Source organism: Pseudomonas sp. TWR3-1-1 (assembly GCF_049896545.1).
GTDB classification, from domain to species: Bacteria; Pseudomonadota; Gammaproteobacteria; order Pseudomonadales; family Pseudomonadaceae; genus Aquipseudomonas; species Aquipseudomonas weihenstephanensis.
Genome location: NZ_JAFCUO010000005.1, coordinates 284,010 through 365,806 on the forward strand (window position 1 = coordinate 284,010; position 81,797 = coordinate 365,806).

An 81,797-nucleotide genomic window follows, 5' to 3' on the forward strand; every position below is an offset into this window, starting at 1 on the left:
TGCCTGACGATCCAGTGCGGCATAGGTCAACTCACGACCGTCGCAGATCAAGGCCACCGCCTGAGGCTGACGCAGCACCTGAGCCATAAAGCCCTGCACCACGTCTTGCGTCGGCACCGGGGGCTGTGGCGTTTCAATCCGCGCCTGTGGCAGCCCAATGTTGCCGATCAGGCACTGCGCATCCAGCGGCAATTGCGCCAGCAAACCTTCGAACTGCGCGCGAATGTGTTCCACCTCAGGCGCGCTGAAGCGTTCGCGCAAGTACAGGTATTCCACCTCCAGGCCCTGATCGGTGGCGCTGACCATCAAGTCCATCGGGAAGTTGGTCACCCCGCCGCTGCCGACTTCGGCAAATTTCAGCTCGCCGTCGTGCTCACCGCGCAGGGCACGGTCCACCGGGTGGTTTTCAAACACGATAATGCTGTCGAACAGCCCTTGGCCGCCCTGCCCGGCCCAACGCTGAATATCCGCCAGAGGGGTGTGCTCAAAGTCACGGATCGACAGGTTGTAAGCCTGTAATTGACGCAACCAGTCACCCAGCGCTTGCTGCGGGTCAAGGGTCTGGATCACCGGCAACGTGTTGATGAACAGGCCCAGCATGTCTTGCGCACCCGCCAACCCGGTCGGGCGCCCCGCCACCGTGGCACCAAACGCCACGCTGCGTTGCCCGGTGTGGCGTTGCAACAACAGCAACCAGGCAGCTTGCACCACGGTGTTGAGCGTCACCCGCTGTTGGCTGGCAAAGGCATGCAAGCGGCGTGTCGCGTCGCTGTCCAGATAGGTGTAGAGCACGCCGTGCCCGCGGCCGTCGGTGTTGGCCGCATTCGCCAGAATGGTCGGCGCTTGCAATGCAGCAAGCTGCTCGCGCCAGAAGCCTTCGGCCACGCTGACGTCCTGCTGCGCCAGCCACTGGATGTAATCGGCATAACGCCCACTCAGCTGTGGCAGGCTCTGACGGGCGTACAGGCGCAGCATTTCGCCGAGCAAACGTGACGCGCTCCAGCCATCGAGCAACAAGTGATGGTAGGTCCAGATCATCTGGTGCCGGTGCTCGCCCAGGCGCACCAGCGTAAAGCGCATCAACGGTGGGCAGCTCAGATCAAACCCGCGCGCCTGATCCTGCGCCGCCAAGGCCTGCAAAGCCGCGTCTGGTTCGCCATGCTCACGCCAGCCCAGTTCGACAATGGGCACGCGCGCCTGCTGATACACCGCTTGCAGCGGGTCAGCCAGACCGTCGCGCCAAAGGAAAGCGGCGCGCAGCACCTCGTGACGCTCAAGCAGGGCCTCCCACGCCGCGCAAAAGCGTTCGACCTGCAACCCTTCGACCGCCACGCTGAGCTGGTTGACGTACAGGTTCAGCTCCGGCGATTCGATGCAGTGGAACAACATGCCCTGCTGCATCGGCGACAGCGGGTAAAGGTCGTCCAGTGAGTTGCGATCAACCTGCACGGCTGCGCTCACTTGAGCAAAGGGCACGCTGTGGAGTACCTGCGCGACCTGCGGTGCGGCATCCACCGCCAGCCGCGCCAACGCACGAATGGTTTGGGCCTCGAACAGTTGTTTGGGAGTGAACGCCAGACCTTGCGCGCCCGCCCGGCTCACGGCCTGCAAAGAGATGATCGAATCGCCGCCCAACTCGAAAAAGTTTTCGGTGACGCCAATCGCCTCCAGCCCCAGCAACTCTTGCCAGATGTCCGCCAGCAGTGACTCTGCCGGTGTGCCCGGCAGAACCCGATCCAGCGCCTCACGGCTGGCGTGGGGCGCAGGCAGCGCCTGACGGTCAAGCTTGCCGTTGGGGGTCAATGGCAGCGCCGCCAGACACATCATGTGCGCGGGCATCATGTGCGCCGGCAAACGGCTGCGCAGGTGCGCATTCAACGCCTCGCGCAACGCACCCTCATCGGCCAGCGGGTCGCGCGCCACCACATAACCGACCAATTGGCGGCTGACCGGGCCTTCACGGTCCACCACAAAGGCTTCGCGTACGCCCTCGTGTTCCAGCAGGCAGGCTTCGATTTCCCCCAGTTCAATGCGGAAACCGCGGATCTTCACTTGCTGGTCAATACGCCCCAGGTACTCGACCACGCCATCTTCGCGCAGTCGCGCCAGGTCGCCGCTGCGATACAGGCGTGCACCGGCCACGAACGGGTCAGGTACAAAGCGCTCGGCGGTCAGATCAGGACGCTGATGATAGCCGCGAGCAATGCCCTCGCCGCCCAGGTACAGCTCACCCGCCACACCTACCGGCAACGGTTGCAGATGACTGTCGAGCACATACGCACTGCGTTGCCCCACCGGGCGGCCGATCGGCAGGAATGCCGAATCAAATTGCGTGCCCGGATACGCGCACCAGATCAGCGGCGTGATGACGGTTTCGGTCGGGCCATAACCGTTGATGATGCGTGGCGGCTGCAACACCCGCTGCACTTCATCGAACGCGTGCTTGGGCATGCCCTCACCGCCCACGGTGTAGGAACGAATCGGCAACCGGCGCCCCGCTTCGCCGATGTAATCGGCCATTTGCAGCAGGTAGCTGGGGGTGAAACAGGCGATGGTAATGCCGTGGCGCTCGATCTCTTCGCAGGTGCGCTGAGCGCTCCAGACTTCATCGTCACGCGGCATCAGCGCCGAGCCGAACACCAGCGGCGTCAGCCAGCGCTCATGGGCACCGTCAAAACTGATAGAGGCAAATTGCAACTCGCGGTCCTGCGGGGTCATGCCGTACAGCTCGCCAATCGATTGGCAGTGCATGGCCAGCGGGCCGTGGGCCACACTGACGCCTTTGGGGCGACCGGTCGAACCCGAGGTGTAAATCAAGTAAGCGAGGTTGTGCGCGCAGGTCAGGTTAGGCAGGTTGGTGCCCGGCAAATGCGCGACGGTTTCGCGATCCAGTTCCAGGACCGGCAGGCCGTCGATCCGGGGCAACTGATTGCCCAGCCATGACTGGCTCAACAACAGGGCAATGCCGCTGTCCTGCATCAAATAACTCAAGCGCTCGGCCGGGTACGCCGGGTCGAGCGGCACATAGGCACCCCCCGCCTTGAGGATCGCCAGCAAGCCAATGATCATCTGTGGCGAACGCTCCACTGCCAGACCCACCCGCACTTCAGGGCCAACCCCCAACTCGCGCAAGCGATGGGCCAAGCGATTGGCGCGCTGATTGAGGTCGGCATAGCTGAAGGTGGTGTCGGCAAAGATCAGCGCGGGCGCCTCGGGACGCATCGCCGCCTGCGTTTCAATCAACTGATGCACGCAATGCTCGGTCAGCGGCTGCGGCGCCGGGTTCCAGTCATGCAGCAGCTGTTGGCGCTCGGCGGCACTCAGTAACGGCAGGTCACCGAGACGGGCTTGCGGCGCCGCTACCATAGCCTCCAGCAGACACGCCAGATGCTGGCTCATGCGCGCCACGGCTGTGGGGCTGAAGTGGCTGAGCAAATAGCTCCAGGTCAGGCTCAATTGCCCTTCGCTGACCGCCGCCAGTGTCAGCGGGTAGTTGGTGCGTTCATGGTTGTCGGGCAACGAGAAGCTCAGGCCATCCGGCGCGCCCTGTTGCAGGGCCTGGGCAATGGGGAAGTTTTCGAACACCAGCAGGCTGTCAAACAACGGTTCGCCTGCGCGACCGGCCCAGCGCTGTACGTCGCTCAATGCGGTGAATTCATGCTCGCGCAACTCAAGGTTGTGCGCCTGCAAACGCCCTAACCACTGCGCCACGCTTTCAGCGGCCTGTGGCTGGCTGATCACCGCCAAGGTATTGATAAACAGACCCAACTGCTGCTCGGCACCCGGCAAGTCCACCGGTCGCCCCGCCACCGTGGCGCCAAACGCCACCGTCTGTTGACCGCTGTAGCGCTGCAACAATACCGCCCACGCGCCTTGCACCAAGGTGTTGAGGGTGATGCTGTGCTGACGGGCAAACGCGGCAAAGGCCGCACTGCTCGGCGCGTCGAACACCTGCCGATGGTCGGCGTATGCATCGGCGGGAGCCGTGGTGGAGTGCGCCACGCTCTGGGCGAGCAGGGTCGGACTTTGCAAAGCGAGCAGTTGCTCGCGCCAAAAGGCTTCGTCCGCCACCGCGTCCTGCCCCTGCAACCAGCCAATGTAATCGGCAAAACGGCCTTGATGGTTCGCCACCTCGACCCCGGCATAACGCTGCAACACCTCGCCCAGCAGCAGGGCATTGCTCCAGCCATCGAGCAACACGTGGTGATGGGTGTAAATCAGTTGCTGACGCTGCTCGTCGAGGCGCACCAACGCCAGACGCAACAACGGCGGCTGGGCCGGATCGAACTGCAAGCGTTCGCTGCGGGCCAGCAATTGCAGCTCCGCGTCCTGATCGTCACGGCCGCGCCAGTCGAGCACGGTGAGCGGCAGCTCCAGTGTGCGTTGCACCACTTGCACCGGTTCTGCGGCGCCCTGCGGCCAGTGGAACCCGCTGCGCAAAATCGGGTGCGCATCCAGTGTCGCTTGCCACGCCTGCCCCAATCGCGCCGCGTCCAGCCCTTTGGCTTCGACGCTGAGCTGGTTGACGTAAGCCCCGGCCTGCGGTTCGTAGAGGCTGTGAAACAACAACCCGCTCTGCATTGGCGACAACGGGTACAGGTCTTCGATCTGCCGCGCAGCCACCGGCAGTTCATCCAGTTGGCTTTGGCTCAGTGGCGCCAGCGGGAAGTCTGCCGGGGTCACACCGCCGTGTTGCGGGTTGACGCAGTGCGCCACCAGCGCCCGCAGGTTGGTTTCGATGGCCGCCGCCAATGCTTGAATATCAGCCTTGTCGAAGCACTCCTGACTGAAGCTCAGGTCCAGTTTCAGTTCACCGCCAAACACCTGACCGTCCACTGACAACCAGTTGGCCAGCGGCGAGTCCAGGCTCTGCGCCGCACCGCTGCTGTGGCGGGCGGGCACAAATAACGCATCGTCACTGAAGCTCTGGTCGAACTGGCCCAGATAGTTGAACGTGACCCTGGCGGTCGGCAACGCCGCAAGGCGGGCTTGCACCTCGGTCGGGCCGTGGTAGCGCAACACACCAAAGCCCAGCCCTTTGCCGGGGATGTCACGCAGTTGCTGCTTGATGGCCTTGATCGAGGTCGCCAGATCGGCGGCCGGGGTCAACTTGACCGGGAACAGGCTGGTGAACCAGCCCACCGTGCGGGTCAGGTCAAGCGTGTCGAACAGGTCTTCTCGGCCGTGGCCTTCGAGTTGAATCAACGCTGTCGAATCACCGGTCCAGTCGCACAACGCGCGGGCCAATGCGGTCAGCAACAGGTCATTGACTTGAGTGCGATACGCCGCGGGCGCCTGTTGCAACAGTTGACGGGTGTGTTCGCGGTTCAACCCCAGGCTGACCACCTGACGATGACGCAGGGCCTGGCTGCCCCCGGGGCGGGCCTTGGGCAACTGCGCGCTGACACCCTGCAACTGGGCCTGCCACCACGCCGATTCAGACAGCAGAGCGTCGCTGTTGGCGTAGGCACTGAGGCGGCTGGCCCAGTCTTGCAGGGCACTGGTTTTTTCCGCCAGCGCCTGCCCGGCGTACGCCGCTTGCAGGTCTTCAAGCAAGACACGCCACGACACGCCATCGACCACCAAGTGATGAATCACCAACAGCAAGCGTTGGCCTGCGTCCTCGTGGTCGATCAACACCGCGCGCAGCAGCGGGCCGTCATGCAGCGACAAGCTGCGCTGGGCTTCGTCACACAAGGCTTGCAGTGCCTCATCGCTTTGCACCTGTGCGGTCCACAGCAAATCGGTGGCGGCCGCGCTGTCGAGCGGCACATAACGCGCCGTCCATTGCCCCTCGATTTCACGAAACTGCAAGCGCAGCGCATCGTGTTGGGCCAGCACCTGCTGCACAGCGGTTTGCAGGCGTAACAAGTCCAGCGGTTCGCGCACATCAAGCAACACCGACTGGTTCCAGTGCTGCGGCTGCACCCGCTGGTGTTCAAAGAACCAGTGCTGCACCGGGGTCAGGGCTTGCACGCCGAGCACCGGGCCTTGGGCAATGTGCGGCGCGGCCTGCTGGCTCACCACAGCAGCCAGCGCGTGCAAGGTCGGCTGTTGAAACAGATCCCGTGGTTTCAACCCCAAACCTGCACGGCGGGCGCGGCTGACCACTTGAATCGAGATGATCGAATCACCGCCCAGCTCAAAGAAATTGTCGTGTCGACCGATCTGCTCGACGCCCAGCACTTCTTGCCAGATCGCCGCCAATTGGCGTTCGTGCTCGCTGCGGGGTGCTTCAAACACGCGCTGGCTGACACTGACGTGCGGCGCTGGCAGCAACTTGCGTTCCAGTTTGCCGTTAGGGCTGAGCGGCATGCGCTCGATCAGCATCAGGTGCGTGGGCACCATGTAGTCCGGCAGGTTCTGCAACAGGTGCGCCTTGAGCGCTTCGCGCCACGGCGCTTGCGCCTCTGGGCGACTGAGCACCGCGGCATCGTCGGGCACCAGATACGCCACCAACTGGTTATCCAGCGCCAGTACCACGGCGTCCTGCACCTGCGGGTGTTCTTGCAGGCGCGCTTCGATTTCGCCCAGCTCGATGCGCAACCCGCGAATTTTCACCTGATGGTCGATGCGCCCGCAGTATTCAATGGCGCCATCGGCGCGGTAGCGGGCCAGATCGCCGGTGCGATATAGGCGCTCACCGGTGCCAAACGGGTCGACCACAAAGCGCTCGGCGGTCAACCCCGGACGTGCGTGATAACCCCGGGCCAAACCGCTGCCCGCCAGGTACAACTCGCCAATCGCGCCGTTCGGCAACGCCAGCAGTTCAGGGCTGAGGATGTACGTACGCAGGTTGGCAATCGGGCGCCCGATGGGCACGCTGTCGCGGCCCTCTTCTACGCACGTCCAGTGGGTGACGTCGATGGCCGCTTCGGTCGGGCCGTACAGGTTGTATAACGACGCTTGCGGCAAGCTGCGCAACGTCTGGCGCTGCAACTCGACCGCCAGCGCCTCGCCACTGCACACGATGCGTTGTAACGAGGTGCACTGCGCGGCTTCCTCGGCGCCGATAAAGGCCTGAAGCATCGAGGGCACGAAGTGCAGCGTGGTGATCGCCTGCTCGACGATCAACGCCGCCAGCTGTTGCGGGTCGCGGTGCGCACCCGGTGCCGCCACCACCAGGGTGGCGCCGTGCATCAGCGGCCAGAAAAACTCCCACACCGACACGTCAAAACTGAAAGGGGTTTTTTGCAGCACCCGATCGGTCGCGCTCAGCCCATAGGCCTGTTGCATCCACGCCAGACGGTTGTACAACGCGCCATGACTGTTGCCCGCACCTTTAGGACGGCCCGTGGAACCCGAGGTGTAAATCACGTATGCCAGGTTCTGCGCGCTGGCCAGGTTAGGCACATCCTCGTTGGCATACTCGGCCAGCCAGTCGGCGCTGGCTTGCAGGCAGAGCACGGGCAAGCCTTCAGGCAACGGCAAGTCAGCCTGCACATGAGCCTGGGTCAGCAACAGGCTGATACCGCTGTCTTCAAACAGGTAGGCCAGACGCTCGGCCGGGTATTCGGGGTCCAACGGCACATAAGCGCCACCGGCCTTGAGAATCGCCAACAGCCCGATGACCAATTCCAGCGAGCGTTCGCACGCCACGCCCACGCGAACTTCCGGGCCGACACCCTGTTCGCGCAAGCAGCGGGCCAGACGGTTGGCCCGCTGATTCAACTCGGCATAACTCAGGCGTTGCCCGGCAAACACCAGCGCGCAGGCCTGGGGCGTTGTCGCCGCTTGCGCCTCGATGTGCAGGTGCACGCATTCCGGGCCCGGATAGGGATGTGCGGTGGCATTGAGCTGGTAAAGCGTGGCTTGAACCTCGGAGGCCGACAGCATCGGCAATGCGCCAATTGCGCAGTCCGGGTCGGCCACAATGGCCGCCAGCAGGTTGCGCCAATGCGCCGCCATCTGCTCGATGCGCGCGGCGTCAAACAGGTCGGTGGCGTAGGTCAGGCTGGCCATCAGGCGCTCGCCTTCCTCATGGGTGTCCAGTTGCAGGTCAAACTGGGTGGTGCGCCCTTGCCACTGCACACTGTCGATCTGCAAACCGGCCAACATTGCACTCAGCGCGCCGGGACGGCTTTGCTGGTGATTGAACATGACCTGGAACAACGGGCTGTGACTCAGGCTGCGCTCGCCTTGCAGCGCCTGTACCAGCCGCTCGAAGGGCAGGTCCTGATAGCCTTGCGCGTCCAGCGCACGGTCGCGGGTTTGTTCCAGCAGGCGGGTAAACGGCAGGTGCCCGTCAAGCTCGGCGCGCAGCACTTGCGTGTTCACGAAAAAGCCGATCAGGCCACGGCTCTCAGCCCGATTGCGGTTGGCTACAGGGACGCCGATACGCAGATCCTGCTGACCGCTGTAGCGGTGCAACAAGGTCTGAAAACTGGCCAGCAACAGCATGAACGGAGTCACGCCGCGCTGTCGGGCCAGCGCCATCAGGTTTTTGGCCAGTACCGGCTCAAGGGTGAAGTCCAGCCGCGCACCCTGCTGCGTGGGTTGCGCAGGGCGCGGGCGATCACCCGGCAGTTCCAGCACCGGCTGCTCGTCACCCAGTTGCCCGCGCCACCAGTCCAGTTGGCGCTCCAGCTCACCGGCTTCCATCCAGCGCCGCTGCCACCGTGCGTAGTCGGCGTATTGAATGGGCAGCTCGGGCAGCGTCAGGGTTTTACCGTGCACATGGGCCGCATACAGCTGCGAGAATTCGTCGACCAACACCCCCATCGACCAACCATCGGCCACGATGTGGTGCAGGGTCAGCACCAGCACGTGGTCGTCGGTGTCCAGTTGCAGCAGGCTGACCCGCAGCAGCGGGCCGCTTTGCAGGTCGAACGGCTGGGCGATGTCGTGTTCAAGCAAAGCCAATGCACGCGGCATGCGCTCGGCCGTGGCCAGATCACGCAGGTCATGGCGCGTCAACTGCATGCCTGTAGGCGCGGGCGGGCTACTGCATTGAACCTGGCCATCGTGCTCGACAAAAACGCTGCGCAAACTGTGATGGCGCCTGAGCAACGCGTCGAAGCTGTGTTGCAAGGCGTCGACATTCAAACCGCCCCGCAGGCGCAGGGCCGCCGGTATGTGGTACGCGGCGCCTTCAGGGTCTAACTGCCAAAGGAACCATTGGCGTTGCTGCGCATACGACAGTTCGCACAGACCATCGGCAGGGGCCGTGGCCGGGATCGGCAACTGGCCGAAGCTGACGCCCTGCGCCTGCATTTTTTGCAGGAACTCACGGCGCTGTTCAGGCGCCAGGCTGGCAAAACGGTTGGCAATGCGCCACGCGGTCGAGTTTTCCATCAGTTGATCTCCATCTCGTCGAGCAGCGATTCGAGCGCGCTCAGACGACCATCGTTATCCGCAGGCGTTTGTGCCTGTGCCAGCGCGGCATAGGCTTGCAGGTCGGCGGCCTCGAACAGCGCGCGCAGCGCCAGCTCGATGCCCAATTCAAGTTCAACCCGGGCGCTGGCCTGGGCCGCGAGCAACGAGTGCCCGCCCAATTCAAAGAAGTTGTCGTGGCGCCCGACGCGCTCCACGTTCAGCACACTGGCCCAGATTGCCGCGAGCTGTTGCTCCAGTTCGCCGACCGGCGCGTTGTAGGGACGCTGCCAGTCTTCGACGTCGGGCGGTGGCAAGGCCTTGCGATCGAGCTTGCCGTTGCCGGTCAATGGCAGGGCGTCAAGCAGCAGCCAATGGGTTGGCACCATGTAGTCCGGCAAGTCGACCTTGAGCGCTTCACGCAAATGTTCACGCCACGCCAGTGGGTCGGAGGGCGCTTGATCGGCCACCACATAGGCACACAACTGTGGCCCGTGAGGGCCTGAATGCACGGTCAGTACCGCTTGCGCCACGCCAATCTGCTGTTTGAGGCAGGCTTCGATCTCACCCAGCTCGATACGGAAACCGCGGATTTTCACCTGCTGGTCGATACGGCCCAGATAGTCGATATTGCCGTCCGCCCGCTGGCGTGCCAGGTCGCCGCTGCGATACAGGCGTTCGCCCGGCGCAAACGGGCTAGGTACAAAACGCTCCGCTGTCAGCCCCGTGCGGCCGTGATAACCCCGCGCCAACCCCGCCCCGGCGATATACAGCTCGCCCGCGCAGCCCGCTGCAACCGGCTGCAACTGGCTGTCGAGCAAATACCAGCTCAGGTCGCTGAGCGGGCGGCCAATCGGGCTTTGCACCTTGGCGTCCAGGTCCGCCGGGCTCAGCGCACGGAACGTCACGTGAACCGTGGTTTCGGTGATGCCGTACATGTTCACCAGCGTGGTGCTTTGATCACCGAAGCGCTCGTACCACGGGCACAGGCTCGACACGTCCAGCGCCTCACCACCGAAGATCACCCACCGCAGTGCCAGTGGTTGTGTGCTCTGGCAGGCAATGGGCAGTAATTGACGGAACGCCGTCGGCGTCTGGTTGAGCACCGTGACGCCTTCGTCACACAACAATTGATGGAACGCCTGCGGCTCGCGGCTGATGAAATACGGCACGATCACCAGGCGCCCGCCAGTGCACAGGGCACCAAACAGTTCCCAGACCGAGAAGTCGAACGCGTAGGAATGGAACAGCGTCCACACGTCCTGCGCGCCGAAGCCAAACACCGGCTGCGTGGCACTCAGCAAGCGGGTGACGTTGGCATGGCTGAGCAGCGCGCCCTTGGGTCGCCCGGTGGAGCCGGAGGTGTAGATCACGTACGCCAGAGTGTCCGGCAGGGTCTGGTTGGCCAGGTTGTCAGCACTGAACGCGTCCAGCGCCAGATGCTCCAGGCACAGCGTCTGCACCCCAACGCGGGGCGGCAGGTGCTCCAGCAGGTGCTCCTGGGTCAGCAGCAAGGCAATGCCGCTGTCTTCGATCATGAAGCTCAAGCGTTCGGCCGGGTATTGCGGGTCCAGCGGCACATAGGCACCCCCGGCCTTGAGAATCGCCAACACGCCGACCACCAGCGGTATCGCCCGCTCGGTGGCAATGCCCACGCGCACTTCCGGGCCAACGCCCAGCTCGCGCAGTTTGCGCGCCAGCCGATTGGACCGGGCGTTAAGGTCGGCATAGCTGAGCCCCTCGTCACCCCACCGCAGCGCCACGGCGTGCGGCTGCGCGGCGGCTTGCGCTTCGAACAGCTGGTGCAAGGCCGCAGCCACCGGCTGGCGCTGAACGTTCGGGTTCCATTGCTCAATCAGCGCTTGCTGTTCGCACGGCTCCAGCAGCTCAAGTGCGGCAATCCGCTGTTGCGGCTCACGCACCACGGCGCGCAGCAGGTTGAGCCAGTGCCCGCCCAGCTGCGTCATGGTGGCGGCGTCATACACGTCGCTGGCGTAGGTCAGGCTGGCGTGTAACTGCTCGCCCTGCTCTTCGGTGTCCAGCGCCAGATCGAACTGGGCCGTGTGTGACTGCCAGTCCATGCGCTCAACCGTCAGCCCCGACAGGCTGCGCTCGACACTTTCGCCGAGCTGCCGCTGATGGTTGAACAGCACTTGAAACAACGGGCTGTGGCTCAGGCTGCGTTCCGGTTGCAGCGCTTCGACCAGTTGCTCGAACGGCAGCTCCTGATGCGCTTGTGCCCACAGGGCGGCTTTTTTGACCTGTTGCAGCAGGCTGGCGAAGGTCTGCTGGCCGTCGATCTCGGCGCGCAGCACCTGGGTGTTGATAAAGAAGCCGATCAAGCCTTCGGTTTCGAGACGGCTACGCCCCGCGTTTGGCACCCCGACGTTGATCGTCGACTGGCCGCTGTAGCGATGCAGCACGGTCTGGTAACTGGCCAGCAGCAGCATGAACAGGGTCACGCTCTGTTGCTGGGCCAACTGGCGCAGACCGGCGGCCAATTCAGGTTCAATCAACAGTTCAAGGCGCGCGCCGCGTTCGCTGCGAATAGCCGGACGGGTCAATTCGCTGGGCAGCTCAAGCGGCGCAGGGTGCGTGCCCAGGTGGGCTTTCCAGGCGCTCAGTTGGCGCTCGCCCTCACCCGCCTGCAACCAGTCGCGTTGCCAGGCGGCGTAATCGCCATAGTTAATGTTCAACGTTGGCAGCTGCGGGGCTTGACCCTGAACATGGGCCAGGTACAAGGCGCTGAACTCATCCACCATGACCTGCATCGACCAGCCATCGGCGGCGATGTGGTGCACGGTCAGCACCAGCACATGCTCCTCGGCTGCGACGTTGAGCAATAGCACCCGCAGCAACGGACCATTGCGCAGGTCGAACGGTTGACGCATTTCGTGGGCCACCAGCGCTTCAATTTCAGCGGCGCCAGGTGCTGACAATGCCAGCTCGCGCACTGCCAGTGGCAGGCTGGCGTGCAGCACGCCGCGCGCCTGTTCACCGTCCTGGGTGAACGTGGTGCGCAAGGTGGCGTGACGCGCTTGCAGGTCGCTGAAGCTGCGCAGCAGGGCTTCGCGGTTCAACACACCCTTGAGGCGCAAGGCTGCCGGGATGTTGTAGGCGGCGCTGTCAGGGTCCAGCTGCCAGAGAATCCACTGCCGTTGCTGGGCAAACGACAACACGCCCGCCTGCCCTGCTGGCAGTGCACGCAGCAGCGGTTGGCTGACGCTCTGCGGTTGCGCCGCGCAGCGGGCAGCGAAGTCACTGAGTACGCTGCATTCAAACAAACTGCTGAGGGGCAGTTCGATGTTCAATTGCTGACGCACGCGCGACACCACCTGCGCCACCAGCAGCGAATGCCCGCCCAGTTCAAAGAAGTTATCGTCCCGGCCCACGGCGTCCAGTTTGAGCACGTCTTGCCAGATCGAGGCCATGTGCGTCTCGATCCCGGCCTGGGGTGCCACCACTTCACGCTGCCAGTCGGCGGCTTGCGCCTGCGGCAGTGCCTTGCGGTCGACCTTGCCATTGGCATTGAGCGGCAACTGATCGAGGCGCAGCCACTGCAACGGCACCATGTATTCCGGCAGTTGCGCCTTGAGTCCGGCTTTGAGGTGTTCACGCAGGGTGTTCCAGTGCGGCGCGTCATCGTCGGCCACGACAAAGGCCACCAATGCCTTGCCGATCGGGCCTTCCTGCACCACCACGGCGGCTTCGCGCACGCCATTGAGGTCACGCAGGCGCGATTCGATTTCACCCAGTTCAATGCGGAAACCGCGCACTTTGACTTGCTGGTCGATGCGGCCCACGTACTCTAACTGGCCATCCGCACGGCGCCGCGCCACGTCACCGGTGCGGTACAGACGCTCACCCGGCTGCTGCGCGTAAGGGTTAGGCAAAAACACACTGGCGCTGCGCAACGGGTCGCCAAAATAGCCGCGCCCCACGCCCGTGCCCGCGACGTACAACTCACCCACCACCCCGGTCGGTACCGGTTGCAAACCGCCGTCGAGCACGTACAAACGGTTGTTGTCAGTGGCCAGGCCAATCGGCAGGTAGGCACCCTCGGCTGACGCTGCGTCCACCCGGAACAGCGCCACGTCATCCGAGCATTCAGCCGGGCCGTAGGCGTTGACCAGCCCGATGCGCGGGTAACGTTGCAACCAGCGGCGCGCCAGTTCAGGCGGCATGGCTTCGCCGGTCGGCAGCATCCAGCGCAACTGCTCCAGGCTGCCTTGTGGTTCGTCGAGCAGGCTGTGGATCAGCGACGGTACGCTTTCCAGCACGCTGATACCCCGCGCCGCCACGTGCGCCAGCAGCGCGGCCGGGTCGTGGGCGATGGCGTTGGGCACGATGTCGACCTGCGCACCCAACAGCGGCGCGGCGAGAAATTGCCAGACTGAAATATCGAAACTCTGGGACGCGGTCTGTGCAATCACGTCGGCGCTGCCCAGATCCAGATACGGTTTTTTGCTCAACTGGTTATTCAGCATGCCCGCCTGCTCCACCATCACCCCTTTGGGCGTGCCGGTGGAACCCGAGGTGAAGATCACGTAAGCAAGGTTGTTGGGCGCGGTGTAGATGCCCGGCTGTGCGCTGGACAAACGCGCGCCTTGCACCTCTTCCCATACCAGTAATTGCGGGCGTTGCGCCGGGGTTAACTGCGCCAATATCTGATGCGCCTGTTCGCGGCAGGCGGCACTGGCCACCAGCAGCGGTACTTGCCCCAAGTGCAGCAAGTCGAGCAAGCGCCGCGCAGGCAGTTGCGGGTCGAGCGGCAAGTAAGCGGCGCCTGCCTTGAAGCTGCCAAGCATCATGCCCAGCAGCTCAAGGCTGCGCTCTGCCAGCAGCGCCACCGGCTGATCAACGCGCACACCGGCCCCAATCAGGGCATGACCGAGGCGGTTGGCGCGGGTGTCCAGATCGCGATAGGTCCAGCGCTGATCCAGGCAGGTCGCAACCACCTGTTGCGGGTGCGCCGCACATTGCGCTTCAAACAGGCGCACATAGCCGTGCGCCAACGGGTAATCCCGCGCGGTTTGATTGCCGGCCTGTAACACGTGCTCGCGTTCACCGGCGTCCACCACCGGCAAATCGGCAAACAGCCCATCGGCATGTTCGCCAATGGCCAGCAGCAACCGCTTGAAGTCAGCCAGCAAGCGCTCGGCGGTGGCGTCGTCGAAGAAGCGCTTGTCGTATGACAGGTGCAGGCCCAACGCATCGCCGGGGTACACCACCACGGTCATCGGGTAGTTGGTGTGGGTACGGGCGCTGTCGGACTTGGCGCTGATTTGCTCCGCGCCGCTGACCACGGCACTCTCGACCGGGGCATTTTCATAGACAAACAGGCTGTCGAAAATCGACTGGCCTTTGTCCAGCGCGCTGCACGCCTGAATCTGCAACAACGGCAAATGTTCATGCTCACGCAACGCCAGGTTGTGCTCGAACAAGCCTTGCAGCCACTCACGCACGCTGACCTGCTGGCCCGCACGCGGCAGACGCATGCGCAGCGGGATGCTGTTGATGAACAGGCCCACGGTGTCCTGCATTTCGGGGCGGTTGATCGGTCGCCCCGCCACGGTCACGCCGAACAGCACTTCATCCAGCCCGCTGTAGCGCTGCAACACCAGTGCCCAGGCAGCTTGGGTCAAGGTGTTGACGGTCAATTGATAACGTTGCGCCAGCTCACGCAAGGCACGCCCTTGACAGGCCTCGAGGTCGGCATACACGTCGCCGATCTGCGAGAAGCCGCCCTGACGGCGCAAAGCCCGATCGAACGGCAGCGGTGTGGGTTGTTCGAACCCGGCCAATTCCTGCGTCCATGCTTCAAGGGCTTCGCGCTCGCCCTGCTCTTGCAGCCATTGAATAAAATCGCGGTATCGCGCCGCAGGCGGCAGGCTGCGCTGGCCGCTGTAAAGCGCGAAGAAATCTTGCAGCAGCAGCGAACGGCACCAGGCGTCAATCAGGATGTGGTGGTTGCTGAGGATGAACCAGTAATGACCGGCGCTGCGGCGAATCAGACGCAGGTTGAAGGGCGGCGTGTTGAGCAGGTCGAATCCATCGGCGCGGTCCTGGGCCAACACCGCTTGCAGCGCGCTTTCGTGCTCGGATTCGGGGCGCCCGGTCCAGTCGTGGACTTGAACCTTGGGCGCGGCATCGCGGTGAATGATTTGCAGCATCTGCCCGTCATCGTCCAGGCTGAAGGAGGCGCGCAAGGCATCGTGACGCTGGGCCACGGCGTGCCAGGCCGCCGTAAAGCGCGGCAGGTCGATTTCACTGTCAATGATGTAGCGGTCTTGCATGAAGTAGATGCCCGAACCCGGCTCAAGCAAGGTGTGCACCAGCAAACCCTGTTGCATCGGCGACAACGGGTAGATGTCTTCAATGGCGCTGGCAGGCACTTTGAGGCTGTCCAGCTGCTGCTGGGTGAGACGCGCCAGCGGGAAGTCGGAGGGGGTCATGCCGCCCGTTTCGTGGGTCACGCAATGCTCGATCAGCGCACACAGCTCCTGCTGGTAGTCCTCAACCAGTGCTTCAAGGGTGTGCGCGTCGAACATCTCGCGGCTGTAGGTCCATTGCAGGTTCAACTCGCCGCCGTACACCTGCCCCTCGATGCTCAGCCAGTTGGCCAACGGTGCGTCTTGGTCTTGAGCCTGGCCCGCGCTTTCGGCAGCAGGGACAAACAGGGCCTGGTCATCAAACTGGCGGTCGAACTGCCCCAAGTAGTTGAACGTGATACGCGGGGTAGGCAGCGCCGCCAGTTGCGCCCCCGGCTCCTCGCCTGCCAGATAACGCAACAGGCCGTAACCGACGCCTTTGTCCGGCACGCTGCGCAGTTGCTCCTTGATGGCTTTGATCGACTCGCCCAGCCCGGCCGCGGGGGTGAGTTGCACCGGGAACAGGCTGGTGAACCAGCCCACCGTGCGCGACAGGTCCACGTCAGCAAACAGCTCTTCGCGGCCATGACCTTCGAGCTGAATCAGGCTGCTGGCGTGACCGCTCCAGCGGCAGATCACCCGTGCCAATGCCGTCAGTAACAGGTCGTTGACCTGAGTGCGGTACGTGGCCGGGGCCACTTGCAGCAATTGACGGGTGCGTTCAGCGTCCAGGGTCAGCTCGACCTTTTGTGCGTGTCGCGTGTGCAGCCCCGCCTCGAGGTGATCGCGGGGCAGTTCGTGGGGCGCAGCCGCCAACTGGGCTTGCCACCACGCCAGCTCCGGTAGTCGCGCATGCGCCTCCTCGGCAAGCCGCGCGGTCCAGGCCTGATAGGCGCTGGTCTTGGGCTGCGGCGCGTGGGACGGCTGGGCATAAAACTGCTGCAAGTCTTCAAGCAATACACGCCATGAAACACCGTCTACCGCCAAGTGGTGGATCACCAGCAGCAGGCGCTGCGTGTGGTCGGGCATGTCAACCAGCAGCGCACGCAACAATGGTCCCTGTTGCAGATCGAGGCTGCGCTGGGCGTGCTCGCACAAGGCGTTGAGTTCATCGGTGCCAGCCGCCGCTTTGTGCCACAGCAGGCTGTCGGCTGACAGGTCGGCATAGGCTTGCTGCCAACGGCCATCGTGCTGCTTGAAACGCAGGCGCAGAGCATCGTGATGGCTCAACAGTTGGCGCAACGCCTGTTCCAGCGGCGCCGCGTCTAGCGGTTGGCGCGGCTGCAACAGCAACGCCTGGTTCCAGTGATGAGGGGCGGGCATCGGCTGCTCGAAAAACCATTGCTGCACCGGCGCCAACGCCACGGCACCGTGGGCGATGCCTTGGTCAATGGTGGTGTGCGTGCTCAGTTCGGCGACCCGCGCCAGGCTGCGAATGGTCTGGTGCTGGAACAGGTCACGCGGACTGAAGGCGATACCGGCCTGACGCGCGCGGCTGACCACTTGAATCGAGATGATCGAATCGCCGCCAAGTGCGAAAAAGTTGTCGTCAACGCCAAGGGGCGAGACACCCAGCACCGTCTGCCAAATGTCGGCCAGCCGCTGCTCCAGTTCAGTGGCGGGCGCGGTGTAATCCTGCTGCGCAGACGATAGGTCGGGGCGCGGCAGAGCGCGGCGTTCCAGTTTGCCATTGGGCGAGAGTGGCAGGTGCTCCAGGCTGATCCAGTGGCCGGGCACCATGTATTCGGGCAATCCGCGCAGCAGATGCGCCGCCAGCGCGGCCTGCCAGTCCCCTGCCGTGGCCGGGTCTTGGAGCACCACGTAAGCCACCAACTGCTTGCCATCGAGCACCAGCGCCACGGCTTCGCGCACCGCCGCGTGCTCAGCCAGACGCGCTTCGATTTCGCCCATTTCGATCCGCAGGCCGCGCAGCTTGACCTGATGGTCGAGGCGGCCCAGGTACTCAATCACCCCGTCCACCCGCTGGCGCACAAGGTCGCCGGTGCGGTACAGGCGTTCGCCCTGATTGAACGGGCATGGCACAAAACGCTCAGCGGTCAGGCCCGGGCGGAGATGGTAATTGCGTGCCAGACCGGCACCGCCCAAGTACAGCTCACCCGCCACCCCCAGTGCCACGGGGGACAGGTCGGCATCCAGCACCAGCGTGCGCAGGTTGGCGATGGGCAGGCCAATCGGCACACTGGTGGCGCCTTCATCGACACAGGTCCAGTGGGTCACGTCGATGGCGGCTTCGGTCGGGCCGTACAGGTTGTACAGCTCGGCGCCTGGCAGCTTGGCGAACACCTGTTGTTGCGCGTCGACCGCCAGCGCCTCACCGCTGCACACGATGCGGCGCAGGCTGGTGCAATGCTCAACCCCGGTCTCGTGGATAAACGCTTGCAGCATCGAGGGCACGAAATGCACGGTGCTGACCTGATGCTGGCGCAGGGTCTCAATCAGGCGCAGCGGCTCGCGATGCTCACCCGGTTGCGCCACTACCAGCCGCGCGCCGGTGAGCAGCGGCCAAAAGAATTCCCACACCGACACATCAAAACTGAACGGGGTTTTTTGCAGCACCGTGTCGTGCTCGTTCAAACCGTAGGCTTGTTGCATCCAGCACAGGCGGTTAACCAGTGCAGCATGCGTGTTGCCCGCGCCCTTGGGGCGACCGGTAGAACCTGAGGTGTAAATCACGTAGGCCAGGTGCCGGGCATCCTGCGCCAGGTTCAGGTTGCTGTCGTCATCGTCTTGCAGCGTCTCGCCAGCCTGATCGAGGGCGATGACCTGAATACCCGCCACCGGCAAGCGGGTCAGCAGCGCTTGCTGCGTCAGCAACAACCCGATGCCGCTGTCCTCAATCATGTAAGTCAGGCGCTCCTGCGGGTACTCCGGGTCCAACGGCACATACGCACCGCCGGCCTTGAGGATGGCCAGCAGGCCGACCACCATCTCGACCGAACGCTCAAGTGCAATGCCGACCAGCACATCCGGCCCCACCCCCTGTTCGCGCAAGCGGCGCGCCAACTGGTTGGCCCGCGCATTGAGTTGCGCATAGGTGAGGGACTGATTGCCAAACACCAGGGCGGTGGCCTGCGGTGTGCGCAGCACTTGCGCTTCAATCAGCGTGTGCAGGCACACATGGACGGGGTACACGGCGCCCGTGTTGTTCCAGTCGCGTACCTGGGTGTGCAGCTCGCTGGCATCCAGCATCGCCAGCTCGCCAATCCGACAGTCGGCGTTGTCGACCAGGGCCCGCAGCAGATTGCCCCAGTGCCGCGCCATACGGCTGACGGTCGAGGCGTCGAACAGATCGTTGGCATAGGTCAGCGCAGCATTGAGGCGCCCGCCTTTTTCCCAGGTATCGAGGCTCAGGTCGAACTGCGTGGTGCGCCCTTCCCACTCGATCAAGCCCAGCGCCAACCCCGAGGCCGTGCTGACTGTTTCTATGTCGGCCACCTGCGGCTGGTGGTTGTACATCACTTGAAACAGCGGGTTATGGCTCAGGTTGCGCTCCAGCTTGAAGGCTTCAACCAACTGCTCGAACGGCAACTCCTGGTGCGCCTGTGCGCCGAGCGCGGTTTCCTTCACGGCGGCCAGCAAATCAGTCACGCGGGTTTGCGCATTCAGCTCGCTGCGCAGCACCTGCGTGTTCACAAAAAAGCCGATCAGCCCTTCGACTTCGCGGCGGTTGCGGTTGGCAATGGGCACGCCAACCCGCACGTCGGTCTGGCCGCTGTAGCGATGCAGCAAGATGTTGAACGCCGCCAGCAGCAACATGAACAAGGTGACATTGTGCCGTTGTGCCAGTGCACGCAGTTGCTCGACCAGCGCCGGATCGACCGCAAACTCATGGCGCGTGCCGCGATAGCTGGGCATGGCCGGGCGCGGGTAATCGGTGGGCAATGCAATGACCGGGTGCTCGTCCCCGAGCTTGGCCTGCCAGTATTCGAGCTGGCGCGCCTGCTCCCCGGCTTCCAGCCAGCGGCGCTGCCACAATGCATAGTCACTGTATTGAATGGGCAGGTCGGCGAGCTGAGGCTGCTGGCCGCGCTCGAAGGCGTCGTAGCCCTGAATGAACTCGTCAATCAGCACGTTCATGGACCAGCCATCAGACACGATGTGATGCAGGGTCAGCAGCAGGACGTGCTCGTCATCGGCCAGCTTGATCAGCTTGATGCGCAACAGCGGGCCACGGGCCAGATCGAAGGGCAACAGTGATTGACGCTGCGCTTCGCTGGCGATCGCCTGTTCACGCTCAAGGGCGGGCAACAAGGTGAAATCCATGTGTTCTACCACCAGCGGCTGGCTCAGGGCCGCCTGCTCAAGGCTGTCATCTGCCTTTTGGTGAAACACCGTGCGCAGGGTTTGGTGACGCTGCACCACATGGGCGAAGGCCTGCTCCAGGGCCACGATATTCAGGGCACCGGTGAGGCGCACAGCACCCGGCAGGTTATAGGCACCGCTGTGCGGATCAAGCTGCCACAAAAACCACATGCGCCGCTGCGCATAAGACAGTGCATGGCGGTCATCCTGCGCCACGTCTGCCGGAATCGGGAACTGCGAAAAGTCGATCCCTTCTGCGCGCAAGCCGTCGAGAAATAACCGGCGCTTTTCCAGCGGTAACTCGATGAACCGGCGGGCAAGTTTGAGGGACTTCTCAGCATTCATCTGGCTTCTTCCGTACGTATTGGCTATCGAGCGTTGGCTCGGCTATCACTACGGAACGGATGAACAGCGCGGAAAATTAACGCGCTGAGCCCGTGCACCAGCGGTCTTAAATTGAAGCGCCCCGGCAACGTTATAGAGAACGACTCCTGTTTAACATGGTGCTGTTTATGTCTGTCGCCGCCACGCTGGTGCAAACCCTGCGCAAACGCCTGAGCAAACCCAGCGGTTATGAACTGTTCGATATCCAGCTCAAGCAACGCATTGCCTTGAGCCCCTCACTGCTGCGCTGTGTGTTCAGCGGCAAAGACGTAGCGCTGATGCGCACGCTTGCGCCAGACCAGCGGGTCAAACTGTTCTTTCCGGCTGCCGATGGCAGCGCGCCCGATCTGCCCAAAACCGGCGACTGGCAGGCCGCGCGTCGCGCCATGAGCGCCAACCAAACACCGCCCATGCGCACTTACACCCTGCGCTACCTGCGCCCCGAAGCAAACGAGCTGGACATCGACTTTGTGCTGCACGGCGAAACAGGGCCTGCCTCGCGTTGGGCCGCACACAGTGTGCCGGGCGACGGGCTACAAATCGTCGCGCCCAATGCCGCGTACCGCAGCGACCCCGGCGGCTACGAATGGCAACCGCCTGAAGGCGTGCGTCAGGTGCTGCTGATTGGCGACGAAACCGCCTTGCCTGCCATCGCCGGTATTCTCGAACAACTCACCGAGCACCCGGATGCACCGCACGTACAGGCCTTTATTGAAGTGCCTGAAGAGTCAGATTGCCTGGCGCTGCTGTGCGGTTTGAACGCCAAGGTGCACTGGTTGCCCCGTGCCAGCCTGGGCAAGCAACATGGCGAAGGCATGACCCTGGCCGCCCGCGAACTGGCGCGTTTGCCGCCGGTGCGCGGCAATTTGGACAGCACATCGCCCATTGAAGAACTGGACCTGAACACACAACGCCCGTGGGAACGGGCCAGTGCCAAACGGGGCGATTTTTATGCGTGGGTCGCGGGGGAATCGGCTGCGGTCATGGCCATTCGCAGGTTCTTGATCAACGAACAAGGGCTACAGCGCCAGCAACTGACGCTCATGGGCTATTGGAAATTGGGGCGGTCGCTGGAGTAAGGCGAACCGTTGCGTGCATGTGATTGTTCAAACCACTTTGCCAGGGTTCAAAACAGCCTTGTTATGCGGCGCAGGCAAAGGGCACTTACCCTGCGCGGCCTGCTGTTTCAACGATTTAAAGACAGCCTGCACCTCAGGTTGATTCAACGCGCCAGGGTCATACACCGACGTATTTGATCGAACAAAGACCAGTTCATTGCACGGCATGAAGTAAATGATGATCGACTTGTCTGCCACTTTCTCAGCACTGGCCAGAAGGGTTTCTTTTATTTTTATTGTATTTCTATAGTTGACCCCATTAGGCGCTTGATACACCGGCCCTACTTTGTGAAAGCTCATGGCTTTGCCCGAATTGCGCGGATCAGCCGCAAACAATTGCGCCGGATTAATCGTCCCCGCGACGGGTTCAACACCGCTCTTGGGGTCGGGTGCTGCTACAGCTTTTGCAATAAGGGCTCTCTCTAATCTGAAGGGCGCATTTTCAATAAAATCCGTATTGCCGGTCGGCGCCGAATAAGGAGGCCAAGCCATGTAATCGAAGTCGCTGGCACCGGTTAAATTTATGCTGTAAAGCGGTGCCGAATAGCCCACCGGAGGGGGCATGTACACCACCACCGGCTTACTTTTTTGATAGGCATCGTAAGGGTATAAAACAATATCTACTCCCAGATCCACTGGCATGGAGACTATTGCCATCAGTGGCACTAAACCCAAGGAAACCACCCAAAATAAAGGCTCGCTAACTATTTTTATATCTTCGTTAACACCATCAAACGTGCCTGTTCGATGACCTAATATCGTCCCACACCCTGACAGCAGCGTAAGACACACACCCAAGACAACTGCCGGTAATATTTTTGTGCGTGCGGCGTCCATTGCGACCTCTTAGTCCATTTTTTCAGGCGGCACTTGTAACCCATCACGCGCCATAAAGCTATTAACGTGGCTCACGGCAAGCTTCATCTCAGGTCTTGGAATATGCCCCTGAAGCCTGCCCATTTAACGCCACGCAGCGAGGTAAAACAGCCCTGTTTGAACCTGGACTAAAACCCGTTCATATAAGCGCGATAGATCAGCATCGCACCGCTGGCCAATATGATCACATTCACTGCCCGTATGAAGGTTTCACGCGACACTCTGAGCGTAATGTGGTTGCCCGCCCAAAGCCCCACGATCAAGGCCGGTAATAAATAGAGCGCCATCACCCACAATGAAAGGTCGGTATAGGTGCCCGCCAGCGTTAACATCGTCAGCCGTACCAAGGTACTGATCCCGATCAAGGTACTTTGTGTGGCACCGGCTTTTTCTTTGGTCTGGAGACGGCCATTTAAATAAATGGCGTACAAAAATCCGCCACTGCCAAACAACGCGCCCACTAATCCGCCACTGCCCCCCAAGGGCATTGCCCATGCAGTCGCTAATACCGTCTTTGGTCGCGGCGTGAATAACGCATAGACGGCATACAACGTGACAAAACAGCCCATCATCAACAGCAGTGCATCCGCCTGAGTGCTCAGCAGTATTACGATGCCCGCCACACTGCCGAGCGCCATAAAGGGCACTAACCTGAACAACTCTGCATGCACCACATTTTTATATGAGCGCGCCAATCGGCCAAAAGCCGCCACACAGTCCAATAACACCAACAAGGGAATGACTTGCGACAGTGGCATGTAATGAAGCAGCACAGGTCCGGCCACCAGCGCCGTTCCAAACCCCGCAATACCAAAAATGACATACGCCACACTGACCGTCGCAAAGATGATTAAAAACTGTGCCTGCGCATACGGGGCATGAAGAATAAAATCGAGCATTGCCAGAACTTCCCAGGTATTTGAGACAGCCTACCCAACCCTGAAAAGCTCGACTAATATCAAAAAAACAAGCCACCTATCTCATTTCGGCATAGCGCTTATGATTTCGATGAAACAGTTACGCTATTTTGTAGCCATCGCAGAAAACGGCAGTTTCATGGCAGCGGCACAAACGCTGTTTATTGCTCAATCGGCACTCAGCCGGCAAATCCAGGCATTAGAAAAACACTTGGGCATTCTGTTATTTGAGCGCACCGCGCGCCAACCGGAGCTGACCCACGCCGGTTTAGCCTTCTTACCCAGAGCCAAAGCTATTTTGATTGACGTTGAAAGTGCCAGCCGCCTGGCCACCTCAACGGGTCTGGGGCAAAGCGGCACAATCCGCTTGGGCCACGCCAGCACCGTGCCACTGATCGGCAGGTTAAAAGAGGTGATGGGGCTGTACCTGGAAGCATCCCCTGATGTCTGCATTGAAGTGTCAGAAGAATCCTCAGAAACACAACTATTGAACCTGGTGGAGGGCCGTACCGATGTGGGCTTGCTCCGACTCCCGGTGCTGCATCAATTGAATGACATCAAGCTTGTCCCGCTCTTTACCGAGAAGGTGGTGGTGGCCGTGAGCCCCAGTCACCCGTTGGCCTCGCGGCAGCGCATGACACTGGTCGAATTGCAGGACGAACACTTTGTAACGATCACCCACGCCAAACGTGGCGGGCTGAGTTCCCTTTCTTACGATCTGTGCGCGCGCGCCGGGTTTTCGCCAAAATCAGCGCAGGTTTATTCACTCAAAAGTACGCAGTCGATGCTGATTCAGGCCGGATTCGGGATCGCATTGTTGCCTGCCTCCACAGTGCGGGCGTGTTCATTGCACGGGATTGAGTTGGCTGATGACGGCTGTGAGAGCACTGTCGCGCTGGCGTATCGCGAACGCGGCCCATCTTTGGTGACGGCCTTCGTCAAACACTTCCAGCATGTCTGTGCTGAACATCAAGTGCGCGTCCACGGCTAATTTTCCATTCCCTCACTCGTTATCAGTGATGGCCCCTTCATTCTCTGGCCAGCAAAGGCCGCCGGGCGCTGATGTTTCTGCGCCCCAGACGCCCGTAGAAACAATTCTTTACATCTCAAGGTTAGGGTTTTGCCTTTCTCATCCGTCCTACATGGATAAGCAATCGCTTCTCAATGGCGATTAACACCCGCTCAACCGCGAGTTTGCCGTTTCCCATGTCCAAAAAGTCCCGCTCCAAGCTTTGGTTTCTGGTTCACAGTTGGCTCACCCTGCCGATCTGGTTCTTTGTGCTGATTGTGTGCGTCACCGGCACCCTGGCGGTGGTCAGCCAGGAGATTGTGTGGCTCGCCACCCCTGAAGCCCGCGCCAGCCAACCCTCGGACGACGCACCGCTGCTCACCTATGAGCAAGTGCTCAACGCCATTCACCAGGCAGAACCCAAGCTTGCCGTGCAGTCGATCAGCCGACCGGACGAATCGCATTTCGCACTGGTGGCCGATGTGGTGTACCCGGACGGGCGCTCACCGTCGCTCTATATCAACCCGTACACCGGGGCGATTCAGGGCGAGAGCCCAGCTTTCGACTTCAAGGCCTTTACCCGCGCCCTGCACGGTTGGTGGCTGGTGCCGTTCACCAACGGCTACAGCTGGGGCTGGTATTTGGTGTCCTTCCTCGGCTTGCCGCTGCTGGCCTCGTTGGTCACGGGGCTGGTGGTGTACAAAAAATTCTGGAAAGGCTTCTTCAAGCCCAACCTGCGCTTCAAGCACGGCGCACGGATTTTCTGGGGCGACTTCCATCGCCTGTGCGGCATCTGGTCCATCTGGTTTATCGCGGTGATCTCCATCAGCGGCCTGTGGTTCCTGATCCAGGCGTTCATGTTCGATAACCAGATTTCCATTTCCACGGAAGGTAACCCGCCAGTGGTGGCGCGTCAGGATGTCCCGATCATGCCAGACGGCAAACCGGCCCCGCAGATCAGCCTGGACAAGGCCGTGGCCATTGCTGCCGAGAAAATCCCGGGGCTTGAAGCCAGCTTCATCAGTTTGCCCAGCAATGCCTTCGGCCACATCGAAGTCGGCGGGCCGGGCTGGTATCCCCTGCTGTTCCAGACCGCCGACATCAACCCGTATAACGGCCTGATCGAAGGCTCACGGATGATCGCCGACCGCTCCGGCCTGGAGCTGGTCACAGAGTCCATGCGCCCTTTGCACACCGGTGACTTCGGCGGGCTGTGGGTCAAGCTGATCTGGTTCTTCTTCGGCCTGATCCTGAGCATGATGGTGTTGAGCGGGCTATTGATCTGGACCAAACGCACCGCGCTGGCCACCGCCAATGCGCTCAAGCGCAGCAATAAGCCCGCACGTTCAGTACCCGCGCAAGCGGCCACCGCCCGCACTGACGCCACCTCGGAGGCCAACGCATGAGCAAGGCAGCGGCTGCACAGCCGACTTCCAGCAGCCTGAGCCGGTTTTGGCATAAATGGCGCTTTCACATCAACATCCTGCTGTTGCTGGTGCCATTGGGCTTCATGCCCAAATACTTTGCCGATGCGTCGCTGTTTCGCGGCGACAGCGGCTTGGGCGAGCGCGAAGTCGGCACCGTTGAGATCGGCCCCTGGAGCCTGCAACTGGCCGAACTGCGCGATGAAGCCCCGCGCCCGGATGGCCCGGCAGGCTACATGAAAAGCTTTAACGCGGCCTTGTGCGACGCCTGCATCGAACCGGTCAAGGCCGTTTACCTGCGTGTTGGCAAGCCGCGCAGCTTGCGCACCGCCGGGGTGATTTTCTTCGGTACGCCTTATCGCCTGGGAGCCACCGTGCCGATCCCGCTGCGCACCCAAGAGGATGCCGACCTGTGGATCACCCTGGAAGGCTGGGACGGTTCGGTGCATCAGGCATCCATTCCCCTGAAGCAAGCCTCACCGGCCACGGTGGCCTGGCTCAAACAACGAGGAGGCAAGTAATGAGCGCACGTTTGTCCAACCGCCGAACACGACGGCTGATGACCGCAGGTTTGGTGGCATTGCTGGGGGTCAGCCATCAGGCGTTGGCCCACAACCCCATGTGCGAATGCAAAGAAATCGAAGGTGCGCAAATACGCTGCACGGGCGGGTTCTCGGATGGCAGCGGTGCGCCGGGCGTCACCCTGGACGTCATCGGCTACGACGAGACCATTCTGGTACCCGGCAAGCTGGGGGCCGATTCGACCCTCACCTTCAAAAAGCCCGATGCTGAGTTTTATGTGCTGTTCGACGCAGGTCCCGGCCACATCGTCGAAATTGACCAAGCCGACATCGAGGCCCCATGAACACTCACGTCGTGCGCCCGGCCGGAGCCGGGCATGAAACCCTGTATGTGCTGCTGTTATGCCTGTTGATCCTGACGGTCGCAGGTTCGGTGGTGGCCTGGCGTCACGAAACGCAAGCCGTCACCTCGGTGGCGTCCCATCAACTGGATGCACGACGCGATCTGAGCGCCGCCGAACAAGGGATCTATGCCGACCTGCGGGTCACCCTCGACGAAATCCAGCTGTTAGGCGAAGACTCAAACGCCCTGCCCGAACCCACCGAACTGGCCGCTGAAGGTTTTGCACCGTTTGCCATCGATGCCAGCTCAGTCAGTCGCGGCGGCCATCAATGGCAGTTGCTCGGCGATGAGGCGTATCTGGGCATCAGCCCGAACCCAAGCGTTGCCGGCTCGTTTTTACTGCGCATTGGCGCGCAGCCTGACGTGTGGCTTAACCGCAACAGCGCTGTCAGCGCCCCCACCGATTTTAGCGATGCAGCCCTGAACCAGAGTGGCTGGCAGCAAGTGATCGCGCAATTCGATGCCGGGGTGACTCGCCAGCATCGGCACTGAACCCACCGCTTGACCTGAGAGAAGACTGCTCGCCATGTCCATTTCATCTGTTCTGCGTCGCCGCACCTTGTTGCTGGCCGGCCTGTTTGCCTTTTGCCTTGCGCCGCAAGCCTTTGCCGACACCCCTGCACCGCTGGCCAAACCGTTGCGCATTGGCATCACCCTGCACCCGTATTACAGCTACGTGAGCAATATCGTTGGCGACAAGGCCGAGGTCGTGCCGTTGATTCCGGCAGGCTTTAACCCCCATGCCTACGAACCGCGTGCCGAGGACATCAAACGCATCGGCACGCTGGACGTGATCGTGCTCAACGGCGTTGGCCATGACGACTTCGCCGACCGCATGATCGAAGCCAGTGAACGCCCCGACATCCCGGTGATCGAGGCCAATCAAAACGTCCCGTTGCTGGCAGCCACCGGCAATGCGGCTCGCGGTGCTGGCAAGGTGGTCAACCCGCACACCTTTCTGTCGATCAGCGCCTCGATTGCTCAGGTCAACAACATTGCCCGCGAGCTGGGCAAGCTTGACCCGGCCAACGCCAAAACCTACACCGCCAATGCGCGCGCCTATGGCAAACGCCTGCGCCAGATGCGCGCCGCAGCGCTGGCGAAACTGACCGAAGCACCCAATGCCGACCTGCGCGTGGCCACCGTACACGCGGCTTACGACTATCTGCTGCGCGAATTCGGCCTGGAGGTCACCGCTGTGGTCGAGCCTGCACACGGCATCGAACCAAGCCCCAGCCAACTGAAAAAAACCATCGACCAATTGCGCGCGCTGGATGTGAAAGTGATTTTCTCGGAGATGGACTTCCCGTCCACCTATGTCGACACCATTCAGCGTGAGTCCGGGGTCAAGCTGTACCCGCTGTCGCACATTTCGTATGGCGACTACAGCGCCGATAAATACGAAAAAGAAATGACCGGCAACCTCAATACCGTGGTCAAGGCGATACAGGAGGCAGGCGCATGAGCGCAGCTGAGCCTTTGGGCACCGTCACTGCAGGCCCGGGCGTGGAGTTTGATCAGGTCTCGCTGACTCTGGGGCGCACCCTGATTCTGGATCATGTCAGCTTCAACATTCGCCCCGGCAGTGTGCACGCACTGGTCGGACCCAACGGCGGCGGCAAAAGCTCACTGATCAAGACCCTGCTCGGGCAAATGCCCCATCAGGGCCGTCTGTGCCTGAACTGGCCTGCCGAACCTGGCCTGATCGGCTACGTGCCACAAGCACTGGAATTCGACCGCGGCTTGCCCATGACCGTCGACGATTTCATGGCCGCCATGTGTCAGCGCCTGCCTGCATTCATGGGGCTGTCACGCAAGGTGGCGCCAGCGATTGGTGACGCGCTGGAGCGGGTGGGCATGCAAGACAAACGCAAACGGCGCATGGGCGCTCTGTCCGGTGGCGAGCGCCAGCGCGTATTGCTCGCGCAAGGGCTGATTCCCTCCCCGCAGTTGCTGGTACTGGATGAACCGATGTCTGCGCTGGACGAAGCCGGTGCTCAAGTCTTTGAGCGCCTGCTCGCCGACTGGCGGCAGAGCGGTGTCACCGTGGTGTGGATCGAGCATGACTTGGCAGCGGTAAAACGTTTGGCAGAGCGCGTAACCGGCCTCAATCGCCGCGTGCTGTTTGACGGGCCTCCCGAGCACACCCTCAGCCCCGATCGCTTGCTGAGCCTGTTCTCAACCCATCCCACCGCTCAGGGGAGTGCTCACTCATGAGTTACGAAGCATTTCGCCTGATGGTGCAGGGCTGGGCCACAGCGGGTTACCTGCCCGAAGTTCTGGCCTATGGTTTTGTCGTCAACGCCTTGCTCGCCGGGCTGCTGATCGGCCCCGTGCTCGGCGGCCTGGGCACGTTGGTGGTCGTAAAGCGCTTCGCGTTCTTTTCCGAAGCGGTCGGGCACGCGGCGCTGACCGGCGTGGCCATTGGTATCTTGCTCGGCGAACCCTACACCGGCCCGTATGGCAGCCTGTTCGGCTATTGCTTGCTGTTCGGCATTTCCCTGAATTACCTGCGTAATCGCACCGGGTTAGCCCCGGACACCTTGATCGGCGTATTCCTGTCCGTCTCGTTGGCACTGGGCGCCAGCCTGCTGCTGATTCTGGCGGGCAAGATCAACGTGCATATCCTCGAAAACGTACTGTTTGGCTCCGTTCTGACCGTCAACGGCAACGATCTGCTGGTATTGGCCATTGTCGGCGCGTTGGTGCTGGGGCTGAGCCTGCCGTTGTACAACCGCATCATGCTCGCCAGCTTCAACCCGCAACTGGCCGCCGTGCGCGGGGTCGCCGTGAAGTCGCTGGACTACCTGTTCGTGATTCTGGTGACGCTCATCACCGTGGCCGCCGTGAAAGTCATCGGTGCGATTCTGGTCGGCGCTTTGCTGGTCATACCCGCAGCGGCTGCGCGCTTGCTCAGCCAGTCGCTCAGAGGCTTCTTCTGGATCTCGGTCCTGATCGCCACTGTCAGCACGCTCTGCGGCATCCTGCTACCGATTGTGTTCGACCTGCCGATCCCCTCCGGCGCTGCGATCATTCTGGTGGCCGGTATCGCCTTCGCCCTCGCTGCCATTGCGCGCGGGGTGGTCCCCAGCCTGAAAGGGAATATTGGATAAATGCACACTTTGCGCACCCTCACCCTCGCGCTGGCCCTCACCGGCCTGTTCAGCTCACCGCTTCAGGCCGCCGATGCGCCCTCACCACCGGTGCGCATTCTGGCCAGCCTGCCCATCACCTATGGCTTGGGCCAATTGTTGCTCAACGACAGCGGCGTGAGCCTGGAACGCGCCGCTGCCGCCAACTTGCCCGGCAGTCGACAGAGCGCCTACTTCAGCGGTCGCGGCGCCCCTGCCCTGCACAAACTGGCTGAACACGCCGACGCGGTGATCGGGCTGCGCTCAGTGTGGAGCGATGACCCGCTCTACCCAATGGCACGGCGCAGCAACATCCGCATCGTCGAAGTCGATGCAGCACGCCCGGTCGACGGCAGCTTGCCGGGCATCGCCTTGCAACCGGGCACCCCGCACGACGGTCTCAACAGTCAACCGTGGCTGGCGAGCAACAACATGGGGCGTATGGCCGACGTTATCGCGGCCGACCTGGTGCGCCTGGCGCCCGCCGCCAAACCGCAGATCGAAGCCAACCTGGCATCCCTCAAGCAACGCCTGCTCAAACTCAACGCCGACAGCGAAGCGCAACTGGCCAAGGCCGATAACCTGAGCGTGGTGAGCTTGTCCGATCGACTGGACTACCTGCTGGGCGGCTTGAATCTGGAGCGCGTGGACGTCGAGCACAGCCCTGACCAGACGTGGACACCCGAAACCCTCAACGCCCTGACCCAAACCCTGAAAGACAATGACGTTGCATTGGTGCTGGACCATCGCGCACCGTCCGACGCATTAAAAACAGCGGTGACGCAAGGTGGCAGTGAACTGCTGGTGATCAGCACGGACGGGGCTGACCCGGTCGCCGAATTGCAAAGCAATATCGAGGCGATTGTTAAGGGTTTGACCAAGCGCTAGAGATTTTCCACATCGCTGCAAAACTCGGTTGCGGCCTTGTATACAAGGCCGCAACCGGAGCCGCTCATGCCATAAATGGATAAACGGACACCGCGTAAAAGCAGCGCCGATGCACCAAACGGTTGCGAAATGACGCGCAGTTAAATACTGTATGCGCATACAGCTAACCAAGGATCGCATCATGGCTAAAAAAGCAGCGAAAGCGCCAACCCCTCCGACCCCCTACGAACTTTTCGGACTTCGCATTCAAAAAGAAATCAGTTCTCCCAAGGCACAAAAAGCCAAAATGGCTGTCCTTTTGCGTCAGGAAGGTGACAACCCGGAGTGGTGGGAACGCCTGATAGAAGAAATCTCCGAAAACGATAACGTCACCATTGCCCACCGCGATTGTGGTGGGTTCAACGTTTTCTGGACCGTGCCCGAGGAAGACTGAGTTAATGAGGGTTCGTTTACTGGCACTTGCCAGCCTCTTCACTGCTTTAAGCGTACAGGCGGCTGCGCCGCAAACCTTTAGCGAAGCAAAAAAGGTTGCCTGGAAGCTCTACGCGCCACAGTCCACCGAGTTTTACTGTGGCTGTAAATACACCGGCAACCGCGTCAACTTGCAAGCATGTGGTTACGTGCCGCGAAAAAATGCCAATCGCGCGGCACGCATCGAATGGGAACATATCGTGCCGGCGTGGCAAATTGGTCATCAACGTCAATGCTGGCAAAAAGGTGGACGCAAAAACTGCACCCGTAACGACCCGGTGTACAAGGTGGCTGAGGCCGACTTGCACAACCTGGTGCCAAGCATTGGCGAGGTCAACGGCGACCGTAACAATTTCAGCTTTGGCTGGCTCCCGGCACAACCCGCCCAGTACGGTTCGTGTTTGACCCAGGTCGACTTCAAAGCCAAAAAGGTCATGCCACGCCCCTCCATCCGCGGGATGATTGCACGCACCTACTTTTATATGAGCAAGCGCTACAATTTACGCCTGTCCAAACAAGACCTTCAGCTGTACCAGGCTTGGGATAAAACCTACCCGGTGCAGGCGTGGGAACGTCAACGCAACCAGGCGGTTGCCTGTGTCATGGGCCGCGGAAATGAATTTGTCGGCCCCGTTAATCTCAAGGCCTGCGGCTGAATTAAAAGTCGGCTTTACTAAGCCTTGGGTCCTGCACCCAATGCAGGATTCAAGGTGTCCACACATGAGTGGATCGGTTGTGGCGCCTTGGCGTTTTACCCTCATCAAAGAGGTCCATTTATTGCCCAAGTGCCATTACTGAGCTATTACTCTGCACATGATTAGACAAGCTCGTTCCAACAAGAAGCAACGCGTGGTTGATGAACTCGTTCACCGGATAGAAAGCGGGCTATTAGCCGATGGTTTACCCCTCCCTGAAGAAGACCAACTGGCTCAAGAGCTGGGCGTCAGTCGCAGCACGTTGCGTCATGCCTTGACTGAACTGGAACGCCGGCGTTACATCGCGATGCAAACGGGCGGCGGCTCTGTTGTCACCTATGACGGCATGACTCTGGACCAAAACAACGGCTGGACTCAGGCACTGGCCGACACCGGTGCGCGTATCCACACTGAGTTGCTGCGATTTGAAGCCATCGAACGGCCTGAATTGCTCCATCAGTTTGGCGTGAGCCATTTCATTGCGCTCGACCGTCGGCGGCGACGGGCTGATGGCACCGCCGTTTCGCTGGAGCGCTCGCTGATGCCTGCCACCCACGGTCTTGAAAGTTTGCCGCGTGTGGGACTGATCGATAATTCGTTGACCATTACCCTCGCCGCCTACGGCTTCGTGGGTGAGCGTGGCGATCAATGGATCGGGGCCGAACCTTTGAGTGAGGAAGAAGCGCTGCTGCTGGGCCGTGCGCCCGGCACTGTTTTCCTCAAAGCCTTGCGCACCACCTACGACCGGCAGGGGCGTTTTATGGAGCAGGTCGAAAGCTGGCTTGATCCCCTGCATTTTCGGATGCACCAATCGTTTGGAACGCCAACATGAGTCAACTGGATCGCGCCCTGGGGGCCTTTTACGGGCTGGCATTGGGGGACGCTTTGGGTATGCCCACCCAATCGTTTAGCCGAGCCCAGATCCTCGAACGTTTCGGCGCCATCACCGACCTGCAAGACGCGCCCGCCGATCAACCCATTGCGCCCAACATGCCCAAGGGATCCATCACCGACGACACCGAGCAAGCCATTCTGGTCGCACAGTTGCTGGTCGAAGGGGATGCCCGCATAGATCCCGCACAACTGGCGCGACGGTTGATCGACTGGGAAGCCCGCATGCAAGCCAAAGGCTCACAAGACCTGTTGGGCCCTTCAACCAAGCACGCACTCAGCCTGATCCTGGCCGGCCACAGCGTTGCAGAGGCGGGACGCTTCGGCACCACCAACGGCGCGGCCATGCGCATCACCCCGGTGGGGATCGCCTGCGATATCGCCCGCCCCGATCACTTCCTCAACGCAGTCGTTCAAGCCTGCCAAGTGACCCACAACACCAGTCTGGGCATCGCCAGCGCAGCCGCCGTGGCAGCCGTTGTATCAAGCGGCATCAATGGCAAAACACTGGAACACGCGCTCAATGCTGGCACTGAAATGGCCTTTAGAGCCGAGCATCATGGGCATTGGGTGGCAGGTGCTCGCATCGGGCCGCGTATACGTTGGGCGCGCGAAGCCAGCACGCGGTGCAATAACGATAACCTGGGCGACTTGCTGTATGACGTGATTGGCACCTCTGTCGCCTCGCAAGAGTCTGTAGTCGCCGCTTTTGCGCTGGCGCAACGTGTGGCCAGTGGCGCCATGAACAGTTTCGACGCGCTGTGCATGGCCGCCAGCATTGGTGGTGATACCGACACCATTGGCGCCGTACTCGGGGCCATGCTCGGCGCGTGCGAAGGGCTGGATCACTGGCCTGCGCCGCTGATAGGCCACGTAAAAGAGGTCAATCAGTTGCAACTTGAACCCTTGGTCAAGGCGCTACTGAACCTGCGCAACGCCTAAACTCCCCCGCAATGGAATGCACACAGGCTTGAACACTGAAGCCTGCGCGACACGCTGCTTACAACCATAAAAACAGCCTCAGGAGCTGCACCCCATGAGTCACCTTCGCGTCGGGCACAGTGCCGGACAACTGGAAACCCGCGGCATCGAGCCAGTCCCCGAAAACGAATGCAACGGCAACCCGCTGCAACTGTTCTGGGTATGGTTTGCCGCCAACATCAGCATCCTCGGCCTGCCACTGGGCGCCACACTGGTCGCCTTTCACCAACTGGCTATCTGGCAAGTCATCCTCGTTGCCTTGATTGGCGCTGCCGGCTCGTTCGCCGTGGTCGGGGTGATCTCGATTGCTGGCCGCCGTGGGCGTGCGCCCAGCCTGACTCTGTCGAGGGCTATTTTCGGCGTGCGGGGCAACATCGGTCCCACTCTGGTCTCGCTGATTTCACGGGTCGGCTGGGAAACCGTCAACACCACGACGGCAGCCTTTGTATTACTGGCACTGAACAGCATCGTGTTTGGTACCCCGACCGAAGCTAAAAGCGCCCCCCTGCTAACGCTGACCTTCATCGGTATTTTTGCCCTGCTCACGCTGGCAGTGTCGGGCTTGGGCCATGCCACCTTGCTGCTAATCCAGAAGTGGGCCACTTATGTGTTCGGCGCGCTCAACCTGCTGGTGGGTGGATTCCTGTGCGCGACCATCGATTGGCATGCCGTGTTTAGCGCCAGCCCTGCTCCCATGAGCGCAGTGGTTATAGGAATTGGCATCATGGCGGCAGGGACCGGGATCGGCTGGGCCAACGCGGGCGCCGACATGTCGCGCTACCAAAAGCACACCGTCAGCGCAACGCAACTGGTGGCGTCTGCTGCGTGGGGTGCGGGTATACCGCTGGTGCTGTTGATCACGCTCGGCGGCTTACTGTCAGTAGGCAATCAGACATTAGCCTCCGCCACCGACCCCGTTGCCGCGATCCGCAACATGCTCCCGGCATGGATGGCCGTGCCTTATCTGCTCAGCGCGTTTGGCGGCTTGTTGCTGTCCAATCACCTGTCGGTCTATTCCGCTGGCCTGACCACGTTGACCCTCGGGGTAAAGATCAAACGGGTGCAGGCAGTCGTGGTTGATATCGTCGCTATTTTTTGTGGCTCGATTTACTTCATGCTCTACGCCGACAGCTTTTACGGGCCGTTCATTACCTTTATTTCCCTGACGGCAATTCCGATTACTGCGTGGGTAGCCATCTTTGTCGTGGACTTGATCCATCGTCATTACTACAGCGCCAAAGACTTACTGGACGTCAGTGCGAGCAGCGCCTACTGGTACAGCGGCGGCATCGAATGGCGCGCCCTGAGTGCCTGGGCCGTGGCACTGGTGCTGGGGTTTTGTTTTACCCGCGTGGGCAGCAACGACACGGACTGGTTCGTCGGCCCATTGGCGAACTCCTGGCTGGGCCATAACGGACTGGGCTGGGTCGTCACCTTGGTGGTGGCGGGCGGCTTGTACGCCGTGATGGGTGGCGCCAAAGACCGGCGACAGGCTGCAGAGCGATTTACCAATGTCTAGATTGCTGCACACCGGCCAAATCATCATCGACCTGGTAATGGCACTCGACACCCTGCCGGTCAGCGGGGGCGATGCCTTGGCAAAAAGTGCCCGTTTTGAGGCAGGCGGCGGCTTTAATGTGATGGCAGCGGCGCAGCGCAACGGCCTGTCCACCTGGTATCTGGGCCGACATGGCCAAGGCCCGTTCGGCGACCTGGCGCGTCAGGCGATGCTCGCAGAAGGCATTACCCCCACCCTGGCGCCAGCTGCGGACCAAGACACCGGGCTGTGCGTGGCACTGACTGAGGCCAGCGCTGAGCGCACGTTCATTTCCTATATTGGCGCGGAAGGTGTGTTGACATCCGATGATCTGGCGCGGGTTCGGGTTGAGCCACACGACGCGGTGTATGTCAGCGGTTACAGCCTGCTGCACAGCGCCAAGGCCAAGCCGTTACTGCACTGGTTACTGGGATTGGCGCACAGCGTGCACGTCAGCTTTGACCCTGGACCTTTGCTTGGGGACATCCCCGCCGAGCTGATGCACGCGTTGCTACCGCGCCTCAACCTGTGGACCAGCAACCGCCTTGAGGCGCAGATCCTGACGGGCACTCAAACCCTTGCCCAGGCGTTACTCGCACTGCAAGGGCGCTTGGCGCGTGACTGCTTGAAGGTGATCCGCGATGGCGCGCAAGGCTGCTGGATCAGCGACCCGCACGGCCAACACGCCCTTGCCGGGTTCAGCGTGCAGGCCGTCGACAGCAATGGTGCTGGCGACGCTCACACGGGGGTATTGATCGCCGCATTGATGGCCGGTCAATCACCGGTTGATGCTGCACGTCGAGCCAACGCTGGCGCCGCCATTGCGGTCACACGCAGAGGCCCGGCGACTGCGCCACACGACCATGAAATCGACGCTTTCATGGCCCGACATGCGGATTTCAATCTTTAAAAATAGATTTAGCACAAGAGCACTCAGTCAAATTCCTACAAGCAACCCGACCAAAGACTGTAAGCAAAAGTGTATAAAAATCTTCATAAAAGCTGGAAAATGCCCAAAGGGCTGTTTTAACCTTACCCATTGGCTTACCTCCTGCGACACCTGTGCCCGGTAAATCTTCAAGATTTCGGGCCAATTGCGTGCACGCGGGACGGCGTTTTCTCTCGACTTGTGACGATACTTTTGAAACTCATCATTATTGCTGTTTACGTTTTGTCCATCGCGTATGTCCACCTGCGGGGCAAGGTTCGGCATAAGCTGGGCCGTCAATTAAGCGACCACTCCACCTTTCTGGCGCCCATCAACTGCTTCCTGTATCTGTTCTCCAAAGTGCCCAGCCAGCCGTACTTAAAACCGGCGGACTTTCCCGAACTGAACGTGTTGCAAGCACATTGGCAAGAGATTCGCGAGGAAGCGCGCCAACTGATGCACGCGGGCGAGATCAAGCGCTCCGAAACCCCCAACGACGTCGGCTTCAACTCGTTTTTCAAAACTGGCTGGAAGCGTTTCTACCTCAAATGGTATGGCGACAATCACCCTTCTGCCGTCGAGTTATGCCCCCGCACCATCGAACTGCTCAACGGCATCGGCTCCATCAAGGCTGCGATGTTTGCCGAGCTGCCTGCGGGTTCAAAGCTGGTGCGCCACCGCGACCCGTATGCGGGTTCCTTGCGCTACCACTTGGGTCTGGATACGCCCAACGATCCGGGCTGCTACATCAATGTGGACGGCCAGAACTATTACTGGCGTGATGGCGAAGGGGTGATGTTCGACGAAACGTTCATCCATTACGCCGAGAACAAAACCGACAAAAACCGCATCATTTTGTTCTGCGACATTGAACGCCCGATGCAGTACCGCTGGGCGGCAGCATTTAACCAATGGTTCAGCCGCACGGTGATGGCATCCGCCAGCTCACCGAATGACGCGAACGACAAAATCGGCGGGCTTAATCGTGCCTTTACCAAGCTGTACAAAATTCGTTTACGCGGCAAAGAACTGAAAAAACGCAATCGCACGCGTTACTACCTGGAAAAATGGGCCATTTTCGCCGGTTTGCTGGCTTTATTCCTGTTGATCTGATGCAGGCACAGCAGTTGAGTCACCGTGCAGGAGCTGCCGCAGGCTGCGATCTAATGCTTCAGATCACCAGCGGCGGCAACGTCCCCAGCAACGACACGGCAGCCACACCCGCCAGCCCAAGCAACCCTTCCACCAGCACGCTGCGGCGCAAGACCCTGGTATGACCCGCACGGCTCATCAACAGGTTGAACAGCGCCAGCCCCAGCATCGCCACCACCACCAGCACCTTGATCAACAGGATCAAGGCGAAACCGTTAAACAACGGCGTCGGCCAAAACTGCCCCGTGAGCACACGGGTATTGACCAGGCCTGTGAACACGATCGCAGCCACCAGCACACCACCCATTTGGCTAAAGCGCCACAGCAGCCGCTGCACATTCACCTCGCCGGGGTGTTTGAGGACCAGCCATAACACCAGCAAACCGCCCAACCAAGCGCCCACGCCCGTCAGGTGTATCGCTTGATTGAGCATGAGCAATTGCCCCTGCCAACCGTCGAGCATGGCGCCATGCCCAACCGGGGCCAGGGTGATGAGCAACAAAAAACCGAGCAGGCAACGAATCCGCAACTGAACGCGAGCGTACATAGCCGTGACTAACAGGCCACTGAACAGTAAATGCGCGGCCCACACCTGACCGAAAAAGGTGCTGCCCAGTACCAGCCACAACGTCGAAGGTTGCACGGTGTCTGACCAACTGCCTGCCATTGCTTGCGTGGTCAGCAATAACCAACAGACTGCGCTGGCCAGCGCCACACAGGCCAGTACGCGGCAGACCGTGAGCAACGCCTGATCAACCGCCCTGCTCACCGCACGGCCTGGCAGCAGACACCGAAAGGCACTGGCGCCAAACATCAGCAGCACCGCGGCAAAATGCACAAAACGGCACACCACCATCGGGTCAGGCATCAACTCACTGACTCACGGTGAAACGGTACTGCCCCTCGCTTTTGTGCGTATCAACCGACACGGCATGCCACTTCACTTGATAGTCACCGGGTGCTAACGGCGCGGCCGGGGTCACGATCAATACTTTTTTGTCCGTGGGTTCGGTCTTGACGCTGCTCACGGGAACAGGTGCTGCATCGCGACTGATCACAACCTTGGTAAACGCCTGCTCGACCCCTTCGGTGAATTGCAGGCGCAGCTGCGCAGGGCTGGCAACGGTGCTGTCCGCCGCGGGCGTCGACTGTTCGAGATGAGCATGGGCAAACGCAGTCCCCGCGCTGGCCATCAGCGCCAGCAGGGCCGTGGCATTGAAAAGTTTTTTCAGCAGAGTGACCGGCATGACAATGTCCTTGAATTGGAAATACGCGGTCATAATACGCGCCTAAGCTCGATTGAGGAGCTGCGCTGCCCACACTGATCGCCTGATCATAATCCACAGGTTTTTACCCATGCCCATTCGTCTCAGCTTTGTATGCCACGCCCGCACGCAGGCCCAGCGCCTGGGACGCTTTGCGCTGGATGAACCGGCAGAAGCCAAAAGCCTGGAAAAAGCCACGCAAATGGCCGCTGTTTTGAAGAAGCCCGTGCGTATTCTGTGCGCGCCGGAAACCCGTGCGTTGCAAACAGCACACGCGTTGGGCGGCGAGATTGAAATCGTACCCGCACTGGAGGATTACGATTTCGGCGATTGGAAAGGCCAGAGCCTTGCAGACCTGCAAGAGAGCATCCCGCACGTGCTGGCTGACTGGCTCAGCAACCCCAATGCTGCGCCGCACAATGGCGAATCGGTTCAGGATTTGTGCCTGCGCGTGGGCAACTGGCTCGACACGTTTGGCGAAGACGGCCATTTCGCCGTGGTCACTCACCCGTTCGTGATACGCGCCGCCCTCCTGCATGCCTTGGCCGCCAGCACCGCGTCCTTCAACCTGATCGACATTGAGCCGCTGGCCATCGTCGACCTGCGTTTTAACGGGCGCTGGCGACTGCGGTTCTGATCCGCCCTACTCCTCCAGCACCAACCCGCCCGCCGGTAAGGGCAGTGCCGTTTTATAGCGCACTTGCTTAAGGGCGAAGCTGGAGCGGATGTTGGCCACGCCCGGCACTTTAGTCAGAAAGTCCATCATGAAGCGCTCCAGCGCCTGAATGCTCGGCACCAATACCCGGATCAGATAGTCGGGGTCGCCCGCCATCAAATAGCACTCCATCACTTCGGGCCGGTCCGAGATCGCCGCCTCGAAATGCTGGAGCGCTTCCTCGACCTGTTTTTCCAGGCTCACGTGGATAAACACATTGACGTGCAAGCCCAGCATGTCGGCGTCAAGCAAGGTGACTTGTTCGCGAATCAAGCCACGTTCTTCCATCGCCTTGACCCGGTTAAAGCACGGGGTGGGCGACAAGTTGACCGAGCGCGCAAGGTCCGCATTGGTGATGCGCGCGTTCTCCTGAAGGCGATTGAGAATCCCGATATCCGTTCGATCTAGCTTACGCATGAGACAAAACCACCTGTTTTTTATGTTTATGCAGAATTCTTATCCTTAATCACTACAAAGCACAACGAACTACAGATAAATAATCTTCACTGTCCGGAATATGATTGTTGTAGGACAAGATCTGCGGGATTCCCGCAAAGTTCTTGCATGCATTACCTAGCTCCCGCGCCCTAATAATCACGACAAGATCGAGCGTAGAGAAAGCCATGAATCAAGACTATGCACCACTGCGCCTGCACGTTCCCGAACCCTCTGGCCGTCCAGGCTGCAAAACCGACTTCAGCTACCTTCGCCTGACCGACGCCGGTCTGGTGCGCAAGCCCCCTATCGACGTAGAACCGGCTGACACCGCTGACCTGGCCAAAGGCTTGATCCGCGTGCTTGACGATCAGGGCCAAGCCCTTGGGCCGTGGGCCGAAGGCGTGAGCAGCGAGGTGCTGCGGGCCGGGATGCGCGCCATGCTCAAAACGCGAATATTCGACACGCGCATGGTGGTCGCCCAGCGGCAGAAAAAAATGTCGTTCTATATGCAAAGCCTTGGCGAAGAAGCCATCGGTAGCGCGCAGGCCCTGGCCTTGAACATCGACGACATGTGCTTCCCCACCTACCGCCAGCAAAGCATCTTGATGGCCCGCGACGTGCCGCTGGTGGACCTGATCTGCCAGCTGCTGTCCAACGAACGCGACCCGCTCAAGGGCCGCCAGTTGCCCATCATGTATTCGGTGCGCGATTACGGTTTTTTCAGTATTTCCGGCAACCTGGCCACGCAATTCATGCAGGCCGTGGGCTGGGGCATGGCGTCGGCAATCAAGGGCGATACCAAAATTGCTTCGGCCTGGATCGGTGACGGCGCCACCGCCGAGTCCGACTTTCACACCGCCCTCACGTTCGCCCACGTTTACCGTGCCCCGGTCATCCTCAACGTGGTGAACAACCAATGGGCGATCTCGACCTTTCAGGCCATTGCCGGTGGCGAGTCCACTACCTTTGCCGGACGTGGCGTGGGCTGTGGCATTGCGTCATTGCGCGTGGACGGCAACGACTTCATCGCCGTCTATGCGGCATCGGTGTGGGCCGCAGAGCGCGCACGCCGCAATCTGGGCCCGACGCTGATCGAATGGGTTACCTATCGCGCTGGCCCGCACTCCACCTCTGACGATCCTTCCAAGTACCGGCCAGCCGATGACTGGAGCCACTTCCCGCTGGGTGATCCGATTGTTCGCCTCAAACAGCACCTGATTGCCACAGGCAACTGGTCTGAGGAGGAGCACCTCGCCGTCAGCGCAGAACTGGAAGCCGAAATCATCGGCGCACAAAAAGAAGCCGAGCGTTTCGGCACGTTGGCGGGCGGGCAAATGCCCAGCGCGGCGACCATCTTTGAGGACGTGTACAAAGACATGCCCGAGCACCTGCGCCGCCAACGTCAGCAATTGGGGTTATAACCAGATGAACGACAACAATAAAATTCAGATGGAGAACGCCGTGAGCACCAGCACCATGACGATGATCCAGGCCCTGCGCTCGGCGATGGATGTGATGCTTGAGCGCGACGACAACGTGGTGGTGTTTGGCCAGGACGTGGGCTACTTCGGCGGCGTATTTCGTTGCACCGAAGGCCTGCAAGCCAAATACGGCAGCTCACGGGTGTTCGATGCGCCGATCTCCGAAAGCGGCATTGTCGGCGCAGCGGTCGGCATGGGGGCCTATGGTTTGCGCCCGGTGGCCGAGATCCAGTTTGCCGACTACTTCTACCCCGCCTCTGACCAGATCGTGTCTGAAGCCGCCCGCCTGCGTTACCGCTCGGCCGGTGAGTTCATTGCCCCGATGACCCTGCGCATGCCCTGCGGCGGCGGCATCTACGGCGGTCAGACCCACAGCCAAAGCCCCGAAGCGATGTTCACCCAGGTGTGCGGCCTGCGCACCGTAATGCCGTCCAACCCTTATGACGCCAAGGGCCTGTTGATCGCCTCTATCGAAAACGATGACCCGGTGATCTTTCTCGAACCCAAACGCCTCTACAACGGCCCGTTCGATGGCCACCACGAACGCCCGGTCACGCCGTGGTCCAAACACGCCGCCAGCCTGGTACCCGACGGCTACTACACGGTGCCACTGGACTGCGCCGCGATTGTGCGCCCCGGCACTGAAGTCACCATCCTGACCTACGGCACCACGGTGTATGTGGCGCAAGTGGCCGCCGAAGAAACCGGCATTGACGCTGAAGTCATCGACCTGCGCAGCCTGTGGCCGCTGGACCTGGACGCCATCGTCAGCTCCGTGAAAAAGACCCGCCGTTGCGTCGTCGTGCACGAAGCCACCCGCACCTGCGGCTTTGGCGCCGAGCTGATCGCACTGGTTCAAGAGCACTGCTTCCACTACCTGGAAGCGCCAATCGAACGTGTGACGGGTTGGGACACACCCTACCCGCACGCACAAGAGTGGGCCTATTTCCCCGGCCCGGCGCGAGTGGGTGCGGCTTTGCAACGGGTTATGGAGGTCTGAATGGGTACGCACGTTATCAAGATGCCGGACATTGGCGAAGGCATTGCGCAAGTTGAATTGGTGGAATGGTTTGTCAAAGTCGGGGACATGGTCAGCGAAGACCAGGTGGTTGCCGATGTCATGACCGACAAGGCCACGGTAGACATCCCCTCCCCTGTGGCAGGCAAGGTACTGGCGCTGGGCGGCCAGCCCGGCGAAGTGATGGCCGTGGGCAGCGAGTTGATCCGCATCGAAGTCGAAGGCGCGGGCAACCTGCGTGAACCCGCGCACCCGGCGGCTGAACCGGCCCCGGCTGGCGCACCGAAAGCGGCGCCACAAGCCCGCGTGGAAGTTGCCAGTGTGGCCGCTGCGGCCGCCAAAGCCGCGCCAGCCTGCGCCCCGGTTGCTCGCCCGGCGCCGGTGGCACGCGAAGCCAACGAACGCCCGCTCGCCTCGCCTGCGGTGCGTAAACGCGCTTGGGATGCAGGCATTGAGCTGCGTTTTGTGATCGGCAGCGGCCCCGCAGGTCGGGTCTTGCACGATGACCTTGAGGCGTATTTGGCGCAGGACGCCAGCCCCGGCCAGACACCGGCCAGCGGTTACGCCAAGCGCAATGATGAACAGCAGATCCCGGTTATCGGCCTGCGGCGTAAAATTGCCCAACGCATGCAAGACGCCAAGCGCCGCGCCGCGCATTTCAGTTACGTCGAGGAAGTCGACGTCACGGCCCTTGAAGAACTGCGCGCCCAGCTCAATCAGAAATGGGGTGACACGCGCGGCAAACTGACCCTGCTGCCGTTTCTGGCCCGCGCCATTGTCGTGGCGCTGCGCGACTTCCCGCAGATCAACGTGCGCTACGACGACGAAGCGCAGCTCATCACCCGTTTTGGCGCGGTACATTTGGGCGTCGCGGCGCAGAGCGACAACGGTTTGATGGTGCCCGTGGTACGCCACGCCGAAAGCCTGACGCTGTGGGGCGCCGCGGATGAAATCACGCGTCTGGCCAGCGCCGTGCGCACCGGCAAAGCGAGCCGCGAAGAACTGTCGGGTTCGACCATCACCCTGACCAGCCTCGGTGCGTTGGGCGGTATTGTCAGCACCCCGGTGGTCAACTTGCCTGAAGTGGCAATCATTGGCGTTAACCGTATCGTCGAGCGCCCGGTGGTGGTTAAAGGCCAGATCGTGATACGCAAAATGATGAACCTCTCCAGCTCCTTCGACCATCGCGTAGTCGACGGCATGGACGCGGCGCAATTTATTCAGGCCATGCGTGGCTTGCTCGAACAACCTGCCACCTTGTTTGTGGAGTGACCATGCTGCCAACTCAACACACCACGCTGCTGATTATCGGCGGCGGCCCCGGCGGCTATGTAGCGGCGATTCGCGCTGGCCAGTTGGGCATCCCGACGGTGCTGATCGAAGGCCAGTCGCTGGGCGGCACCTGCCTGAATGTCGGGTGCATTCCGTCCAAGGCGCTGATTCACGTCGCCGAACAATTCCACACCACTCAGCGCTACAGCGGCAACAGTTCGCCACTGGGCATTAAAACCGCTGCGCCAAGCCTGGACATCGCGCAGAGCGTGCAGTGGAAAAACGGCATCGTTGACCGCCTGACCACGGGGGTCGGCGCCTTGCTGAAAAAGCATGGGGTCAAGGTCATTCATGGCTGGGCCACTATTCTGGATGGCAAAGCGGTCGAGGTGGACGGCCAGCGCATTGAGTGCGAGCACTTGTTGCTGGCCACCGGTTCAACCTCTATCGAGCTGGCGATGCTGCCCATTGGCGGCGCGATCATTTCGTCCACCGAGGCCCTGAACCCTGACGCGATCCCCAAACGCTTGACCGTGGTGGGTGCGGGCTACATCGGCCTGGAACTGGGCATTGCTTATCGCAAGTTGGGCGCCGAAGTCACTGTGGTGGAAGCGCGTGAGCGCATCCTGCCCACTTATGACATGGAGCTGACGCAACCTGTCGCTGAGTCCCTCAAGGCGCTGGGCATCACCGTGTACCTGGAACACAGCGTCGAAGGCTTCCAGGCCAGCACGCGTACCTTGTCGATGCGCAATCGCCAGGGCGAAAGCCAGACACTGGAAACCGATCAAGTGCTGGTGGCCGTCGGGCGCCGTCCGCGGACCCGGGGTTTTAACCTTGAAACGTTGGCGTTGACCATGAACGGTGCGGCCATTGGCGTCGACAGTCGCTGCCAGACCAGCATGCGCAACGTATGGGCGATTGGTGATGTGACCGGGGAGCCGATGCTGGCTCACCGTGCGATGGCGCAAGGCGAAATGGTCGCTGAAATCATCGCGGGCAAACACCGCGAATTCAGCCCTGTGGCGATTGCAGCGGTGTGCTTTACCGACCCTGAAATCGTGGTAGTGGGCAAAACCCCGACCGAGGCCCAAGCCGCCGGGCTGGATTGTTTGAGCGCCAGCTTTCCGTTTGCCGCCAATGGCCGGGCCATGTCGCTGGAATCCAAAACCGGCTTCGTGCGGGTTGTCGCGCGGCGTGACAATCACCTGATTGTGGGCTGGCAAGCCGTGGGGATTGGGGTCTCGGAATTGTCGACGGCGTTTGGCCAGTCGCTGGAAATGGGGGCCTGCCTGGAAGACATCGCGGGCACCATTCACGCGCACCCCACCTTGGGCGAGGCGGTGCAAGAAGCAGCCTTGCGGGCGCTGGGGCATGCGTTGCACGTGTAAACGCCACACACTCGCAGACTGCGCGCTTTTAAAGGTTGAACAACGCGCAGCCTGCGGGGTTTGTCAGCCTTTGAAGAGGCTCCACAAAAACGCCAGCAGGCCGCCCAGCGTGGCAAGCCCGGCCAACCAGCCAATGGCCGACAAACCATGCCACACCGGCCCTGCCGCCGCGATTTGCGGGCCAAAGGCGATTAATAGCGCGCTGATCAGCAGCGCCAGCGAGAGCCGCGTAGAAGCCAGACGTAACGAACGCTCCAGCTTTTCAATGCCTGGCATGTCGACCTTCAGATCCAGCACGCCGTGCTTGAGGCGATGCACCAGCAACCGGGTCAGTTTAGGCAAGTCGCCCAACACCCCGCGCCCAAGCTCCAACCCTTCAATGCCAAAGCGTTTGGCGACCTTCCAGCTCACTTGCTCGCGCAGCATTTTCTCGACCGCAGGCTTGGCCGCCGCTACCAGGTCCAGTTCAGGGTCGAGCCGGGTCAATACGCCGTCAGCGGTGATCAAGGCTTTGAACAACACCAAAAGATCGGGGGGCAACATGAGGCGATGTTCACGCATCAAGTCGAGAAAGTCCGTGATCAGCGCGCTCATTTTCAACGCCCGCCCGGTGTGGCGCGCCATGTACTCACGCGCAGCGCGTTCAATGTGAGTCAGGTCCTGCACCCGCTCACCGCTCCAGTCGATCAACACCCCAATCAGCGCCTCGGTGCTGCCCTCGGTCAGGGCGCGCATAAAGGTCATGACCTCAAAACGTCGACGCTCATCGAGGCGCCCAACCATGCCCAAATCGATGAAACCCACACGGTTATCGCTCATCGCCCGTAAATTGCCGGGGTGCGGGTCGCCATGAAACAGGCCATCTTCGAGCAGCATCTTGATAAACGCGCGCGCACCGCGTTGCGCCAGCAGCCCTGGATCAAGCCCCTGGGCTATCAACGCTTCGCGCTCCAGCGGCGTGAAGCTGGGCAAGAACTGCTGCACCAACAATCGCTGGCTGCTGTAGGCCCAGTAGATACGCGGGATGACGATATTCGGGTCACCCGCAAAGTTATGCGCCAGGCTCTCGCCATGCTGGCCTTCCTGAGTGAAGTCCAGTTCCTCCAGCATCGCCCGCGCCAATTGGCGCACCAGCTGCCGAGGCTGGTAGACGGCCAGCGCTTCATTTTGCTCAATCAACTGGGCGACGCTTTCCAGCAATTGCAGATCGGCCGTCATCGTGGCGCGCAGCCCCGGCCGCTGCACTTTGACCACCACCTGATCGCCGTTCAACAAACGCGCGCGGTACACCTGCGCCATCGAAGCGGCCGCCAGCGGCTGGGTGTCAAATTCGGCAAATACGCGGTCAAGGTCGCAGCCCAAATCGTCCAGCACCTGGGCCTGCAATTCGGCCCAGGGCAAGGTCGCAGCGTTGCTGTGCAACGCTTGCAGCTCTGATACCCACTCGGGCGGCAGGATGTCGCTGCGACTGGCCAAAATCTGCCCGCACTTGATAAACGTTGGCCCCAACGCTTCGAGCGCCATGCGCAGCCGTTGCGCCGTGCTGGCGGGCAGCCCGTCACCCGGCTCGGCCGCGGCGGCGGCGTCATTGAGCAAGCGCCCCAGCCCCAAACGCAGCAGCACGTCCTGCGCGCCAAAGCGCACCAGCGTGGCCACGATCTGATGAATACGGCGGTGATGCTTCAAGGCGGTCCAGGTGGGTTCAAGCATGGGCACACGTCCTTGGGTCAGGGATTGAAAGAGCCGGGGCGGCGCTTTCTCCGACCGCGCAGGGCGCAAAACATTCGCATGATTAAAGTCCGCACTGGGCTCAATGCCAAGCCTGCGCAAGCAAACGCTGTGCGTGATGGCCCAAGACCAGTAGAATCGCGCTCTTTTTTCCAGGGCGCTCGCCATGACCTCTCCCAAAACGCCGCTTGAAGCCGAGTCCCAGAACAGCGATCTGGTCTTTGGTCTTGAAGACCGCCCCAAGCCGTGGATCGGCTTTCTGGCGGCCCTGCAACACCTGCTCGCTATCATCGTGCCCATCGTCACCCCCGGCCTGCTGATCTGTCAGGCGCTGGGCGTGTCGAGCCGTGACACCAACCTGATTGTCTCGATGTCGCTGGTGATTTCCGGCATCGCGACGTTCGTACAGTGCAAGCGGTTCGGCCCGTTTGGTGCCGGATTGCTGATCGTGCAAGGCACCAGTTTCAACTTTGTCGGCCCGCTGATTGCGGGTGGCGCGCTGATGGTTCAGCAAGGCACGCCGGTTGAAAGCGTGATGGCGGCGATTTTTGGTGTGGTGATTGCCGGCTCGTTCGTCGAGATGGGGATCTCGCGCGTACTGCCTTTTGTGAAACGCATGATCACCCCGCTGGTTACCGGCATCGTGGTGCTGATGATTGGCCTGACCCTGATTAAAGTCGGCCTGATCAGCATGGGCGGCGGCTTCACAGCGATGGGCAACGGCACTTTCGCCAATGGCGAAAACTTGATGCTGTCGGGCGTGGTGCTGGCGATTATCGTCATCCTCAACCGCATCCCGCTGGTGTGGATGCGCAGTTGCGCCATTGTCATTGCGCTGGCGGTCGGCTACGCACTGGCAGGCTATCTGGGCCGACTGGACTTCACCGGCATGCACCAGGCCGAACTGTTTCAGGTCCCGGTGCCGCTGCATTTTGGTTTGGGCTTCTCGTGGGCCTTGTTCATTCCGATGCTGGTGATTTACCTCGTCACCTCGCTTGAGGCGATTGGCGATGTGACGGCGACCAGTAAAGTGTCGCGCCAGCCCGTGGAAGGCCCGGTGTGGATGCAGCGGATCAAGGGCGGCGTGTTGGTCAACGGTGCCAACTCGCTATTGGCCGGTATTTTCAATACCTTCCCCAGCTCGATCTTTGCGCAAAACAACGGGGTGATTCAGCTGACCGGTATTGCCAGTCGCCACATTGGGGTGTGGATTGCTGCCATGTTGATTTTGCTGGGGCTGTTGCCCAGCGTGGCCGGGGCCATTCAGGCGGTGCCTGAACCCGTGCTTGGCGGTGCGGCAATGGTGATGTTTGGCGCGGTGGCCGCCTCAGGCATCAACATTCTGGCCAGCACCACGCTGGACCGACGCGCGTTGCTGATTATTGCGGTCTCGCTGGCCCTGGGCCTTGGCGTGTCGCAAGTGCCCGAGTTCCTGGCGCACATGCCGGCGGCATTGCGCAACGTGCTTGAATCGGGCGTGGCCACAGGCGGTATCTGCGCGTTGTTGCTGAACTGGTTTTTGCCTGAAGCCGAGAAAAAAACCGGCGCGTGAGCCAAGACCCGCGGCAGGATCTGTCAGCCAGAGCCTGCCGCGGCCTGTCACCGTTGATACTGAGCTGCGTGCCCATCGTCACATCAAGCTTTTCCCTGGTTGCGACTTGGATTACTCTTTCAGCCTCTCTGAATGCCTCGGACAGGCTACGACATGAGTACCTACGGTAAACGCCTGCAAGAAGAACGCTTACGCCTGGGCCTGACACAAAAGCAGCTGGCGCTGGCCGGTGGGGTGGGTCGCCACGCTCAGAGTTTTTATGAGCGCGACCTGCGCCTGCCCAGGGCACATTATCTGGCGGCGATCACCCTGGTCGGGATTGACGTGCTGTACATCCTGACCAACCGCCACACCGAGCACTTGGCACCAGCGCCCACCTTAGCCTGCGGGAACGGACAGCTCAGCGAAAACTGACCGTCACCCCGCATGCGCCCAACGCCGATGCAGCCCTCGGGCAAATGCATCCAGCGCAAATCCTAATACCCCGATCAATACCACCATGGCCATCAGTTCCGAATAGGCCAGGCGGTCGCGGGTGTCGAGGATGAAATAGCCCAATCCGGCACTGACACCGAGCATTTCGCACGGCACCAGCACGATCCACAAAATGCCGATTGAAAGCCGCACTCCGGTCAACACGTGGCCCACCACACCGGGCAGGATGACCCGACGTAAGGTTTCCCAGCGCGTGGCGCTCAAGCTGCGGCTCAGTTGCAGCCAGCGCGGATCAAGCGCACGCACACCGGCAACGGTGTTGAGCACAATCGGCCACACTGCCGCGAAGGTCAGCAAGAAGTAGATCGGCTGATCGCCCACGCCCATCAACATCACCACCACCGGCATCCATGACAACGGCGAAATCATGCGCAAAAACTGAAAAGCAGGTGTGGTGGCGGCTTCCAGGTTGCGTGAGCCACCAATCAACAGCCCCAATGGCACACCCATCAGCAATGCCATCAGCAGACTGATGACAATCCGTTTCAGACTCACCCATACGTTTTCGTACAGCTGCGCGCTGCCCAGCAGCTCAAACAGACTGGCAAAGGTGGCTTGCGGTGAAAAACGCGCGGCCAAGGCTTGCCCACTGCCCAGCACCTCGACGCCCAGCCACCAGGCCAATAACAGGCTCAGCAGCCCTGCACTGCCGAGCCACCACTGACGTTTACGTGAGGGAATCAACGCCTTCAAAAGCCAAACTCCTCGGTGCGCTCAAAGCTGTCTGGCAAACCAAACGCCTTCAGGCCGCCCACTGCGCCGATGCTGTTTTTGACGAAGCGATCGTCCACCAGATCAGCGGCCACGTGCTTGGGATCGAGCGCTGCCAAAAATTGATTGTCGCCCTGGATCAAGGTGCTCTTGAGGCGCGTGACCAGTTCTTCGGTGTAGCTGGGGAACGGATAAGGCTGGAAATCAATGCGCTGCTCATTCCAGCTCACCTGCTGGATGGCGCCATCGGCCTCATAGCCTGCGCGCTCGCTGATTGCAGGTGCCAGCACGCGCTGCAACACACTGCTGCTGTGCGGGGTGTAGCGGTTATTGCCGTCCTTGGCCAGCAACTGGGCGGCCTCAGCGCGGTTCTCACGCGTCCACAGTTGCGCCTTGACGATCGCATTGACCACTTTTTGCGACCACTCGGGGCGATTATTCAAATCGTGCTCGTGCATGAACACCACGCAGCATGCGTGGTTGCGCCACAGGTCGCCGGTAAAACGCTGCACACGGCCCACCTTCAAGTCCTCGGCCAAGGCATTGAACGGTTCGGCCACGATATAACCGGCTATCCGTTGGGTCGCCAGTGCGGGCGGCATGTCGGAGGGCGGCATCACCACCAGGTTCACTTCATTGGCCGCTAAGGGGCTGCCCACCGCACGCGTGACCGGTTGCAAACCGTTGTCACGAAACAGCTGCTGCACCACAACGTTGTGAATCGAATACCAAAACGGGATGGCGATGGATTGCCCGCCCAATTGCTTGACGTCGTTAATGTGCGGCGCCACGGTCAGACCCGAGCCACCGACGTGGTTCCAGGCCACCACTTTGGCCGGCACTTTGCTGCCATAGCGTGCCCATACCGTCATCGGCGACAGCAAATGGATCACGTTGACTTGCCCTGAGATGAACGCTTCGATCACCTGCGCCCAGCTGCGCAGCAGCACCGGGCGCTCGGCCTTGATCCCTTGCTCCTCGAACAGCCCGTTGTTGTGGGCCACCAGCAACGGCGTGGCGTCGGTAATCGGCAGGTAGCCAATGCGCACCGGGGCATCGGGCTCTGCCGCGGCACGCGCTTGCAAGCTGGCGAGCAGCGGCAATGCACCGGCAGCCGTCAGCATGGCGCTGAGTTTTAAAATGTCACGCCGTGTGTGAGTGAAGTCGTCCAGGCACATGTGCAAGCTCCAGCGAATCGGGCAAAGGTTCAGTAACAGGGTCAGGGGTGCGGCTCGCCCGCCGAAGGGTTTTAAGGATCTCAATGCGCAACGCGCCCAGCTCATCAATCCGGTCTGCGCGCGGCTGCGCCAAATCGATGCGCCACTCACCCACCGTGTGCGCCGGGCTGTGTCCCAGTAGCAGTATCCGGTCGCTGAGCAACAAGGCTTCATCAATATCGTGCGTGATCAGCAAGGCCGCGGTGTTGTGCCGCGCAATCACGCTCAACAACAATTGCTGCATGTCGGAGCGGGTGATCTCGTCTAGCGCGCCAAACGGTTCGTCGAGTAACAGCACTTGCGGTTGACGCGCCAGACAGCGCGCCAATGCAACACGCTGCGCCATGCCGCCCGACAATTGCGCCGGGTAGTGGCCCGTCGCGTGTTGCAGCCCCACTTCAGCAATCGCCTGTTCGACCCGCGCCTTACGTTCATCCGCCGCCACTTTTGGCTGACGCGCGAAATCCAGACCGAACGCGACATTGTTTTGGAGGTTCAACCACGGCAATAAACTGGGGTCCTGGAAGGCCACGGCTACGCGCGGGTGCGGCGAAGTGACAGTCTCTCCCAGCAGGCTGACACTGCCCGAGTGCGGGGTTTGCAAACCCGCCAATACCCGCAACAGACTGGACTTGCCCACCCCGCTCGGCCCCAGTACCGACACCACTTCACCCGGCACCAGTTGCACATCAAACCCTTCGAGCACCGATTGCCAGCCGTGCTCGCCGGCATAGCCCACGGTGATGTTGCGCGCCTCAAGCAGCAGCGAACTCATTGCGCACTGACCTGAGCCTGGCGTAACAGCTCGGCGCGTAACTGCACCAGGCTTGGGGTCACAATCGGGACGAAGGCCGACTCGCGCCAGCGCCGCGCAAACGCGCTGCCGTGGGCACATAAATAGGCTTTGCCACCGCTGGCTTGCAGCTCCAATTGCACCGCGCTGGCCGTGGCTTCTGCCAACGCAATGCGGATGTTGAACAAGGCGGCAGGATCGGCCAGAAAACGCCCGTCCAGCAGCCCTGCTTTCAGCGCCTGCACCTGCGCCTCTAATTGTGCTTGCTGCTCGTGCAGCAACCCGAGCAACGCAGAACGCGGGCCTTGCAGGTGAGACTCGGCTTCTTGCAACGAACGCCTGGCCAAACCAATCGACAAGCCGCACTGCAACCCTAAAAACGCCGGGCGTACAGCCGGTAAAAACTGCTTGGCGTTGTCGTGCAACAACCACTGTTCATTGACCTGCACATCCTTGAAATCGAGCGCCGCAGTGTTGCTCGACTGCAACCCCATCAGTTCCAGATCATCCGAACGCTGCAAACCGGGCAATGCATCAGCAATCGCCAGCACAAACGGCGCACCGCCCTCTTCACGCTCAATGGCGGCGGCCACCACAAACCCGCTTTTGCGTAAATTGGTGACCCAGTGCAAACGACCATTGAGCGCCCAGCCATTGGCCTCGGCGCGGGCCCGCACTTGCAAAGACTCGATCCCCGAAAGGAATTTCATCGCATTGGACAGCCCGGTGGCCCCAGCCAATTGGCCACTCAGCAATGGGGGCAACAGGCGCTCACGCAAGCCGCTGTTCGGGCTGTGCAGCAAGTATTCGATAAAGGCACGCTGGCCCCAAAACACGAACGCCGAGGCCAGCGAATGACTGGCCACATTGGCCATGACCTCCAGCGCGTCAGCCAGGTTGCCACCCGTACCGCCCAGTTGCGTATTGATCCCGACCCGTAACACATTGGCCGATGCCAACTGCGACAGAACGTGTTGCGGATCACTGTGCCCGAGGTCGAGCGCCTCAGCTTCGGCATCCAGCCAATGACTCAATACAGGGTCAAGCATGTCGATTTCTCCTTTAAATCGGGACCGTCGGTTTACGCCGGTTGGGTCCAGCTATAGCGCGCCAGTTCAGGGTTCAACGGGGTGCGGGCGAACACGTTGGCAAAGTTGCACAAGGTCGCCAGGCTAACGCCCAGAATCACCTCCAGCGCCTGCCCCTCGGTGAACCCGGCAGCTTTGAAGGCGGTGTAGGTGTCGTCGCTGACATCGCCGCGCTTGGCAATCACTTCGCGGGTGAACGCGGCCAGCGCTTCCAGGCGCTCAATCGGCAGCTCAGTTTGCCCACGCAGCGCCGTCACCACTTCGTCGGGCAGTTTGGCCTTGTTCTGCGCCACAGCGGTATGACCTGCGACACAAAAATCGCAACCATGGCGGGTCGCCGCAATCAACTGCACCACTTCCCTTTCTTGCAGGGTTAGCTCAGCCTTGCCATTGATTCCCGAAACCGTGACATAAGTCTCCAGTGCCGCTGGCGCATTGGCTAGAATGCCCAGCAGGTTGGGGATGAACCCGGAGTTTTTCTGAGCGGTTTGCAAAAATGGCTTGGCGGCTTCAGGGGCAGTTTCAAGGGTATGAAGCGTTACACGGGACATGAAGTGACTCCTGCAAAGGGTGTCTGATCAGTCTGTTGGTTATAAAAATTTGATTCCATATTCTAAAGTAGCGATTACTTGCTTCTGAGTGTTTCCATTAGATGAATTCGTCCAGTCCACTGATCGATTGGTTATTAGAGAGCCTTGAGCTGGATGCCAGCCTGTTCCATGTTGGCCGCTACTGCGGCGGTTGGCACAGCAGCACACAGGGCTTGGCCCGCGCCAGTTTTCATGTGGTGGTGCAAGGGCATTGCTGGCTGCACATTGAGGGTCATGAGCAAGGCATCAGGCTCGATACCGGCGATGCGTTATTTTTGCTGCAAGACTTGAATTACCGGCTGTCCAGTGCGCCCGAAAGCGCGCTTGCCGGCCAGTTGCCCCGTCAAACAATGCAGGCCCTCGAGCCACTGGCCGAAGATGGCACAGGACTGGTGTGCGGCTTTTTTCATTTTCAGCCGGGCCTGTCCGCCCTGATCATCGAGGCCATGCCCGGTTGGCTGATCCTGCGAGCATGTGATACGGGCGCCAGCGCAGCACGCAGCGTCTTTGAGTTGATCTTGCAAGAATGCCAACGCACTCCGGCGCCTTCCGATGCCCTGCTGGAGCGTTTAAGCCATTTGCTGTTTCTGTATGTGCTGCGTCAGCAAGTGGGCAATAACCCGAACCTCGGCGGCCTTGTGGCATTGGCGCGGCAACCGGCGCTTTCGGGCTTGCTGCAACAATTGATTGAGCACCCCGAGCAGCCGTGGACACTGGAGAGCATGGCGGCCTGTACCGGATTATCACGCTCGGCGTTTTTCAAGCGATTTAGCGAACATGCCGGACAATCCCCCGGCCATGTGTTGCTGGCGCTGCGCATGCGTCATGCCTGCCAGTTATTGCAAACCGGGCACACCGTTGAACACGTGTGTGCCGCCGTGGGGTATCAATCGATTGCTGCCTTCACCCGGGCGTTCAACAAAGCCATTGGCGTGCAACCGGGCGCCTACCGCAAGCAGCATGAACACCGCTGAACACCGCTGAACACCGCTGAACACAGGAGAATCACGTGACAGAACCCGGCCCCCTACATCAAAAAGCCCTTGATCGGTTCCTTGCTGAACACCCGGATCTTAAACAACAACTTGACACGCTTAACCCGCTAGAAGCCCGCGCTGTGGGTCAAACGATGCAGGAGTACCGCCAGGAGCGGCTGAATGAGGCCTTTGAAGCCGAGGCCGAGCGTTTAGGCTTTTTTGCCTGGGAGCTGACATTGAAACTCACCAGCGAAAGCGATCACGCCTTTCAAGCCCAGCGTCTGGAGGTGCACCGCGAAGTCGCACAAATGGCAGGCATGCCATGGGCTGAATATTGTGAATTACATGGGTTGGTCGCACCGTAACGGTAGCCTTTGACGCGTCACACGAGGCTGCGCACCCAAAAATAGCCTGGGTGCTCACGTGTCGAGCGATGGCGTCCAGATACTTGAACACACCTTCGCAAGCAACACCTTGTTGTGACTGAACACAATCAGCCCCAGTTCACGGCGCTTGACCTCTTCGAGCAGGACCTGCCACACCTGCGCCTGAACATGCGCATCCAACTGCGCTGTCACCTCATCGGCAATCAAGTAACGGGTGCGCGGGTCCAGTGCCCTGAGCAGCGCGATACGGGCCAACTCGCCACCCGACAGCTCATTCGGGCGGCGTGTCAGCCAGACTGGACTGATCGCCAAACGATCAAGCCACGCCGCATTGGGAGACCAGGCATCGCGCAGGCTATCGCCCGTGGTGCGGTAAGGATTGAAGGTCAGCTCCGGGTGCTGAGGCACTAGTTGAATCGGGCAATAGCCCTTTTTCAACAGCGGTTTGGCGCCCACTGTCACCCGGCCAGAGGTTGCGTTTTGCCATTGCGCCAGAACACGGCCCAAGGTGGTTTTGCCATAGCCACTGGGAGCAGAAATACCTTTACGTTCGCCTGCGCTGACCTGAAACGACACCGAGTCCCACAATCGTAGGCCGTTTTGCACAATGGTTAATTGCTGCACCTCAAGCATAAGGCTGGCGCTCATGTGCCGGTACGCGGCCAGCAATGAACTGTTGCTCGGGCAAAGCTGCCCACAGTGACTGTAACCACGGGCTACCGCCATGCTCGCGCAAGTCTTGTGCGCTTAATGTTTCATGCAGCTCGCCTTGGTGCAGCACCGCTATTTTGTCGGCAAAACGGGCCGCCAGTGCCAGATCGTGAGTCACCCATAAAATCCCGCGACCCTGTTGGCAAAAGCTTTTGAGGTGGGCCAACAATTGACAGGCGTGTTCGTCATCCAGCCAAGCCGTGATCTCATCTGCCAAGAGATAGCGTGCGTGGGTAAGCGCAGCGCAGCTGGCCAAGACCCGCTTGGCCATTCCGCCTGAGAGCCTGCGCGGGTACTCGTTAACCAGTTCGGGTGGCAAGTTGTATTGCTGAAGTTGTTGCGAAACCTCTTCCAGGCTTAACGCGGTCCCACTCAACAACGCTGCACGTTGCAACTGCGGGCCCACCTTTATCAGCGGGTTCAAGGCACTGACGCCCTGCGGCACATAGCACAGCATTTTACCGCGCTGATGAACTTTACCGGCCTCACCCAGCACGTCCCCATCCAGCCATGTGTTACCACGACAACGCATGTTTTCTGGCAACAAGCCCAGCGCACTTTGCAGTAGCAAACTTTTGCCTTCGCCGCTGGAACCAACCAGCGCCACCAGTTCACCGGGGTGAATCTCAAGCGAGATATTGCTTAACAACGGATGCCAGGTTTTGTGGCCTAGCCAGTGGTACTGCGCAATATCGATTGCCAATTGGTCGAATCTGAGCATCAGGAGATCCTTATCCATAATTGCTGCAAGGCCCGTGCGAACTGATCGAATACCAACACCAATCCCACCAGAATCAAACCCGGAAATAATGCCAACCACCAGGCTCCACTGCTCAGGTAACGCAACGCATCCGCCAGTAATAGCCCCAACGACGGATCATGGGGTGCCAGACCGAAGCCTAAAAAGCTCAGCGCAGCCGAGTGCAAAACGGCGTGGGGGAACATCAACAAGGTGCCGATGATCCATTGCGGCAGCAGTAACGGTAGCAAATGATGGCGCCAGCAATAAAAACGGCTGTTGCCCAAGCGGTACGACAGCATCACAAAGTCAGTCTCCCGGATACGCAAGATTTCGCCCCGCAGGATCAACGCCAGCCGTGGCCAATGCGTCAATGCAACCGCCAGAATCACCCCCTGCTTACCGCCACCCAGTGTGAAACAGATCAGCACCAGCAAGAGCAGGTGCGGCAATGCCAGCAGGCTGTCGATGACACCACGAACGATGAAATCCAGGGTTTTATTAACGGCGCACAGGCTGGCCGCCAGCATCGCCAACGCACCACTGCTAAAGGCGGCGATCAGACCGATTTGCAAACTGGTGGTCATGCCCTGAAAGCAGCGCAACCAAAGGTCGCGCCCCAAGCTGTCAGTGCCAAACCAGAACGCGCTTGAGGGCGCCTGGCGCCGTGCGAGCAAGTCGACGCTCACGTCGACGCCCGACACTGAAACGCCATAGGCAATCAGACATAACAACAGCAGCAAAGACGCGCTCAGGCGTAATAAAGCGCGATTTGGATTGTAGGTCATGAGGGGCGCACCACCCCGCGGTTGAGGCGCAGTAACAGCGCATTCGCAATGCTGTTGCCGATAAATACCAGCACCGTGCACAGCATGACGATACCCATTAACAATGGGATGTCCCCACGCAAACCAGCATCCACTGTGGCCTGCCCCAGGCCTGGATAAGCAAAGATTTTTTCAGCCAGCAACGAGCCGCCAAGCAACTCCCCCACCGATGCAAACTGCAAGCACACCGCTGGCGTAAGGGCATGGCGTAACACATGAAAGTTGATCAACGGCCATCCTTTATCGCCTTGAGCATGTGCAAAACGAATGAATTCGCTGTTCATCACCTCGGCAACCCGTGAGCGGGTATGCAGCGCGATATTGCCCACACCCAGCAACCCCAGCGCCAGCATCGGTAACACCAGGTGTCGGAGCTTGTCGCCCCACGTCGCTGTTTGTGCATCGCTGCCTGGGGTCCACGCACAACAGATGGGGGCCCAATTAAGCGTCACCGCAAACAACGACAGCAACAACAGGCCAATCCAGAATGTCGGTAAGGACACCAATACGTAAGACACCGTAGAAAGCAATCGATCCGGCCAGCGATTCAAATAGCGCCCGGCTGTCATTCCCATCGCAAGACCCACACACCCGCAGAACACCCAGGCCGAAAATAGCAACATGAACGATGTCGCAAAACGCTCGCCGATGACATGAGAGACCGGGGCGTTGTACAACATCGAGTAGCCAAAATCCCCCTGCAAAATCTGCACAAACCAGTGCACAAAACGCTCCCATAACGGCAAATCGAGACCCCAGCGTGCAGCGATCAGCGGGTATTGATCAGGCGGGACATGCAACAAGTCGCTGCCAATATAAGCTCGAATCGGATCAACCGGCGAAAAGCTGAGCAGAGTAAACGTACCCGCAGCCGTCACCAGCAACAGACCTGCCAAACGCATAATTGCGCCAAGCAAGGCTACAGCCACAGAGACCGCCGGCGTGCTGGCAGGAAAACCTGGCGGTCGGGTCCGCCCGGCCTTGGCTCGCAGAGTACTCAAGAACATGTTGCGGCCTCGCAAATCAAAGGATCATTTCCCAAATGGCAGAGTGCACCTCTGTCCCCACAGAGCGTATTTGCTCACAAGCCTTTTGGGCTTGCCCCGGTAATGGAACTGATTGGGATACGTGTCCCACACAAACGTGTAATGGACACCTTATCGAGTCAGGACGGCATCAATCAGTAATCGGACCCTGTGAACGACTATGAAAATTCACGAAACCCAAGTGCCTGTAACCACACCGCTCACTGCGCCAGAGCCAGTAAAAGCGAAGTCCCCCCTGTCGGAGAACCTCACGTCAGCCATTAAGGCAGAAGTGCAGTCTCATTTCCCCGCAGCCCTACATCCTCAAGAACGTGCCTCTCTGGCAGATACGCTCAAGCAAGCGTTTAGCGACCACATTCACGCTTTGCTCCCCCAGGCGCTGCACATGGATAGCGATACTAAAGACCAAGCTCGGGGTGCCGGCTGGATGGTCGCTGGCGCAATGATGCAGGGTGCTGGCAAAAAGATCGGTTCTGCGGGGGGGTTGGGGCCCAAAGTGATTGGCGCTGGTATCGGCATAGCAGGCAAGGCCTCCGAAGAATATGGCAGGAATAAGTTCGAAAGTGCTGGCAATAAAGACACCAGCACTCAAGGACACAATGCCTACGCCGGGTTCTACAGAGGCTTTGGCGATCCATCCGCTAAAAAGTGAAACAGCGATTTTAGCTCTAAGAGCCTCTCCTCGCGCTCACGCGATTGACTTCGGATGAGCGCGCTTTGTGTAGATCCCGACGCAGGCATTGTTTTAAAGCGAGTCAACAAAGAACATCACTTACAGGTCCACCGCCAACTATCAAGACTGTTGAGCAGCGACCAGGAGCCGTGAATTTCTGGGGCGCCTTTGCCTAAATCAATGCATTGATCAGCCAAATAAGTGTGTTGCACATTGAGTAACCACGCCCAGGCCGCATCGCCTTTAATTCCTACGCCCGTTTTACCGTCCCACTCCACTTGTTGCCAAAACGGTACTGCCTGCTCCCAGGTCGGCGCATTCAGTGCCTGCTGCAAATGTTGATCCACAACCGGGTTTTTGTAGTAACCGGGGTTGTAGAACTCAACGCCCGCCGCTGCGCTGCTGTAGTGATGGTAAAGCTCCATGGGGTCGAGGCTGCCCCAGCCAAAAAGCGTTGGATTGGCGTGCATGTTTCGTTCGACGGTCTCCCAACTGCCTGACTTCAAATCCATGTCTATGCCGATGGGCTTGAGCATTGAGCGCACCGCCTGGGCCAGATCACGCCGTGTCGCATCACCACTGGCGTACCACAGGGTGATTTTTGCAGGGAGACCCTTTTTTTCGCGAGTCCCGCTGGCCGTTTCGACCCAGCCTGCATCGTTCAGGATCTGTTTGGCCTTGGCACTGTCACCATCTATGAAGGCCGCCTCGGGGTTGTTCCACGGCAGCCCTTGCACACCTGTGTAAGCGGCAATCGCATGACCTTCAAGAATTTGATCGGCCAGTAATTGACGATTGATTGCATAGTTGATGGCTTTACGTATCGCGACATCAGCGGTCACATCATTGCCGACCGGATCGCCGTGGGCATCCTTTTCGCCAGATGCCATCGTCGGCAGCACAATGCCGCGATTTTCAACGCTGGGCCGCACCCAGAGCTTCATACCCTGCGCAGGCGTGACCGCCAAAGAAGGGGCAATTCGTACAATGCCCAATTGCTGGCTTTGCGCTGCTGCGAATGCACTGTCTTCGTCAAGAAAGACAAATACCAGCGTGTCAAAGTCGTTTTTCTGCCCGGCGTAATACGGATTGGTTTCCACAACAAGCTGTTGCCCCGGCTGGTAATGGGTCAACCGGTACGGTCCTGCCCCTATTGGCTTTTGCGCATAGGTTTTAGCGTCGTACTTGTCGGCAGACACAATACCCAGTGAACCGAGCACATTGACGAACGTGCTTTGCGGGGCCTTGAGATGAATACGCACAGTGAGAGGGTCAATGACTTGTGCATCAAGGAAATTGCCCATGTCCACCTTGCCCCCGCTCGCGGCGGCATTGTTGTAGGTATACGCGACGTCCTTGGCTGTCAGGGCTGAGCCGTCGGAAAACTTCAAGTCAGGTTTGAGCGTAAGGGTCCATGTTTTGCCATCCGCACTGGCTTGATAATCGCTAAGCAGAAAGCGGCTCCAGGACAGGTCTTCGTTCTGCTTGAGCAAGGGACTGTGCAACAGCAAATAGCTGCCGTGGCTCCAACCGAGCATGGGATCGAACCCCTCAGTGGGTTCATCACCAATTGCCAGCTTCAGGGTCCGACCTTGCGATGAATACACCGGCGTCGCCAACACACTCAGCAAGGTCGCAGCTACCAGGGTTTTGCATAGGCAGGCGATCTTGGGCATTCGTCCTCCAAAAAGAAGTAGCATCGGCGCGATAATAAAGTAACGACCATACACATTTGCGGATGCCCATCAGTAATAGCAGCGCAGGTTCAAAAATCCAGTTATGCATCTGATTTTTTTAGTATTTATTACCTATAACGACTGACTTAACGTCAAGGAAACCACCTGATTATGCTCATCGCTCAAGGCCAGCGGCTCGCGCTGACAACCCTTACTCACGAGATGCAGATAACGCTGACCATCAATATTAAAAGCTCGTTAACACTCGATTGCGTGTGTTTTGGCCTCGATGCACAAGGCAGGCTGTCTGACGACCGCTATATGGTTTTTTTCAATCAACCCGCATCCCCCTGCCACAGCTTGTCGCTCTCTAACGGAAACGAATTCAGCATCGACCTCGCTCGCGTGCCCCCGACGATTGAACGACTGGTGTTCAGCGCCTCGGTTGATGGAAACGGCAGCTTGCGTGATATCCAGTCAAGCAACTTCACTGTGATGCATGCGGATCAGGAGCTTGCCACTTGCCCTTTCAACGGCGCAACTTTCGCCGAAGAGAAAGCCATCATGGTGGTAGATATTTATCGCAAGAATGGCGAGTGGCGCCTGGCAGCAAATCTGCAAGGTTTCAACGCTGGACTGGCAGCATTAGTGAACCACTTTGGGGCAACGGTCAGCGAAACGCCTGCTTCAGAGCCTGCGAAAATCTCCCTGGAGAAAAAAATCGCGACGGCCGCCCCGCAATTGATCAGCTTGGCCAAAAAAGCCCAAGTCAGTCTGAAAAAAGCCAATCTTGACAGCGTTAAAGCTCGCGTAGGGCTGGTGCTCGATGCATCAGGCTCAATGCACGGCCAATATGCCAAGGGCCGCGTACAAGAAGTGATTAATCGCCTGCTGCCGCTGGCCGTGCATTTCGACGACGACGGGGCCTTGGATTGCTGGGCATTCGGTGCCAAAACCTGCCAATTGTCACCCGTCACACTGAGCAACTATCAACACTTTGTTGAACAGGATAACGAGGGCTGGCGCGACTGGAATGTGGGCCGGCGCATCAATGACGAACCCAAAGCCATGCGCCAGGTGATCGACTATTACCAACAAAGCGCAGACCGTACACCGGTCTACGTCCTGTTCATTAGCGATGGCGGCGTCAGTGAAAACCGCGCCATTACCCAACTGATGATCGAAGCCGCCAAACTGCCGATTTTCTGGCAGTTCGTGGGCTTGGGTGGTCGCGGATACGGGGTGCTGGAAAAACTTGATGATATGCCGGGGCGGGTAGTCGACAACTGTAGTTTTTTTGCGCTGGACGACCTCAGTGACATCAGCGAAGAACAACTGTACGACCAGTTGATGGAAGAGTTCCCGGACTGGCTGAAGGCCGCAACATCAGCAGGCATCTTGGGCTGACCTTACACGCTCAGAGGCTTGTCAGAGCCGCTGAGCGACCTTGTGCTATACCCATATGGAAGATTTCCCGGCGACAAACAGACTTCACTGACAGAGGTTCGCATGTTCAAAGCACTAGCTGGTCACATGAAAGACAGAGACGTCCACACGATCAATGCCTTGCCATCGAACAACATCGAACTGTTCGACTGCTATACCGGCTTGGTGATGGGACTCCTTTACCGAAACTTTCCCCTGCCCGTAAAAATTGATTCTTCAGCCTTCATCGACTACAAATCCCCGCATGACATTAATCAGGAGACTCGCGAAAAAGAGGAACGTCTTTTCCTTGCCACGATTAAATGGCTGGCCGACGTGGGGTACATCCATTTTGACGGCATGTCAGACCTTTCATTTTTCGAGGTCATCCTGACCAACAATGGATTAAACATTTTGCGTGCCAAACCTGAAGGCGCGCAAACGTCACCCTCCATTGGCGAGAACCTGTCGCTATGCCTTAAAAATGACGACAGCGCGGACCTCCGCCAAATGGTAGGAGAAGCGCTAAGCCTAGGGAGCCGCCTGCTCAGTCCGATGATCCGCTCGGGGATTTGAGCCAAGTGCAATGATCAGCATGCCATTGCAAAACTTCTGTACCGGCCCGTTCTGAAAGCGTTGTCGGTTCACGCAGTGGCATACCCTCATATTGTGTGTATGCCGAATCACACAGCTTGGGTGATAGACGAATCAGCCGGGTTTGCGGTTCGATAGCGATCAGGTACAGATCAAACAAAGTATGCAAATCAGCACGAAGCAGTAGCCCATTGGTAACTGCGTGAGTGTGTAGACCTTTGTATGGGTGGATATGTGCAGCCTCCAGGACCTGAATCTGCTGGCAGTCAGTGATGGCGCAGCGATAGTCGTATGTAGCCAATATTTTTTTACGAAATGCTGGCTGCCCACGGCGTCGGATAATACTGGTCACCACTCGAGCACGAGCGTCTTCAACATCAAGAGGGCTGAACGCCCTATCCTGCTCAGCATCCGTTTCAGCTTTATCAAGCTCATGGTCGACGAGGTTTGATTCAGCACGTAACCCGATCATTTCAACCAGTCTCGGTTTGATGACCGAGCCTATGTTCTTTTGTGGCTTAAGTCCTTGAACCCAATTGAACCCGCTTTCTTGGTAGATCGAAGAAATATTTTGCATCCGGCGCTCAAAAGCACCTTCCTCACGCCCAAAACGCAGAGCTAACTCCCGATAAACATGGGCCTTAACGAACTTTTTCTGAGCGTTCTGTTTTTCAAGCATTACACGATATGCGTCAACAGACGCTTTAAGCTCTTCATCACTCCAACCTTGCGACATTACCTCATCCCTACAAATTCATGTGCTAGCGACAAAGTAGGGGAATTTACATTATTAGGTAGGACTTGTGAGGGGATAGAAGGTGGATCTGAATACAAAGCTGATCGAGTGAAATGCGACCCCATTCACTCGAAAATGCCTACAGGACTACACATCTTGTAATTTTTCATCATAAAGGGCGTGCATCCAATCCTCCTCACCGGATGCAAATGTGATTCACAGGGGCATTGGTACGGATTGTAGGCCCGTGCAGAAAAACACACGCACCCGTCAGTTGTTCGCAACGCGTTGTGCCGGAGCCACACAGGCAGATTTACATGTCATGGCCATGGGAACACAGCGGGATTGAAAAAGTGAATGGCTCAGTAACCGACTGTTATCGGTATCCATCCACGCCCGTTATATTCCATATTGATGATTACGTATAAGCACCCCCCTATAACGAGCCACAAACAAGTTAATTGTCAGACAAAATAACAATTTATATATCCGCTCGTCAGGCCAAGCGTTCAGAAAATCCAAAAAACTTGCCCTAAAATTTAAATGTGCTTTTCTAGTGAAGCGGAATCGACCCATCGTCTTCAAAGGATGAAGTGATGAATACTACAAATAAAGTTTCAACCCCTATTCTGTCAAAAAAAGAACAAACCCAAATAAACGACATTACTCAAAAAATCACACAGCACAGTAATGATCTACGCGCACGATATAAGCTATTGGGCTATCAGAACGTGATAGGTGCCAGTGTCATGGCATTTTCTGTGGCGGGCATGGTAACCACGGGTACGTTGTATGTGAAAGGCCTGATACCTGGATGGCTGTGCATTCTCATAAATGCTTTATTGACGTCACTCATACATGAATTGGAGCATGATTTAATCCATCGTTTATATTTCAGAAAACAACCCTTTGCACATAACCTGATGATGCTGCTTTGCTGGATCACCCGTCCAGGGATGCCAAGCCCTTGGCTAAGACGAGAACTGCACTTTCACCATCATAAAGAATCGGGCACCGATACTGATGTTGAAGCATGGATTACCACCAGCGGTAGCCCGTGGGGCGCCAAGCGCTTTTTAAAACTTGTCGATGGATTCATTTTTGGCATTGTGAATGCTTTGTGTGCGCCCACCTGGCGAGAAAAAATCAGATTAACTATCAAAGTGCTTCGCTTAAATGCACCCATGGGCCTTTTATACTGGGGCTGCTGGTATGTGTTCCTGGGGTATCACTTCTACACATGGGCGTGCTCTATTATGGGCGTTGCGTATCAGCCTTCCTCTACCACCGCCCTGCTGATGAGCGTGATAAATGGCGCCGTGGTTATCATCATCGCGCCCAACATAATACGCCAGTTCTGCCTGTTCTTTATTAGCTCCAACATACATTATTATGGCGATGTGATGCCCCGTAATGCTTTACAGCAAACGCAGGTCATGAATCATTGGTGGCTGTGGCCATTCCAGTTGTTTTGCTTTAACTTCGGAAGCACGCATTGCATTCATCATTTCGTGGTTAAAGACCCCTTCTACCTTCGCCAAATGACAGCAGCATTTGCTCACAAGGTATTAGCCGAAGCGGGTGTTCGCTTTAATGACTTTGGCACCTATAAACGCGCCAACCGTTACACGCAAACTCAGACAGACACGTAACCCACATTAATACTTTGCATCCGCTGCACTTGCACAATCCAGCGACCGTGCACGCGCGTTAATACGCCTTCAACATAACCTTTGGCACAATCGCAATCACGACATCGTACACGCACGTTCAATAACAGTCACTTTAACCGCATAGGGCCTTAAGCATGGAAGCAAAAGGGATATGGGCGAAAGAATTCGAAAGCGTCAAGTGTGCTTTTGAGTCTATCTTTAATGATCCACAGGAGCGAGGGGGAGGACTCTGCGTTAAGATCGGCGATGAAACTGTCATCGATGTATGGGCTGGCTCATCGGACCTTGAGGGCAATAAACCTTGGCTGGAAGATACATTGGTCAACACCTTTTGCGTTGTCAAACCGTTCGCAGCAGTGGCTGCATTAATGCTGGTTGAGCAAGGAAAGTTAGAACTAGACATCCCAGTGGCTCATTACTGGCCGGAGTTCGCACAGGGCGGCAAGGGTCAGATTACCTTGCGCCATGTAATGAGCCATACCTCCGGGATTCCGGCGTTGAGACTGCCGGACCACAATCCTGCGATGTATGACTGGGAGCATATGGTTAATGTCTTGGCTGCTGAGCCCTTGTGGTGGAAACCAGGCACAGAGCTAGGGTATGGCACCACAACCTATGGCTGGATCATTGGGGAACTGATTCGGCGAACTGACGGACGCGACCCTTGCACTTTTATCCGTGATGAAATAACACATCCCCATGGGTTAGAAGTTCATCTGGGCGTAGAGGAACACAATTATTGTCGCATCGCCCATTTTGACGCGGCTAAAGGACGAATCGGCGATCCTTACTCCAAGCAATTACGAGACCTGGTTGTGACCCACTCAGAAGATATTTCAACCCTGGCATTTACCAACCCAGGCATGTCGCCCAAGCGCTCATCTGACCCCAGGTGGTGGGCCTTCCAACAGCCCGGTGCATGTTCACACAGCACGGCAGGTGGTTTAGCCGGCTTTTACAGCACATTACTGGCTGGGCGTTTGATCAGTAGAGAGATGCTAAATGAGTTCACCAAAGAGCACAGCAACGGCATGGATCGCATTTGGAAGCGGCCAATGCGTTATGGCCTGGGTTGCATGATGGAGCAAAAAGCCGATCCGGATGCCTCGCACTGCATGGGGCCTAACACCTTTGGTCATATAGGCCTAGGCGGTCCAATTGCCTTCGCCGACGCTGAACGTGAGATCAGCTTCAGCTTTGTGACAACCACCTCAGGTGCTCACACAATGATTGATCCACGCGCTCAGCAACTTGCGGCGCTTGCCTACGCGGCAATCTGAAAAATGCAGATCAACTTGCCAGACACAAGTGGCAAGTTGATCTATGTATTATCCCGATCGCCACACCAACCCTTTTCAATTTCAGCGTGGTCTTCAACTGCACGGAAAACTTGCATCGAGGACACTTCAGACAATAAAGCACCACCGAAGAAAAAAGCAACCCCACTATAAATATGAACACTAATAAGGCCACCTTATTACTATCCGCTTACCACTTAAGAGTGGCAGAAGTAGCATTTAACTCTGTTTAGCCTGAGTCATTTCCTTTTTTAAAAAATCGTCTATGCACATACAGCAAAGGGCCTGCTGGAAACTATGAATACCATTACTTGGGAAGTGGCGCTTGGTTGCAGACCCAGTAATACGTGGGCTTTTTTTGGTTCTACCACTGAAACCAAGCCATCCAGGCTTGGAAACATGATGCATCTGACGATGAAAAACCAGCTACAGGCGCTCAAATTCTATGAACCTCACGCAGTACAACCTGATCTTACTCTATGAATAATAATCACCACTGAAGCAGGCTCCCTCGCAATGAGTCCAGTGATTATCGATGCAAACCAATTAGTACCAGCAAGGATGCAGAAGAGTTGAATTTCATCCGAGTAAACTCCATAAAATATATTTTCCCAGCAAAAGCAAACACGACCCCTACCCTCACCGCTGCTTTGAAACGGCGCGTTGCAGAGGTGGTGGGCGCAGATATTCGATAATTGACTTCCGAGAAAACATACTGTTAACCTGCAGCCAAGCTTGGGTGCCTTGATATTAATACCTGTCAGCCTGGAAGCGTTTCGACTGGAGCAGAAAAGTTGGTTGATTTAAAAAAACAGCTCAATAAGCCAGCCTCAGATACAAAAAAGATATTCCATTTATTATTTTAATTTTTTTATCCCTGCCTTCTATACATATCAAACAATCGTATTTAATGATGACGTCATTGACGGCATTTACCTAACAGGCATCGGAATAACATTGGGACTGATCACCCCTTTTCTATATTTTAGGGCTTGCAAAATATCTTATAGTCACAACAAACATAATCCTACTGACAAGCCCAATCAACACCGGCCTCAGAAAATACACGAAGCCCCTTACATCTATATTGCTTCTGTTTTTGTCGGCATCATCTCAGCAAGTGCGGTTAATAATTGTTTCTCGATATCCGAGCGAACTGAGCAGTTCAGGGTCGTAGAGCTTGGCAATAAACGCGCAGACAGAGCGAGCTATCCATATGCGATGTTGAAAAGTGGAGATAAAAAAGTTCTCTATCGCCTATCCAACAAAGATCAGCTCGAGGAGCAACAATTTGTTGAAATAAGAATAAAAAAAGGAATTCTTGGTTTTTGGCATCCTTAAAACAGTGTCAACCGGTTGAGTTGCGCAAGAGGGGATAACTGGAACTTACTTAGCAGCAACAGCAGGCAGTCGTTGATCAACGCATCGATAACAACACCGTCTACGACGATGCGAAAGGTCGGGATGATAGGTAAATTTCGGATAATAAAAAGTCCACATCGTGGCAGACTAACTAACAACGCGTAAAAATTGAGGGATGTTCAAAAAGACTTTACTTAAGCAAGCCCGACTGTCTAAGAATAAATAAAACAACCAGCCCAGCAATCAACAAAAATGATGCCATCTTTAGCAACACCAACTTCTTTCTTAAACACACAGGGAAATTATTTAAATCTTCCGCACTCGCTTCACCACGCTTCAGGTAGTACTCAGGAAAAGTGAAGAGCCCTGCAATCCAGCCAATCAGCATGAGCTTACCCCAAGGCCCACCGTACTTTAGCGGCGAGCGAGCTTTCACAATCGAACAATTCTTTAAATGCTCCAACATAAAATCCATCTTTGTATAAGCCATATAAAGAGAAATGCCTATACAAAAAAATCCCCCACCGAAGATGGCTAAGCCGAACACCATAAACACCTGATCAGCAAGACTTACTGTCATTTGAGATTCTCCTAGATGACGTCTCCATCTTCTCCACTTACATAGCCAACCACGAACGCACCTACTCCAACTATAACGACTGCGCAGCCTAACTCCATTGATCTACCAAAGGCAATACTCAACCCCACGCACATAGAAGCGACAGCAAGACTTGCCGATGCCATACCGGCCAGCGCACCACCTATCAGCCCTCCTGATAATACACCTGCGTCCTTGAGTTTGATTTTTCGACAAGTCTCGGCATCACCTGCCCTACACGCATCCTTAACCACCATGCACGAGGCTCCTCCACCGATGATCGTTCCAGCCATTCTTCCAGTTTTTACATATTTTGCAGACTTGGTTACCTTTCAAGATGCGTTGCATACCCCGTAATCTGGTCTGCGCCCCCTGCCGCCGTTTAGCGATGAAGCAGGCTACGACTGAAATACCCAGTGCACGTCTCAAGTTCAGTGCCTCTGATCCCGGTGCTGGAAGGTGATATTTGGGGCCAACACGTTATCTACGAGCTTTTTTGTAGTGCACTTACTTGATTTTTAGGATGACTTTACCTTTTGATCTGCCCTGCTCGACGTACTGCAACGCCTCGGCAGTTGATTCAAAAGGGAAGGAGCGATCGATGACCGGTTTGATGACGCCCGCCTCGATAAGCAAAGTGATTTTTTGCAGTTGTGCTCCGTCGGCACGCATAAACAAAAATGCATAGTTCACCCCATGCTTACGGGCTTTTCTACGAATACCGCTGCTCAGCAGGCGCATGACTTGCCGCAGCATCCAGGACAAGCCTTTCATTTGGGCAAATTCTGCTGTCGGTGGTCCAGAGAGTGAAATGATCTGTCCGCCGGGCTTGAGAACCTCGACTGATTTCATCAGTACTTTGTTGTTCTGGCTGTTCAATACCACGTCGAAATCGTGCAATTCGGTTTCAAAATCTTGCTTCTTGTAGTCGATGACCACATCCGCACCTAGCGCCTTCACCCATTCGACATTCGCGGTGCTGGTCGTCGTTGCAACAAAGGCGCCTAAGTGTTTGGCGAGTTGTATGGCAAACGTGCCGACACCACCGGATCCGGCATGAATCAATACCCTCTGACCTTTTTTCACCTGTGCGATCTCAACAAGTGCCTGCCAGGCCGTCAACACGGCCAAGGGGACAGATGCCGCTTCAGCCATGTCCAGGTTCGAGGGTTTCAGTGCCAGCGCACTTTCGTTCACGGCGATCAGTTCGGCAAACGTCCCGATCCGATCCTCGGGAGGACGTGCATAGACTTCGTCTCCCGGCTTGAATCGTTTAACTGCCGAGCCCGTGCGAACGACCACACCGGCGAGGTCATTACCCAATACCAATGGAAATGTATAGGGCAGGATCATCTTGAATTCCCCGGCTCTGATCTTCGAGTCCAGCGGGTTCACGCTGCTTGCATGCACCTGGATCAGTACGTCATGCACACCGACCGCAGGGTCGGGCACTTCGCCAATCCTTGCGTTGTGCTTGCCGTAACGCTCGATAAAAAATGCCTTCATGTTACAGCCGCTCTTGTCAGTGGAATGAGAATGGCCCACGGCCCGATCAATGTTGAGCCAATGAGAGGTTCAGGCAGTCAGGTATCGAGGAACGCCACTGCCTTGGCTACGAAATCGGTATGGTTTTGAAAAATGCTGCCGTGCCCCGCGTCTTGATAAATGACCAGTTGTGCGTCGGGGATACGCTTTGCCAGCTCATGCGAGTTGACGGTGGGCACCATGATGTCGTTGTCCCCGTTAGCGATAAGCGTCGGCATCCGCAGGCGACCAAGTTCTTGGGGCGCCTGCTTGCCCCACGCCGTAATGGCCTTCAATTGCCGTAGAAGCGCGCGGGGTGTCGGGCCTTTGTCCCGATCTTTGCGGCGCTCTTTCAATCGTTGCAAATACTCTGACGCAGCGCGTTGTCCGTTGGACGTGGCGGTAAAGAACAGGTAGTACTTGGGGTCTCGTACCCTCAGCAGCCCCTTGATCATTAACGGCCAGGTCACCGAACCAACGTTGTCGATGCCTGTCCCGCCAGCCGGGCCGGTACCGGTGAGGATCAGCCTGCGCACGCGTTCGGGGGCTTTCAGGGCGATATCTTGAGCGACAAAGCCTCCGAGCGAAAAACCGAGCAGGTCAACCTTATCCAAACCCAACGCACGAATGAAGCCAATGCCATCATCAGCCATCTCACCGACGGTCAATGGCGCGGAGCCACCCGAGCTACCGATACCGCGGTATTGGGCGGTGATGACACGCCGTTTTTTTGCGAGTCCGTCAATAATCCCAGGGTCAAAGTTATCCAGTACAGCCCCCCAATGGTTGAATATGACCAGCGGGACCTGGGTTCTGGGTCCCAAATCACGATAGGCCAGAGGTATGCCGCCCACCATAACCCACTGGTTCGGCGCGTTGATAAATGACCACTGGGAACCTGTTTGATTGCTGCTAGCCAATAGAGTCATAAGTATTCCGTCCGATTGCGGGGCGAGACCGACCTGCTCGGCAGGATTCAGATTTCAGTCAAATAGCGCTGCGCCACCGCGGACTGCCTGATCTGCGACAAAAGGCCCTGACGTGCGGTTTGCAGGGCATCCCAGCGCTCGCCTTCTTGCAACGGAGGAATGGTTACTGGTTCGCGGCGGTCGAAGCCGACCAAGGCGGCATCCACCAGGTCATCTACTTCCATGATTTCGCTCAAGGTGTTGATGTCAATACCGGCGCGGTCCCAAATTTCTGTGCGGGTGGCTGCGGGCAATACGGCTTGCACATAAACACCTTGAGGCCAAAGCTCCAGGCTCAAGCCTTGGGAAAGGAACAACACAAACGCCTTGGTAGCGCCATAGACCGACATCCCAAACTCTGGCGCCAATCCCACTACCGAACCGATATTGATGATAGCGCCGTCACCTGCTTTGGCCAGGCGGGGTGCGATGGCGCTGGCCAGTCGCACTAGAGCAGTGGTGTTGAGCGCCACCAGTTGCGCAACGCTGTCGGTGCTTTGCTCGATGAAGGTGCCTGACTGCGCGGCACCAGCATTGTTGATGAGGATGCCGATGCGCTCGTCATCCCGAAGACGTGCTTCGACAGCGTGCAGATCACTCAGTTGAGTCAGGTCGGCCAGAACCACCTCAATGGTGACACCATGTTCGTCACGCAACCTTGCAGCGAGAGCTTCCAGACGCGAGTGATCGCGGGCGACCAACACCAGGTCATGCCCGCGCTGGGCGAAACGTTGGGCATAAACCGCGCCAATGCCGGTGGAGGCGCCAGTGATAAGAACAGTAGGACGAGTACTCATGATGTCAGCTCTTTTTTGGAAACATGAAGGGGAATGAAGGGCTGATCAACCAGCACCTAGTTCGCGGCAGTACTGGATTCGCCAAGCGTCGGATAGTCGATGTATCCCGCCGCAGCGCCGCCGTAGAGCGTGGAAGGATCAAAGGCGGCCAGTGGCGCACCGGTCTTGAGCCGCTCAACCAGATCAGGGTTGCCAATAAAAGGACGGCCAAAGGCGATCAGGTCGGCCTTGTCATCCGCAAGACGTTCAGTGGCCAGGTCCAAGTCATAGCCATTGTTGGCGATGTAGGTATTTTTGAAGCGCTGACGCAAGGCCTCGAAATCAAAGGGAGCCACGTCGCGAGGTCCACCGGTCGCGCCTTCGACGACGTGCAGGTAAACGATGTTCAGAGCATTGAGTTGATCGACGATGTAATCGAACTGAGCCTGCGGATCACTGCTCGATACTCCATTGGCTGGTGAGACGGGCGAAAGGCGAATGCCAGTGCGATCAGCGCCAATCTCAGCTACTACGGCGGCCGTCACTTCCAGCAACAGACGCGCACGATTTGCGATTGAGCCGCCGTACGCATCAGTGCGCAGGTTGGAGCCGTCCTTAATAAACTGATCCAGCAAATAGCCGTTAGCACCGTGGATTTCTACACCATCGAAGCCTGCCGCCATGGCATTAGCCGCCGCTTGCCGAAAATCGTTGACGATGTCCGGCAATTCCTGAGTTGCCAATGCTCGCGGCTCGGAAACGTCCACGAAACGATTGTTGACGAACACCTTGGTCGCGGGACGAAGCGCAGAAGGAGCTACCGGCGCGGCGCCGTGCTGTTGCAGATCGACATGGGAAACACGGCCCACATGCCACAGCTGCAGGAAGATTCTCCCGCCCTTGGAGTGCACCGCATCAGTCACCTTGCGCCACCCCTCTATCTGAGCAGGTGTGTAAATGCCTGGCGTGTCTTGATAGCCCTGTCCCTGCTGAGATATCTGTGAAGCTTCGGAAATCAGCAAGCCCGCGCTGGCTCGCTGGCTGTAATAGGCAGCAGCAAACTCACTCGCCACACAGCCTTTTGCGGCGCGATTGCGCGTCAGCGGAGCGAGAACCACGCGGTTTGACAATTTCAGCGTGCCAAGCGTGTAAGGGGAAAACAAAATAGGGTCGCTCATCAATGTTTATTCCGTGCCGGCCGGTGAGTTTATGTTGCCGGCATTTATGATGATGATCGAAATCTAAGCTGTCAACGAATTTGATTATGACCGACATCTATGTATCATACGGCCATGAATTTCATGCGGTAACGAGGTATCGAACATGCGAGTGACCAAGGCCCAGGCCCTAGAAAATCGTGAACACATCGTTAAAACGGCCTCAGCCATCTTTCGAGAGCGTGGTTTTGATGGTGTCGGCGTTGCCGACTTGATGGCCGCTGCCGGTTTCACCCACGGTGGTTTCTACAAAAATTTCGGCTCGAAGGCCGACTTAATGGCTGAGGCCTCGGCCAATAGCCTTGCGCAATCGCTCATAAGTGCTGAAGCACTGAGCATCAAGGATTTCATCGATGTGTATGTATCCAGGGCTCATCGCGACGCCCGGGCCACGGGTTGTACCCTGGCTGCGTTGTGCGGCGACGCTGCGCGCCAGTCCGGCGATTTGAAGTCAGCATTCGCGGAGGGCATTGAGAGTACGCTGCAAAGTCTCAGCGAAAAAAGCCCGAACGGCCCGGATGCTCCCGCTGGTGAGGCCAGGGAGCAGATGATCGATCTGCTGGCGCGAGCGCTCGGTGCAATCGTGTTATCGCGCGCCTGTCCTGACGACTCTGCGCTGGCGGATGAAATTTTGGCGGTGTGTCACGCGAAGATGACCGCATCACTGTCTATTCAATCGTAGGTTCAATTCGTCTCGGGAATTGATGACTCCCAGCAAAACAGTGCTGACGTGCTTCATTTCGTCTTTGATCGAAACGAATGAGTCACTGCTTTTGGCTGGTTAGCGAGCGTTGCTCCGGTTAGCCATCCTTGTCCTTTCCCACGTGGAGGACATGTCATGAACATCATTGGTAACCACCCAAAGATGCCATCGATGAATGGTAGAAGTCGGCCATAAGCAGACGAACACTGTCCGGCTGCTCAATCCTTAGACATGCCCCTCCAACCGGGCCACAGCAGGCGTATGGAAACTGCCTGTCCAACCACGCCCAGTGATGTGGGAATACTCGTTTAATGTGTCTTGGCTCAGCGCCCTGAAGGGATCATCTTCAACCAATAAAGTGTCGCCTGTTTCTACGCCATCTACGATTTCTTCATGGCTTAATTGTCGGCCATACGTTTGGATATCAAACAGGCTCAGCGTGGGGAAAGGCGTACATAAAGCGTCTTCGACTTCGAATTTGGCAAAGAAAAGGGCTTCGATCTCACTGTAACGAACCCCAAGTACTTCTCGGTCGTCAGAATAAATCAGGCGCATGTACAGGTCGTATTTTCCTTAAGCACCAGGGCCATATAGCAGCGACTAGTTCAGGTCAAACCATTGAAGTGCGCGGACTGTATCGACCCGTTCAGCCAAGGGTCAATAAGAGCTTTCTTATAAGGATGAAGAGCCCATCTCTTTTGGATCTAGCTACCTGAGCAGCTAACGCCTCGCTGGACGCTGGCGTGGCAGGGATGTGAAACGTCGAAGCAGATGCTAGCCCAACAATACAACACCCTTTTCCCAAACCCCAGAAACGACAAAGCCCGTCTATGACGGGCTCTGTCGGTGTAGCAATATGGCGGAGGCGATGGGATTCGAACTCATGGACCTGTTACAGTCGACGGTTTTCAAGACCGATATGAAGGCTGCGGCGGGCCAAGGGCTGGAGCCTTCCTTCCTTTCCGAAACCTGCCACTTTCAGCGCCTCTACAGACCGCATTCTACAAGGGTTCAGATATTTGTATCGGAACTGATTTTTACCCTCCCCCGGCGTCCTGCCGACCAAATTCATCCCATCTGTTTCACAAAATCATCTGAGTGTTGTGGGCACACCTGCCCTAAATGGCGGCAATCGGCCAAAAGCAGACATTCATAAATGATCACGTCCTTCGCGAATTTTATAAAAAAATCCATGCAATACTTCACGATCAATCATTCATTGAAAGCGCTAGATGGCTGGATTTCACTCGGCGGAGTTGTTGCCCCGGCCAGTACATAGCACCAATAACCCACGTCGTGCCATTCTCCGAGTTTGAAACCAACCTCGGAAAATATGCCGATGGGCTTGAAGCCAACTCGCTCGTGCAAGGCGATACTTTCGGCGTTCAGTAGCGAAATACCGGCATAGGCAGAGCGAAAGCCCTGTCGTGTGAGGATGGGAAGCAATGCGGCATAAAGGCTGCGTCCAACGCCAGTGCGACGATCACTTTGAGCGATATACACTGTAACGTCGACTGCCCAGCGATAGGCAGCACGAGCACGATGCTGGCTCGCACAGGCTTAGCCGATCACTCGACCTTCTCGAGTAGCCACCAAAAAAGGGTACGTTTTCAGGGTGGTTAATATGCGTTGCCGCATATCTTCGACCGTAGGCGTAACCTCTTCGAAAGAGATGGAAGTGTTTTCGACGATTGGCGCGTAAATGGCCTGAATTTCTTCTGCGTAATCCGTATGGGCAACTCTTAACTCAATAGACATGCCACCCTCTCAAATTGAACGCTGATTAACACGCGCCATCAGATGCTCAGAGCTTTCTTTGCGCTCGGAGTAGCGGTCGACCAAATGCGCCTGTTGATCGCGTAGCAGCACGGTGAACTTCACCAGCTCCTCCATCACATCCACCACACGATCGTAGAACGGCGACGCTTTCATCCGCCCAGCGTCGTCGAATTCCATATAGGCCTTCGGCACAGAAGATTGATTGGGGATGGTGAACATGCGCATCCAGCGGCCCAACACGCGCAACTGGTTGACCACGTTGAACGATTGCGAACCGCCGCAGACCTGCATCACCGCCAGGGTCTTGCCTTGGGTCGGGCGCACGGCGCCGAGTTCCAGTGGGATCCAGTCGATCTGCGCCTTAAACACGGCGGACATCGCACCATGCCGCTCTGGTGAACACCAGACTTGACCTTCCGACCACAGCACTAGGTCACGAAATTCTTGCACCTTGGGATGGTCGACCGGAGCGTCGTCGGGCAGGGGCAGTCCGGACGGGTTGAAGATTCGCGTTTCGGCGCCGAAGTGTTCGAGCAGGCGCGCGGCTTCTTCTACCAGCAGACGGCTGAACGAGCGTTCGCGGGTCGAGCCGTAAAGCAGCAGGATGCGCGGTTTGTGCTCGCCCGGTTTCGCAGGTTTACCGTCATCGAACAAGGTCAGGTCGAGGTTGGGTAGATGGGCGGACATGGGTTCTCCTTAAAGTGTGCCGATTCGGTCGAGTGCGGTTTTCAATTCATCGCGGCTGAGGGTTGCAAAGGGCAGATCGAGGAAGGCCAGGCAGCGTAGTCCGATGCGTGCCAATGTCGCTCGGAAAGCTGCGTCAATCGTCTCGTCGTCACCATCTACATCGGATGGATCTTCCAGTCCCCAGTGGGATTTCAGCGCCGGGCCGAAATACACCGGGCAAGTCTCGCCAGCGGCTTTGTCGCACACTGTGATGACGATGTCCGGCGGGTTACTTTCGAAGGCATCGTTGCCTTTGCTGTGCAAACCATCAATGGCGATGCCGGCCTGTTGCAGCGTCGACAGACTGCGCGGCAACACCTGACCTTTGGGAAAACTGCCGGCACTCACCGCTTCGAATCCCGCTGGCGCCAGATGATTGAACATGGCTTCAGAGAGGATGCTGCGGCAACTGTTGGCCGTGCACATGAACAGAACTCGCATGGATTGCTCCTAACGCTTTTGGCGGGCATCAAAGGCTCAGGCGCAGTGCCAGTGCCGAAAGAGTGATCAACAGAACAGGAAGGGTCAGCAGAATGCCGACCTTGAAGTAGTAGCCCCAGGTGACGCGCAGACCTTTGCGTTCCAGCACATGCAGCCAGAGCAACGTGGCGAGGCTACCGATGGGAGTGATTTTCGGGCCGAGGTCGCAGCCAATGATGTTGGCGTAGATCATCGCTTCGCGAACGAGCCCTTGGGCGTCGCTCGCCTGGATCGACAGTGCACCGATCAGCACGCTGGGCATGTTGTTCATCACCGATGACAACAGCGCGGACAGCAGGCCCGTGCCAAGGGTGGCGCTCCATAAACCTTGCTCGGCCAAGCGGTCGAGGACGACGGCCAGTAGGTCAGTCAACCCGGCGTTCTTCAAGCCATACACCACCAGGTACATGCCCAGCGAGAACACCACAATCTGCCACGGCGCATCACGGATAACCCTTCGGGTAGCGATCTTGTGGCCCTTGGCAGCGACCCCAAAAAGGATCGCCGCACACACTGCCGCGACGGCACTGACAGGAATCCCCAGTGGGTCCAGTGCGAACAGTCCGACCAGCAATATCAGCAGTGTCCAGCCGCCGACCACGAAGGTGGCGTGGTCGCGAATCGCTGCTTTGGGTTCCTGAAGCGCCTCAACCGGGTAGCGCAGCGGTACATCGCGCCGGAAGTACACAAACAGTACCAGTAAGGTCGCCGCGACACTCACCAGACTCACCGGCACCATCACCGATGCGTATTCGGCAAAGCCCAAGCCGAAGTAGTCGGCGGACACGATGTTGACCAGATTGGACACCACCAGCGGCAGGCTGGCCGTGTCGGCAATGAACCCTGCTGCCATCACGAATGCCAACGTCGCCGCCGGTGAAAAGCGCAGCGCCAGCAACATCGACATCACAATGGGCGTAAGGATCAGCGCCGCACCGTCGTTAGCGAATACCGCCGCCACCGCCGCGCCAAGCAACACGCAGAACGCGAACAATCGATAACCACTGCCCTTTGCCCATCGTGCAACGTGGAGTGCCGCCCATTCAAAGAAGCCGGCTTCATCCAGCAGAAGGCTGATGATGATCACCGCGATAAACGTGGCGGTGGCGTTCCAGACGATGGCCCACACTGTGGGAATGTCCTGCAGCGAAACGGCACCGACAGCAAGGGCGATCACGGCACCGAACGTGGCGCTCCAACCGACGCCCAATCCTTTGGGTTGCCAGATGACCAGTGCGAGGGTGAAGACGAAAACAGCGAAAGCCAGCAACATTTCAAAACTCTCTAATCCGGATTCAGCAGCAGGCAGCTTCGCTCACCGGGCGTCCGTCCATGTTCTGCAGACGGGTGACGTTATCCTTGATCCAGTCAGCATTGGCCAGGGACGTCACTTGCAGGATTTCGCGTACCCACGTTGGCAGATCCGGGTTGAGACGGTAATAGACCCACTGGCCCTGACGGCGATCGAGCAGCAAATCATTGCTGCGCAGTTGCGCGAGGTGGCGGCTGATTTTCGGCTGATTGTCGTCAAGCGCACACATCAGTTCGCAGACGCAGAGTTCACCTTGATTGGCGATGAGCAGCATGGCGCGGACGCGGGTTTCGTCAGCGAGGCTCTTAAAGACTTCGGGAGGAGTGATCATGGGCCGCTCTGCATATATGAAAAATCGAATATACGCATATCCACATATATCTAGCAAGTAACTTCATGTCGACTGTCTGCTTTTGGCCGAAAGCAGGCTACTCAGGCTATAATAACCCAACCCTCCGTCACAAGGCTCCAGCTACGGATTCAAGAGGCTGCTTGCGGAAGCAACCCAAAAAATCGCGGAAGCTATCGTCAAATCGCAGGCATAAAAAACCCCCGTAGACGGTGATCTACGGGGTTTTCTGTATGGAGGCCGAGGCCGGAATCGAACCGGCGTGGGCGGATTTGCAATCCGTGTCTTGATTCCTTTAGAACCGTGGCCTGCATGGCATTTGGTGTCCCATTACTCGGAAATATCTTACGCCTTGTAAGCCTCATTCCGCCTAGACTCGGCCTTAGGTTCTGGACCCAAAAAACCATCAATTTAACAGCACTCCGCTGGGTGAATAAGCTCCAGGGTAATACCCCCTAAACGTTTCGGAGGCGCGTAATAGTATCTGTAAGCGCTTGTGCATTTGTGTCCAGCGTTTCCATGGCAACGAGTGCGTTATCTGCAACACGCTGTATGCCATTGTCAGAAAGCCATTTCGTGACCTCCTCTACCGCCGCCGCTAGCGCATGCTGATTGTGCAGTAACAATGTCAGAGCATCTGCCATGGCAATATTGGATTCGGAGTGAGAAGGCATGACTATCGTCCTGAAAGTTGGATTTGTAGAAGACTAGTTCATCCTCAACTTTCTTGGCTTGCTAGGGATGTTTTGAGTCCAGTCCACGATCTGAAATGTAACGGCATGCCCCTACCCGCCTAGCACCCCATGCTCGATCTAACAAAACCTTATATCATTGTAATATATGAATAAATTTCTTAGTCAAGGATCAAAAAAATCAATGGTTTCTCGTGCATTAGCAAACGATAAGCTGTGGCATTCAGGGTAGGTTTTGGTATACCGCCACCCGAACCTAGGCCTCCCAACACTAAGGATTAGCATTGCCAGGTGATCGTCAGCATTCGGCCGATTCTGTTGAAAAAGTCGGTTTTTCAGCTGACCTGAACTCAGGCACGACCATCGGCTAAGAACCGACTCACCACATTGAGTGGTTTCTCGGCCCTTCGTTGACCGTTGCTGCTCAGTTAGTGGGTTTATTTGAGGTTTTTTGCTGAGTGCAGGCGCACCTATCCCGTGACAGGTGGCCCTTGAGATGTAAATTTAGCCAGCCGTCGCAGGTTCTGTACCGCAGCGGCCAGCGTGAATTCATCAGTCGCGCCACTCATGCCACGTAGTCTCAGGCGATCCAGTTTCAGGATGCGCTTGAGGTGGGCAAACAACATTTCGACCTTCTTACGTTCGTGGCGAGAGCGCACGTACGCAGGTGTCGTTGCGATTCGCCGGGCCACATCGCGCGCGGCTTCATGGATGCTGCGGGCGATCTTGCGGAACGCAGTGTGCGGGCAGCACTTGGCTTTCATCGGACAGGCAACGCAGTCGGTCTGCCGGGATCGGAAGATGATGGTGTTGGCTTTGGTGACGTGCGAACGCTCGTTTTTGAAGGCTCGCCATTCGCTGCGTAATACGTTGCCGGCCGGACAGCGGTATTCCTCGGCCTCTTCATTCCAGTGGAAATCGTTACTCGAAAAGCTGTCGTTCTTGCGCTCTGTTTTGTCCCACACCGGCACATGCGGCTCGATATTTTTTTCCTCTACCATCCAGGCCAGCATCGACGCGGTACCGTAAGCGGTGTCGCCAATGAAGCGTTCTGGCTTGATGTCGAACTCCGCTTCGACCCGGTCGATCATCGTCTTGGTGCTCTCGACTTCGGCCGTGCGATGAGCGGGTGTGGGTTCCACATCCATGATCACGCCGTGCTCGGTATCGATCAGATAATTCGTGGAGTAAGCGTAGAACGCTGGGCCACCTGGAGCTGCGGTCCAGCGGGCTTGAGGATCAGTCAGCGATAGGCGCTTCGGTAGCGTTTCGGCCAGAGCTTCTTCATCGAGTGCCTCAAGATACTCACGCACGGCGCGGGTGCTCAGGGCCGGATCGCTCCAGTTGACCTGTTCATCACCCGGTACACCGCGCTGCCGGCTGGCATCCGCTTTGATGATGCTGGCGTCCACGGCAAAGCCTTCACCTTTGACCAAGCCTGCGTCCATGCAACGACGCAGCACTTCATTGAACAGCCAGCGAAAGAGATCGCTGTCCCGAAATCGGCCGTGTCGTTTTTTGGAAAAGGTCGAGTGATTGGGGACTTCATCTTCAAGACTTAACCGGCAGAACCAGCGATACGCCAGGTTCAAATGGGTCTCTTCGCACAGCCGCCGCTCGGAGCGAATACCGTAGCAATAGCCCACGATCAGCATGCGGATCATAAGCTCAGGGTCAATCGAAGGACGCCCAATTGGGCTGTAAAAATCGGCGAGGTGATGGCGCAGGTCGCTCAGATCGAGACACCGATCAATGCTGCGCAGAAGGTGATTGGCTGGAATGTGATCTTCAAGGTTGAACGAGTAGAACAGCCGATCCTGCCCACTCGATAACTGTCCCATCATGCTGCGTGCTTCCCTGCTGGCCAATGCAGATATTTTGCCGCAGGCCAGATAGGGGAGCTACTTTTTCAACAGAATCGGCCCAAAGCGGTCACTCCGCACCCACACTTCCGCTTTGCGCTAACTCTCTAGCCAGCGTCCATAAAGTTTGGGGAGTTGTTCGCGAACCCAATTAACAAAAACCTCGACCTGCGGCGCCAGATGCGCGCGGCTGGGGTACAGGACCGACACGGGCCTTGGATGCGGACGATAGGCTTGAAGCACCTCAACCAATGTTCCGTTGGTTAAAAAACGGTCCAGAGTAATACCAGGGGCCTGAAGTATGCCGAAGCCCGCGACGCCGCACTCGACATAGGCGTTGGACTCGTTGACTGTGATGCCCAGGCGGCAGATGTGAGATTGCTCGCGAGCCCCTTCCATAAATTGCCAAGCCAGCGGGCGCTGATTTTGCCCAGAGAGAAAGGTCACGCCGCGGTGCGCCCTTAGATCCTCTAATGTTTTGGGCTCGCCGTGTTCCTTCAAGTATTGGGGCGCTGCGCAGGTGATCATAGTGGCCATACCGATGCGACGGGCTACTAGACTAGAGCTTGGTAACTCGCCGATTCTCAGCGCACAGTCCACACCTTCTGCGACCAGATCGACGGTTCTATCGGTGACCCCCAAGGCCAACTCGATTGCAGGATAGAGGATGGAAAACTCTCGCAAGCTTTCGATCAGCCCCGGCTGCGAAAACGCGGTGGGTATATCGACCCGTAATCTACCACGCAGGGTTGAGCCTGGAGACGAGAACATCGCCGTGGCACCCGCAACTTCGTCAAGAATCGCTTTAACACGCTCGTAGAATTGCTCTCCTTCCGAGGTGAGCCTCACCGTACGGGTGGTGCGCTGAAACAGCCGCACCCCAAGCGAAGTTTCCAACTCCTGTATCGCGCGAGTTACTTGCGGACGGCCGATCTGCATGGCATCCGCCGCGCGGGTGAAACTGCCAAGTTCCGCCAATCGGGTAAAGACTTGCATAGACTGGAGCAGTTCCATTACGTTTTCTCACTCAGAATTTAGTTGCCTTTTTATAGCAAGCTCGCAGCCTGATTGTTGCCTGATAAAATAACAATCCTTTGCCGGCCTGGGTATTTATTGAGCGGTCTGACTTGGGAAGAATGTCGCCAGTAGGTCCCCCTAACTGGAGATAGACAGATGAAAGCATGGCTTTTGAACGATTTTGGTCTCGATAATCTGGCGCTCGGCGAAACAGCTAAGCCCGTCCCCAAGGCCGGCGAGTTGTTGGTAAAAATTGGCGCGGTTTCCTTGAATTTCCGCGACAAGGCCATCGTCGATGGCTTCTACGAACCTCACCTGGTACCCAAGCCACTGATCCCGGTCAGCGATGCATCGGGCACTGTAGTCGCCTTGGGCGAAGGCGTAAGCCGATTCAAAGTGGGCGACCGCGTCAACTCGCACCTCTACTCGCGCTGGATTGATGGTGAGCCAAGGCTGGACGAACCTACCTACTGCTTTGGCATGCCGCTGCCAGGTGGCTTGGCTGAGTACATGATAATTCACGAAGAAAGCGCTGTTCGTGCGCCCGACAACATGTCCGACGAGGAGGCTTCGACACTACCGATT

General features: G+C 58.4%; 66 protein-coding genes, 1 tRNA gene and 1 pseudogene (1 of these 68 only partly in view). 34 read left to right on the forward strand and 34 right to left on the reverse strand.

Going from position 1 to position 81,797, the window contains the following annotated elements; translation table 11 throughout:
- On the reverse strand, positions 1–9,294 hold the 5' portion of the coding sequence (locus ACP7A4_RS13985) for an amino acid adenylation domain-containing protein (RefSeq protein WP_426247444.1). Its footprint begins 2,442 nt before the window's first position; 9,294 of the gene's 11,736 nt are visible here — the first part of the coding sequence; it begins with the start codon at positions 9,292–9,294; its stop codon lies off the left edge, out of view.
- On the reverse strand, positions 9,294–20,351 hold the full coding sequence (locus ACP7A4_RS13990; RefSeq protein WP_426247447.1) for a non-ribosomal peptide synthase/polyketide synthase: 11,058 nt from the start codon (positions 20,349–20,351) through the stop codon (positions 9,294–9,296). Before ACP7A4_RS13990 ends, ACP7A4_RS13985 begins: the two co-directional genes overlap by 1 nt.
- A 167-nt stretch (positions 20,352–20,518) precedes the next feature.
- On the opposite strand from ACP7A4_RS13990, the gene ACP7A4_RS13995 reads away from it, so the two are divergent.
- The gene (locus ACP7A4_RS13995) at positions 20,519–21,469 is read left to right on the forward strand and encodes a siderophore-interacting protein (RefSeq protein ID WP_426247449.1); all 951 of its coding nucleotides are present in this window, start codon (positions 20,519–20,521) and stop codon (positions 21,467–21,469) included.
- Positions 21,470–21,496: 27 nt separating this feature from the next.
- Here the strand turns inward: ACP7A4_RS13995 and ACP7A4_RS14000 are convergent, their stop codons facing one another.
- Together ACP7A4_RS14000 and ACP7A4_RS14005 are read right to left on the reverse strand one after the other, a co-directional pair.
- Complete coding sequence (locus ACP7A4_RS14000; RefSeq protein WP_426247451.1) at positions 21,497–22,345, reverse strand: hypothetical protein; 849 nt, start codon at positions 22,343–22,345, stop codon at positions 21,497–21,499.
- Positions 22,346–22,512: 167 nt separating this feature from the next.
- Positions 22,513–23,289 carry a sulfite exporter TauE/SafE family protein gene (locus ACP7A4_RS14005; RefSeq protein ID WP_426247538.1) on the reverse strand — a complete coding sequence of 259 codons (777 nt, stop codon included), beginning with the start codon at positions 23,287–23,289 and terminating at the stop codon, positions 22,513–22,515.
- Positions 23,290–23,383: 94 nt separating this feature from the next.
- Here ACP7A4_RS14005 and ACP7A4_RS14010 point away from each other — a divergent pair, with 94 nt between their 5' ends.
- The 16 genes from ACP7A4_RS14010 to lpxO all read left to right on the forward strand — a co-directional run bounded on the left by ACP7A4_RS14010 (position 23,384) and on the right by lpxO (position 37,293).
- Positions 23,384–24,292 (forward strand): LysR family transcriptional regulator, encoded by a 909-nt coding sequence (locus tag ACP7A4_RS14010; protein ID WP_059762922.1) that lies wholly within the window; start codon positions 23,384–23,386, stop codon positions 24,290–24,292.
- Between the two features lie 215 nt (positions 24,293–24,507).
- A complete protein-coding gene (locus tag ACP7A4_RS14015; RefSeq protein ID WP_059763062.1) occupies positions 24,508–25,716 on the forward strand; it encodes a PepSY-associated TM helix domain-containing protein in 1,209 nt (402 codons plus the stop codon).
- Positions 25,713–26,255 (forward strand): hypothetical protein, encoded by a 543-nt coding sequence (locus ACP7A4_RS14020; protein ID WP_059762923.1) that lies wholly within the window; start codon positions 25,713–25,715, stop codon positions 26,253–26,255. Before ACP7A4_RS14015 ends, ACP7A4_RS14020 begins: the two co-directional genes overlap by 4 nt.
- Positions 26,255–26,599, forward strand: coding sequence for a hypothetical protein (locus tag ACP7A4_RS14025; protein WP_426247454.1), 345 nt, complete (start codon positions 26,255–26,257; stop codon positions 26,597–26,599). Before ACP7A4_RS14020 ends, ACP7A4_RS14025 begins: the two co-directional genes overlap by 1 nt.
- Positions 26,596–27,150: a DUF6162 family protein gene (locus ACP7A4_RS14030; protein WP_059762925.1), complete on the forward strand. Its 555-nt coding sequence runs from the start codon at positions 26,596–26,598 to the stop codon at positions 27,148–27,150. The genes ACP7A4_RS14025 and ACP7A4_RS14030 overlap by 4 nt, the downstream gene beginning before the upstream one ends.
- A 34-nt stretch (positions 27,151–27,184) precedes the next feature.
- Positions 27,185–28,123 (forward strand): metal ABC transporter substrate-binding protein, encoded by a 939-nt coding sequence (locus ACP7A4_RS14035; RefSeq protein WP_059762926.1) that lies wholly within the window; start codon positions 27,185–27,187, stop codon positions 28,121–28,123.
- Complete coding sequence (locus ACP7A4_RS14040; protein WP_426247456.1) at positions 28,120–28,875, forward strand: metal ABC transporter ATP-binding protein; 756 nt, start codon at positions 28,120–28,122, stop codon at positions 28,873–28,875. Before ACP7A4_RS14035 ends, ACP7A4_RS14040 begins: the two co-directional genes overlap by 4 nt.
- Positions 28,872–29,771, forward strand: a complete 900-nt coding sequence (locus ACP7A4_RS14045; protein ID WP_048366105.1) for a metal ABC transporter permease — start codon at positions 28,872–28,874, stop codon at positions 29,769–29,771. The genes ACP7A4_RS14040 and ACP7A4_RS14045 overlap by 4 nt, the downstream gene beginning before the upstream one ends.
- Positions 29,772–30,677 carry a metal ABC transporter solute-binding protein, Zn/Mn family gene (locus ACP7A4_RS14050; protein WP_426247459.1) on the forward strand — a complete coding sequence of 302 codons (906 nt, stop codon included), beginning with the start codon at positions 29,772–29,774 and terminating at the stop codon, positions 30,675–30,677.
- A 181-nt stretch (positions 30,678–30,858) separates the two neighbouring features.
- Entirely contained in the window at positions 30,859–31,110 is a 252-nt protein-coding gene (locus tag ACP7A4_RS14055) for a DUF1654 domain-containing protein (RefSeq protein WP_203302501.1), read from the forward strand.
- 4 nt (positions 31,111–31,114) lie between these two features.
- The gene (locus ACP7A4_RS14060; RefSeq protein ID WP_048366108.1) at positions 31,115–31,804 is read left to right on the forward strand and encodes an endonuclease; all 690 of its coding nucleotides are present in this window, start codon (positions 31,115–31,117) and stop codon (positions 31,802–31,804) included.
- Between the two features lie 157 nt (positions 31,805–31,961).
- Positions 31,962–32,675, forward strand: coding sequence for a GntR family transcriptional regulator (locus tag ACP7A4_RS14065; protein WP_059762930.1), 714 nt, complete (start codon positions 31,962–31,964; stop codon positions 32,673–32,675).
- Positions 32,672–33,676 (forward strand): ADP-ribosylglycohydrolase family protein, encoded by a 1,005-nt coding sequence (locus ACP7A4_RS14070; protein WP_059762931.1) that lies wholly within the window; start codon positions 32,672–32,674, stop codon positions 33,674–33,676. Before ACP7A4_RS14065 ends, ACP7A4_RS14070 begins: the two co-directional genes overlap by 4 nt.
- A gap of 94 nt (positions 33,677–33,770) precedes the next feature.
- A complete protein-coding gene (locus tag ACP7A4_RS14075; protein ID WP_426247462.1) occupies positions 33,771–35,234 on the forward strand; it encodes a purine-cytosine permease family protein in 1,464 nt (487 codons plus the stop codon).
- Positions 35,227–36,162 (forward strand): PfkB family carbohydrate kinase, encoded by a 936-nt coding sequence (locus ACP7A4_RS14080; protein WP_426247464.1) that lies wholly within the window; start codon positions 35,227–35,229, stop codon positions 36,160–36,162. Before ACP7A4_RS14075 ends, ACP7A4_RS14080 begins: the two co-directional genes overlap by 8 nt.
- Positions 36,163–36,393: 231 nt before the next feature.
- Entirely contained in the window at positions 36,394–37,293 is a 900-nt protein-coding gene (lpxO, locus tag ACP7A4_RS14085; protein WP_059762934.1) for a lipid A hydroxylase LpxO, read from the forward strand.
- 58 nt (positions 37,294–37,351) lie between these two features.
- Here lpxO and copD read toward each other — a convergent pair whose 3' ends face one another.
- A complete protein-coding gene (copD, locus tag ACP7A4_RS14090) occupies positions 37,352–38,200 on the reverse strand; it encodes a copper homeostasis membrane protein CopD (RefSeq protein ID WP_426247467.1) in 849 nt (282 codons plus the stop codon).
- Positions 38,201–38,204: 4 nt separating this feature from the next.
- Positions 38,205–38,579, reverse strand: a complete 375-nt coding sequence (gene copC, locus ACP7A4_RS14095; RefSeq protein WP_059763063.1) for a copper homeostasis periplasmic binding protein CopC — start codon at positions 38,577–38,579, stop codon at positions 38,205–38,207.
- 109 nt (positions 38,580–38,688) lie between these two features.
- Here copC and ACP7A4_RS14100 point away from each other — a divergent pair, with 109 nt between their 5' ends.
- A complete protein-coding gene (locus ACP7A4_RS14100; RefSeq protein WP_203302496.1) occupies positions 38,689–39,234 on the forward strand; it encodes a histidine phosphatase family protein in 546 nt (181 codons plus the stop codon).
- Between the two features lie 6 nt (positions 39,235–39,240).
- Here ACP7A4_RS14100 and bkdR read toward each other — a convergent pair whose 3' ends face one another.
- Positions 39,241–39,729 carry a Bkd operon transcriptional regulator BkdR gene (gene bkdR, locus ACP7A4_RS14105; protein ID WP_048366117.1) on the reverse strand — a complete coding sequence of 163 codons (489 nt, stop codon included), beginning with the start codon at positions 39,727–39,729 and terminating at the stop codon, positions 39,241–39,243.
- A gap of 206 nt (positions 39,730–39,935) precedes the next feature.
- Here bkdR and ACP7A4_RS14110 point away from each other — a divergent pair, with 206 nt between their 5' ends.
- From ACP7A4_RS14110 to lpdA, 4 genes are read left to right on the forward strand one after another with little or no spacing between them, the layout of a single operon-like run.
- Positions 39,936–41,171 carry a 3-methyl-2-oxobutanoate dehydrogenase (2-methylpropanoyl-transferring) subunit alpha gene (locus ACP7A4_RS14110; protein ID WP_048366118.1) on the forward strand — a complete coding sequence of 412 codons (1,236 nt, stop codon included), beginning with the start codon at positions 39,936–39,938 and terminating at the stop codon, positions 41,169–41,171.
- Positions 41,172–41,175: 4 nt separating this feature from the next.
- A complete protein-coding gene (locus tag ACP7A4_RS14115) occupies positions 41,176–42,231 on the forward strand; it encodes an alpha-ketoacid dehydrogenase subunit beta (protein WP_048366119.1) in 1,056 nt (351 codons plus the stop codon).
- A complete protein-coding gene (locus tag ACP7A4_RS14120) occupies positions 42,232–43,521 on the forward strand; it encodes a dihydrolipoamide acetyltransferase family protein (protein ID WP_426247470.1) in 1,290 nt (429 codons plus the stop codon).
- 2 nt (positions 43,522–43,523) lie between these two features.
- Positions 43,524–44,912, forward strand: coding sequence for a dihydrolipoyl dehydrogenase (gene lpdA, locus ACP7A4_RS14125; RefSeq protein WP_426247472.1), 1,389 nt, complete (start codon positions 43,524–43,526; stop codon positions 44,910–44,912).
- Between the two features lie 63 nt (positions 44,913–44,975).
- On the opposite strand, the gene ACP7A4_RS14130 is transcribed toward lpdA, so the two are convergent.
- Positions 44,976–46,622 carry an ABC1 kinase family protein gene (locus tag ACP7A4_RS14130; RefSeq protein WP_426247474.1) on the reverse strand — a complete coding sequence of 549 codons (1,647 nt, stop codon included), beginning with the start codon at positions 46,620–46,622 and terminating at the stop codon, positions 44,976–44,978.
- Positions 46,623–46,806: 184 nt separating this feature from the next.
- On the opposite strand from ACP7A4_RS14130, the gene ACP7A4_RS14135 reads away from it, so the two are divergent.
- Both ACP7A4_RS14135 and ACP7A4_RS14140 read left to right on the forward strand, forming a co-directional pair.
- Complete coding sequence (locus ACP7A4_RS14135; protein WP_059762941.1) at positions 46,807–48,192, forward strand: nucleobase:cation symporter-2 family protein; 1,386 nt, start codon at positions 46,807–46,809, stop codon at positions 48,190–48,192.
- A gap of 153 nt (positions 48,193–48,345) precedes the next feature.
- Positions 48,346–48,606: a helix-turn-helix domain-containing protein gene (locus tag ACP7A4_RS14140; protein WP_059762942.1), complete on the forward strand. Its 261-nt coding sequence runs from the start codon at positions 48,346–48,348 to the stop codon at positions 48,604–48,606.
- 3 nt (positions 48,607–48,609) lie between these two features.
- Here the strand turns inward: ACP7A4_RS14140 and ACP7A4_RS14145 are convergent, their stop codons facing one another.
- The 5 genes from ACP7A4_RS14145 to ACP7A4_RS14165 are packed head-to-tail and all read right to left on the reverse strand — an operon-like array spanning position 48,610 to position 53,047.
- Positions 48,610–49,368: an ABC transporter permease gene (locus ACP7A4_RS14145; protein WP_048366188.1), complete on the reverse strand. Its 759-nt coding sequence runs from the start codon at positions 49,366–49,368 to the stop codon at positions 48,610–48,612.
- 8 nt (positions 49,369–49,376) lie between these two features.
- Positions 49,377–50,576: an ABC transporter substrate-binding protein gene (locus ACP7A4_RS14150; RefSeq protein ID WP_426247477.1), complete on the reverse strand. Its 1,200-nt coding sequence runs from the start codon at positions 50,574–50,576 to the stop codon at positions 49,377–49,379.
- Entirely contained in the window at positions 50,542–51,390 is an 849-nt protein-coding gene (locus ACP7A4_RS14155) for an ABC transporter ATP-binding protein (protein WP_426247479.1), read from the reverse strand. Before ACP7A4_RS14155 ends, ACP7A4_RS14150 begins: the two co-directional genes overlap by 35 nt.
- Positions 51,387–52,457 (reverse strand): acyl-CoA dehydrogenase family protein, encoded by a 1,071-nt coding sequence (locus tag ACP7A4_RS14160; RefSeq protein ID WP_203302489.1) that lies wholly within the window; start codon positions 52,455–52,457, stop codon positions 51,387–51,389. The genes ACP7A4_RS14155 and ACP7A4_RS14160 overlap by 4 nt, the downstream gene beginning before the upstream one ends.
- Before the next feature lie 32 nt (positions 52,458–52,489).
- Positions 52,490–53,047, reverse strand: coding sequence for a carboxymuconolactone decarboxylase family protein (locus ACP7A4_RS14165; RefSeq protein WP_203302488.1), 558 nt, complete (start codon positions 53,045–53,047; stop codon positions 52,490–52,492).
- A gap of 101 nt (positions 53,048–53,148) precedes the next feature.
- Here ACP7A4_RS14165 and ACP7A4_RS14170 point away from each other — a divergent pair, with 101 nt between their 5' ends.
- Both ACP7A4_RS14170 and ACP7A4_RS14175 read left to right on the forward strand, forming a co-directional pair.
- Positions 53,149–54,060, forward strand: coding sequence for an AraC family transcriptional regulator (locus ACP7A4_RS14170; protein ID WP_203302487.1), 912 nt, complete (start codon positions 53,149–53,151; stop codon positions 54,058–54,060).
- Between the two features lie 35 nt (positions 54,061–54,095).
- The gene (locus ACP7A4_RS14175) at positions 54,096–54,428 is read left to right on the forward strand and encodes a DUF6388 family protein (protein ID WP_426247482.1); all 333 of its coding nucleotides are present in this window, start codon (positions 54,096–54,098) and stop codon (positions 54,426–54,428) included.
- A 54-nt stretch (positions 54,429–54,482) separates the two neighbouring features.
- Here the strand turns inward: ACP7A4_RS14175 and ACP7A4_RS14180 are convergent, their stop codons facing one another.
- Genes ACP7A4_RS14180 through ACP7A4_RS14195 form a run of 4 tightly spaced genes read right to left on the reverse strand, consistent with a single transcriptional unit; the run spans position 54,483 to position 57,733 of the window.
- A complete protein-coding gene (locus tag ACP7A4_RS14180; protein ID WP_238938306.1) occupies positions 54,483–55,097 on the reverse strand; it encodes an ATP-binding cassette domain-containing protein in 615 nt (204 codons plus the stop codon).
- Positions 55,075–55,881, reverse strand: a complete 807-nt coding sequence (locus ACP7A4_RS14185; RefSeq protein ID WP_426247484.1) for an ATP-binding cassette domain-containing protein — start codon at positions 55,879–55,881, stop codon at positions 55,075–55,077. Before ACP7A4_RS14185 ends, ACP7A4_RS14180 begins: the two co-directional genes overlap by 23 nt.
- Positions 55,881–56,687: an ABC transporter permease gene (locus ACP7A4_RS14190; RefSeq protein ID WP_059762951.1), complete on the reverse strand. Its 807-nt coding sequence runs from the start codon at positions 56,685–56,687 to the stop codon at positions 55,881–55,883. The genes ACP7A4_RS14185 and ACP7A4_RS14190 overlap by 1 nt, the downstream gene beginning before the upstream one ends.
- A complete protein-coding gene (locus tag ACP7A4_RS14195) occupies positions 56,684–57,733 on the reverse strand; it encodes an ABC transporter permease (RefSeq protein ID WP_426247487.1) in 1,050 nt (349 codons plus the stop codon). Before ACP7A4_RS14195 ends, ACP7A4_RS14190 begins: the two co-directional genes overlap by 4 nt.
- Positions 57,734–57,932: 199 nt before the next feature.
- Here ACP7A4_RS14195 and ACP7A4_RS14200 point away from each other — a divergent pair, with 199 nt between their 5' ends.
- On the forward strand, positions 57,933–58,424 hold the full coding sequence (locus tag ACP7A4_RS14200) for a hypothetical protein (RefSeq protein ID WP_426247489.1): 492 nt from the start codon (positions 57,933–57,935) through the stop codon (positions 58,422–58,424).
- Positions 58,425–58,540: 116 nt separating this feature from the next.
- On the opposite strand, the gene ACP7A4_RS14205 is transcribed toward ACP7A4_RS14200, so the two are convergent.
- Positions 58,541–60,121, reverse strand: a complete 1,581-nt coding sequence (locus ACP7A4_RS14205; protein ID WP_059762954.1) for an ABC transporter substrate-binding protein — start codon at positions 60,119–60,121, stop codon at positions 58,541–58,543.
- Between the two features lie 171 nt (positions 60,122–60,292).
- Here ACP7A4_RS14205 and ACP7A4_RS14210 point away from each other — a divergent pair, with 171 nt between their 5' ends.
- Complete coding sequence (locus ACP7A4_RS14210; RefSeq protein WP_426247491.1) at positions 60,293–61,528, forward strand: VWA domain-containing protein; 1,236 nt, start codon at positions 60,293–60,295, stop codon at positions 61,526–61,528.
- Positions 61,529–61,630: 102 nt separating this feature from the next.
- A complete protein-coding gene (locus tag ACP7A4_RS14215) occupies positions 61,631–62,122 on the forward strand; it encodes a hypothetical protein (RefSeq protein WP_426247493.1) in 492 nt (163 codons plus the stop codon).
- On the opposite strand, the gene ACP7A4_RS14220 is transcribed toward ACP7A4_RS14215, so the two are convergent.
- The gene (locus ACP7A4_RS14220; protein WP_426247495.1) at positions 62,094–62,876 is read right to left on the reverse strand and encodes an HNH endonuclease; all 783 of its coding nucleotides are present in this window, start codon (positions 62,874–62,876) and stop codon (positions 62,094–62,096) included. The genes ACP7A4_RS14215 and ACP7A4_RS14220 overlap by 29 nt on opposite strands.
- A 596-nt stretch (positions 62,877–63,472) precedes the next feature.
- On the opposite strand from ACP7A4_RS14220, the gene ACP7A4_RS14225 reads away from it, so the two are divergent.
- The 3 genes from ACP7A4_RS14225 to ACP7A4_RS14235 all read left to right on the forward strand — a co-directional run bounded on the left by ACP7A4_RS14225 (position 63,473) and on the right by ACP7A4_RS14235 (position 67,188).
- Complete coding sequence (locus ACP7A4_RS14225; RefSeq protein ID WP_426247497.1) at positions 63,473–64,528, forward strand: fatty acid desaturase; 1,056 nt, start codon at positions 63,473–63,475, stop codon at positions 64,526–64,528.
- A gap of 155 nt (positions 64,529–64,683) precedes the next feature.
- A complete protein-coding gene (locus tag ACP7A4_RS14230) occupies positions 64,684–65,829 on the forward strand; it encodes a serine hydrolase domain-containing protein (RefSeq protein ID WP_426247499.1) in 1,146 nt (381 codons plus the stop codon).
- Between the two features lie 975 nt (positions 65,830–66,804).
- Complete coding sequence (locus ACP7A4_RS14235) at positions 66,805–67,188, forward strand: hypothetical protein (protein ID WP_426247501.1); 384 nt, start codon at positions 66,805–66,807, stop codon at positions 67,186–67,188.
- A gap of 211 nt (positions 67,189–67,399) precedes the next feature.
- Here the strand turns inward: ACP7A4_RS14235 and ACP7A4_RS14240 are convergent, their stop codons facing one another.
- From ACP7A4_RS14240 to ACP7A4_RS14260, 5 genes are all read right to left on the reverse strand, one after another.
- Positions 67,400–67,789 carry a hypothetical protein gene (locus ACP7A4_RS14240; protein WP_426247503.1) on the reverse strand — a complete coding sequence of 130 codons (390 nt, stop codon included), beginning with the start codon at positions 67,787–67,789 and terminating at the stop codon, positions 67,400–67,402.
- Positions 67,790–68,314: 525 nt separating this feature from the next.
- Positions 68,315–69,313 carry an NADP-dependent oxidoreductase gene (locus ACP7A4_RS14245; RefSeq protein ID WP_059762960.1) on the reverse strand — a complete coding sequence of 333 codons (999 nt, stop codon included), beginning with the start codon at positions 69,311–69,313 and terminating at the stop codon, positions 68,315–68,317.
- 77 nt (positions 69,314–69,390) lie between these two features.
- Positions 69,391–70,260, reverse strand: coding sequence for an alpha/beta fold hydrolase (locus tag ACP7A4_RS14250; protein ID WP_426247505.1), 870 nt, complete (start codon positions 70,258–70,260; stop codon positions 69,391–69,393).
- Positions 70,261–70,307: 47 nt separating this feature from the next.
- Complete coding sequence (locus ACP7A4_RS14255; protein ID WP_426247507.1) at positions 70,308–71,096, reverse strand: SDR family NAD(P)-dependent oxidoreductase; 789 nt, start codon at positions 71,094–71,096, stop codon at positions 70,308–70,310.
- A 56-nt stretch (positions 71,097–71,152) separates the two neighbouring features.
- Complete coding sequence (locus ACP7A4_RS14260) at positions 71,153–72,253, reverse strand: alkene reductase (RefSeq protein ID WP_059762963.1); 1,101 nt, start codon at positions 72,251–72,253, stop codon at positions 71,153–71,155.
- Between the two features lie 145 nt (positions 72,254–72,398).
- Here ACP7A4_RS14260 and ACP7A4_RS14265 point away from each other — a divergent pair, with 145 nt between their 5' ends.
- Positions 72,399–72,974, forward strand: coding sequence for a TetR family transcriptional regulator (locus tag ACP7A4_RS14265; RefSeq protein ID WP_426247509.1), 576 nt, complete (start codon positions 72,399–72,401; stop codon positions 72,972–72,974).
- Positions 72,975–73,220: 246 nt separating this feature from the next.
- Here the strand turns inward: ACP7A4_RS14265 and ACP7A4_RS14270 are convergent, their stop codons facing one another.
- The 10 genes and pseudogenes from ACP7A4_RS14270 to ACP7A4_RS14315 form a co-directional block, all read right to left on the reverse strand.
- Complete coding sequence (locus ACP7A4_RS14270; protein WP_426247511.1) at positions 73,221–73,550, reverse strand: hypothetical protein; 330 nt, start codon at positions 73,548–73,550, stop codon at positions 73,221–73,223.
- Positions 73,551–74,207: 657 nt separating this feature from the next.
- A pseudogene (locus ACP7A4_RS14275) lies at positions 74,208–74,753 on the reverse strand (arsinothricin resistance N-acetyltransferase ArsN1 family B).
- Between the two features lie 9 nt (positions 74,754–74,762).
- Positions 74,763–75,461, reverse strand: coding sequence for an arsenical resistance protein ArsH (arsH, locus tag ACP7A4_RS14280; RefSeq protein WP_426247513.1), 699 nt, complete (start codon positions 75,459–75,461; stop codon positions 74,763–74,765).
- Between the two features lie 9 nt (positions 75,462–75,470).
- Positions 75,471–75,941 carry an arsenate reductase ArsC gene (locus ACP7A4_RS14285; RefSeq protein WP_426247515.1) on the reverse strand — a complete coding sequence of 157 codons (471 nt, stop codon included), beginning with the start codon at positions 75,939–75,941 and terminating at the stop codon, positions 75,471–75,473.
- Positions 75,942–75,969: 28 nt separating this feature from the next.
- Entirely contained in the window at positions 75,970–77,253 is a 1,284-nt protein-coding gene (locus ACP7A4_RS14290; RefSeq protein WP_426247517.1) for an arsenic transporter, read from the reverse strand.
- A gap of 22 nt (positions 77,254–77,275) precedes the next feature.
- Positions 77,276–77,623: a metalloregulator ArsR/SmtB family transcription factor gene (locus ACP7A4_RS14295; protein WP_426247519.1), complete on the reverse strand. Its 348-nt coding sequence runs from the start codon at positions 77,621–77,623 to the stop codon at positions 77,276–77,278.
- A 252-nt stretch (positions 77,624–77,875) separates the two neighbouring features.
- Positions 77,876–77,950 (reverse strand) — tRNA-Cys (locus ACP7A4_RS14300).
- Positions 77,951–78,096: 146 nt separating this feature from the next.
- Complete coding sequence (locus tag ACP7A4_RS14305) at positions 78,097–78,315, reverse strand: hypothetical protein (protein ID WP_203307097.1); 219 nt, start codon at positions 78,313–78,315, stop codon at positions 78,097–78,099.
- Positions 78,316–78,803: 488 nt separating this feature from the next.
- Positions 78,804–80,177 carry a transposase gene (locus tag ACP7A4_RS14310; protein WP_426247521.1) on the reverse strand — a complete coding sequence of 458 codons (1,374 nt, stop codon included), beginning with the start codon at positions 80,175–80,177 and terminating at the stop codon, positions 78,804–78,806.
- 117 nt (positions 80,178–80,294) lie between these two features.
- Positions 80,295–81,209 (reverse strand): LysR substrate-binding domain-containing protein, encoded by a 915-nt coding sequence (locus ACP7A4_RS14315; protein WP_426247523.1) that lies wholly within the window; start codon positions 81,207–81,209, stop codon positions 80,295–80,297.
- A gap of 159 nt (positions 81,210–81,368) precedes the next feature.
- Here ACP7A4_RS14315 and ACP7A4_RS14320 point away from each other — a divergent pair.
- On the forward strand, positions 81,369–81,797 hold a 429-nt coding region (locus tag ACP7A4_RS14320), incomplete at its 3' end, for an alcohol dehydrogenase catalytic domain-containing protein (RefSeq protein WP_426247525.1).

Coding starts and splice junctions, on each gene's coding strand:
- bkdR (WP_048366117.1), bottom strand. CDS start 39,729: ATGCGTAAGCTAGATCGAACGGATATCGGGATTCTCAATCGCCTTCAG.
- ACP7A4_RS14155 (WP_426247479.1), bottom strand. CDS start 51,390: ATGAGTTCGCTGCTGCTTGAGGCGCGCAACATCACCGTGGGCTATGCC.
- ACP7A4_RS14240 (WP_426247503.1), bottom strand. CDS start 67,789: ATGACAGTAAGTCTTGCTGATCAGGTGTTTATGGTGTTCGGCTTAGCC.
- lpdA (WP_426247472.1), top strand. CDS start 43,524: ATGCTGCCAACTCAACACACCACGCTGCTGATTATCGGCGGCGGCCCC.
- ACP7A4_RS14010 (WP_059762922.1), top strand. CDS start 23,384: ATGATTTCGATGAAACAGTTACGCTATTTTGTAGCCATCGCAGAAAAC.
- ACP7A4_RS14135 (WP_059762941.1), top strand. CDS start 46,807: ATGACCTCTCCCAAAACGCCGCTTGAAGCCGAGTCCCAGAACAGCGAT.
- ACP7A4_RS14080 (WP_426247464.1), top strand. CDS start 35,227: ATGTCTAGATTGCTGCACACCGGCCAAATCATCATCGACCTGGTAATG.
- ACP7A4_RS14030 (WP_059762925.1), top strand. CDS start 26,596: ATGAACACTCACGTCGTGCGCCCGGCCGGAGCCGGGCATGAAACCCTG.
- copC (WP_059763063.1), bottom strand. CDS start 38,579: ATGCCGGTCACTCTGCTGAAAAAACTTTTCAATGCCACGGCCCTGCTG.
- ACP7A4_RS14070 (WP_059762931.1), top strand. CDS start 32,672: ATGAGTCAACTGGATCGCGCCCTGGGGGCCTTTTACGGGCTGGCATTG.
- ACP7A4_RS14250 (WP_426247505.1), bottom strand. CDS start 70,260: ATGACTCTATTGGCTAGCAGCAATCAAACAGGTTCCCAGTGGTCATTT.
- ACP7A4_RS14060 (WP_048366108.1), top strand. CDS start 31,115: ATGAGGGTTCGTTTACTGGCACTTGCCAGCCTCTTCACTGCTTTAAGC.
- ACP7A4_RS14180 (WP_238938306.1), bottom strand. CDS start 55,097: ATGAGCGCCAGCCTTATGCTTGAGGTGCAGCAATTAACCATTGTGCAA.
- ACP7A4_RS14290 (WP_426247517.1), bottom strand. CDS start 77,253: ATGTTGCTGGCTTTCGCTGTTTTCGTCTTCACCCTCGCACTGGTCATC.
- ACP7A4_RS14025 (WP_426247454.1), top strand. CDS start 26,255: ATGAGCGCACGTTTGTCCAACCGCCGAACACGACGGCTGATGACCGCA.
- ACP7A4_RS14115 (WP_048366119.1), top strand. CDS start 41,176: ATGAACGACAACAATAAAATTCAGATGGAGAACGCCGTGAGCACCAGC.
- ACP7A4_RS14185 (WP_426247484.1), bottom strand. CDS start 55,881: ATGCTCAGATTCGACCAATTGGCAATCGATATTGCGCAGTACCACTGG.
- ACP7A4_RS14245 (WP_059762960.1), bottom strand. CDS start 69,313: ATGAAGGCATTTTTTATCGAGCGTTACGGCAAGCACAACGCAAGGATT.
- ACP7A4_RS14260 (WP_059762963.1), bottom strand. CDS start 72,253: ATGAGCGACCCTATTTTGTTTTCCCCTTACACGCTTGGCACGCTGAAA.
- ACP7A4_RS14065 (WP_059762930.1), top strand. CDS start 31,962: ATGATTAGACAAGCTCGTTCCAACAAGAAGCAACGCGTGGTTGATGAA.
- ACP7A4_RS14190 (WP_059762951.1), bottom strand. CDS start 56,687: ATGACCTACAATCCAAATCGCGCTTTATTACGCCTGAGCGCGTCTTTG.
- ACP7A4_RS14210 (WP_426247491.1), top strand. CDS start 60,293: ATGCTCATCGCTCAAGGCCAGCGGCTCGCGCTGACAACCCTTACTCAC.
- ACP7A4_RS14270 (WP_426247511.1), bottom strand. CDS start 73,550: ATGCGCCTGATTTATTCTGACGACCGAGAAGTACTTGGGGTTCGTTAC.
- ACP7A4_RS14170 (WP_203302487.1), top strand. CDS start 53,149: ATGAATTCGTCCAGTCCACTGATCGATTGGTTATTAGAGAGCCTTGAG.
- ACP7A4_RS14050 (WP_426247459.1), top strand. CDS start 29,772: ATGCACACTTTGCGCACCCTCACCCTCGCGCTGGCCCTCACCGGCCTG.
- ACP7A4_RS14310 (WP_426247521.1), bottom strand. CDS start 80,177: ATGATGGGACAGTTATCGAGTGGGCAGGATCGGCTGTTCTACTCGTTC.
- ACP7A4_RS14100 (WP_203302496.1), top strand. CDS start 38,689: ATGCCCATTCGTCTCAGCTTTGTATGCCACGCCCGCACGCAGGCCCAG.
- ACP7A4_RS14315 (WP_426247523.1), bottom strand. CDS start 81,209: ATGGAACTGCTCCAGTCTATGCAAGTCTTTACCCGATTGGCGGAACTT.
- ACP7A4_RS13995 (WP_426247449.1), top strand. CDS start 20,519: ATGTCTGTCGCCGCCACGCTGGTGCAAACCCTGCGCAAACGCCTGAGC.
- ACP7A4_RS14265 (WP_426247509.1), top strand. CDS start 72,399: ATGCGAGTGACCAAGGCCCAGGCCCTAGAAAATCGTGAACACATCGTT.
- ACP7A4_RS14215 (WP_426247493.1), top strand. CDS start 61,631: ATGTTCAAAGCACTAGCTGGTCACATGAAAGACAGAGACGTCCACACG.
- ACP7A4_RS14020 (WP_059762923.1), top strand. CDS start 25,713: ATGAGCAAGGCAGCGGCTGCACAGCCGACTTCCAGCAGCCTGAGCCGG.
- ACP7A4_RS14045 (WP_048366105.1), top strand. CDS start 28,872: ATGAGTTACGAAGCATTTCGCCTGATGGTGCAGGGCTGGGCCACAGCG.
- ACP7A4_RS14055 (WP_203302501.1), top strand. CDS start 30,859: ATGGCTAAAAAAGCAGCGAAAGCGCCAACCCCTCCGACCCCCTACGAA.
- ACP7A4_RS14295 (WP_426247519.1), bottom strand. CDS start 77,623: ATGATCACTCCTCCCGAAGTCTTTAAGAGCCTCGCTGACGAAACCCGC.
- ACP7A4_RS14015 (WP_059763062.1), top strand. CDS start 24,508: ATGTCCAAAAAGTCCCGCTCCAAGCTTTGGTTTCTGGTTCACAGTTGG.
- ACP7A4_RS14110 (WP_048366118.1), top strand. CDS start 39,936: ATGAATCAAGACTATGCACCACTGCGCCTGCACGTTCCCGAACCCTCT.
- ACP7A4_RS14075 (WP_426247462.1), top strand. CDS start 33,771: ATGAGTCACCTTCGCGTCGGGCACAGTGCCGGACAACTGGAAACCCGC.
- ACP7A4_RS14225 (WP_426247497.1), top strand. CDS start 63,473: ATGAATACTACAAATAAAGTTTCAACCCCTATTCTGTCAAAAAAAGAA.
- ACP7A4_RS14195 (WP_426247487.1), bottom strand. CDS start 57,733: ATGTTCTTGAGTACTCTGCGAGCCAAGGCCGGGCGGACCCGACCGCCA.
- ACP7A4_RS14140 (WP_059762942.1), top strand. CDS start 48,346: ATGAGTACCTACGGTAAACGCCTGCAAGAAGAACGCTTACGCCTGGGC.
- ACP7A4_RS14160 (WP_203302489.1), bottom strand. CDS start 52,457: ATGCTTGACCCTGTATTGAGTCATTGGCTGGATGCCGAAGCTGAGGCG.
- ACP7A4_RS14220 (WP_426247495.1), bottom strand. CDS start 62,876: ATGTCGCAAGGTTGGAGTGATGAAGAGCTTAAAGCGTCTGTTGACGCA.
- ACP7A4_RS14230 (WP_426247499.1), top strand. CDS start 64,684: ATGGAAGCAAAAGGGATATGGGCGAAAGAATTCGAAAGCGTCAAGTGT.
- ACP7A4_RS14040 (WP_426247456.1), top strand. CDS start 28,120: ATGAGCGCAGCTGAGCCTTTGGGCACCGTCACTGCAGGCCCGGGCGTG.
- ACP7A4_RS14165 (WP_203302488.1), bottom strand. CDS start 53,047: ATGTCCCGTGTAACGCTTCATACCCTTGAAACTGCCCCTGAAGCCGCC.
- ACP7A4_RS14035 (WP_059762926.1), top strand. CDS start 27,185: ATGTCCATTTCATCTGTTCTGCGTCGCCGCACCTTGTTGCTGGCCGGC.
- ACP7A4_RS14305 (WP_203307097.1), bottom strand. CDS start 78,315: ATGCCTTCTCACTCCGAATCCAATATTGCCATGGCAGATGCTCTGACA.
- ACP7A4_RS14285 (WP_426247515.1), bottom strand. CDS start 75,941: ATGCGAGTTCTGTTCATGTGCACGGCCAACAGTTGCCGCAGCATCCTC.
- arsH (WP_426247513.1), bottom strand. CDS start 75,461: ATGTCCGCCCATCTACCCAACCTCGACCTGACCTTGTTCGATGACGGT.
- ACP7A4_RS13990 (WP_426247447.1), bottom strand. CDS start 20,351: ATGAATGCTGAGAAGTCCCTCAAACTTGCCCGCCGGTTCATCGAGTTA.
- ACP7A4_RS14130 (WP_426247474.1), bottom strand. CDS start 46,622: ATGCTTGAACCCACCTGGACCGCCTTGAAGCATCACCGCCGTATTCAT.
- ACP7A4_RS14255 (WP_426247507.1), bottom strand. CDS start 71,096: ATGAGTACTCGTCCTACTGTTCTTATCACTGGCGCCTCCACCGGCATT.
- ACP7A4_RS14150 (WP_426247477.1), bottom strand. CDS start 50,576: ATGTGCCTGGACGACTTCACTCACACACGGCGTGACATTTTAAAACTC.
- ACP7A4_RS14200 (WP_426247489.1), top strand. CDS start 57,933: ATGAAAATTCACGAAACCCAAGTGCCTGTAACCACACCGCTCACTGCG.
- copD (WP_426247467.1), bottom strand. CDS start 38,200: ATGCCTGACCCGATGGTGGTGTGCCGTTTTGTGCATTTTGCCGCGGTG.
- ACP7A4_RS14120 (WP_426247470.1), top strand. CDS start 42,232: ATGGGTACGCACGTTATCAAGATGCCGGACATTGGCGAAGGCATTGCG.
- ACP7A4_RS14000 (WP_426247451.1), bottom strand. CDS start 22,345: ATGGACGCCGCACGCACAAAAATATTACCGGCAGTTGTCTTGGGTGTG.
- ACP7A4_RS14205 (WP_059762954.1), bottom strand. CDS start 60,121: ATGCCCAAGATCGCCTGCCTATGCAAAACCCTGGTAGCTGCGACCTTG.